This window comes from Agrobacterium rosae (assembly GCF_002915175.1).
Taxonomy (GTDB): Bacteria; Pseudomonadota; Alphaproteobacteria; order Rhizobiales; family Rhizobiaceae; genus Agrobacterium; species Agrobacterium rosae.
Window position 1 is genome coordinate 393,458 of record NZ_NXEJ01000001.1, and the last position, 110,946, is coordinate 504,403.

Annotated in this window: 121 protein-coding genes, 4 tRNA genes and 3 pseudogenes (1 of these 128 running past the window's edge); 100 read left to right on the forward strand and 28 right to left on the reverse strand. The window is 55.5% G+C overall.

What is annotated here, in order from left to right:
- The 5 genes from CPJ18_RS02075 to CPJ18_RS02100 all read left to right on the forward strand — a co-directional run.
- Window positions 1-668, forward strand: partial view of an AAA family ATPase gene (locus CPJ18_RS02075; RefSeq protein WP_167397809.1) — the end only. The gene continues 1,105 nt to the left of window position 1, outside the view; the window shows 668 of its 1,773 coding nt (coding positions 1,106-1,773); the start codon falls outside the window, past its left edge; it ends in the stop codon at window positions 666-668.
- 335 nt (window positions 669-1,003) lie between these two features.
- Complete coding sequence (locus tag CPJ18_RS02085) at window positions 1,004-1,570, forward strand: ABC-three component system protein (protein ID WP_103656786.1); 567 nt, start codon at window positions 1,004-1,006, stop codon at window positions 1,568-1,570.
- Complete coding sequence (locus tag CPJ18_RS02090) at window positions 1,570-2,100, forward strand: ABC-three component system middle component 5 (RefSeq protein WP_103656787.1); 531 nt, start codon at window positions 1,570-1,572, stop codon at window positions 2,098-2,100. Before CPJ18_RS02085 ends, CPJ18_RS02090 begins: the two co-directional genes overlap by 1 nt.
- Window positions 2,081-3,994: an ATP-binding protein gene (locus CPJ18_RS02095; protein WP_103656788.1), complete on the forward strand. Its 1,914-nt coding sequence runs from the start codon at window positions 2,081-2,083 to the stop codon at window positions 3,992-3,994. Before CPJ18_RS02090 ends, CPJ18_RS02095 begins: the two co-directional genes overlap by 20 nt.
- A gap of 104 nt (window positions 3,995-4,098) precedes the next feature.
- Window positions 4,099-8,454 (forward strand): NACHT domain-containing protein, encoded by a 4,356-nt coding sequence (locus CPJ18_RS02100; RefSeq protein ID WP_103656789.1) that lies wholly within the window; start codon window positions 4,099-4,101, stop codon window positions 8,452-8,454.
- A 133-nt stretch (window positions 8,455-8,587) separates the two neighbouring features.
- On the opposite strand, the gene CPJ18_RS02105 is transcribed toward CPJ18_RS02100, so the two are convergent.
- Window positions 8,588-9,352, reverse strand: coding sequence for an HNH endonuclease (locus CPJ18_RS02105; protein WP_103656790.1), 765 nt, complete (start codon window positions 9,350-9,352; stop codon window positions 8,588-8,590).
- Window positions 9,353-9,374: 22 nt separating this feature from the next.
- Window positions 9,375-10,805 carry an AAA family ATPase gene (locus tag CPJ18_RS02110; protein WP_103656791.1) on the reverse strand — a complete coding sequence of 477 codons (1,431 nt, stop codon included), beginning with the start codon at window positions 10,803-10,805 and terminating at the stop codon, window positions 9,375-9,377.
- 694 nt (window positions 10,806-11,499) lie between these two features.
- Here CPJ18_RS02110 and CPJ18_RS02120 point away from each other — a divergent pair.
- On the forward strand, window positions 11,500-12,126 hold the full coding sequence (locus CPJ18_RS02120; protein ID WP_146258634.1) for a hypothetical protein: 627 nt from the start codon (window positions 11,500-11,502) through the stop codon (window positions 12,124-12,126).
- Between the two features lie 846 nt (window positions 12,127-12,972).
- Window positions 12,973-14,736 (forward strand): recombinase family protein, encoded by a 1,764-nt coding sequence (locus CPJ18_RS02125; protein ID WP_167397810.1) that lies wholly within the window; start codon window positions 12,973-12,975, stop codon window positions 14,734-14,736.
- A gap of 125 nt (window positions 14,737-14,861) precedes the next feature.
- Here the strand turns inward: CPJ18_RS02125 and CPJ18_RS02130 are convergent, their stop codons facing one another.
- Entirely contained in the window at window positions 14,862-15,956 is a 1,095-nt protein-coding gene (locus CPJ18_RS02130) for a GTP pyrophosphokinase (RefSeq protein ID WP_103656795.1), read from the reverse strand.
- A gap of 490 nt (window positions 15,957-16,446) precedes the next feature.
- On the opposite strand from CPJ18_RS02130, the gene CPJ18_RS02135 reads away from it, so the two are divergent.
- The 4 genes and pseudogenes from CPJ18_RS02135 to CPJ18_RS02145 all read left to right on the forward strand — a co-directional run bounded on the left by CPJ18_RS02135 (window position 16,447) and on the right by CPJ18_RS02145 (window position 19,204).
- Entirely contained in the window at window positions 16,447-16,815 is a 369-nt protein-coding gene (locus CPJ18_RS02135) for a hypothetical protein (RefSeq protein WP_103656796.1), read from the forward strand.
- 490 nt (window positions 16,816-17,305) lie between these two features.
- A pseudogene (locus tag CPJ18_RS27075) lies at window positions 17,306-17,554 on the forward strand (recombinase family protein); the annotation flags it as partial.
- Window positions 17,555-17,581: 27 nt separating this feature from the next.
- Window positions 17,582-18,673 (forward strand): autotransporter outer membrane beta-barrel domain-containing protein, encoded by a 1,092-nt coding sequence (locus tag CPJ18_RS27080; protein ID WP_342588079.1) that lies wholly within the window; start codon window positions 17,582-17,584, stop codon window positions 18,671-18,673.
- 210 nt (window positions 18,674-18,883) lie between these two features.
- On the forward strand, window positions 18,884-19,204 hold the full coding sequence (locus CPJ18_RS02145) for a BA14K family protein (protein ID WP_245445285.1): 321 nt from the start codon (window positions 18,884-18,886) through the stop codon (window positions 19,202-19,204).
- A gap of 64 nt (window positions 19,205-19,268) precedes the next feature.
- On the opposite strand, the gene CPJ18_RS02150 is transcribed toward CPJ18_RS02145, so the two are convergent.
- The gene (locus CPJ18_RS02150) at window positions 19,269-21,203 is read right to left on the reverse strand and encodes a glycosyltransferase family 2 protein (RefSeq protein WP_103656798.1); all 1,935 of its coding nucleotides are present in this window, start codon (window positions 21,201-21,203) and stop codon (window positions 19,269-19,271) included.
- A 176-nt stretch (window positions 21,204-21,379) separates the two neighbouring features.
- Here CPJ18_RS02150 and CPJ18_RS02155 point away from each other — a divergent pair, with 176 nt between their 5' ends.
- Window positions 21,380-22,141 (forward strand): transporter substrate-binding domain-containing protein, encoded by a 762-nt coding sequence (locus CPJ18_RS02155; protein WP_103656956.1) that lies wholly within the window; start codon window positions 21,380-21,382, stop codon window positions 22,139-22,141.
- A gap of 5 nt (window positions 22,142-22,146) precedes the next feature.
- Here the strand turns inward: CPJ18_RS02155 and CPJ18_RS02160 are convergent, their stop codons facing one another.
- Together CPJ18_RS02160 and CPJ18_RS02165 are read right to left on the reverse strand one after the other, a co-directional pair.
- Entirely contained in the window at window positions 22,147-22,812 is a 666-nt protein-coding gene (locus CPJ18_RS02160) for a S24 family peptidase (RefSeq protein WP_103585063.1), read from the reverse strand.
- Between the two features lie 110 nt (window positions 22,813-22,922).
- On the reverse strand, window positions 22,923-23,573 hold the full coding sequence (locus CPJ18_RS02165; protein WP_103656799.1) for a response regulator transcription factor: 651 nt from the start codon (window positions 23,571-23,573) through the stop codon (window positions 22,923-22,925).
- A gap of 223 nt (window positions 23,574-23,796) precedes the next feature.
- On the opposite strand from CPJ18_RS02165, the gene CPJ18_RS02170 reads away from it, so the two are divergent.
- Both CPJ18_RS02170 and CPJ18_RS02175 read left to right on the forward strand, forming a co-directional pair.
- Window positions 23,797-24,165, forward strand: coding sequence for a DUF952 domain-containing protein (locus CPJ18_RS02170; protein WP_153366837.1), 369 nt, complete (start codon window positions 23,797-23,799; stop codon window positions 24,163-24,165).
- Complete coding sequence (locus CPJ18_RS02175) at window positions 24,165-25,253, forward strand: quinone-dependent dihydroorotate dehydrogenase (RefSeq protein WP_103656800.1); 1,089 nt, start codon at window positions 24,165-24,167, stop codon at window positions 25,251-25,253. Before CPJ18_RS02170 ends, CPJ18_RS02175 begins: the two co-directional genes overlap by 1 nt.
- A gap of 177 nt (window positions 25,254-25,430) precedes the next feature.
- Here the strand turns inward: CPJ18_RS02175 and CPJ18_RS02180 are convergent, their stop codons facing one another.
- Together CPJ18_RS02180 and CPJ18_RS02185 are read right to left on the reverse strand one after the other, a co-directional pair.
- Window positions 25,431-25,928, reverse strand: a complete 498-nt coding sequence (locus CPJ18_RS02180) for a CAP domain-containing protein (protein ID WP_103656801.1) — start codon at window positions 25,926-25,928, stop codon at window positions 25,431-25,433.
- Between the two features lies 1 nt (window position 25,929).
- Window positions 25,930-26,196, reverse strand: a complete 267-nt coding sequence (locus CPJ18_RS02185) for a DUF6460 domain-containing protein (RefSeq protein WP_077105253.1) — start codon at window positions 26,194-26,196, stop codon at window positions 25,930-25,932.
- Between the two features lie 157 nt (window positions 26,197-26,353).
- Between CPJ18_RS02185 and CPJ18_RS02190 the strand changes: the two genes are divergently transcribed.
- The 5 genes from CPJ18_RS02190 (at window position 26,354) to pdeM (ending at window position 32,136) form a co-directional block, all read left to right on the forward strand.
- Window positions 26,354-27,298 carry a methyltransferase domain-containing protein gene (locus CPJ18_RS02190; RefSeq protein ID WP_103656802.1) on the forward strand — a complete coding sequence of 315 codons (945 nt, stop codon included), beginning with the start codon at window positions 26,354-26,356 and terminating at the stop codon, window positions 27,296-27,298.
- Window positions 27,299-27,499: 201 nt separating this feature from the next.
- Entirely contained in the window at window positions 27,500-28,111 is a 612-nt protein-coding gene (locus tag CPJ18_RS02195; RefSeq protein ID WP_103656958.1) for a YitT family protein, read from the forward strand.
- A gap of 57 nt (window positions 28,112-28,168) precedes the next feature.
- Window positions 28,169-28,810 (forward strand): YitT family protein, encoded by a 642-nt coding sequence (locus tag CPJ18_RS02200; RefSeq protein WP_103656959.1) that lies wholly within the window; start codon window positions 28,169-28,171, stop codon window positions 28,808-28,810.
- A gap of 60 nt (window positions 28,811-28,870) precedes the next feature.
- Window positions 28,871-31,369, forward strand: coding sequence for a ligase-associated DNA damage response DEXH box helicase (locus tag CPJ18_RS02205; protein ID WP_407026453.1), 2,499 nt, complete (start codon window positions 28,871-28,873; stop codon window positions 31,367-31,369).
- Window positions 31,370-31,407: 38 nt separating this feature from the next.
- Window positions 31,408-32,136 (forward strand): ligase-associated DNA damage response endonuclease PdeM, encoded by a 729-nt coding sequence (pdeM, locus tag CPJ18_RS02210; protein ID WP_103656960.1) that lies wholly within the window; start codon window positions 31,408-31,410, stop codon window positions 32,134-32,136.
- A 2,121-nt stretch (window positions 32,137-34,257) separates the two neighbouring features.
- Here the strand turns inward: pdeM and CPJ18_RS02225 are convergent.
- The 3 genes from CPJ18_RS02225 to CPJ18_RS02235 form a co-directional block, all read right to left on the reverse strand.
- Window positions 34,258-35,079: a TIGR02186 family protein gene (locus tag CPJ18_RS02225; protein WP_153366833.1), complete on the reverse strand. Its 822-nt coding sequence runs from the start codon at window positions 35,077-35,079 to the stop codon at window positions 34,258-34,260.
- Window positions 35,076-36,002: a sulfite exporter TauE/SafE family protein gene (locus CPJ18_RS02230; protein ID WP_077105247.1), complete on the reverse strand. Its 927-nt coding sequence runs from the start codon at window positions 36,000-36,002 to the stop codon at window positions 35,076-35,078. Before CPJ18_RS02230 ends, CPJ18_RS02225 begins: the two co-directional genes overlap by 4 nt.
- Window positions 36,003-36,217: 215 nt before the next feature.
- Window positions 36,218-39,949: a peptidoglycan-binding protein gene (locus CPJ18_RS02235; protein WP_103656805.1), complete on the reverse strand. Its 3,732-nt coding sequence runs from the start codon at window positions 39,947-39,949 to the stop codon at window positions 36,218-36,220.
- 324 nt (window positions 39,950-40,273) lie between these two features.
- Here CPJ18_RS02235 and CPJ18_RS02240 point away from each other — a divergent pair, with 324 nt between their 5' ends.
- From CPJ18_RS02240 to CPJ18_RS02275, 7 genes are all read left to right on the forward strand, one after another.
- Window positions 40,274-42,070 (forward strand): acyl-CoA dehydrogenase C-terminal domain-containing protein, encoded by a 1,797-nt coding sequence (locus CPJ18_RS02240; protein WP_103656806.1) that lies wholly within the window; start codon window positions 40,274-40,276, stop codon window positions 42,068-42,070.
- 243 nt (window positions 42,071-42,313) lie between these two features.
- Entirely contained in the window at window positions 42,314-43,522 is a 1,209-nt protein-coding gene (locus tag CPJ18_RS02245) for an acetyl-CoA C-acetyltransferase (RefSeq protein WP_103656807.1), read from the forward strand.
- A gap of 14 nt (window positions 43,523-43,536) precedes the next feature.
- Window positions 43,537-43,737, forward strand: coding sequence for a hypothetical protein (locus tag CPJ18_RS02250; RefSeq protein WP_103656808.1), 201 nt, complete (start codon window positions 43,537-43,539; stop codon window positions 43,735-43,737).
- Between the two features lie 31 nt (window positions 43,738-43,768).
- The gene (locus CPJ18_RS02255; RefSeq protein ID WP_103656809.1) at window positions 43,769-45,985 is read left to right on the forward strand and encodes an FAD-dependent oxidoreductase; all 2,217 of its coding nucleotides are present in this window, start codon (window positions 43,769-43,771) and stop codon (window positions 45,983-45,985) included.
- A gap of 365 nt (window positions 45,986-46,350) precedes the next feature.
- Window positions 46,351-46,842, forward strand: a complete 492-nt coding sequence (locus CPJ18_RS02260) for a histidine kinase (RefSeq protein ID WP_077118665.1) — start codon at window positions 46,351-46,353, stop codon at window positions 46,840-46,842.
- 138 nt (window positions 46,843-46,980) lie between these two features.
- Window positions 46,981-47,391, forward strand: a complete 411-nt coding sequence (locus tag CPJ18_RS02265; RefSeq protein WP_103656810.1) for a hypothetical protein — start codon at window positions 46,981-46,983, stop codon at window positions 47,389-47,391.
- Window positions 47,392-47,627: 236 nt separating this feature from the next.
- Window positions 47,628-47,703: transfer RNA gene (locus CPJ18_RS02275), tRNA-Phe, on the forward strand.
- Window positions 47,704-47,778: 75 nt separating this feature from the next.
- On the opposite strand, the gene CPJ18_RS02280 is transcribed toward CPJ18_RS02275, so the two are convergent.
- The 8 genes from CPJ18_RS02280 to CPJ18_RS02310 form a co-directional block, all read right to left on the reverse strand.
- Entirely contained in the window at window positions 47,779-48,837 is a 1,059-nt protein-coding gene (locus CPJ18_RS02280; protein WP_103656812.1) for a tyrosine-type recombinase/integrase, read from the reverse strand.
- Window positions 48,838-49,075: 238 nt separating this feature from the next.
- Window positions 49,076-49,717 (reverse strand): hypothetical protein, encoded by a 642-nt coding sequence (locus tag CPJ18_RS02290; RefSeq protein WP_146258635.1) that lies wholly within the window; start codon window positions 49,715-49,717, stop codon window positions 49,076-49,078.
- Window positions 49,717-49,932 (reverse strand): hypothetical protein, encoded by a 216-nt coding sequence (locus CPJ18_RS26530; protein ID WP_146258636.1) that lies wholly within the window; start codon window positions 49,930-49,932, stop codon window positions 49,717-49,719. The genes CPJ18_RS02290 and CPJ18_RS26530 overlap by 1 nt, the downstream gene beginning before the upstream one ends.
- Before the next feature lie 53 nt (window positions 49,933-49,985).
- On the reverse strand, window positions 49,986-50,123 hold the full coding sequence (locus tag CPJ18_RS26725) for a hypothetical protein (protein ID WP_167397811.1): 138 nt from the start codon (window positions 50,121-50,123) through the stop codon (window positions 49,986-49,988).
- The gene (locus CPJ18_RS02295; protein ID WP_103656814.1) at window positions 50,120-50,356 is read right to left on the reverse strand and encodes a hypothetical protein; all 237 of its coding nucleotides are present in this window, start codon (window positions 50,354-50,356) and stop codon (window positions 50,120-50,122) included. The genes CPJ18_RS26725 and CPJ18_RS02295 overlap by 4 nt, the downstream gene beginning before the upstream one ends.
- Window positions 50,353-50,724: a hypothetical protein gene (locus tag CPJ18_RS02300; RefSeq protein WP_103656815.1), complete on the reverse strand. Its 372-nt coding sequence runs from the start codon at window positions 50,722-50,724 to the stop codon at window positions 50,353-50,355. The genes CPJ18_RS02295 and CPJ18_RS02300 overlap by 4 nt, the downstream gene beginning before the upstream one ends.
- A 95-nt stretch (window positions 50,725-50,819) precedes the next feature.
- On the reverse strand, window positions 50,820-51,530 hold the full coding sequence (locus CPJ18_RS02305; protein ID WP_103656816.1) for a LexA family transcriptional regulator: 711 nt from the start codon (window positions 51,528-51,530) through the stop codon (window positions 50,820-50,822).
- A 622-nt stretch (window positions 51,531-52,152) separates the two neighbouring features.
- Complete coding sequence (locus CPJ18_RS02310; protein ID WP_103656817.1) at window positions 52,153-52,761, reverse strand: S24/S26 family peptidase; 609 nt, start codon at window positions 52,759-52,761, stop codon at window positions 52,153-52,155.
- Between the two features lie 119 nt (window positions 52,762-52,880).
- On the opposite strand from CPJ18_RS02310, the gene CPJ18_RS02315 reads away from it, so the two are divergent.
- The 23 genes and pseudogenes from CPJ18_RS02315 (at window position 52,881) to CPJ18_RS02430 (ending at window position 67,318) form a co-directional block, all read left to right on the forward strand.
- Window positions 52,881-53,222, forward strand: coding sequence for a hypothetical protein (locus tag CPJ18_RS02315; protein WP_103656818.1), 342 nt, complete (start codon window positions 52,881-52,883; stop codon window positions 53,220-53,222).
- Window positions 53,219-53,500 (forward strand): hypothetical protein, encoded by a 282-nt coding sequence (locus CPJ18_RS02320; RefSeq protein WP_103656819.1) that lies wholly within the window; start codon window positions 53,219-53,221, stop codon window positions 53,498-53,500. The genes CPJ18_RS02315 and CPJ18_RS02320 overlap by 4 nt, the downstream gene beginning before the upstream one ends.
- On the forward strand, window positions 53,500-54,612 hold the full coding sequence (locus CPJ18_RS02325; RefSeq protein WP_103656820.1) for a ribosomal protein L7/L12: 1,113 nt from the start codon (window positions 53,500-53,502) through the stop codon (window positions 54,610-54,612). The genes CPJ18_RS02320 and CPJ18_RS02325 overlap by 1 nt, the downstream gene beginning before the upstream one ends.
- Before the next feature lie 56 nt (window positions 54,613-54,668).
- Window positions 54,669-54,863 (forward strand): hypothetical protein, encoded by a 195-nt coding sequence (locus CPJ18_RS02330; protein WP_103656821.1) that lies wholly within the window; start codon window positions 54,669-54,671, stop codon window positions 54,861-54,863.
- A complete protein-coding gene (locus CPJ18_RS02335) occupies window positions 54,860-55,099 on the forward strand; it encodes a hypothetical protein (protein WP_103656822.1) in 240 nt (79 codons plus the stop codon). Before CPJ18_RS02330 ends, CPJ18_RS02335 begins: the two co-directional genes overlap by 4 nt.
- An 86-nt stretch (window positions 55,100-55,185) precedes the next feature.
- A complete protein-coding gene (locus CPJ18_RS02340; protein WP_103656823.1) occupies window positions 55,186-56,007 on the forward strand; it encodes an AAA family ATPase in 822 nt (273 codons plus the stop codon).
- Window positions 56,008-56,339: 332 nt separating this feature from the next.
- A complete protein-coding gene (locus CPJ18_RS02345; RefSeq protein WP_103656824.1) occupies window positions 56,340-56,915 on the forward strand; it encodes a DUF669 domain-containing protein in 576 nt (191 codons plus the stop codon).
- 57 nt (window positions 56,916-56,972) lie between these two features.
- A complete protein-coding gene (locus CPJ18_RS02350) occupies window positions 56,973-57,212 on the forward strand; it encodes an acyl carrier protein (RefSeq protein WP_103656825.1) in 240 nt (79 codons plus the stop codon).
- Window positions 57,213-57,223: 11 nt separating this feature from the next.
- Window positions 57,224-57,742, forward strand: a pseudogene (locus tag CPJ18_RS27085) (3'-5' exonuclease).
- A gap of 1 nt (window position 57,743) precedes the next feature.
- Window positions 57,744-58,130, forward strand: coding sequence for a hypothetical protein (locus CPJ18_RS02365; RefSeq protein WP_103656828.1), 387 nt, complete (start codon window positions 57,744-57,746; stop codon window positions 58,128-58,130).
- Between the two features lie 60 nt (window positions 58,131-58,190).
- Window positions 58,191-59,243, forward strand: a complete 1,053-nt coding sequence (dnaN, locus tag CPJ18_RS02370; protein ID WP_103656829.1) for a DNA polymerase III subunit beta — start codon at window positions 58,191-58,193, stop codon at window positions 59,241-59,243.
- Window positions 59,243-59,530 (forward strand): hypothetical protein, encoded by a 288-nt coding sequence (locus CPJ18_RS02375; RefSeq protein ID WP_103656830.1) that lies wholly within the window; start codon window positions 59,243-59,245, stop codon window positions 59,528-59,530. Before dnaN ends, CPJ18_RS02375 begins: the two co-directional genes overlap by 1 nt.
- A complete protein-coding gene (locus tag CPJ18_RS02380) occupies window positions 59,530-60,459 on the forward strand; it encodes a PDDEXK family nuclease (RefSeq protein ID WP_103656831.1) in 930 nt (309 codons plus the stop codon). The genes CPJ18_RS02375 and CPJ18_RS02380 overlap by 1 nt, the downstream gene beginning before the upstream one ends.
- Before the next feature lie 21 nt (window positions 60,460-60,480).
- Complete coding sequence (locus CPJ18_RS02385; protein WP_103656832.1) at window positions 60,481-60,996, forward strand: sigma-70 family RNA polymerase sigma factor; 516 nt, start codon at window positions 60,481-60,483, stop codon at window positions 60,994-60,996.
- The gene (locus CPJ18_RS02390; protein WP_103656833.1) at window positions 60,997-62,706 is read left to right on the forward strand and encodes a DEAD/DEAH box helicase; all 1,710 of its coding nucleotides are present in this window, start codon (window positions 60,997-60,999) and stop codon (window positions 62,704-62,706) included. It begins immediately after the preceding gene.
- A gap of 77 nt (window positions 62,707-62,783) precedes the next feature.
- Complete coding sequence (locus tag CPJ18_RS02395; protein ID WP_146258637.1) at window positions 62,784-63,344, forward strand: hypothetical protein; 561 nt, start codon at window positions 62,784-62,786, stop codon at window positions 63,342-63,344.
- Window positions 63,345-63,361: 17 nt separating this feature from the next.
- Window positions 63,362-63,943, forward strand: a complete 582-nt coding sequence (locus CPJ18_RS02400; RefSeq protein ID WP_103656835.1) for a hypothetical protein — start codon at window positions 63,362-63,364, stop codon at window positions 63,941-63,943.
- A gap of 41 nt (window positions 63,944-63,984) precedes the next feature.
- Window positions 63,985-64,602: a hypothetical protein gene (locus CPJ18_RS02405; RefSeq protein ID WP_103656836.1), complete on the forward strand. Its 618-nt coding sequence runs from the start codon at window positions 63,985-63,987 to the stop codon at window positions 64,600-64,602.
- A gap of 44 nt (window positions 64,603-64,646) precedes the next feature.
- Complete coding sequence (locus CPJ18_RS02410) at window positions 64,647-65,099, forward strand: hypothetical protein (protein ID WP_103656837.1); 453 nt, start codon at window positions 64,647-64,649, stop codon at window positions 65,097-65,099.
- Window positions 65,096-65,344: a hypothetical protein gene (locus CPJ18_RS02415; protein ID WP_103656838.1), complete on the forward strand. Its 249-nt coding sequence runs from the start codon at window positions 65,096-65,098 to the stop codon at window positions 65,342-65,344. The genes CPJ18_RS02410 and CPJ18_RS02415 overlap by 4 nt, the downstream gene beginning before the upstream one ends.
- On the forward strand, window positions 65,341-65,862 hold the full coding sequence (locus CPJ18_RS02420; protein ID WP_103656839.1) for a siphovirus Gp157 family protein: 522 nt from the start codon (window positions 65,341-65,343) through the stop codon (window positions 65,860-65,862). Before CPJ18_RS02415 ends, CPJ18_RS02420 begins: the two co-directional genes overlap by 4 nt.
- Window positions 65,859-66,797: a hypothetical protein gene (locus tag CPJ18_RS02425; protein ID WP_146258638.1), complete on the forward strand. Its 939-nt coding sequence runs from the start codon at window positions 65,859-65,861 to the stop codon at window positions 66,795-66,797. The genes CPJ18_RS02420 and CPJ18_RS02425 overlap by 4 nt, the downstream gene beginning before the upstream one ends.
- A complete protein-coding gene (locus tag CPJ18_RS02430) occupies window positions 66,794-67,318 on the forward strand; it encodes a hypothetical protein (protein WP_103656841.1) in 525 nt (174 codons plus the stop codon). Before CPJ18_RS02425 ends, CPJ18_RS02430 begins: the two co-directional genes overlap by 4 nt.
- A gap of 81 nt (window positions 67,319-67,399) precedes the next feature.
- Here the strand turns inward: CPJ18_RS02430 and CPJ18_RS02435 are convergent, their stop codons facing one another.
- Window positions 67,400-67,657, reverse strand: a complete 258-nt coding sequence (locus CPJ18_RS02435) for a hypothetical protein (protein WP_103656842.1) — start codon at window positions 67,655-67,657, stop codon at window positions 67,400-67,402.
- Between the two features lie 121 nt (window positions 67,658-67,778).
- On the opposite strand from CPJ18_RS02435, the gene CPJ18_RS02440 reads away from it, so the two are divergent.
- The 30 genes and pseudogenes from CPJ18_RS02440 to CPJ18_RS27575 form a co-directional block, all read left to right on the forward strand.
- Window positions 67,779-68,243 (forward strand): hypothetical protein, encoded by a 465-nt coding sequence (locus CPJ18_RS02440; RefSeq protein WP_103656843.1) that lies wholly within the window; start codon window positions 67,779-67,781, stop codon window positions 68,241-68,243.
- 53 nt (window positions 68,244-68,296) lie between these two features.
- On the forward strand, window positions 68,297-69,097 hold the full coding sequence (locus CPJ18_RS02445) for a DNA-methyltransferase (protein WP_197710890.1): 801 nt from the start codon (window positions 68,297-68,299) through the stop codon (window positions 69,095-69,097).
- Window positions 69,094-69,240, forward strand: a complete 147-nt coding sequence (locus CPJ18_RS26730; protein ID WP_167397813.1) for a hypothetical protein — start codon at window positions 69,094-69,096, stop codon at window positions 69,238-69,240. The genes CPJ18_RS02445 and CPJ18_RS26730 overlap by 4 nt, the downstream gene beginning before the upstream one ends.
- Window positions 69,237-69,470: a hypothetical protein gene (locus CPJ18_RS02450; protein ID WP_103656844.1), complete on the forward strand. Its 234-nt coding sequence runs from the start codon at window positions 69,237-69,239 to the stop codon at window positions 69,468-69,470. Before CPJ18_RS26730 ends, CPJ18_RS02450 begins: the two co-directional genes overlap by 4 nt.
- A complete protein-coding gene (locus CPJ18_RS02455) occupies window positions 69,467-69,838 on the forward strand; it encodes a hypothetical protein (RefSeq protein WP_103656963.1) in 372 nt (123 codons plus the stop codon). The genes CPJ18_RS02450 and CPJ18_RS02455 overlap by 4 nt, the downstream gene beginning before the upstream one ends.
- A gap of 11 nt (window positions 69,839-69,849) precedes the next feature.
- The gene (locus CPJ18_RS02460) at window positions 69,850-71,052 is read left to right on the forward strand and encodes a DNA cytosine methyltransferase (protein ID WP_103656964.1); all 1,203 of its coding nucleotides are present in this window, start codon (window positions 69,850-69,852) and stop codon (window positions 71,050-71,052) included.
- Window positions 71,036-73,246 carry a bifunctional DNA primase/polymerase gene (locus CPJ18_RS02465; protein WP_103656845.1) on the forward strand — a complete coding sequence of 737 codons (2,211 nt, stop codon included), beginning with the start codon at window positions 71,036-71,038 and terminating at the stop codon, window positions 73,244-73,246. Before CPJ18_RS02460 ends, CPJ18_RS02465 begins: the two co-directional genes overlap by 17 nt.
- 369 nt (window positions 73,247-73,615) lie before the next feature.
- Window positions 73,616-73,807 carry a YegP family protein gene (locus CPJ18_RS02470; RefSeq protein WP_103656965.1) on the forward strand — a complete coding sequence of 64 codons (192 nt, stop codon included), beginning with the start codon at window positions 73,616-73,618 and terminating at the stop codon, window positions 73,805-73,807.
- Between the two features lie 227 nt (window positions 73,808-74,034).
- Complete coding sequence (locus CPJ18_RS02475; RefSeq protein WP_146258639.1) at window positions 74,035-74,841, forward strand: hypothetical protein; 807 nt, start codon at window positions 74,035-74,037, stop codon at window positions 74,839-74,841.
- 349 nt (window positions 74,842-75,190) lie between these two features.
- A complete protein-coding gene (locus CPJ18_RS02480; protein ID WP_103656847.1) occupies window positions 75,191-75,667 on the forward strand; it encodes a VRR-NUC domain-containing protein in 477 nt (158 codons plus the stop codon).
- Between the two features lies 1 nt (window position 75,668).
- The gene (locus tag CPJ18_RS02485) at window positions 75,669-76,178 is read left to right on the forward strand and encodes a GIY-YIG nuclease family protein (RefSeq protein ID WP_146258640.1); all 510 of its coding nucleotides are present in this window, start codon (window positions 75,669-75,671) and stop codon (window positions 76,176-76,178) included.
- Window positions 76,175-77,110, forward strand: a complete 936-nt coding sequence (locus CPJ18_RS02490; protein ID WP_103656849.1) for a hypothetical protein — start codon at window positions 76,175-76,177, stop codon at window positions 77,108-77,110. Before CPJ18_RS02485 ends, CPJ18_RS02490 begins: the two co-directional genes overlap by 4 nt.
- A gap of 311 nt (window positions 77,111-77,421) precedes the next feature.
- A tRNA-Ala gene (locus CPJ18_RS26735) sits at window positions 77,422-77,495 on the forward strand.
- 5 nt (window positions 77,496-77,500) lie between these two features.
- A tRNA-Thr gene (locus CPJ18_RS02495) sits at window positions 77,501-77,576 on the forward strand.
- Between the two features lie 5 nt (window positions 77,577-77,581).
- Window positions 77,582-77,659: transfer RNA gene (locus CPJ18_RS02500), tRNA-Pro, on the forward strand.
- 16 nt (window positions 77,660-77,675) lie between these two features.
- Window positions 77,676-77,993, forward strand: coding sequence for an HNH endonuclease (locus tag CPJ18_RS02505; RefSeq protein ID WP_103656850.1), 318 nt, complete (start codon window positions 77,676-77,678; stop codon window positions 77,991-77,993).
- A 227-nt stretch (window positions 77,994-78,220) separates the two neighbouring features.
- The gene (locus CPJ18_RS02510) at window positions 78,221-78,676 is read left to right on the forward strand and encodes a terminase small subunit (protein WP_103656851.1); all 456 of its coding nucleotides are present in this window, start codon (window positions 78,221-78,223) and stop codon (window positions 78,674-78,676) included.
- 916 nt (window positions 78,677-79,592) lie between these two features.
- Window positions 79,593-81,251: a terminase large subunit gene (locus CPJ18_RS02520; RefSeq protein WP_103656853.1), complete on the forward strand. Its 1,659-nt coding sequence runs from the start codon at window positions 79,593-79,595 to the stop codon at window positions 81,249-81,251.
- Window positions 81,251-82,477, forward strand: coding sequence for a phage portal protein (locus tag CPJ18_RS02525; protein ID WP_103656854.1), 1,227 nt, complete (start codon window positions 81,251-81,253; stop codon window positions 82,475-82,477). Before CPJ18_RS02520 ends, CPJ18_RS02525 begins: the two co-directional genes overlap by 1 nt.
- Before the next feature lie 9 nt (window positions 82,478-82,486).
- Window positions 82,487-83,605 (forward strand): S49 family peptidase, encoded by a 1,119-nt coding sequence (locus tag CPJ18_RS02530; RefSeq protein ID WP_103656855.1) that lies wholly within the window; start codon window positions 82,487-82,489, stop codon window positions 83,603-83,605.
- Between the two features lie 8 nt (window positions 83,606-83,613).
- The gene (locus CPJ18_RS02535) at window positions 83,614-84,816 is read left to right on the forward strand and encodes a phage major capsid protein (protein ID WP_103656856.1); all 1,203 of its coding nucleotides are present in this window, start codon (window positions 83,614-83,616) and stop codon (window positions 84,814-84,816) included.
- A gap of 47 nt (window positions 84,817-84,863) precedes the next feature.
- Window positions 84,864-85,115 carry a hypothetical protein gene (locus tag CPJ18_RS02540; RefSeq protein ID WP_103656857.1) on the forward strand — a complete coding sequence of 84 codons (252 nt, stop codon included), beginning with the start codon at window positions 84,864-84,866 and terminating at the stop codon, window positions 85,113-85,115.
- Complete coding sequence (locus CPJ18_RS02545; protein WP_103656858.1) at window positions 85,093-85,434, forward strand: hypothetical protein; 342 nt, start codon at window positions 85,093-85,095, stop codon at window positions 85,432-85,434. Before CPJ18_RS02540 ends, CPJ18_RS02545 begins: the two co-directional genes overlap by 23 nt.
- Before the next feature lies 1 nt (window position 85,435).
- On the forward strand, window positions 85,436-85,792 hold the full coding sequence (locus CPJ18_RS02550) for a head-tail connector protein (protein ID WP_103656859.1): 357 nt from the start codon (window positions 85,436-85,438) through the stop codon (window positions 85,790-85,792).
- Between the two features lie 119 nt (window positions 85,793-85,911).
- On the forward strand, window positions 85,912-86,268 hold the full coding sequence (locus CPJ18_RS02560; RefSeq protein WP_103656861.1) for a head-tail adaptor protein: 357 nt from the start codon (window positions 85,912-85,914) through the stop codon (window positions 86,266-86,268).
- The gene (locus CPJ18_RS02565; RefSeq protein WP_103656862.1) at window positions 86,265-86,759 is read left to right on the forward strand and encodes an HK97 gp10 family phage protein; all 495 of its coding nucleotides are present in this window, start codon (window positions 86,265-86,267) and stop codon (window positions 86,757-86,759) included. Before CPJ18_RS02560 ends, CPJ18_RS02565 begins: the two co-directional genes overlap by 4 nt.
- Window positions 86,759-87,169: a DUF3168 domain-containing protein gene (locus tag CPJ18_RS02570; protein WP_103656863.1), complete on the forward strand. Its 411-nt coding sequence runs from the start codon at window positions 86,759-86,761 to the stop codon at window positions 87,167-87,169. Before CPJ18_RS02565 ends, CPJ18_RS02570 begins: the two co-directional genes overlap by 1 nt.
- 36 nt (window positions 87,170-87,205) lie before the next feature.
- Window positions 87,206-87,637, forward strand: coding sequence for a phage tail tube protein (locus CPJ18_RS02575; protein ID WP_103656864.1), 432 nt, complete (start codon window positions 87,206-87,208; stop codon window positions 87,635-87,637).
- Entirely contained in the window at window positions 87,638-87,991 is a 354-nt protein-coding gene (locus CPJ18_RS02580) for a hypothetical protein (RefSeq protein ID WP_103656865.1), read from the forward strand.
- 20 nt (window positions 87,992-88,011) lie between these two features.
- Window positions 88,012-88,191: pseudogene (locus CPJ18_RS27575) on the forward strand (phage tail assembly chaperone); the annotation flags it as partial.
- Here the strand turns inward: CPJ18_RS27575 and CPJ18_RS02590 are convergent.
- The gene (locus tag CPJ18_RS02590) at window positions 88,188-88,634 is read right to left on the reverse strand and encodes a YbjQ family protein (RefSeq protein ID WP_103656867.1); all 447 of its coding nucleotides are present in this window, start codon (window positions 88,632-88,634) and stop codon (window positions 88,188-88,190) included. The pseudogene CPJ18_RS27575 and the gene CPJ18_RS02590 sit on opposite strands and share 4 nt — an antisense overlap.
- 53 nt (window positions 88,635-88,687) lie before the next feature.
- Here CPJ18_RS02590 and CPJ18_RS02595 point away from each other — a divergent pair, with 53 nt between their 5' ends.
- From CPJ18_RS02595 to CPJ18_RS02630, 8 genes are read left to right on the forward strand one after another with little or no spacing between them, the layout of a single operon-like run.
- Window positions 88,688-90,982, forward strand: a complete 2,295-nt coding sequence (locus CPJ18_RS02595; RefSeq protein ID WP_103656868.1) for a phage tail length tape measure family protein — start codon at window positions 88,688-88,690, stop codon at window positions 90,980-90,982.
- 13 nt (window positions 90,983-90,995) lie between these two features.
- Complete coding sequence (locus tag CPJ18_RS02600) at window positions 90,996-91,607, forward strand: hypothetical protein (RefSeq protein ID WP_103656869.1); 612 nt, start codon at window positions 90,996-90,998, stop codon at window positions 91,605-91,607.
- The gene (locus tag CPJ18_RS02605) at window positions 91,607-92,179 is read left to right on the forward strand and encodes a hypothetical protein (RefSeq protein ID WP_103656870.1); all 573 of its coding nucleotides are present in this window, start codon (window positions 91,607-91,609) and stop codon (window positions 92,177-92,179) included. Before CPJ18_RS02600 ends, CPJ18_RS02605 begins: the two co-directional genes overlap by 1 nt.
- Window positions 92,145-92,582, forward strand: coding sequence for a DUF6950 family protein (locus tag CPJ18_RS02610; protein ID WP_103656871.1), 438 nt, complete (start codon window positions 92,145-92,147; stop codon window positions 92,580-92,582). The genes CPJ18_RS02605 and CPJ18_RS02610 overlap by 35 nt, the downstream gene beginning before the upstream one ends.
- 4 nt (window positions 92,583-92,586) lie before the next feature.
- Window positions 92,587-95,721 (forward strand): phage tail tip fiber protein, encoded by a 3,135-nt coding sequence (locus CPJ18_RS26535; protein ID WP_146258641.1) that lies wholly within the window; start codon window positions 92,587-92,589, stop codon window positions 95,719-95,721.
- Between the two features lie 14 nt (window positions 95,722-95,735).
- Window positions 95,736-96,728: a pyocin knob domain-containing protein gene (locus CPJ18_RS02620; RefSeq protein ID WP_103656872.1), complete on the forward strand. Its 993-nt coding sequence runs from the start codon at window positions 95,736-95,738 to the stop codon at window positions 96,726-96,728.
- Window positions 96,728-97,084, forward strand: coding sequence for a hypothetical protein (locus tag CPJ18_RS02625; protein ID WP_103656873.1), 357 nt, complete (start codon window positions 96,728-96,730; stop codon window positions 97,082-97,084). The genes CPJ18_RS02620 and CPJ18_RS02625 overlap by 1 nt, the downstream gene beginning before the upstream one ends.
- Complete coding sequence (locus CPJ18_RS02630; RefSeq protein ID WP_103656874.1) at window positions 97,071-97,400, forward strand: hypothetical protein; 330 nt, start codon at window positions 97,071-97,073, stop codon at window positions 97,398-97,400. Before CPJ18_RS02625 ends, CPJ18_RS02630 begins: the two co-directional genes overlap by 14 nt.
- On the opposite strand, the gene CPJ18_RS02635 is transcribed toward CPJ18_RS02630, so the two are convergent.
- On the reverse strand, window positions 97,397-97,792 hold the full coding sequence (locus CPJ18_RS02635) for a hypothetical protein (protein WP_146258642.1): 396 nt from the start codon (window positions 97,790-97,792) through the stop codon (window positions 97,397-97,399). The genes CPJ18_RS02630 and CPJ18_RS02635 overlap by 4 nt on opposite strands.
- A 111-nt stretch (window positions 97,793-97,903) precedes the next feature.
- On the opposite strand from CPJ18_RS02635, the gene CPJ18_RS02640 reads away from it, so the two are divergent.
- The 3 genes from CPJ18_RS02640 (at window position 97,904) to CPJ18_RS02655 (ending at window position 99,528) form a co-directional block, all read left to right on the forward strand.
- Window positions 97,904-98,830 carry a glycoside hydrolase family protein gene (locus CPJ18_RS02640; protein ID WP_103656876.1) on the forward strand — a complete coding sequence of 309 codons (927 nt, stop codon included), beginning with the start codon at window positions 97,904-97,906 and terminating at the stop codon, window positions 98,828-98,830.
- Window positions 98,827-99,063: a hypothetical protein gene (locus CPJ18_RS02645; protein WP_245445288.1), complete on the forward strand. Its 237-nt coding sequence runs from the start codon at window positions 98,827-98,829 to the stop codon at window positions 99,061-99,063. The genes CPJ18_RS02640 and CPJ18_RS02645 overlap by 4 nt, the downstream gene beginning before the upstream one ends.
- Before the next feature lie 117 nt (window positions 99,064-99,180).
- On the forward strand, window positions 99,181-99,528 hold the full coding sequence (locus CPJ18_RS02655; protein WP_103586883.1) for a hypothetical protein: 348 nt from the start codon (window positions 99,181-99,183) through the stop codon (window positions 99,526-99,528).
- A gap of 261 nt (window positions 99,529-99,789) precedes the next feature.
- Here the strand turns inward: CPJ18_RS02655 and CPJ18_RS02660 are convergent, their stop codons facing one another.
- The 5 genes from CPJ18_RS02660 to CPJ18_RS02685 all read right to left on the reverse strand — a co-directional run bounded on the left by CPJ18_RS02660 (window position 99,790) and on the right by CPJ18_RS02685 (window position 103,367).
- A complete protein-coding gene (locus CPJ18_RS02660; RefSeq protein WP_103656877.1) occupies window positions 99,790-100,917 on the reverse strand; it encodes a porin in 1,128 nt (375 codons plus the stop codon).
- A 691-nt stretch (window positions 100,918-101,608) separates the two neighbouring features.
- Window positions 101,609-102,025: a hypothetical protein gene (locus tag CPJ18_RS02670; RefSeq protein ID WP_103656879.1), complete on the reverse strand. Its 417-nt coding sequence runs from the start codon at window positions 102,023-102,025 to the stop codon at window positions 101,609-101,611.
- Between the two features lie 9 nt (window positions 102,026-102,034).
- Complete coding sequence (locus CPJ18_RS02675; RefSeq protein ID WP_103656880.1) at window positions 102,035-102,700, reverse strand: SOS response-associated peptidase; 666 nt, start codon at window positions 102,698-102,700, stop codon at window positions 102,035-102,037.
- Window positions 102,701-102,703: 3 nt separating this feature from the next.
- Complete coding sequence (locus tag CPJ18_RS02680) at window positions 102,704-103,153, reverse strand: hypothetical protein (RefSeq protein WP_245445289.1); 450 nt, start codon at window positions 103,151-103,153, stop codon at window positions 102,704-102,706.
- A gap of 7 nt (window positions 103,154-103,160) precedes the next feature.
- Complete coding sequence (locus CPJ18_RS02685; protein WP_103656882.1) at window positions 103,161-103,367, reverse strand: dehydrogenase; 207 nt, start codon at window positions 103,365-103,367, stop codon at window positions 103,161-103,163.
- A 430-nt stretch (window positions 103,368-103,797) separates the two neighbouring features.
- On the opposite strand from CPJ18_RS02685, the gene CPJ18_RS02695 reads away from it, so the two are divergent.
- From CPJ18_RS02695 to CPJ18_RS02745, 10 genes are all read left to right on the forward strand, one after another.
- Window positions 103,798-105,033 carry a metallophosphoesterase family protein gene (locus CPJ18_RS02695; RefSeq protein WP_245445291.1) on the forward strand — a complete coding sequence of 412 codons (1,236 nt, stop codon included), beginning with the start codon at window positions 103,798-103,800 and terminating at the stop codon, window positions 105,031-105,033.
- 219 nt (window positions 105,034-105,252) lie between these two features.
- Window positions 105,253-105,426, forward strand: coding sequence for a hypothetical protein (locus CPJ18_RS26740; RefSeq protein ID WP_167397814.1), 174 nt, complete (start codon window positions 105,253-105,255; stop codon window positions 105,424-105,426).
- A complete protein-coding gene (locus tag CPJ18_RS02705; RefSeq protein ID WP_245445293.1) occupies window positions 105,426-106,163 on the forward strand; it encodes an HD domain-containing protein in 738 nt (245 codons plus the stop codon). The genes CPJ18_RS26740 and CPJ18_RS02705 overlap by 1 nt, the downstream gene beginning before the upstream one ends.
- Window positions 106,160-106,489 (forward strand): hypothetical protein, encoded by a 330-nt coding sequence (locus CPJ18_RS02710; RefSeq protein ID WP_146258643.1) that lies wholly within the window; start codon window positions 106,160-106,162, stop codon window positions 106,487-106,489. Before CPJ18_RS02705 ends, CPJ18_RS02710 begins: the two co-directional genes overlap by 4 nt.
- Window positions 106,490-106,690, forward strand: a complete 201-nt coding sequence (locus CPJ18_RS02715) for a hypothetical protein (protein WP_103656885.1) — start codon at window positions 106,490-106,492, stop codon at window positions 106,688-106,690.
- On the forward strand, window positions 106,687-106,965 hold the full coding sequence (locus CPJ18_RS02720; protein WP_103656886.1) for a hypothetical protein: 279 nt from the start codon (window positions 106,687-106,689) through the stop codon (window positions 106,963-106,965). Before CPJ18_RS02715 ends, CPJ18_RS02720 begins: the two co-directional genes overlap by 4 nt.
- Complete coding sequence (locus tag CPJ18_RS02725; protein WP_167397815.1) at window positions 106,962-107,714, forward strand: deoxynucleotide monophosphate kinase family protein; 753 nt, start codon at window positions 106,962-106,964, stop codon at window positions 107,712-107,714. Before CPJ18_RS02720 ends, CPJ18_RS02725 begins: the two co-directional genes overlap by 4 nt.
- Window positions 107,715-107,924: 210 nt before the next feature.
- A complete protein-coding gene (locus tag CPJ18_RS02735) occupies window positions 107,925-108,188 on the forward strand; it encodes a hypothetical protein (RefSeq protein WP_103656888.1) in 264 nt (87 codons plus the stop codon).
- 278 nt (window positions 108,189-108,466) lie between these two features.
- Window positions 108,467-108,907, forward strand: a complete 441-nt coding sequence (locus CPJ18_RS02740; protein ID WP_188348526.1) for a hypothetical protein — start codon at window positions 108,467-108,469, stop codon at window positions 108,905-108,907.
- Window positions 108,908-108,997: 90 nt separating this feature from the next.
- On the forward strand, window positions 108,998-110,014 hold the full coding sequence (locus CPJ18_RS02745) for an ankyrin repeat domain-containing protein (RefSeq protein WP_103656889.1): 1,017 nt from the start codon (window positions 108,998-109,000) through the stop codon (window positions 110,012-110,014).
- 86 nt (window positions 110,015-110,100) lie between these two features.
- Here the strand turns inward: CPJ18_RS02745 and CPJ18_RS02750 are convergent.
- A protein-coding gene (locus tag CPJ18_RS02750) for an IS5 family transposase (RefSeq protein ID WP_413786034.1) occupies window positions 110,101-110,873 on the reverse strand; the annotation gives its coding sequence in 2 pieces (ribosomal slippage) (window positions 110,101-110,537 and window positions 110,537-110,873; 774 coding nt in all).
- Window positions 110,874-110,946 lie beyond the last annotated feature (73 nt).

Sequence of the window (110,946 nt, forward strand, 5' to 3'; positions counted from 1 at the left end):
CAGACCTTGTCGAATTGGTGCCGGTCTTCACTCCATTAAAGCCAAATGAATTATGGCGAATATGCCTTCACGAAGCAGGCCACGCCGTTCTCGCGAAGGTTTTCGACATCGGACTTATCACCTCGGTCGAAATCTACACGGATGACCATCGCGCCGACCAGGACGATGACGTTCACGGTCGAACAATGATATTCGCCCCGCAGGTCACATTGCACACCGAGAGTTCCTATCGTGCGGAGATCGCCATGAAGCTTGCTGGTCTTGCGGCCGAGGAAGTCTTCATCGGAGACCGATCAACGGCTTCCGGCGGCCTGGAGAAAGGCGACCTTGTCGAAGCAACCGAATTGGCGGTCCGGATGGTTGGTATGTTCGGAATGGGCAACACATTGCACGTCTTGCCGGTCCGTTTCCTCGACACCAAAGATGCAGCACTGTTTCAAAAATATCCGTTCATTCAGCAAGAGATCGATGACATTTTGCAGTCCGCATTGAAAGAAGCACGTAAAACCCTTGCAGAACATAAGGATGTCGTCCTCTCTTTGGCCGAAACTCTGAGACAGAAGCGCAATGTCTCCGGGCATGAGTTGGACGATCTCCTCCGTCCCCTGACTTCCGGCATCCCTCGTACAGTTTTCACCGGGGACCATGACCTAAACCACGCCCCCTGACACCGTAGCAAGCTGACGGCCAGCCTTCGTGCAAGGCAGGTGCACAACCACCACGAGGCGCACGGACACCCGGTTGTGCAAACATCTCTAAGTATAACCTCGCCTCTTTCAACCAGCGCAGACGCATGATACCTAATTTACAACGGTGGGGTGATTCCATGGACCTGATAAAACAATACATTGACTTGTTGTCCGCAGCGATTGGCTTCCTGCTCGGATGTGGCATTACCTTGACCGTCCAGCGCTTACGGCTTGGAAGGAACGCAAATTTCTCAGATCAACGCGGCAGCCATGTCGGTGGCGACCAGGCTGGGCGTGATCTGAAGAAATAACGAATGGAAACAACTCTATCTAATCAGTCGAGATCGATAGTTCATGGCGATCAGGGTGGCCGCGATGTCATTAAGAACTATTATTCAGTTAGCTCATCGCAAGTTGCAGGCTGGCTAAAGCGCCTTGAAAGCCAGATTGAATCTCAGAACAAGGATGCTCGCGACAAGTTCGTGCAGAGCCTGCAGTTCTTTGTTGATCGCCGAGATGAGGCTGATGTCGTTGGCTTGAAAGATAAAATTGAAAAATCAACTTTTAAGATAGATTATTATTCCGCACTGAAGAAAAAGGAAGAGTTCTCGAAGCTGCTTATGAAGTATCAGGAATTTAGTTCCGCTCAAGAGCTTTTTGCTTACTTTCTGTCGATAATACATGATGTTTTTGATGAGAAAATATGTCCGATTATTGGAGAGTTGTCATATTTAGATATGCAAAAAATCGTCGATAATCAAATAATCGATAAAATATTCAATGAGATAGGTGACGGCAGCGATATGTTGCTGATCAATCGTAATCACGTCCGGGGAATGATCTATTGGCTGGCCGATAAATGCTACGTCAGGTGGCACTGATGTATATTTCTTACAGCGCTGCTCAAGACCCATTCCACGCTGTATTTCGAGCGTTCTGCCTTTTAGATGGCAATCGGAAGTCGAGTTACGAGCTTGAACGCCTTCTCATGTACGACTTCTTCGTTTGCTTCCCTTGGATGGTCTCCGAGATTGAGGGGGTAAAAAAGATTACAGGCTTCATAAAAGAGCTGAACCGTACAGGCCGCTTATATCCTCAAAACGCCTACGAGCAAATTCCAGAAAAACGCATAATGTTCAAGCGAATGCGCCCGGCGCAAATGGCCGCCATAAATAGTATCTGTTCCTTTGGATACCTGTCCCCGTCTGCTCTTCGAGACGACAGGGTCGAGCGGACCGACAAGCCGGTTCCGGAAAAGCTTGCCGAAAACGTCCGCCAATATGTCGCGGCCAACGACGTTCTATTTAACTTCATAGGAAATTTTTTGGATTTGCTGCCCTTAACAGGGGCTATGGGTTTGAAAGCCAAAACTGGATTGGAAGAGTTCCGCTATGACTATATTCCATCCTAATCTCAGAGTGGACCGCCTGGTCGTTTTTGGACGAGGAGAGCGCGTTTTTGACGAAAGGTTCCACTCCGGCCTGAATATTATTCGGGGAGAAAACTCTTCTGGAAAATCAACTATTATGGATTTTCTGTTTTACGGCTTAGGCGGTGACCTATTCGACTGGCGCGAGATCGCGTTGAACTGCGAAAGCATTTTTCTCCAAGCTTCTGTCAACGAAAAGGCAATTACTCTTTCGCGGGAAATCGTCGCGCAGCCCGTGCGGCCAATGCGGATTTACATCGGTGAAATGGAAGACGCGCTCGGCTCTGCTGCAGACGGATGGGAAGTGTTTCCCTATTCTCGTGGTAGCAAGGACAGCTTTTCCCAAGTGCTGTTTCGATTCCTCGGCCTTCCCGAGGTGCAGACTGGTGAAAGCCAGAGCAAGATCACGATGAACCAAATCTTGCGGCTCCTGTACGCAGATCAAATAAGCCCCATTGATAGAATCTTTCGGCTGCAGCAATTTGATGACGCCGTCACTCGGCAGACAGTTGGCGATCTGCTTTGCGGTGCGTTCAGCGACAAGTTTTACCGCGCCGTAATAAGGTCTAGCGAAGCATCTAAAGAACTCGCCGAGGTGGTTACGAAGATTCGCTCCACCATCGCCGCGCACTCACGCGGCCGTACACCTCTGACGAGGGAATGGTTGGAGGCCGAAACCGTTACAATCAATGAGGCTCTAAGCGCCAAAAATGCCGAAATCGAAAGGTTAGAAAACGATATTTTTCATGCTCAGTTTGATGATCGATTGACGCTGAATGATCAGGAAGAAACCTATAAACGCATAGTTCAGTTGCAAGCTGAAATCGCTTCAATCGAAGAAGACTTGAACACTAAGAGCTTAGAGCAAGCCGACTCCGCTCAGTTTATAAGCGCCATTGATGGTCGACTGTTTCAGCTACAGAATTCGTACGCCGTTATAGAAGAATTTGACCGATTGGATTTTCAGTTTTGCCCATCATGTTTGGAGCCGGTGGAGGCCCATGGTGTAGAGGGAGCGTGCACCCTTTGCAAAGAGCCGTTCGACAAGTCTCGAACGCGGTCGCGCTCACTGAAACTCATCAACGAATTTTCACGGCAACGAGAGCAGTCCCTAGAACTGCAGAACATGCGCGACGTGGAAATCCGCGAACTTCGGTCAAAGTTGGCTAGCGTCAAGGAGTTGTGGGCTCAGGCAAACCGCCATTATAGCGTTTCCGTCAAAACGCCTACGACCGAAATCCGCGCCAATCTCCGAAGGCTCAATCGAGAAGCTGGTTACCTCATTAAGCAGTTGGAAGAGCTTGCCGGGAAGAGTGAGGTCATTTCGCAGATCGAGCAGCTAAGTACGGAGAGAGAAACCCTTCAACAGGAGCTGGATTTATTAAAGGCGGTAATCGAGAACGAAAACACCCGCACACGCGAGAGAGTTTCAGCGGCCCGCCAAAAAATTGAGGCAATAACGATAGAATTCCTGAAGGCTGATCTCTCCCGTCAGAGCACATTCGATAACGCTAGGAGTGTCGATTTCGAATTCGACGGCAATCGGATCGCTGTCAATGGAGACAGTTTCTTTTCCGCAAGTTCGATGGTGTATTTAAAAAATAGCTTCCTGGCAGCCTTTTTGTACGCTGCCGCAAACGATCCGCTTTTCTCACATCCGCGTATTTTAATTATGGACACCATTGAGGACAAGGGAATGGAACCTGGGCGCAGTAAAAACTTCCAGAAACTACTCAGGGATATGTCGGATATAGCAAAATCCGAGCACCAGATAATTATCGCTACGTCAATGATCGCAGAAGAGCTAAATGACCCGAAATATACAGTCGGAGAATACTACACTCATACCAATCGCACACTGAAGGTCCGTGCGTAGGCATGAATTTCTTATAGATAATTTAGAGCCTCCTATGCGATTGAGCAACCTGAATGTCGGGAAATTCAGCATTTGACAACTGACGAGTCGCAGGTGCCTGGTCGATGGATGAATTCATAGAGCTTCGTCGTAATTTTTATGTCGTTCCAAAAGACGTTACAAATCTGGCCGACTACGAAGAGATGCCGCGTTGGGCTTTCTCATCGGCAATTCATTGGGATGATTTAGAGAATGAATACCGGACCATTATTCTCGCGGAAGCTGGGTCCGGGAAAACCATAGAAATACAGCAAGCGACGAAGAGGATCAAAGCGGCCGGGAAGCAGGCATTTTTCATTCGTCTCGAATATGTTCTGGATGGAATAGAAGATGCATTCGATGACCAGCAAACCGGTACGTTTGATGAATTTGACCGCTGGCTCAGGTCTGACGGTGAAGGTTGGCTATTCCTAGACTCGGTCGATGAAGCGAGACTCAGCGATCCTCGGGACTTCGAAAAGGCGATCAGAAAGCTAGCCAGAAAGCTCGGGTCGGCGGGTCAACGTGCCCATATCTTCATAACAAGCAGAATTTCAGAATGGCGTCCAAAGACTGATCTCGATCTTCTTGTTGCCCAGCTACCTTATCAGGCCGAAGCTGAAGCGACGCGGCCTAAGGTCGAGATGGCAGGGCCGGAACGCGTGAATGAGGTGCTCTTCCCCGATATTGAAGATGATGGTGAAACATCGAAACCAGAAGAAATTCGAGGGACGTTTCGAGTCGTTACTCTTGGTCATCTGGATGACGACCAGGTTAAGCAGCTGGCCCGTGCGTTAAACGTCGCCAACGAAAAGGAATTTTTTGACCAGATTGAACGGCGGGATGTCAGAGACTACCTCTCGCGCCCCCAAGATTTTATCGAGTTGGTCAGCTTCTGGAAGACCAATGGGCGCATTGGTACACGAGCAGAGTTGCTGGAAGCGGATATCGAATTGAGGCTTCGGGAGCGCGATCCAAATCGAGATCGGCTGAGACCGCTGACTTGGAGCAAAGCATGTCTTGGCGCAAAGCGACTTGCTGCTGCAGTGACGTATCAGAAAATGTCTCGTATTCAGGTGCCAGATAGTCAGTTGCGCCCCGACTGCATCGATCCTTCGAAGGTGCTGGACGATTGGTCGGCGGACGACATTTCTTCTCTTTTATCCCGCCCAATTTTCGACCAAGCAATATACGGTACGGTTCGATTTCATCATCGTTCTGTTCGCGAGTTCCTTTGTGCAGCTTGGCTACTGGAACTGATTGCAGAAGGGAAATCCCGCCGCGAAATCGAGAACTTGTTGTTCAGGGTACAATATGGCCTGGAAGTTGTTGTGCCTACCTCCAGGCCAATACTTCCTTGGCTGTCCATCGGCGATCAACGCATTCGCGAACGAGTGATGAAGATCGCACCAGAAATTCTTTTCCACGATGGTGATCCAACGAAACTCCCACACGATGATCGAGTGGCGATCATTAGCGACGTGTGTAACCGGATTAAACAGGAAACGCTATTCCGCTCTTCATTGGATTATTCAGCGATAAGGCGTTTCGCGACCGATGACTTGGAGCATACGATCAACCGGCTGCTCGTCCTCCACAAGAGCGACCCCAACCTGAACTCCCTTCTTCTTGGATTTGTTTGGCAAGGAAAGTACGCCTCATGCCAGGATATTGCGTTTGAGATCGCCATTGATCCGGCTCAGAATAAGTACAGCCGAATTGCTGCCGTACGGGCTTTGAATGTAGTAGGGACCATCCAGCAGAAAACAGATGCAGCCACGTTGATCGCAAGATCAAGACCTCAACCCAGCAGACGGCTTTTCTCTGAGGTAGTCGATCTGTTCGTACCAGAGCACCTGCCTATAAGCGAGCTTTTGGCTTGTCTGGAACATACCATCGAACCGGAGGAAATAGGCTACTCTGACCTCGAACGATCTCTTCGAAATCTGGTGGACCGTCTTTCAGAGGGCGACCTTGTTGAGACGCTTCATGGGCTGTCACCGCTGTTAAAGCGATCACCGTTCGCGGAACGCAATCAGCTTGAGCTTTCACAAGCTTTTAGATGGCTTCTTCCCATAGCAGCCATGATCGCGGCACAATTGATCGCACTGAAATCTAGGCATGCCCTTGATCGAACGAGCCTCGGAGCAATATCCCTCACGTCCCTCGATAGGAACTGGAGCGGGAATGGCGAAGAACGTCATAATTTTCAAGATGCCGTTAGGTCATGGGGAGACCTCAACAAGGCGCTCTTCTGGTTTGACGTGGAGGATGCCCGAAAGCTTAAACTAGCTGAAAATGGTGAGCGACTGACCGATTGGTGGCATGCCCGGATTTTCAGGGACTACTGGGAATTCAGAGCTGAAGACCTCCCATATTTCATCGAGCAGATAGAAGAGCGTCAAGATCAGGATGACAAGCTCGTCGCCTTGACCATGGCCTTACACCTTTATGTGCAGGCAGGAAGGCCAGCCGTAGAATTGAGAGCCCTTCGCCGAAAGGTCAAAGGAAATTCGGAGCTGGAAGCTGTGATGAAGGAACGCCTTTGCCCTCCCAAACTTTCCGAGGCGGAGCGGAAATGGAAAAAGCAGGAGAGTGAATACAAGCGCCGACGCCGCGACCGAGAAAAGAGGGATGCGGAAATCTACGAGCAAAATCGGCGGTGGCTCATCGAGAACCACACCCAGATGCTGGACAATCGAGAAGCGGCGAAAGGGTCGGTTTGGCGTTGCCAGGTGAACCTCCATTCAGAAATGCGCAAGTCTGCACCGGACAGGAACAAATGGGCCTATTCCAATTGGAGTGACCTGGAAGTGACCTACGGTTCTGCTGTAGCCAAATCGTTTCGAGATAGCATGGTGGCTTATTGGCGCGAGTATCAGCCGACACTTCGGTCTGAGGGCTTGGAAAATCCGAACAGCGTTCCGCACGCCATCGTACTCGGGCTCAGTGGAATCGCCATTGAAAGCAGCGAAACCATCGATTGGCCGTCCGGGCTGACGAAAGCGGAAGCAGACCGAGCAGTGCGGTACGCATTGTGGGAAATGAATGGATTTCCAGCATGGCTGGTGAGTTTGAGCAAAGTGTTCCCTGAGATCGTTCATGACCGATTTGCAGGGGAGATCGAATGGGAAGTTACTACATCTAACAACGAGGTAGACCCCAATTACCTGTTGTCGGATTTGCTATGGCATGGCCATGATCTTCAGATCGGCCTCTCTCGGAAGATTATCGACATACTTAACCGCCAACTGCCTAAGAATTATCGAAGCTTAGAAAATGCGCTTCTTATTATCATTCGCGATGAGATGATTACGGACGAAGAAATCTCTACATTTTGTTCCAACGTGATGACGAAGACGTCGGATGTCAAAACTAAATCTTTCCTCGTCGCGCTCTTGGTCTCGGTTGATCCGGATCAGGGCATTGATAGTCTTCTTGGCGTCCTACGCGATCTCAGCAATGAGGCATTGCGGACGCAGTTTTGTATGAATTTTGCCGTGCAACTTTTGGGTGGCAGACGGTCTAGCGGTAAGTTTCGGGAAAATTACAAAAATGCTCGGCACTTGCGCCAGCTGTATTTTGTCCTTCATGAGAATATCAAACGGAAGGACGACATCGAACGTGCAGGGAAAGGCGTATATTCTCCGGGTCTCCGCGATGACGCCCAAGACGCGAGGAATACCGTTTTCAAGTTGCTGAGTGAGATTCCAGGTAAGGAAACCTACCTTGCACTCAAAGAAATCGCGGAGAACTATCCGGAAATCGAGACTCGGGCTTGGATGATGACCCATGCCGTAGGACGAGCTATCCAAGACTCAGATTTGCCCGCATGGCAGCCAAATGATGTGAAAGATTTTTCGCGCGAAGCAGAGGTCCTGCCTTCCGATCACCGACAATTATTCGAACTTGCGTGCTCGCGCCTTCTTGATCTCAAGGACGACCTAGAAAATGGTGACACGAGCATAGCCGACGTATTGGTGAACGCAACCAAGGAGACGCAACTGCGCAACTTCGTAGGCGGATGGCTTCGAGATCGCGCCCAAGGCCGGTATGTCGTTCCACAAGAGGACGAACTAGCTGATGCGAAAAGACCGGACCTTCGTTTCCTAACAACCGGCTTCGACGGCCCCGTGCCGACCGAAGTCAAGATCGCCGACCGCTGGTCTGGCCCCAAGCTGTTTGAACGCGTCGAAAACCAGCTGTGCAACGATTACCTTCGTGACAAGCGATCATCTAGCGGTATTTTCCTACTATTGCGAAACGGAAAGCAATCTTCGTGGAACCATCCCGTCACTGGCGATAGCTTGGATTTTGACAAGCTCTGTGCAGCGCTGCAGGTGTTTGCGCAAACTTTAATAGCAAGTCGTGCTGACATCGACGCTGTAAAGATAATAGGAATTGATTTGATCCTGAGGTCGACACCGATGCGCACGCCATGAGGTGTTTCGGCGTGGCATATCGGCCACCATAGGGTCATTCTTTTACGCGGAAAGGAGCCAAGACTTCAATCTTGAATCACACGAACGTGGGGGGCCGCCGGGCTAATCGCAGCGCTTGTTCAGCCGTAGCTTGTTACTTGTAGAGTTCCTTGAATTTCTCGGCGACTGCCTCAACTTCGCTGATGGGAATATCCGGATGTTCAGCCGCAACGAGGTTGATGATAAAATCCCAACCTGCTGCCTGTACTTGCGACAAAAGATTGCCAATTCCGATTCCAATGGTATCAGCGTTCTTCACCCTAAGCTCCGCCGCAGCCTTCTCTACGGCTGCGATCTCGTCCAGCAAGCAGACCGAGATCACAGCGTCGCCATTCGCCGACCCATCCACCACCTGATAGATCAATCCTTCCAAAATGCGAATATGATCTGCATAGTCGTGAGCATAAATGTGCACCCACTCATAGTAGTCAGCGTCCAAAACGTAATCAGCGCTCGCCGGAATGCTCCGGTCTCTACGAGGATCGTAGGTGCCCTTCTTGTTATTGCAGCGCTTACACGTCAGGGCGAGATTGTGCGCGAAGAACGTGAACCCCGCGTAGCCGCAAGTATCCTTCCTGCATATTCGTTCGTTTGACACCCAGTTCGCACTGTCCGTCCCGTGGGCGCTTTTTGGTAAGATATGGTCAATCTCGACATGACCTGGTTCATCGCGGATCGCTCGGCGGCAATAGGCGCACTTCCCGTTCTGTGCATGCAAGAGAATGGCTTTTAACTGGCTCTTGGCATCCAAGACAGCGGCGGCTTCACTTGTCCACTGGCGGTTCGCCTTTGTTATTTCGCCAAAGAGCGCAGTCAAGTCTGCAGAGATCAATTCTTGCGCGAGTTTACCGTTGTCCATTAATTAGTGTCCGCGACCTAAACTACTTTGTTTCATCTTTGAAAGCGATCTTGACCACCGCGTTCAAGACAGAAAATAGCGGATCGTGTCTCGGCAGGAATTTCATAAGCGCGTGGATTTTATTCGCGGCTTCCTTCAATTCTAGACTTGGCTCGCTGCTGAACTTTAGCAGTCGAAGAGCATTATTGATCGCGCGCGTCAGCTCAGGCGGGCGGACTGACTCCATATCAAAGCGCTCTTTAAGCACGTCTTCCGGCAGCCAGCCATATGCGGATTCTTCCATTGCAACTTGCAGATCACCGCCATCCATTCTTCGCTCTAGGCGGACTAGGTTTCCATCCTCAGGCATCAACGATGCTGCGATCAGTGGGGAGTGGGTTGCAACTATTACGTGGCAACCCTTTCTGTGCGACACTAGCTCGCGCACAAGGCTAACATAGCTACACTGCCATTGAGGATGGAGGCTGTTCTCAGGCTCATCAATCAGGATTAGGCTGTTATCCTCCACATTGATTGCCAAGTTCAGAAGAGAATAAATCAGCTGCCACTCCCCGGAACTCAGTTCATCAAGCGCAGATGCTCGTCCAGACCAGCGCCGGACCAGTGAAACCCGCGTGCTTAGTACGCCCAGTGCAATTAGGTCCGCAAGGAGTTGCGGACGTGGTCCTGTCAGCTCGGCACCGATGAAATCAAAGAATTCGTCGCCGTATACGCCTATACCAAGAGGGCCAGAAGCGAGGTCCAAGGAAATCGACTTACCTCTTTTGGATGGTCTGAAGAATTCTTTAAGCTTGCCCGAGGAAACAATATGGTCAGCAAATTTAATAGATTCGAGGATCGTTTCCGGAAGCTTTGAGGGCCCATTTAGCTCCCCGAGCGAGCGGCCCAAGCTGGGACCCAGTGATCGGAGATAATCCGTGTATCTACCGCCTTTGAAACGGTTTCCCAGTTCGAACGAAAGTGTGATGGCTGGCTCGAAACCAAGATACTGTAAGAGGGAGATTAACGAATGCTTAGGCCAGTATGGGTGCTCAACGAAGCTAAGCAATGAGTGCGCGATGGTGTTGGCGGCTTTATAAACAGACGTGTAGTTCCCAGATTGCTTCGGTCCGTAATAATAGAAACGAAGCAGGTCAAACTGGTTCATGTTTTGCCGAATCTCAATACCTGAATTCAGCGGGAACCTGTCGTTATGGGTACCTGAAAGCGCAATTGTTCTCGAAATTTTTCCGACAATCGAAATTTTGATGTCGCGAGCAAAAAGCTTAGATTGTCGACTCGACTCCAATCCGAGCGCCGCATCCGATATGATTCTGAGGATTGCGCTTTTGCCGGTACCGTTAACTCCGTTTATAACAGTAAAACAATTCGGCTTTGCTTCCGAGTATGGCGGCCTCAGAAGAATCGTCTCCTGCTGACCATACCCATCGTAGCTGACGCTTTGGACTTCCATAGATACAAATCCGGCAATTTATAAGTGTTGGTTCTTTTTATCTTGCTACCGAGAGGAAATCCATCAAGATCGATTCCTTTTTTTGAATAGTGTACAAATCCGGCACACTTTGCTGCTTCCTCCTCATGGTGGCAGACTGGATTATCCTCTATTCCCGGTGCAACAGACTACGCTCCGAGAAGTCTAACCGCCTGCTTTACCGACAGCTTATTTTGGGGAACCAGTCTGCGCGAGCATATGTCCAAATGATCGCCCTGCAGATGGTCACACTTGAACAAGCCGCCGTATTGTGTTCTAGAATGCGGCTGCCGAAAAGGCACGGGAAGCGCCTATCTCAAGATGTATGTGTCATACACGACGATCCGCTCCAGGGAAGAGTGATGGGTCGAAATATCCTCCTGTAAAAAGCCGAGGCGACACCGAACTTGTTCGTCATTCCGGCTTCTGTGGCAACTGACGCAGGAGTACATTTGGCAAACGATCCCGGGCGGAGCGTCACCTTCCGCTGAAAAACACGCCGCCAATCCAGCATGCGTCTGCATTTCAATGACGTTCTATAAGCGGCTTGCGACCGATGCCGTGGTGCGTCATCATCATATGCGTTGTCATAAGATGTGGCTCCTACACGAGGCCGCACGTTTGGCGCACTCGGTTCAGCGATGTAGGCCGCTAATTGTTTGTCGAGGTGAAGTTGTTGAAAGAGGATCGTGGCTTCTGGGTAAGATGGTCGCTCTGTGCGGCCATGATGCGAACTCGACTGCCACAAACGGCGAGCCTGTTGTCCGTTCTGGCCTACACTATCGTTTTAAGCGATAAATACACTGAGCTGGCCGACGGACTTAACGCCCCCACCGGAATGGTCGTCGCAGCCCAACTCAAGTCGATGTTTATGGGCGGTTTCGTAACGTTGCTCGCGATGGGCATGTACTGGCTGCTTTGTCCAAGGCCGATTAAGAATTTTCGAGATCGACGGGACTACGTCGATTATGTCGTAAGAGGACTTGATCCCGACGAATTGAACATTGCCCTTGAAACTCTGAGTGATATACCGCCAGATGCCGTTGTGCAGCTTTCTGATCTTCGCGTGAAGATTGCTGACCTCACAAATGCAAAGGAGGAGGGCATTGCCACTCCGGTCCTAATTTCGGACTACTACACATTTGTTGATCGTCGAGGGATGCGAGCACCGATGTTCTGCTTCAGCATGCTATCCATCGGTGCAATGCTTTTCCTTTTACCGGCTGCCATCAGCGTGATCACCGCTCTACCGAGCGCGATGGAAATTTTTGATGATCGTGGCCAGTCATTCGGACTGCCGTAATGACGCGGCCGCATACGGTGGCTGCCTAAACTGCCGCATGAGGCAACCCCGTCATTTCGATAGGGACCTTCAAGTTCCATGCTACCGTCCCGTGACGGATTGGGCCGAGCCCGTGGATGCGATGTTGCCCAGCCTGCACCGCGTCCGAACCACACAAAAGCCCGTTTTCGAGACGCCGCACCGCCGTTCACGAAAATGTGATATCGCTAAAGCGTAAGGAGTTCCAGATTAGTTGAGAAAATAGGGCGCAAACCAAAGTCAGGAGAAATCCTTTAAAAGAAGAAATTCAGACAATATTTAATTCTGAAAGAATACAGATGTGGGATTTTAATTTTTGAATGTTGACATTATTGCGCTGCGTTAAGACCTAAACATAACATCAAAAGATATTTACAAATCAATTATAGTATTACAGCCTTTGTCTCGCAATCAGTGCAACCTCGCCCGCAATGAATTGAGAGTGCCTCAAATTACCCTGTGTACCATGTAGGTAGAATGGAGCATCGAGATGAGAAAATACACAGACAACCACCCAGTTGGTGGCGACAGCAGCGATCCAGCTGGGCTCGATATCGCACTACCCCGGACATCGACACCCACGAGAACCGGTAAAAAAAGATTTCGCAAAGAAAATATCAGGCGAGTTAAGCCGCGATCCAACAGAATCATACTCTGTGATTTTGCCAATACGGAGGCGTTTTCCAATATGGAGACAACCGCCTTGCTTACGGCCCTGCGCGAGGAACTTCGGTCCATATTTCCTAGCTTAAATGCGGATGGATGGCCCTCGAAATAGCAGCCTGGGACGTCCCCATTTTTCCGCGTTTCACTAAAAGGTCGCTAAGAATGGCTAGAAGAAAACGTAAGCAACATAGCGAAAATTTGTCGTCGGATGGCAGCTCCTCGAAACGCCTTTCGGTAGAGGCGAGGCGACAACAAATCGAAGCGCCAAGCTCGTGGCCCTCAATCGAAAGCACTACCAATCCCGCCGTTTTTATCTACTGCAGAGTTTCCGACAATAAGAGCGTTAAAAGCGATCTCTCCATACCTGATCAGGAGCGTCAAGCCAAAGCGCGTGCAGCTGAGAACGGATGGACGGTTCTTAAAACGTTCATCGAGGCGGGGGTATCAGCCAAGACTGCGGATCGGCCTCAGTTTCAGTTGATGATTGCCGAGGCTCTGGATTCATCAAAGCCGGTCCAGAGAATTATTGTTCACTCTATCAGCAGATTTGCTCGAAACGTCGAGGACTACAATCGGGTTACAAATCAACTGTACGCAAATGGCGTCGAAGTCGTCAGTCTGACCCAGCAGTTTTCTAATGATACCGGCGGATTTATCGCAGAAACAACGACAGCCGTATTCGACGAGTATCATTCTAGGCGAACTTCGACCGATGTGACGCGAACCATGACGTCGATGGCAAAAGAAGGATACGCCGTCGGAGGCGTCCAGCCACTAGGCTATACGTTGCGGCCTGACGAGGTAAATCCGCGACGAAAACGCGTCGTGATCGACGAAAGTGAGAGGCCGCTCGCAGCGAAAATATTCCAGCTCTCTTTGTATGGCAATGGCGACGGTCCTGCTCTCGGAATCAAAGCCATCGTCAATTACCTCAACGGCACGGGCTACCGCACTCGGTCAGGCGCGCCATTCTCGACCAACAACATACATTCAATGCTGACCAACCCCATTTATATGGGCAGAAAAATTTATAATCAAAACGCCAAGGCTAAACGATGGACACCGGTAGCCGCTGAGATCGTAGAGATTCCGGTGCCGCCGATCATCACGCCTGATGAGTTCGCCGAATTGCAAAAACTGCTACGCTCGAAAAATCCCCGCAAGGGCGCAGCGAAGACGGTGAGTAGTCCGCTTTTGCTATCGGGGCTCGTGCATTGTGAATGCGGGGCAGCAATGACGCTCCGAACAGGCACGGGTCGCTCGGGAGATATCTATCGATACTACCACTGTGCCCGCGTTGCAAAACAGGGTCGTTATACTTGTAACGGTGCAACCGTGCCAGAGCAGCAACTAGATGACTCCGTGGTAGAGGCGGTTATCGAGAATGTGCTCGTGCCAGATAGGCTGCGCGGCATTCTCGATTCGATGAACGAAAAGATCGCGGTAGCCGGGAAACACGGTGAGGCGCGCGCGAAGGAAATTCGAGTTGATTTAGAAGCCTCAGAGCGCGCGTATAAAAACTTATTGGCTGCTGTCGCCAGTTCCGAATCCCTTGGAAGCGAACCAATTTTGCTCAGCAAGCTGGGAGAACTAGAACGTGACCTGACTCGGCACCGAAATAGCCTGAAAGTGTTGATGGCGAGCGAGGGGAATGATGTCTCGATCACCGAGCAGCAAATCAATTGGTTTTCGAATCTGATCATTAGGCGGCTGAGGAAATCAAACCGAGCCAGCATGAAAAGTTATCTCGCCTCAGTAGTTGCCCGCGTCGAAGTTAGCAGCGACGACATCAGCATCGTTGGCAGGCTATCTGATCTGAAAGGTGAGATCACCCGCGAGGCCAATATCGATGTCGGATTAGGCAGCGAAAATACGGTTCGCAGATATAAACGCAACTGGTGCACCCGACAGGATTCGAACCTGTGACCTTTGGAATCGGAAAGCAAGCATCGGCGCGCCATAGATGCACTATCCACTATGGATCGCGCTCTGCTCGAACGGTCCTGAGGCCACTGATCGAAAGAAGAAGCCAGTCTTAGCTCCAAAACTAACTACAGTTTCGGTTTAGGAATTGTCAGATCCTGAGAATCACGAATCGTCTTAACTATCTGAGCCACGCGTTCCTCTGGAAAGTAATTATTCAAAAACCCCTTTAACGGCTTTTCAACGGTCCATCGATGGTGAACTTTCGACGCTATACGGTCTGAATCGTGGATTATCATCCACATTCGTACAACAGTTAACATCGTCGAGGGTGCCGAGTATTGACTCATGAATTTCACGAAATCGTGCGGGATTATGTCTTTAAGTTGAGCTAAAGTTTCTATGCCGAACTCTTCTAATTCTTTTATCAGCCGAGCTGGGATAGCCTCTCTATCAACTTCACGGAACGTATAACCTTCATCCTTAGCCCACTGTGTAAGGAAGGTCTCAAGGCTGAGCGAATCTACTGCAATATCCAGCTCACCTTTTGCGGATTCGTCACTAACTGCTATTTTGTAGTCGTCGATCTTGGCGGATAAATCGTTGAAACCTTGGTCTGCTGTTTCGAGCAATCCTGCCAATAAAAACAAATGCCTCTCCAGTGGACGCGGAAGGGACCCCGAAAATTTATAATTGTTGTCATGCGCTAGCTCTGCCCAGGCATGCTGCAGCACAGTTCTGATCTGGAACTCAAACTTGAGGCCTGACAAAGCCTCGAATTCGGGTAGTTTGACCCGATCATCGCCAAGGTCGCACACAAAATGAACTGATCGATAACCAACTTGATTTGGGAGCATTCTCTCGTCAGTGTTGGAACTGTTGGCTTCATCTACATTAAACGATCTCCGAATGATGTCAGAGACGCGCTTTACATCTCCTTCAAAGTAAACAATTACCCTTATCCCGACTACATCAGTCATTTGACTCTGCGGGTCAGTGTATTCCTTGCGCCTGACCTTCTCTATAGCGCTGTCAATATCTTTCAAGCGTCCACTTACAGCGAGTACATCAATGCCATTAGCGCGCACCAGATTACCGATAATAGTAATCGCTGCATCTTTTAGCGAACCATGAGCGCTTTGTTTATCCTTTAGCCAAGAAGCAAAGCCTTCAACTTTGTCATTCGGTTCAACCGCTTCCGCACTCTTAATCTTTTTGTCCATGCAACCCAACTCCCTAACTGGTGCGCCATCATTAATTGCAGAAGTTTAATTTCCATGAAAAGACTTTGCTTTCGTCAGAACGGCACGACTTGAAAGCGTGGGAACAGGCATGTCCACATATTGCGCGGATGATCCGCCGAAATCTATCTCTGAATCAATGTGGTCACCGTTCCGCTACCGCACTCCAAAAGTTTTACAGCACAATTGAAACCATTATGAAATTTGGCGTGGATATGGTCAGTTTTTACGACTAAGGTATTGATAAATAGGCGATAGATCAAGCTTCCCAAGCTGAATACGAGGGTTCGATTCCCTTCACCCGCTCCAGCGACGTTTCCAACAAGATCAACTAAGTCCAACTATGGGTCTGGAGGGAATGCGGTTCCCGTCAATCCTGATTTAAGGAATCAAATGATCGATAGGTCGAATTCACTCCGGCCTGCACTTCAAAATCAGATCAACGATCTGCTCGAAAGCCAGAGGTAATTTTATGGAATTGGGTATTCTCCGATCGCGCCTGCCGTCTGTTAAGCTTGTGGATTCGACTGATTCTCTAACACGTTATCGTCTCGACCTTGGGATTCTCAGCAAAGATTCTGGCGAAAGGAAAGATGTATTTTTAGGCAGCCTGCTTAAGGCAATGGCATATATGCCAAATAATAGATCGTTAGTAGAGAGCATGTATAAAGATGCTTATTTGGTCTTATTTGAAGACATTCCCTATTACGTTTACGAAGGATTAGACGGCGAGGATTTGTTTTTTTATGTATCGGGCGTACCGCTAGCTCAGGATCAAAGCTATGGAAATATTGACGTTTTTTACAATTACCTGGACGGGTTTTGTGATTTAAACATGTAAGGAGGATTACTTCCTAAGCGCTTGATAAAATCACTGGGATCTGATGGATATTTTTATCAGGAAGAGCCTTCAAGTAGTATAGTGCGAACGCTCAGTTCCGATAATAAACATATTTTTAATAGTGGGGGTAAAGGGTAAGGATATTTAGACATTAGCACAGTCCACTCGGATAAGCCGAAAGCAAACTTTCTTTGGCTTGATGATGATGATCCAATGCTTAATATTGATTTTTGGGATCTGGTTGATAACTGGACAGAGATAGCGATGCAGTAGAAAATTTCGTTCTCGCTTCCGTTTCAGCCGAGAGGCTTAGAGCTAAACTGCTCCGCTTATCAAGCATAAATACCCGCGAGTTTACAAACTGCTTCGTTGTAACGCCGAGGCATACCGTGATGTGACCCACCACTATTTACAGCCGTCTATGTAACATCTGACTTGACAGCGGCTATTTGTGACACGGTAAGTTCAGGCCTAAAGCTTGAGGTTACATATGGCACGCATTTGCTACGCACGCGTAAGCACCATTGATCAGGATTTGCAGGGTCAGATTGATCGTCTTCGAAATGAAGGCTGTGAAATCATTCGCTCAGAAAAAGTATCGGGCGGCACGCGCGAAGGCAGGACCGAACTCGCGACCGTCATCGAATTTTTACGCAGCGACGAGCTATTGGTCACGCGGCTTGATCGCCTTGGCAGTGTCGTCGTCGGAGATTCGCAGGATAGCAGCAGTACGACCCATGGCCTCCGTTGGACGGATGCGACCGGCATGAAAAGCGTTGATGACTGGTTGAGATCTGCAGGTGTAAACCTTTCTGAGGACGTCACGCGGACTGCAGAGGCCGTATCCGACAATGGCAATGTGGTTGCTGGTTACACGCAGGATAATCAATTCTACTACGCCCGCGTCGGTGCACTCGGCAGCGGTATCATAACTCCTGAACAGTTCCTTCCAACAGTTCAAAGCGCGGCCGTCACACCCAGCAACATGCAGCTCAGCTATGCCAACACTGCCATGTTCGGTGCCGAAGGCAGCCCGATGCGCAACCTTCTCAATGCCGGTCAGCGTTCAGCCTGGGGCACGGTCGATAGCGGTTACGATAAGAGCAACTCGTCTGATGGCGGCTTTGCGCTTGGCGAAATCGGTATGGGTTACGGCATCGCGGACGGCGTCACGGGTCGCCTTGCGCTCGGCGGCACCTACACCAATCAGGACCTCGAAGGCGGCGGTGATTTCAACTTCAAGGGCTTCTACGTTTCGCCGGAAGTCACGGCCAACGTCGTCAATAATCTCTACGTCACGCTCGGCGGTTATTACGCTGGCGGCAAGATCGACATCCATCGCGGATACGAGAATGGTGGAGCGCTTGATTTCTCCAACGGTAATACGGACACCCGGACATGGGGCGGCAAGTTGCGCTTCGACTGGCTGGATGCCGTCACCATTGCCGACACGGCAATCTCACCCTACATCGGTCTTTCCCGTGCAAACAGCAATGTCGATGCCTACACCGAAAGCGGCGGATCGTTTCCTGTCGCCTATGACGAAATGAGCGATCATGCGACGATTGCACGTCTGGGTGCCGATTACGTTCATCCGCTGACTGAAAACGTCAACCTTCTGGCACGTACGGAAGTCGCGCACCGGTTTGAAAGCCAGTCTTCTGCCACAAGTGCAGAAATCCTGGGCCTGTCGTCCATCGATCTGCCGGGCCAGGATTTGAAGCAATGGTGGGTCCGTGGCGGCCTCGGCGCGGAATTCGGCGTTGGCGGTGGTACGGCATCCCTCATGGTCAACGCGTCAACCGAGGGCGGCGACCCGCGTGTCTGGCTGCGCTCCGGCTGGAAGGTCAGTTTCTAACACACTTAATCCAGATGGCTTGATACAAATCCACCGAAGAGATTCGGTGGATTTTTTTTGGTTGAAGCAGCTCCGACACCCTCTTCGATTTGTTACCTGGCAGGCCCTAATTCGGTGGTGTCAACACCAAATTTTAACAATCTCGTCTTTTCTGGAACAAAAGCTGCCCAAGTCACGTTGGTTTTCCAAATAGAAAAAAAGGAATTACCAATGTCCAAGATGGTAAAACTCATTTCTGTCGTAGCTATAGGTCTCGGTTTTTCTGCGACTACTACAATTCCTGCGCATGCATTCAGCGTTATCGCCCCCGCTTATGAGGGTCAGGCAGAAACGCAGGGGACCTACAATCACCCACCGGTGGCGTTTACCGGCGGCCCTTCCGAGACCGCCAATTCAAGCGGTTTGTCGCTGTCTTCGCAAGAAATCCAGCATGTGAAGTGGTGTGCTCAGACCTATACGTCCTATCACGCCACTGACAACACCTATCAGACGAAGCAGGGCGCGCGCACGGAATGCCGTTCGCCTTACTAAGTGAAGCGGGATTCACCGTGACGCCGTTTACTTTGGACAACATCAATTTTAATTAAAATTTTACCTAATTAGTCTTCGAAACCGGTTTGTGCGGCGTCTTGTTCCAGACGAATGGCTTGTAGCGAAGCTCGTAGACCGCTCGCCAGGCCGCAGCAGACAGCATCAGCCAATAAAGTGGCGTTGCAAGCCACCGTTTCCCGATCATACCGCGCTCATGGTCGATCATGGCGCGTGTCCCCATCAACAGGAAAATGGCGTAGCTCGCGATGATGTTGAGCGTGTCGATCCCGACCAACGCAAGTTGCGCTGCGGAAAAAGCATCTGGGCCCTCCACCCAGAGTGTTCGGCCAACGAACATCAAATAGATGATGAACAGAGGGTGTGTCAGCGAGGACAACAACATGCCGCCGATCAGCAGGTGAAAGACCAGATAGGCTTTCCACCCCATTTCCTTGGCGATCCTCACCGGCGATCGCATCATCACCAGCCAGCTTTGCAGCCAGCCCTTGAACCAGCGGCTGCGCTGCGCAAGCCAGACGAATATGTCGTTGGGCGCATCTTCCAGCGTCTGATAGCTGATGACATCGGAGTAATAGCCCAGCCGATACAGGCGCATGCCGAGATCGGCATCCTCAGTGACATTGTAGGGATCCCACGCACCAACATGGCGCAGAACCGATGTGCGGAAGTGGTTGGATGTGCCGCCCAGCGGAAGGGGCATTTGCATGCGTGCCAGCATGGGCAACATGCGTCTGAACAGGGCGGAATATTCCAGCGAAAAGGATGAGGTGATCCAGGAGACATCGGCATTGCTGATGATGAGCGGTGCCTGCAGGCAGGCCAGTTTGTCACAGCCGTTGCGAAACCGCGCATAGGCCTCGCGCAGCTGTTTGGGATGCGGCCTGTCCTCGGCGTCATATACGGCGATGAATTCTCCACGCGCGCCGTAGAGCGCATAGGTCAAAGCCTTCGGTTTCGTGCGCGGCAAGGACGGTGGTACGTGCACGATTTCGAAATGCGCGCCGGGGCGGAGACGCTCGATCGCAGCGATGGTCGAAGCATCATCCGCCTCACAGACCAGCTTGATATCCAGTCTGGATTTCGGCCAGTCCAGCCGGTTCAGCGCGGTGACGAGCTGCTCCACGATTGCGTCTTCTCGGTAGAGGGCAACGAGAATGGTATAGACGGGTAGCTGCTCGTCCGCCGATTGCTCCACCAGTGCCAGTGTTCGCCTGTCCGGTTTGGAGCGCAGCGGCACGAGGCGAAACAGGATGGCAGCCATGTAGAGCGCGGCGGTGATGATATGCAGAAACTGAAAGGTCAGCGAGGGCGAAAGAAGCATCGACCCTATTATGATGGTCGCGCCGACGCCCAGCAGAAACCCCTGCTTTCCGTGCAGGGTAATGCGCGCTGAATAAAGCGGTGTCGCATCGAACAGCGCGTTTACCGTCTGTCGTGTTCGCCGTTGCGCGCCCGCCTGCCAGACGGCAGCGCGAAGCGCCGATGGCGTCGTGACAACCAAATCCGCAGCAATACCCGACATAGTCTCGAGCGCGTGTTTCAGTCTTTCGATACTGCCCACATCGGGAATGATGGCGATATAGGGTTTGGCGTCCTTTGGAGACAGGCGGACCATCCGCGTTTCCAACAGCTGGACATCGAGCGACGCTGTATCGACTACGATATCCCCATCCAGCTCGGACACGAATGGCAGTCGCAGAAAACGGGCGAAGGCACCAAAATACGCGTCTTCCGTGACAGTTCCGTCCGCCAGAAGCTCCGCTTCAAATGTCGACCCGTTGCGAAGCGCACGTTCCGTGAACGCCTCGATATAGGGTTTCCCCAACCCAAGGGTCTTCAGAAAAGCAGCTTCGTCACTCTCTGCCGAAGAGCTGTCGAGGAATGAAAACGGATCGTCTTCGAGCGGGTCGAACACAATTTCGCCCTGCACAAGCATCGCATTCTGCGATTCTTGTGTATACTCGTCAAAACGCGACATACACATACCCTGCCACCGTGCCGGTGGTGCCCAATAATTCCCCGTAGCGGATCATATATATGCGCTTCTTAGTTGCACCCTCAAAACTGACGGGTATTTTTGCCTCTTTCTTTTGTGCGAGCATTATTTTTGCGTCACATTCCATACGTGCGGACAGCCTCACGGATGGTGGTCGCCTGCCTGTGCTGTTCGATACGCAGGAGCGGTTGCCCGGAGCGGACCTATCGACCGTGTCGCGTGTGCGGTTTTTGATGTCGGTGGATTTTCCGCCCTTCAATTTCACTGATCAGGATGGGCGGCTGGTGGGCTTCCATGTTGATCTTGCCCGCGAAATCTGCGCGCAGCTGAAGATCGAAAGCAAGTGCCAGGTGCAGGCGCTGCCGTTTGACGAACTGGAAGCCGCCGTGGAAATGGGGGAGGGCGAGGCTGTCATGTCGGGCATTGCCTCCAGTGCCGATCTGCGAAAAAGCTTTAGCTTTACAAGGCCCTATATTCTGTTGCCCGCCCGCTTCGCCATCAACAAATCGACCAGGCTGGAGGGGCAATCAGCCAGCGCGCTGTCCGGCAAGAAGGTGGGCGTGATCAGCAATTCGCGTCATCAGGCCATGCTGAAGGCATTTTTCCCCGCTGTCGCCGTCAACGGTTTCGATGGTTACGAGCCGATGTATGAGGCGCTGAAGTCGGGCAAGATCGATGCCGTCTTCGCTGATGGCTTGCGATTGCCCTTCTGGGTGTCGGGAGCCGCGTCCGATGGCTGTTGCGCCATGTTCGACGGACCCTATATGTCGGACCGTTTTTTAGGCGAAGGCCTGTCCATCATGACCGTTGATCCGGAAGACAAGCTGGTCCCTGCCTTCGATCAGGCGCTTGCCGCTCTGTCCCGCAACGGACGGTTGGAGGAAATCTACCGCCGCTATTTCCCTTACGGGTTGTTTTAGCGTGGTTATTGGCTTGCCCAGATGATGCGGGCCACCCATTCCACGTCTGCCAGATCGAAGCTGCGGTTGGGATGCTCAGGGTTGAGCGAGAAAAGCTCGATGGTCTTGGAGGTCTGGCGGGCCAGAACCTTCGCCATCACCTCACCATCCCGACTTTTCACGACCACACGGTCGCCGCGCCGCACCTGCGCGCCGGGCTCCACGATCAGCACATCGCCATCGCGGTAAAGCGGCATCATACTGTCGCCTTGCACTTCCAGCGCATAGGCACCGGCCTTGTTGGCGGGAGAGGCAGGAAAGTCCACCACATCCCAGCCCTGGCCTGCGGGAAAACCACCATCATCGAAAAAGCCGCCTGAGCCCGCCTGAGCAAAGCCGATCAGAGGAATGGCACCCGCCTGTGGTGGGAAGTTGCCATCGGGCATGGCGTTTTTGTTCGCATGGCCCATGGCATAACCAAAAAACTGGTCGATTGTTGCCCCTGTCGCCTCCAGCACCTTGGAAATGGATTCTGTCGACGGCCAGCGCTGGCGGCCATCTGGCCCCAGCCGCTTGGATTTGTTGAACGAGGTCGGGTCAAGTCCCGCTTTGCGCGCCAGGCCGGAAGGCGAAAGCTGGTTCCGGTCGGCAAGCGTATCGATCGCACTCCAGATATTATCGTGTGACAGCATGATGAACGGTCCGGGTGGAGCGGCGTCGTCACGCGGCTCTTCAGTATCGAGAGAAACCTAGCCAAATATGCCCAAAGAGTAAAGTATTAAAAGGAATAAAATCCTTACATCTATGCGACCAGCGTTGACATATTGATCTTGGAGAGCTGAATGACCGCCTGCGTCCGGCTATCGACTTTCAGTTTCAACAATATCGCCGAGACATGCGCTTTGATGGTGGCTTCCGATACGCTCAACTCATAGGCGATCTGCTTGTTGAGCAAGCCTTCGCCCAGCATACCGAGGACGCGGTTTTGTTGCGGGGTCAACGTGCGCAACCGGTTGATCAGGTCGGCCATATCAGGATCATGATCCTGCCCGGACTGACAGGATGCCGGTATCCAGACATCACCCTCCAGCACGGCACGAATGCCCGCGCGCATATCCTCAATGCCGGAGGATTTGGAGATGAAGCCCGAGGCACCGAGTTCGATGGCGCGGCGCATGGTGGCGGGGTCATCACTGGCCGATACGATGACGATGGGCAGGCTGGCAAACTCCGCCCTCAGTGACATCAGCCCGGAAAAACCGCTGACACCCGGCATGGCAAGGTCGAGCAACATCAGATCGGCATCCGGCTGGTTCTCGGCGGCGGCTTTCGCGGCCTCGAAATCTCCCGCCTCGATAATGCTGTTTTCGCCCTCGAGCCCCGTCACCGCCTGACGCAATGCGCCACGGAACAGGGGATGGTCGTCTGCAATGATGATAGTGAGTTGTGACATGCCGCGCCCCCTCCCAAGAGCATTTCATGTGCGCCTCATTTTTGGCGGAGTTTCATCTCGCGTCAAGCACCGCCATGCCAAGGATTGCGTGAATATCGCTGCAATACAAGCTTTAGATTGCGATGGGGGTCCTCGGGGCGTCGTCAAGGCGCAAAAATCTGCGTGAAGCGATGGACAAGCGCTGGCATTTGCGGCAAACCGCCCGCAGTGAAGGAGACGCCGTATGAGTGAAACGCCCCCGATCATCAACAATCCCGTTATTTACAAGATTGTGCCGACTGACCTGTGGCGGGACGCCAAGGAAGCAGGCGTTTTCAAAGGCGCGGCCATCGACCTCCAGGATAATTACATCCATTTTTCCACTGCAGCCCAGGTCAAGGAAACTGCGCTCAAGCATTTCGCCGGTCAGGACGATCTTCTGCTGGTCGCCGTCGATGGCGGTGCGCTGGGTGACAAGCTGGTGTTCGAAACCTCGCGCGGTGGCGATCTGTTCCCGCATCTCTACGCGCCCCTGTCTTTGAGTGCGGTGCTGTGGGAAACGCCGCTGACGCTTGATGATGATGGTGCCCACCAGTTTCCGGAGATTGCATGATGAGCGGAATTTTTTCCTCGATCGGTCGACGCGGCCTGTTTCTGATGGACCCGGAGGTGGCCCACGGCATGTCGATCGCCGCGCTACGCTCCGGCTTCATACCCACCTGCATGGTGCCGCATGATCCGCGCCTGCAACAGACCGTCGCTGGCCTCGTCTTCCCCAATCCGCTCGGCATGGCAGCGGGTTATGACAAGAATGCCGAAGTGCCCGGCCCACTGTTGAAGCTCGGCTTCGGCTTCACCGAAATTGGCACGGTCACGCCGCTCCCGCAATCGGGCAATCCAAAGCCCCGCATCTTCCGCCTGGTGGAAAACGACGCCGTCATCAACCGCCTTGGTTTCAACAATGAGGGCCATGCGGCAGCGCTCGCCCGCCTCATCGCCGCCGGCCTGCGCGGCCTCGTCGGCGTCAACATCGGTGCCAACAAGGATAGCGAAGATCGTGTCTCGGATTATGTGAAGGGCATCGAAACCTTCGCGTCAGTCGCCTCCTATTTCACCGCCAACATCTCCTCGCCCAACACGCCGGGCCTGCGCGATTTACAGGCGCGCGATAGCCTGTCTGCCCTGTTGAAAGCCGTGCTGGAAAAGCGGGATGCCGAGGCACAGAAGCTCAACCGCCCCATTCCGGTCTTCCTGAAGATCGCGCCTGATCTGACGGAGGAGGGGCTGGACGATATCGCCGCAGAAGTGCTGGCCCATAATCTCGACGGCCTCATCGTCTCCAACACGACGCTGTCGCGCGATGGCCTGCGCCCCGGCCCGAACAATCACGAAACCGGTGGCCTGTCCGGCAAACCACTCTTCGATCTCTCCACGACGGTGCTTGCCAAAATGCGCAAACGCGTTGGCCCCGCTCTGCCCATCATCGGCGTCGGCGGCGTGTCATCGGCGGAAACCGCGCTGGAGAAAATCCGCGCCGGTGCCGATCTCGTGCAGTTGTATTCCTGCATGGTCTATGAGGGGCCCGCACTGCCGGGCCGCATCGTGCGCGGGCTTTCCACATTGGTGGAGCGTGAGCGGGTTGGGAATATCAGGGAGTTGCGCGATAGCGCGGTGGACCGCTGGGCGGAGCGGAAGATTTAGCGGATAATTCGAGGCTCCCACCTCTCTTCCGTCATCCTAGGGCTTGTCCCTAGGATCTAATCACGCCTCCAAAATTGCAACGTAGCAGATGCTCGGGACAAGCCCGAGCATGACGAAGAAAGCATTGAAAAGACCGAACCTTGCGCCTTCGCCTCGCGGGCCTTCAACCCAACCCCATCACCGACAAAGCACCATCGCCCAATACGGTCGGTTCTTCGAAGCAGCATCATAAGCAACCGCCACACCCAACCCGCCATAATTGCCCAGCATATTCTCCAGATGGTGCGGAGACCCAATCCACGCCTTCACCACGCGCTCGACCGTGTCCTGCCCAGCAGCCACGTTTTCAGCCGCAGGTAGCGGCACGCCGCCATCCTTCATGCGGATGAGAAAACTGTCCGTCAGGCCGATGAGATGCGCCATCTTCTGCGCCTTCACCATGCGGTTGGCCTGATAAGCGGCAGCCTGTTGCGCAGCACTATTGGTAGACAACGTTGGTAGCCCCTTGGACCGACGAAGCTCGTTGACCATGGGAAGCGCCGAGGCTGTTTCATCGCGCGTGCCAGCGGCGATACCCTTGTTCGTGGGTCTTGAGACGCAGGCGGACAGTGCAGCACTGGCGGAAACCAGCACGAAGCCGCGCCGTGAAAGTGTCATCAGGGAATCTTGGGTCATATCAGCGGCGGAAGCTCAACAGGCGAAGGATGATGAAGACGGGGATGACGATGACAGCACCCGCCAGCAGATAATCGCCAATGCTACCCAACGCGCGGAAACCGCTGTGCCAGATATCGAGCACGAAATCTCTGAAACCATAGATGATATTCCACGGCGTCAGGCCGAAGACCGCCATGACGAAACCCACGATCAGCGACACGACAAGCAATTTGACGATTGTCCGCGCGACACTATCACCCAGCACCTTATCGACCTCACCGGCCATCAGCATATCTCCTAATTCAGCCAAGACATAGAAAGCATGGTGCCTCTATGCAAGCGTCGGCACATTCTACGCGCCATATTTGCCGCTGCCATGAAATAGGACTTGAGTTTTTTTATGGCCTGATGAAAGACAGCCCACCTCTTTCAGGAAAGCGTGCATGGCCCCACACCAGTTTTCGTCCGGCGATGCCATCGCAGACCGGCGCGCCGATTACGCCCGTATGCTGGCGGAAAGCGCAGATCATGCCGCCGCTGCCGAACTGATGGAGCAGGCGCTGGAGCTCACACCATCATGGGCCGCAGGCTGGGTGCAATTGGGAGATTATTGCGACAAGGCGGGGGATAAGGAAAAGGCCATCAGCGCCTACGAGACGGTTGATCGTCTAGACCCCGAAGGAATTTTCGCAGCCCCCCTCAAACTCGCGGTGCTGGGAGCAGCCGCAACACCGGAGCAACCGCCAAGCGCCTATATAGAAGGCCTGTTTGATGATTACGCCGACCGTTTCGAAACATCGCTGGTCGAAAAGCTTGAATATAGCGTACCGCAAAAGCTGGCAGCGCTGATCGAAACAGCAAGACCAGCCAGCGGCCAATTCGCCTGCACGGTCGATATCGGTTGCGGCACCGGCCTGCTCGGTCTCGAAATCCGCGATTGGACACAGCGTCTAGAAGGTTTCGACATCTCCACCAACATGCTGGCCAAAGCAGAAGAGAAGGCCATCTACCACCATCTGGCCCAAGCCGATCTTTCGCTGCCACCAGAAACATCCGGCCTCTTCGCCGATGACCTTGCCCGCCACCGTGCCGATCTGGTCGCAGCCGCCGATGTCATGATGTATCTCGGCAGTTTGGAAACCGTCATGCCGCTGGTCCTGGCGCTGCTGGCACCGGGCGGAACCTTCGCCTTTTCGGTGGAGGATGCAGGCGAGGAGGAAGGCTTTATCCTCCTTCCATCTCTGCGTTATGCCCATTCTGAAGCCTATGTCCGCACATTGTTGGACGCATCCGGCCTGCAAACCCTGGAAATACGCAAAACCACCATTCGCAAGGACGCCGGAAAACCCCTCGCCGGCATTCTGTTTCTTGCCAGAAAACCGGGCTGATCTTTTCGTTTCTTGCCTTTTTATCGATAGGTCAGCCTTGCTTACATATCGATATTGAAACCCGGCCTTTTGCAGTGCAAAATAATCCCCAATCGAGCGATCCATCTTTGCGGATGTGTGATGCGAAGACTCACTTTCAAACAGCATTGACAGTTCCATTTCGGGGTAGCGCGCATGGCATTCACGAGAAGCGTTTATGGCATGTGGAGTGCCGATCCGGCCAAGCACGCGCCCTTGGAAGACATTCAGGGGATCGTCACCGGCAGCATCGTCTCGGCGCTCGGCTTCTACCTTCTCGCCAAGGTAGGCCTGCTCACCGGCGGCACGGCGGGCGTCGCTTTCCTCCTGCATTACGCCTTCGGCATCAGCTTCGGCCTGCTGTTCTTTCTCGTCAATCTGCCCTTCTATTACCTGTCCTTCCGCCGCTTGGGCCTTGCCTTCTCGTTCAAAACCTTCATCGCCATCGGCTTCGTTTCGGTGCTGACGGAACTGGAAAGCCGCTGGATGGTGGTGGAAAGCATCAACCCGCTCTGGGCCGCACTGCTTGGCGGTTTGCTTCTCGGCTACGGCCTTCTGGCGCTATACCGCCACCGCGCCAGCCTTGGCGGCATCGGCATTCTCGCCATCTACATTCAGGATCGTTTCGGCATCCGCGCCGGTCTCATCCAGCTTGCCTTCGATAGCTGCGTCATGATCGCCGCCTTTGCCGTCATCAATCCAGAAACGGTGCTCTACTCCATCGTCGGTGCCTTCGTGCTCAACCTGTTCCTCGCCATCAACCACCGCTCGGATCGCTATATCGTCGTGCGCTGAACGCTTGAGTTTTTGTCCATCGCGGCGCAAAGAGTGAGAACGCAACGTGGGACGATCATGAGCGACATAGCAGAGCGCAAGCGTAACAGGTTTTGGGCATCGACGCCTGATCGGCATTCCCTCGTGGAAGATGCACAGGCCGTCATTGCGGGCAGCATGCTCGTCTCGCTCGGCGTCGTGCTTCTGTCTGGCGGTGGCCTGCTGACCGGCGGTGTCGTCGGCGTCGCCTTCCTGCTGCATTACGCAACGGGCCTCAGCTTCGGCCTTCTGTTCTTCCTCGCCAACCTGCCATTTTATTACATCGCCCTGCGCCGCCTCGGCCTCGCCTTCACGATCAAGACCTTCTGCGCCGTCGCACTGACATCGGTCCTGTCAGAATATCTGCCGCACCTCATCGTGCTGCAAAACGTCAATCCCATCATTGCTGCCCTCTTCGGCGGGCTCACGGTCGCCGCTGGCATGCTGGCGCTGTTTCGCCACCGCGCCAGCCTCGGCGGCTTCGGCATTCTGGCGCTATACCTGCAAGACCGTTTCGGCATTCGCGCAGGCCTTGCGCAACTGGCGTTCGATTGCACGGTCCTCATCTGCGCCTTCTTCGTCGCCACCCCCTTCATCATTCTCTGCTCCATCCTCGGCGCTCTCGTCATGAACCTCGTCATCGCCGTCAATCACCGAAACGACCGCTATATCGCGATGTAAGGCCCTTCTTTTTTGCCCGTGTTTCACTACTTTAGAGCTGTGAAACACACAGAGCCCCCCATCTCCGGCGCAAACGTCGGCACCTTACCCTTATCCTTCCAGAAATGGTTCGGCGAAAAAGGCTGGAGCCCGCGCGCTCATCAGCTGGAATTATCAGCCCGCGCGCGGTCCGGCGAAAACATGCTGCTCATTGCACCAACCGGTGCGGGCAAGACGCTGGGCGGCTTCATGGCCTCGCTGACCGATCTCGCAGAACGCGGCAAGGTGCCGCCCGGCTCGGCCTTCGTCGGCGTCCACACGCTCTACATTTCGCCGCTGAAAGCGCTGGCCGTCGATATCGAGCGCAACTTGATGAAGCCAGTGTCGGAAATGGGCCTGCCCATTTCGGTCGAAACCCGCACCGGCGATACGCCGCAGTCCAAGCGCCAGCGCCAGAAGCTGAAACCCCCGGACATCTTGCTGACGACGCCCGAACAGGTCTCCCTGCTGCTCGCCAACAAGGAAGCCGAACGCTTCTTCAAAGACCTGAAATATGTGGTGCTGGACGAGCTGCATTCGCTCGTCACCTCAAAGCGCGGCCATCTTCTGTCGCTGGCCTTGGCGCGCGTGCGCAAACACGCACCAGCCATGCGCACCATCGGCTTGTCCGCCACCGTCGCCGACCCCATGGATTTGCAACGCTATCTCAGCCCGCAGGCAGAAGGTGAACCCACTGCCGGTCTCATCACCGTGGATGGTGGCGCAAAGCCCGATATCGCCATTCTCGGCACGGAAGAGCGCATTCCCTGGTCCGGCCATTCGGCGCGTTATGCCATGCAGGATCTATATCCGGCCTTGAAGGCGCACAAGACGACGCTGATCTTCGTCAACACCCGCTCGCAAGCGGAGCGCATCTTCCAGGAACTCTGGACCATCAACGACGACAACCTGCCGATTGCGCTGCATCACGGCTCGCTGGATGCGGGCCAACGCCGCAAGGTGGAAGCGGCCATGGCCGACAACAAGCTGCGCGCCGTCGTCGCCACCTCCACGCTCGATCTCGGCATAGACTGGGGCGATGTCGATCTCGTCGTGCATGTGGGTGCGCCCAAGGGGGCGAGCCGCCTTGCCCAACGCATCGGCCGCGCCAATCACCGCATGGACGAACCCTCCAAGGCCATCCTCGTGCCCGCCAACCGCTTCGAGGTCATGGAATGCCGTGCAGCACTCGATGCCAACTACATCGGTGCGCAGGATACGCCGCCCATTGCCGAGGGCGCGCTGGATGTGCTGGCCCAGCATGTGCTCGGCATGGCCTGCGCCGAACCCTTCGATGCTGATGACCTCTACCGCGAAGTCACCACCGCCTCGCCCTACGCCGACCTGCCGCGCGAAACCTTCGACCGCATCGTCGATTTCACCGCTACCGGCGGCTATGCCCTGCGCACCTATGAGCGTTACGCCCGCATCCGCCAGACGAAGGACGGCTTGTGGCGCGTCTCCAACCCGCAGGTCGCCATGCAATATCGCCTCAACCTCGGCACCATTGTCGAAGCGGCAGAACTGAACGTCCGCATGGTCAAACGCAACGCCAAGGGCACCATCGGGCGCGGCGGCATGACGCTTGGCAAGGTCGAGGAATATTTCCTCGAACAGCTGGTGCAGGGCGATACCTTTCTCTTTGCCGGCAAGGTGCTGCGCTTCGAAGGCATCCGCGAGAGCGAATGCCTCGTCAGCCAGGCCTTTTCCATGGACCCGAAAATTCCCTCTTACGCTGGCGGCAAGTTTCCGCTGTCCACATATCTGGCCGACCAGGTGCGCTCCATGCTGGCCGATCCCGCCCGCTGGCATGCCCTGCCGGATCAGGTGCGCGACTGGCTGGCCATTCAGAAGGAGAAGTCCATTATCCCCAAACGGGATGAGTTGCTGGTCGAGACCTTCCCCTTCCGCAAACGTTTCTTCATGGTCATGTATCCGTTTGAAGGGCGCTTGGCGCACCAGACGCTTGGCATGCTCCTGACCCGGCGTCTGGAGCGGGCTGGGGCGAAACCGATGGGTTTCGTCGCCACGGATTATTCACTCGCCATCTGGGCGCTGGAAGATATCGGCATGCGCCTGCAATCGGACCGCCTGTCGCTGCCGGACCTGCTGGATGAGGACATGCTGGGCGACGATCTAGAGGCATGGCTCGACGAATCCTTCATGCTCAAGCGCACCTTCCGCAATTGCGCAATCATCTCCGGCCTCATCGAGCGCCGTCATCCCGGCAAGGAAAAAACCGGGCGGCAGGTCACGGTGTCGGCTGATCTTATTTATGACGTTCTTCGCAGCCATGAGCCCGATCACATCCTGCTGGAAGCCACGCGTCGTGATGCCGCAGCCGGACTTTTGGACATTGGCCGTCTTGGCGATATGCTAAGGCGAATCAAGGGCCACACCACCCATTGCGCTCTGGAGCATGTCTCGCCACTGGCCGTTCCGGTCATGATGGAAATCGGGCGCGAGACCGTTCCGGGCCAAGCTATGGACGATGTGCTGGCCGAAGCCGCCGACGAACTGATCGCGGATGCGATGTCATGATGCATCCGCCCGAAGGACGAGAAGGACAAAACCGAAACGTGCTGAGCCGACTTGCCCTGAGCGACAAACTTGCCACCGGCTTCGAATGCCTCGGCTCGGAAACCGCCATCAACGGCGTCGCCGGCTGGTGCGATCCGCTGGGCGGGCTCTACCTGCCCGAACTCTCGCTGCTGGTCGTCTCGGATCTCCACCTGGAAAAGGGGGCGGCGTTTGCCCGCCGCGGCCGCCTTCTGCCGCCCTACGACACCATCGCCACCCTCAAAATCCTGTCCTCGCTGATCACCCGCTACGACCCGAAGATCGTCGTCAGCCTCGGCGATAATTTCCACGATCGCATCGGCTCACAGCATTTGCCATTGCCCCTGCGCGATCTTATCAAGGAGATGGCCAGAGGCCGCGAATGGATATGGATCAACGGCAACCACGATCCCGATGGTACGGTGGATTTGCCGGGGTCATCGTCGGATGAAATGTTCTACCGCAACCTCATCTTCCGGCATGAACCGAAACCGGGCGCATCACCAGGCGAAATCGCCGGCCACCTCCACCCCGCCGCCACTGTCCGCCGCCGCGACAAATCGGTGCGCCGCCCGTGTTTTGCGACCGATGGGACGCGCATGTTGATGCCCGCCTTCGGCGTGCTCAGCGGTGGTCTGGATCTGCGCCACAAGGCCATGCACGGCCTGTTCGACCATTCGGCACTGGTTGCCCATCTGCTGGGCCGGGACCGGATTTATTCTGTGCGGTTCGGGAATTTGCTGGGGTAAAATTTTTTCGGATGCTCGGATGCTCGTTCGATGCGACCGCAACGGCAGCAACCCTCATCCATCATCCTGAGCCTGTCGAAGGAGAGGCGCCCCGCAGGGGCCTCGAAGGACGAGGGTTGCGGGCTTGAGGCAGAGTGTGTGGCTGGATGCTTCGAGGGCGCTGCGCGCCACCTCTCCTTCGACAGGCTCAGGATGATGCATGAGGGCGGAGTGTGTGGTTGCCCGCACCCATGAGAGGGCGGAATATGCCGCTCACCCCCCTCTGCCCTGCCGGGCATCTCCCCCTCAGGTGGGGAGATTGGTAAAAGGCACGCTCTCTGCCCAATCGTAAGCGTCAGAGAGTGATATGTCTCCAAAACATACCGTTGCCACATCACAACGCTCAAGATGGCCGAGACCCATCTACGAGTCGATCTCCCCACCTGAGGGGGAGATGCCCGGCAGGGCAGAGGTGGGTAAGCCACACCCTCAAACCTCTCCACTAAAAATACTCCCCAACAAAATCAACATCTTACCCAAAAACCCGCAATAACACCCAAAATCCTCCCGCACTTTTCTCCACGGCGCGCGAATCACCCCCACAATCTCCCCGTTCCGCCCTCGGATACACCGCAAGGCGTTGCGGCGAGGCGGGACCGGCGCTGAGGTTGAGAGGGTGACACAAACCTTTCGATCCCGGGGTCGAGCAGCAATCTCCCCGGCGGCAACGGGAGGAGAAAGACACCGGTTTCGGACCGACCGATGTCATTCTCCCGATGCCCGACCTAGTCGCCGGGTGTACCGACAGCTCATCGTCCTCCGGTCGAACGCGACCATGAGGATAGAAGCGAAAGTCAGGCGGTACACAGGAACACGCTGCATCTGCTCCGCACCAGAGATGGTGCGGACGGATCGCAAGGGGCGCACTTGGCCGGGGCTGGCGGGTGCAGAGCTTGCGGAAAACGGATCGATCCTTCCGCCCCTAGATTATCGGCGCGGGAGCAAATCGAAGGCAGATGCGGCTGAACTGGCAGGGCGAGCATCCAGCAATGGAGTTCGCCACCCGGATGGGAAGGGTCGGACGTTGACTATGTCCGACCGGTTCTCCGGCAAGGCTTCCCCCCTTTCGCCGTCCGGGTTCTGCCAGCCGTGGCAAGTGGATTGCTGTTTGGCCAAAAGAGCTGAACGGGGCGCTGTGAGGTGCCATATCTAAACTACCCAACGAGGCAGCTTGCAGCGCCCCGTCCGACTATCCATGGCCGCGAATGGTTATGGGCCCTGAGAATGAAGCATGACACGGGCAGGTACTGCCGCGTGAACGGCGAAGCTTGCGTAAGCGGTGGCCGGGATTTTTGATAGGACGAATAGGTGGTGGATGCAGATGTTCGTGGCACGAGCAGGTTTGCCGAACACGCGATAACTACCGGATACAACGGAGCAACCCTCATCCTGAGGCGCGGAGGCGAAGCCATAGCCTCGAAGGACGGGGGTTGCGGATTTGGGGCAGAGTGCGCGGCAGATGCTTCGAGGCTTTGCCCTCCGGTCAAAGCACCTCAGCATGAGGGCGGAGGGTTTGGTAAGCCCACTAGATCACACGGAGTGGAAAAGGGCACAACGAAGCAACCCTCATCCATCATCCTGAGCCTGTCGAAGGAGAGGTGCGGAGGCGAAGCCGCAGCCTCGAAGGACGGGGGTTGCGGGCTTGAGGCAGAGTGCGCGGCGGATGCTTCGAGGCTTTGCCCTCCGGTCAAAGCACCTCAGCATGAGGGCGGAAGGTGCGGTTGCCCACCCATTAAGAGGGCACAGAGTACGCCGCTCACCCCCCTCTGCCCTGCCGGGCATCTCCCCCACAGGTGGGGAGATTGGCAAGAGGCACGCTCATCCCTCTACCCAGGGGACATCAGAGGAATGACAAACAAAGCAAACTTGCTCTTACCATCATCACCGCTCAAGATCGCCAAGACGTTACCCCCAGCCAATCTCCCCACCCGTGGGGGAGATGCCGGCAGGCAGAGGGGGGCGAGCTTGCTCCGGCGTGGGCGAAGGTCGAAGGGCATATCCAACGGTAAAGTCGAGACAATCCCTGCTAAGCCTGACGAAAACCTGCTCCGGCATAACGCTTCCATTCAACCCAGAAAGGCCCTAATCCCGCCGAAACAAAAGACTCGCACCCCAGCCCGTCACCACCGCCAGCAGCACGCACAACATGCCATAGACCACTGGCGTCTGGTGTGCCGCATCGGTAATTGCCTGCTCCATGCCGGTCTTCACCACGCGCAGCCGCAGTTCCTTCTGCGCCACCGGCATGCCGCTCTTGAACAGATAGGCGCGGGCGGTGTGGACGCCGTTCGGGACGTTGGCGGGGAGGCGCAGGGTGGCCCAGAACAGGCCGGTGCGTTCCAGCCGCACGCCGGTCGTGTCGTTGCGGTAGATGCCGCTCGAAAGTTTCAGGCGGCGATAGGCATCTTGGAAGTCGTAGACATTGTCAGGCACGCCGGAAAACACCGCACTGCGCAACGGCAGATGTTCCACGCCGAGGCCCATGGCCTTCAGCGTTCCCGGCGTTGCGATATTGTCGATGTTGCGGGTGCTGGCCATGGAGTAGGATTCCGGCAGCGGCGCGAAAGTGATGGCGCTGGTGTTGATCCAGATGCCTGCCACCCGGCTTTTTTTGCGCACGGTGGAATAGTCGTTCGGGCCTTCCAGCGTCACCACGATGTCATACTGGCCGATGGCCAGCAGCAGCTGGTCGGCATTGTTCAACGCCCCGAACATGGTGAAGTCGGCACCGCGAAAATCCGACGCGATGGAGATTTCCGTGGTCGATGCGCCGATCTCGATGTTTTCCTGCAAGGGCCGCGGCTGGCCAGAGGCATCTGGCGAGATCGCCAGCGGCGGTGTCTGCGCGAAAGCTATGCCCGAGAAGGCGCAAAGGGCGGCGGCAAGAAGAGCGGCGCGGATCAATAGCCCAGCCCTCCCACGGCAACGGAAAACAGATCATCCGGCTTGATGACCAGCGTGATCGCCAGGCGCACGCCAACGGCCAGAACAAGCAGCGCCAGCAGCGCACGCAACTGTTCGCCGCGCAGTTTCTGGCCCACGCGCACGCCATATTGCGCGCCCACCACACCCGCCAGCATCAGGATGAAGGCCAGCACGATATCGACGGAAAAGTTGGTAGCCGCCTGCACGATGGTCGTATAGGCGGTGACGAAAATGATCTGGAACAGCGAGGTGCCGACGACGACATTTGTGGGTACGCGCAGCAGATAGATCATCGCTGGCACCATGATGAAGCCGCCGCCTACACCCATGATGGATGTCAGAACGCCCACGCCGAAACCCAGCGCTATGATGGGAATGACGCTGAGATAGAGCTTCGATTTTTTGAAGCGCATTTTCAGCGGCAGTCGATGAACCCAGTTGTGGTGGCCGGGACGGCGCAGTGTTACCGTTTCATTGCGGGCGGAACGACGAATGGCCGAAATGCTTTCCTTCAGCATCAGCGCGCCGACGGTGGACAGCAAAATGACGTAGAGCAGCGAAATGATCAGGTCCAACTGGCCGATGCTGCGCAGAAGCGTAAACAGCCACACGCCCAGTGTAGCTCCGCACAAGCCGCCGATCAGCAGAATACCGCCCAGCTTCACATCCAGCGTACCACGCCGGAAGTGGGTGATGGAGCCGGAAACGGAAGAGGCAACCACCTGGTTCGCGCCGGTTGCCACGGCAACGACGGGGGGAATGTTGTAGAAGATCAAAAGCGGCGTGATGAGAAATCCGCCGCCGACGCCGAACATGCCGGACAGAAAACCCACAGCCGCGCCCATGCCGAGAATGATGAAAATATTCACCGATAGTTCTGCGATGGGCAGATAGACAGTCACAATAGGACCTCGGACATGCGGACCTCGGACGTGGTTGCGTCCAAAACGGCAAAAACCGCCGTCAGGCGGGCTTTGCCACGAAGGGGTGGTATCTGTCTGAATGGCGAAGGCAGGAAACCTTGCGACCTTCAAAGGTCATGCCCTTGGTGGGCATGGCTGTCAATTATTCAACGGCAAATACGTTGATAATTTGAAAAGATCGACAAAGAGCCGAATTACTTGTTGCGAGCCAGCAACGCGGTGACCAGCTCGTCGGTGATACGGCCATCCGGAGCCTGTCCAATGGACTTCTGGAAGTTCTTGATGGCAGTCACGGTTGTGCGACCAAGCTTGCCGTCCGGTTCACCCGCCTTGAAGCCATTGTTGTTGAGAATGGCCTGAATGTTGCGGATTGCCTTCTGCATGTCCACCGACGAGGTTTTGACCTCTTCCTCAACGCCAGCCCATTCCGCTGGTGTGTTGATGGAGTTTGCTTCGTCGTTCAGCGGCGTAACCTGCCAGGCGTCCACATTGGCCTTGGCGCTAGCCAGCTGTTCGGGCCGCATCGCCTTGGCCACGTCGTCGCGCTTCTGGCCGGCATCCGCATCGCCATCACGGGCGGCAATCGCGAACCACTTGTAGGATTCTTCCAGGCTCTGCGGCACACCGCTGCCACGGGCGTAGAGAATGGCAAGGTTGAACTGGCTGTCACGAACGCCGAGGTTCGAAGCCTTGATGAACCAGTCACCCGCTGCCTTGAAATCCGGTGCGCCAGCGGCGTCGGAGGCCAGGAGAACGGCCAGATTGTGCATGGCACCGGCATTGCCCTGATCGGCGGCCAGCTGATAGTAGCGCTTGGCTTCCGGCAGATTGCGCTCTACGCCGTTCGCCTTCTCATACATGTTGCCAAGACGATATTGCGCAGGGGCCAAGCCCCGGTCGGCCGCCAGCTTGTACCACTTCGCAGCTTCAGCGCGATCGGCAGCGACGCCGCGACCATCGGTATAGCGTGCACCGATTTCAAACAGTGCCTGCCTGTCGCCCTTGGCGGCAGCATCGGCCAGGGATGGCGGGGTGATGCCTGCCGGAACGGCAATGGCCTCGGGCTCGGCGACCCGCAGGTCGGCCTGTTTGAACTCAGGCAGTTGAACCTCGGGCGTGGCGGCGACAGGCTGCAAGCGCTCAACGACACCGGAACTGCGCGATGCGGTTGGCGCAACGATGGTCGGTGTTTCCTGCGGAAGCCGTGCGCCGCCGATTGGCCTCGTATCGATCAGATGCTCGCTCTTGTCCGCATCTGCTTGCATCCGTTCACCGGCTGCCTTCGCGCTCTGGTCGATCGTGCTTTCAGACGGAACAGTCACGGCTGGTGCTACGCTGGCGGAGACCGGTTCTGCAGGTGCCGCAGGCGGGGCGGACATGGGCTCCACGCTCTTCGGCTCGATTGCGGCGGCTGGAGGTGTCGTTTCTCCACCGACGAAGGATTTGATGGCGGGCATCGCCATCATCGCCAGAAGAATGGCACCGATGCCCAAAAGAAGCGGGCGACGGTAGCGGGAAAGGGCGGAGCCTTCCTTTTCGACGGTGGCCTTGCTGCGCTGCGGGCGCGATGCAGAGCTTCTCTCCGGCACGCTTTCCTGTGCGGCAGCCTGTGCCGCGCGGCGGGCTGCGGCAATAAAGTCGGCGCGGTTGTCGCTCTCGCCTGTGCCAGCCCGGGCGGCGGCTGTCTGGCTGGCACGCACGCGCTCCAGAATTTTCTTGATGTCAGGCGCACCGGAGCCTGGCTCCAGCAATTCGGTTTCGATATCCGCCTGCAACACATCCACAGGGTCGAGCGCTGGCGCGGGATCGACCTGCGTGCGTCCGGAAACCTCAGCCGTTGGCGCGTCTTCGGTCTTTGCTGCACTGGACTTGAAACGACGGGTCAGGCCCGACAAAAGGCCACGCTTTTCCTGTGCCGCGGGCCTTTCGGCTTGCGGCGGCACCAGCGTATCGGTGTCGAGTTGACGGGCAGCATCGCTTTCGAAAGCGCTCCGCTCATCCTTGGAAATCAATCCTTCTTCGGGAAAAGTCGCGGCAGGCATCCGCGCCCCACCATCATACTCCGCCCATTCGCGGTCGGCATCCGGGGTAGCCACAGCACGCGAACCGTTGCGGCTATCGAGATTGTCGAGGCGTCCGGCAATCTGCACCAGCGTTTCATGCAGTGCTTCAAACGTGCGGTGCGTACGCTCTTCGGTGTTGCGGCTCAAACCTTCCAGCTTGCGCAGGTCGTTGGCCAGCTCTGTCAAGATTGCCATATCGGCGCTGTTTGCGGTCTGCGCCAGATTGTTGCGCGCATGCGCTTCGAGAACGGCTTCCGCCGCCTGACGTGCAGCTTCGATGATGTATTCGTCGCTGGACGCCATATATTCTTCGATGGCGGCCATGCGCTGGTCGAGTTCGGGCGACATGCCAGCGGTTTCCGCTGCAACAGGCGCTTTCGTTTCATCCAGTTTCGCGGCGATGTCGCTCAACCGATCTTCCAAACGCTTGAAGGCAGTGTCGTAGGACAAGGCCTTGGCGGGCTTGGTTTCGATCTCTTCGATCCGGCGCGCGATTTTTTCCAGCCGTTCGGCCAGCTTGTCGTTGACGGCACCCTCGCCAAGACCATCGATCTTGCGGGAGATATCCGTCAGGAAGGATGTCAGTTCCGGTTGGTTGGATGGGCGTTGCGAACGTTCCAGCAACAGGGAAAGCTGATCGAGCCGCTCACCGAGTTGCGACACGCCGCGTTCGGCAGAAAGCTCTTCGATCCGGCTCGTCAGTGCGTCGAGACGCGCGCCCAGCGCATCCGTTGGCTTTTCCGAGGCGTCGTCCTTCAATGTATCGATCTGCGCAGAGAGCGTGTTCAGACGGTTTTCCAACCGTTCGCCCAGGGCTGGATCGAAGGAGGCAGGGCGGTTTCCGGCAGCGGCGATAGCGCGGCTGATTTCGTCCAGACGCTGGTCGAGGCCAGAGAAATGCTCGCTGTAAGCCTGGTCGTTGGGCTGCATGTGCCTGCCCAGATGCTCGACTGCGCTGGCAATGGTCAGAAGCTTTTCTTCGAGCGCACGTACGGCGTTCGCATTGCCGCCCATCGAACCAAGCTGGCTTTTGATGTCGTCCAGCCGGTAGGCCAGGGCAACGATTTCTTCCTGAAGCGGGGCCGTGTCGAAACCGCGCAGAGTGCTGTCCATGGTGTCGAAGCGCTGCTCCATACGGTGCATGCTGTCTTCGCGGGCAACCTGGTCCATGAGGTTGCGCAATTCTTCGAACTCGATGCGCAGCGCTTCAGCATCCGGTGAGGGTGATCCACCCATGCGCTCTATGCTGGCGGCCAGACGTGCGACGTCCTCGCGAATATCCTCGGCGAAATCCTGATCTTCGGCAAAGGAGCGGATGTTGCGCAGTTCCGACCGCACGCCCTGCATTTCGCGGGCAACACCTTCGGAAATCTCGTGCTTCAGTTCCTGGCGGAGGCTGACGAGTGCTTCTGCCACTTCGCGCAAGGCCGCATCGCTTTGGGCTGGCTGCGGGGCGGGGCGCTCGATACGCGCTGTAGGACGGGGACGAGCTGCGGGAATGGCGGTCGAGGCGCGGTAGTCGCGCTCGACATAGCGGCGGTCCATCTCGCGTTCTGCTGCCAGATCCGTGCCGCGCGGCGTGTCTGCCTGCTGCCGTTCCCAACGGGCATCGAGCGCCTGCTGGCGCTGGCGAATTTCGTTGACGGGATCAAACCGGGGCTTAAGGGAAGGTCTTGCCGCGCCGGGTTCAAATCCTGCGCGATCGTTTTCGGACCGGAGAGCGTGAGTATCGGAGACGGGACGAGCGGGTTTTGCACCCAGCAGATCCTCGATCCGGGCTTCCAGTCCTTCAATGGTGCGATTGAGCGCGTCCAGAGACGATCTGTCGTTTTGACGATGGGAATTCGATCGCAATCCGTTCATCTTCCTGCCCGCTTCATCGTTGCCCGGTTGTTTGCTTCACCCGTTGACCGAATGGTCTGAGCGAAACAAAGGTCTTTGTATTAAAAGTGACTCCACGATTCGACGCGGTCCCTGAACAGGAACAATTGACCAAATGTGGTTAACAAATCGTTAATTAGTGATTTCTGTTTTAATACTTTCTTTAATATTTGGCTTGCGCGAAGCTTGCCGACTACACGTCAAAATCGTGCGAAATGTCATTTGACGTTTACGCGCACGTCAAATATTGTGCTCTTCATGTTTACGCCGGAGCGGTCCGGCAAACGATGCGGAGGATCATCGGTAATGCCTGTCTACAAGGCCCCTGTTCAAGATACGCTTTTCATTCTGAATGATGTGCTCGGCATTGAGCGCTACAACAATTTGCCCGGTTTCGAGGATGCGACCGCCGACATGATCGAGGCGATTACGGGTGAGGCGGCAAAACTTGCCGAAGAGCGCCTGTTTCCGCTCAATCTTTCCGGTGACCAACAGGGCTGTAAGCGTAGTGCCGATGGTTCCGTTGCCGTGCCGGATGGCTTCAAGGAAGCCTATGACGAATATTGTGCGGGTGGCTGGATCGGCCTTGCCGTGCCGCCGGAATTCGGCGGGCAGGGGCTTCCCTACACGCTGCATGCGGCCATCGGCGAATACATGTCGTCCGCCAATCTCTCGCTGATGATGTATCCGGGCCTCACGCAGGGCGCGATCGCTGCTGTCCTCGCTCACGGCTCGGATGAGCAGAAGGCGACCTATCTGCCGAAGATGGTCGAGGGCACATGGTCCGGCACCATGAACCTGACAGAGCCGCATTGCGGTACAGATCTCGGACTGCTGCGCACCAAGGCCGTGCCGCAGGCGGATGGTTCCTACAAGATCACCGGTCAGAAGATCTTCATCTCCGCCGGTGAACACTCGATGACCGACAATATCGTGCATCTTGTCATCGCCCGTATTGAAGGCGCGCCCGAGGGAACCAAGGGCATCTCGCTGTTCATCGTGCCGAAGTTCCTCGTCAATGACGACGGTTCTCTGGGTGCGCGCAACGGTGTCATCTGTGGTGCGCTGGAACACAAGATGGGCATCCACGGCAATTCAACCTGCGTCATGAATTATGATGGTGCGACGGGTTATCTGCTGGGCGCAGAGAACAAGGGCCTTTCGGCCATGTTCGTGATGATGAACGAAGCCCGTCTCGGCGTTGGTCTTCAGGGCCTGTCGGTTGGTGAAATCGCTTACCAGAACGCCGTGGAATATGCTCGCGAACGCATTCAGGGTCGTTCTCTCTCGGGTGCGAAGGCCCCGGACAAGAAGGCCGATCCGATCATCGTGCACCCGGACATTCGTCGCACGCTGATGACCATCAAGGCCTATAACGAAGCTGGCCGCGCCTTCCTGCTCTGGACTGCGCTGCAATCTGATATCGCCCACCGCGCGACCGATGAGAAGGAACGCCAGGCCGCAGACGATCTGCTCGGCCTCGTGACGCCAATCCTCAAGGGTGTGCTGACCGACAAGGGCTTCGACCACGCCGTCATGGCGCAGCAGGTGTTTGGCGGTCACGGCTATATCGAAGAACACGGCATGAGCCAGTATGTTCGCGATGCCCGCATTACCATGATCTATGAAGGTGCTAACGGCATTCAGGCGCTCGATCTCGTCGGCCGCAAGCTCGGCCTCAATGGCGGCCGCGCAGTCATGGCGCTGTTCAAGGAAATCGGTGATTTCTGCGAGGAAAACCGCACTGACGAGAGCCTTTCGCTTTACACCAAGGGTCTAAAGAAAGGCCTGAACGACCTGCAAGCCGCCACCATGTGGTTCATGCAACACGCCATGGCCAAGCCCGACAATGCCGGTGCCGGTTCCACCGACTACATGCACCTCTTCGGCCTCGTCGTGCTGGGTTACATGCAGGCACGCATGGCAAAGGCCGCGCAGGCGGCATTGTCTTCGGGTTCTGCGTCGGACGAGCAGTATCTCAAGACAAAGCTTGTCACGGCGAAGTTCTATATGGAGCGTATTCTGCCGGAAACGGCGGTTCGCAAGATTCGTATTGAGGCTGGTGCCGATACGATGATGGAATTGGCTGCTGAGGCGTTTTGAGCAGAAAATTTCTACCTCTTTGTGAGGGCGGTTACTTTTGGATTGAGAGGGAGCGCCTTGGTCTCTTCTCCCCGCCGGGGAGAAGGTCGCGGCAGCGGGATGAGGGGGCGAGTTCTCCTTACCCATCGACCCTTGCCCCCTCATCCGACCCTTCGGGCCACCTTCTCCCCCTCGGGGAGAAGAAACCATACGGCGACAACGCCGATCATATTTGGCGCTCGCGCGCCGACAGGGAGATGAGACATGACTGACGTATACATCTACGACCACGTCCGCACACCGCGCGGACGCGGCAAGAAGGATGGTTCGCTGCACGAAGTGCCGTCCGTTCGCCTCGCCGCCAAGACGCTGGAAGCCATCCGCGATCGCAACGGGCTCGACACATCCACCGTCGATGACATCATCATGGGCTGCGTCGATCCGGTCATGGATGCCGGGGCCGTCATCGCCAAGGGTGCGGCGTTTGAGGCCGGTTATTCCACCAAGGCGCCGGGCATGCAGATTTCGCGCTTCTGCGCGTCGGGTCTCGATGCCATCAACTTCGCTGCCGGAAAGATCGCAGCCGGTGCCGATGAGATCGTCATCGCAGGCGGTGTGGAAAGCATGTCGCGCGTCGGCATGGGCATGTCCGGCGGTGCCTGGTACATGGACCCTTCCGTAAGCTTCCCCGCTTACTTCATGCCGCAGGGCGTATCCGCCGATCTAATCGCCACCAAATACGGCTTCAGCCGCGATGACGTGGATGCCTTTGCCGTGGAAAGCCAGAAGCGTGCGGCGCACGCCTGGGAAAACGGCTACTTCAAGAACTCCGTCATCCCGGTCAAAGACCAGAACGGCATCACCATTCTGGATCGCGACGAGCATATGCGCCCCGGCACGGACATGCAGGCGCTCGCATCGCTCAACGCATCCTTCCAGATGCCGGGCGAAATGGGCGGCTTCGAAGCCGTCGGCATCATGGCCCACCCGGAAGTGGAGCGCATCAACTATGTCCACCATGCGGGCAATTCTTCCGGCATCGTCGATGGTGCCGCTGCCGTTCTCGTCGGCTCCAAGGCTGGCGGCGAGAGCATGGGCCTGAAACCCCGCGCCCGCATCCGCTCCTTTGCCAATATAGGTTCCGACCCGGCACTGATGCTGACCGGACCGGTTGACGTCACCGAAAAGCTGCTGGCGAAAACCGGCATGTCGATTGCCGATATCGACCTCTTCGAACTCAACGAAGCCTTCGCCGCCGTCGTGCTGCGTTACCTCCAGGCCTTCGACATCAGCCACGACAAGATGAACGTCAACGGCGGCGCGATTGCCATGGGCCACCCACTGGGTGCCACCGGCGCGATGATCCTCGGCACGGTTCTGGACGAACTGGAACGCCGCGATCTCAACACCGCACTGGTCACGCTCTGCATCGGTGCGGGCATGGGCACGGCAACGGTTATCGAGCGGGTTTGATTGGGGCAACGAGCATGGCGGGCCATCAAAACGAGACGAAGCGTCACTTCCAGACGAGGCAACTCGACAAGGACATGGCCGAGGCTGCTGAAGCAGCCGGTCGCGTTACGACCGCCGAAGGCCAAGCGCGGATGAAAGCAGAGAGACGAGGACTGATTATCGTTCTTGCTCTGCTTGTCCTCCTGCTTTGCTACCTGCTCGGCGTCTTCGGTTAGCACAAGAAATTCAGGGAAGAGGAATCCCACTATGAGCACTTACACCAATTTCACGGTCGAAACAGACGCAGACGGCATTGCCCTCGTTACCTGGGATATGCCGGAAAAATCCATGAACGTCTTTACGGCGGAGGTCATGGAAGAGCTGAACGCGATTGTTGACGCAACCGTTGCAGACGCGGCTGTCAAGGGCGTGGTCTTCACGTCAGGTAAGAGCAGCTTTTCCGGCGGCGCAGACCTGTCGATGATCAAGTCCATGTTCTCCTTCTACAATGAAGAGAAGGCGAAGAACCCGGATGAAGCGTCCAAGAAGCTGTTCGATCTCGTCGGCAAGATGAACGGCCTGTTCCGCAAGATCGAGACCAACGGCAAGCCATGGGTTTCCGCCATCAACGGCACCTGCATGGGCGGCGCGCTGGAACTTTCGCTGGCCTGCCACGGTCGCGTGGCCTCCAACGCCAAGAGCGTCAAGCTGGCGCTGCCGGAAATCAAGGTTGGCATTTTCCCCGGTGCCGGTGGCACGCAGCGCGTGTCGCGCCTGACCGATGCGCAATCCGCGCTTCAAATGATGACGACTGGCCAGTCGCTGACGGCCAGCCGCGCCAAGTCCATGAACCTCGTGCATCAGGTGGTGGAGCCGGATCAACTGATCCCCGCCGCCAAGCAGATGATCAAGGACGGCCTGAAACCCGTTGCTCCATGGGATGAAAAAGGCTTCAAGGCCCCCGGCGGCGGCATCTGGACGCCCGCTGCCGCGCAGCTCTGGCCCGCAGCCCCGGCCATTCTGCGCCGCGAAAGCGCTGGCAATTATCCGGCAGCGCTCGCCATTCTCAAATGCGTTTACGAAGGCCTGCAATTGCCTTTCGACACCGCCTTGAAGGTGGAGCAGCGCTATTTCACGGAAATCCTTCGCTCGAAAGAAGCGTTTGCGATGATCCGCTCGCTGTTCATTTCCATGCAGGAACTGGGCAAGGGCGCTCGCCGTCCGGCTGGTCAGCCGAAGAGCGATCTGAAACATGTCGGCATCGTCGGCGCGGGCTTCATGGGCGCGTCTATCGCTTACGTCACCGCCGTTGCCGGTCTCGATGTCACCCTCATCGACCGCGATGACGAAGCCGCAGCCAAGGGCAAAACCACCTGCGAAGGTCTGGTCAAGGACAGCGTTGGCAAAGGCCGCATGACGCAGGAAGAGGGTGCCGCCATCCTCGCCCGCATCACGCCAAGCTCGGATTACGCCTCGCTCAAAACCGCAAACCTCGTCATCGAAGCCGTGTTCGAAGACCGCGACGTGAAGAAGGCCGTCATCGAAGCCGTGGAAGCCGTGCTCCCCGAAGGTGCGATCTTCGCCTCCAACACCTCCACTTTGCCCATCACCGGCCTGGCGCAAAACTCCAAGCGCCCGACGGATTTCATCGGCATCCACTTCTTCTCGCCAGTCGAAAAGATGATGCTGACGGAAGTCATTTTGGGCAAGGAAACCGGCGACAAGGCGCTGGCAGTAGCTCTGGATTACGTCGCGAAAATCAAGAAGACGCCAATCGTGGTCAATGACACCCGTGGCTTCTTCGTCAATCGCTGCGTGCTGCGTTACATGGCCGAAAGCTATGACATGCTGATCGAAGGCGTGCCTGCGGCCATGATCGAAAACGCCGCGAAGTTCGCCGGCATGCCGGTCGGCCCGCTGGCGCTGAACGACGAAGTCGCCATCGACCTCTCCTACAAGATCCTCAAGGCCACCGTCGCTGATCTGGGCGAGAAAGCGGTTGATCCGCGCCACATGGAGCTGGTCAAGAAAATGGTGGAAGGCGAAGGCCGCTTTGGCCGCAAGAATGCCAAGGGCTTTTACGATTATCCGGCCAAGCCTGCCAAGAAGTCTCTCTGGCCCGGCCTGAAAGACCTTTACGCGCAGAAGAAGCCTGAGGATGTAGACATGGACGTGCTGAAACAGCGCTTCCTCGTCACCATCGCGCTGGAGGCAGCGCGCACGGTTGAAGAAGGCATCGTCACCGATCCGCGCGAGGCCGATGTCGGCTCCATCCTCGGCTTCGGCTTTGCGCCATATACCGGTGGCGCGCTGTCTTACATCGATGGCATGGGCGTGAAGACCTTCGTGGAACTGGCGGAGAAACTGAGCCAGAGCTACGGTCCGCACTTCGCACCGACACCGCTGCTTAAGGACATGGCCGCCAAGGGCGAGACCTTCTATGGGCGGTTCGATCCATACGGCAGTGCCGCAAAGGCGGCATAAAGATCACTCAACCGACGACAGGCCCTTCGGGGCCTGTTTTTTATACGAGCGTTGCTGTGACGGTATCCGTTATGCCATGGCTTGATTGTTATGAGATTGCAAAACTATACATCGACGCAACCATTTTTCGACGAAATACACGTGCGAGATAAATGCATAATTCTTTGGGTTGAGACCGTTAGAGCAAAAATTATCATATTCTACATAACGGAATTTGGGATCGCCCATTAACCGTCTCAATATCATTCTGCATTACTTGCAATTATTTGGTTTCATAAAGCTGTATTTTTATTTTATATCCACTTTGGCAATGGCTGAGGCACCTTTGCTGCTGGTTAAGCGCGCCTCAACCCAAAGGATTTCCCATGAAAAGAATTATTCTCGCCGCTGCCATCGTGCTTGCTCCATTTTTTGCCCAGGCCGGAACACTCAAATTTCCAAGCGACGCGCCTATCGCTTCCGTAAAAATCCCGGATGACTGGGAACCCAAGGAAACCATTTCCGGCATCGAGGCGACCTCGCCTGACGCAGCCATCTATTTTTCGATAGATGTCGCCACTGACGAGAACATGGACAAGGTCATCGAAGACGCCATCAAATTTCTCACCGATAACGGCGTGACCATCGATGAAAAGACCAAGTCCGATTCTGGCGATGTCGAAATCAACGGCATGACATTCGGCAGCATCGAGTTCGACGGCAAGGATGCCGATGGTCCGGTCGAGGTCTCGCTTGGCTTTGCATCTCCCAAGGAAGGCAAAATGCTGGTCGTGACCTACTGGGGTACAAAAGCCACGCAGGATGCACACAGCAAGGAACTGGTCGGCATTCTAAAATCGCTGAAGCCAGCAAAGTAGGCTTTTCGGCGGGTTTTGATCTTCCGCATCGGTTCAAGAACAAAACACTGCATCCTTTTGTGTCCTTCTGCGTTTGCAATTCATCCACGATCTGGCCGCAACTCTTGCGGCCAGAATTGCACATGAGAGGAAAATTGCATGAGGGCGCCGATACGTTCCCATGGGTTCGACAAGCCGTCAGACCTTGAAGACGAACTTTCTCAACTGGATGATGATGTGAAGCCAACAGCAAGCAAGCCTGCCGCCCGTTCCAAGTCGCCGGAAAAAGCCACGATCGATGCGTCGTTGCGCAAAGAGGTTCAAGAACTCCGCGGCGAGGTGGATTCCATTCGCAAACAGGTGGAAAAGCTTCAGGCCGCTCGCTCCATTGTGTCGCAGCCGACCTCATCCCATCAACGTCACAGCAGCGATGTCGCCAACTGGCTTCCAGTCGTCCGCTCCGTCGCGATTACCTCACTTGCGGGACGCATTTTTGCATCTTCGCCGATCATGGCACTGCTGGTTGCGGCAGTACCCTTCGCGCTTGGAATGACCGCAGGATCGAAATAGGCGAAGCCGAACTGCTGATGTGAGCGGTGGTCCGGCTAAACCTAGCTGTTTACGTCGGACATTCGCTGCAATGAGGAGCACCTCTACGCCATCCACAAGCGCTGCCAAAAAACTGTCAAAAAAGTTGAAGCAAGCGCTTGCCATGGCCGAACAAGATGTTATAACCCCGCTCACTTCCGGGGCAGAATGCTTCTGCGGCGCTTACCAAAAGCGATGGTTCGTCAAGAACCTGAAGTGCCCGAATAGCTCAGTTGGTAGAGCAGCGGATTGAAAATCCGCGTGTCGGTGGTTCAAATCCGCCTTCGGGCACCATTTTATCTCTTTGATATCGTTGAATATAATGGTGTTTTGCAGTTTTACTGCGTCAAGTTTCTAGACAGTCGCTTTTTATTTTCTAGACACTTTCGTTCGTCGCCTGTTCACTTCAGCACTAAACGCATCGACCGTTTCCGTCATGTTTTTGCTCATGTCGGCTCGCCTTGAATAGTGTTTCGCCATGGCTTCAGTCTTCTGTCCGAGCATGTTTGCGATGGTCGCTGGATCCTTGCCCATCTCACGGAGGATGGTAGCCACTGTGTGCCGCAGTCCCTTGAGGGTTAGGCCTGGCTGAATGACGCCTTTTTCCTCAAGCTTCACTTTTATCCTGTGCCAACTAGTGCTGAAACCATTGTATGTCCAAGGCTTGCCGTAGCTGTTTGCGCAAAGGGTGGGTGCGTTATGGTCAGGTGAAGAAACTAGAACGTCCTTTGCAGGATCTGGCATCGGCATCCAAACGGGTACTCCTGTCTTACCTCGGCGGGTGTCGATCATGCCATCACAGACGGCTGTGCGTGGCAGCCTGAGTGCATCCTGTGGATCAAGGCCGCAGTACATCATCAAAGCTATCGGCAAGCGCATGTGATCCGGCAGTGCCGCTTCGACTTCCTCACGCTCATAGTCTGTCCAAGGGCGGTTTGCCTCAGCCGCGTCTTTGGTCTTTCGAACTCGCTTCACCTTCGTGACGGGATTTACGGTCGCCATCTCCATCTCGATCGCATGCTCGAACAAAATGGATAGTACTGTCAGCGTGTAGTTGGCGAACTTGCGCTTTTTTTGCTCGAAGACTTTATCGCGCAGACGAGAGAGTGATCCATGGGTTAGGTCCGTCAAAGGTGAGTCAGCAAGCTTTTGAAGATAGTCTAAAACCTTTTGGTAGTCTGAGCGCGTTCGATCAGCCAGTGACTTGAACCCTGCCGAGCTACGATATGACGTGATGAGGGCACCCAGAGTGCCTGCCTTCGCTTTTACTTCAGTGAGGCCTGCGTTAAGGGCGGCAAGCTCCACGAAGAACTCGGGCGAACCAAACTCGGCGGTGATCCGCTTGCCCGTCTTACGATGATAGGCGTACCACTTGTCAGTTTTGGGCTCGTGATAGCGTTTGACGCCCTTAACACGCACTATGGTCATAATTTCTCCATCAACTCGTCGAACTTCGAAATCGGTGATGATCCGACGTCTCTGAAGCCATCTATCCATTTATCGATGTCCCACACGTCGTAACGGAGCATCCTAGCTCCGTTGCCTAAAGCGATGGGCCGGACAGGACATGCCGCGCCAAATGTCGAGACCGCCAAGCCGCAATATTGCGCGGCTTGGCTTTTTGTTAAAAGCCTCTGAGGGAAGTTGTCGTTGCCCGCTTTTCGCGTCATGGGGTGACCTGCTTGGCGGCGGGTGCTGCGGTTACAGTGATTTTGAAATCAGCGTTCGCCCAAGTCTGCTTCGCGAAGTCCCAGATCAAATCGTTTCCAATAGTCGATGCACCCGGGCCAAAGAACATATTCTCCCAATTGTTCTCTGTCGTGTAATACGTCTCGGTGTCCGCCACGTCCTGCACCCGTGCGGAGAGGGCGGAGCGAATGGCTGCGTCGTGATACTGTTGGCAGTGGGCTTTGGCTTCGTGTTGGGTATCGAAAGCTATGACGACGCCGTGCACCCTCGGGAGCATGTAATAGCCATTATGAAGCGGCTCCCATTTGTCATCCAAGCGTTGAACCCGATAGTGACCCGTAGGTGATGACGCCTCAATATCCTTCCACTCCAAAGTCTTCACAGCAACGGATGACGCGGGCTTCACCGGCTTCGCGTCCGTCGATAGGGCGGCTTCGAGGTCGGCGACCGCGGCATGAGCCCGTCGGACATGACCGAACGTCATCTCCAAATCGCCTTCAAGCGTTGATCCCACGCTGTCCTCGTCTGGGTCTGACATTACCAGCGCGCCGGTATCGTTGGCCACAATGGCGACTAGCGCGTTCAGGTCTTCCAGCGCCTTCTTGATTGCCATCACCATCATCTTCTCCCCGAATTATCATTCGCTGGCACCAGCGCGCGCAGCGCCGAAGCGATCACGCGATTGCGGCTGGTGTGTCGACGCTCGTGCCAGCGCGCTACAGCATCGGCGACGCTTGGCGAAAGGCTGGCTGGAAGGTTGGCAATCACCTCCAAGCCGTCGCCGTTATACGGAGGAGGGGTGTAGGACGTGGCTTTGTAGGGTTCTCTTCTCATGGTGGTCTCCTGTGGTGTGGCGGTGGTGGTGGTGCTTTGGTAGGGACTTCGGGCTAGTAAGCCCAGATCAGCAAGGCCGTAATGAAAAGCGAGATCGCCAGAAAACCGGCAATGTCCTGCATCAGCTGTTTGTGCTCGAAAAGGATGATTTGCTGGACAGTCAGTAGAGCTGGAGTGGCTGAAGCGGTCATAGGCGGCCCTCCCGCTTCATACGGCGCTGCCAAAGCCACTTGGGATAGTTGAGCCACACGTAGAACAGCACAATGGAGACAACTATCAATCCGAGGAATGCCACACCGGTCCATTCGGGAAGCCCCCACGGCACTGTGGTGACCGTGCCAGAGCAGACATTATGGATTTCGTTGTAGCCGAACCGACCGACGTCTCGTAGGCACTGGGCCATATTCAGGTCAACGCCGCTCATTCGCCAGCCTCAAGCGGCATAGGCGCGACCTGACCGCAGACCGAGAGAATGTCGTAGGTGCCGCCATGCTCATGAAATAGGCGAGCGGCTTCCGTCAGCGCGGAATCATAGGAGGGATGCTCAAAGGGCCACATGCAGGGACGAATGCGTCCAGTGCTGTCGCCACGGCGCATTACGAAGTGGCCACCGCCGACTTCCTCGCCGTTGCGCGGCTTCTTGGGAAAGCGGCGCATGTACTCGTATTTCGTCTTAGGGCGGCCGTGTTTCTTGGCCTTGTGGTCTGGGCGCAGCATGCGCTCATCGGACTGGGCAGTTGCGCCTGCGGCTGCAACGGTAACGTCGAACTCGTCGGGTCTTGGTCTGTACATGGTAGTCTCCTCTTGTGGTGGCCAGCTGGTTGCTGGGTACAAGAGGAGATATAGACCGGTATCGGATTTACGTCAACCGTTAAAGCGTTAAACCGTTATTTTTGGGCGTAATCGATTTTATGGACGGAAACGATCTGATCGCGAGGGTACTTTATCTCCTCGGGAGGATTGAACTGAAACACGACCAAGAAGCTCGGCTCCCATCGCACAAACTCTTTGATGAAGCCGCGCGGAACGCCGTCCTCTTCCTTCGGCGCGAGTTGAACAATCACGTCATCGCCACGAGCGTAGCTCTTCGGCGGGTTAGTCCACACCGTTTCGCCAGGTTTATACCGAGGATACATGCTCTCGCCGTCCACGTATGTCGCGTATGCTTCACTCACTCCAACTAAGTGAGGTGGCCTCCATTCCCAACCCATGACTTGTCCATTGAACTCAAACTCACCCTCTGACCCTCCCTTTGACCTGCCCAATATAGGCACGTCACGCTCCCCAGATGGCGGTTTAGGAGCGGCAAATATTTTAGCTGTCGCAGTACCCATTGGTCCCATGGCCTGCCGAAGTGCGGGAATCATGCGTTCCTGCTTTTCTGATTCTGCAGTTGCTTCGGCCATAAGGTCGAGGAAGTCCGACTCGGATAGACCCAGTTCTTTGGCCAGTTTCTGCCAATTGCGCATCATGCTGATCTTTCCCTTCTCCCAATCGGAGATGGTTGTCTGCTGCACGCCAAAAAGGTTGCCGAACGCCTTCTGCGTCAAGCCCATCTCTTTTCGTTTTATGCGTATGATGTCACTCAGCTTTTCCATGTTTACCGGTATAACGGAAATAATCTCAAAAATAAAACCGGTTTAGAGTTGACACTAAACCGGTAAAACGGTAGTTTGTGATTGTCAGCGGCGATTACCGGTGACTGAGGCCTCCCACCGGCCAATCGATCATAATGAGGAATGAAATGAAACAAGACCTTTTCGAAAATACCCACGAAACGGACTACGAAAGAAGAAGAGCGTCGACCCAAGCGATGATCGCAAGAAGAAGACGGGAGCATGAGGCTCCCGCGCCCAGAAGAAGATGGCGGCCAATGACGGGGCCGCCTTGATAGGCTCGCAGGGATGCGGGCCATTTTGCATTTTATAGGAACGCTAAAAAAGGGGAGGCCGAAATGAGAAACATCGCAAACCACATTCTGGATACCCGAACGTCACCGGCGAAAGCTTGTGGCGTTTTCGTCGTTCCTCAGAAAACGAAAAGGGGCGTAATGACCCGGCACCACCCGTAGTCCGCCCCTTCTCCGTACTAACGCGCCGAGGAGACCTTCGCCGTAAGGCGGGATCAAAGCACGCGTTCCATATCCGACACCACATCGGACGACTGCTATCTACACAAATTTGTGTAAATGGTCAACAAGTATTTTGGGAGACCAGCCCATCATGCCGTGACCACTCGCTCTGAAAGGATAATGACATGGATGGCCTCAACGTTCTTCACCTCGACCGGTACGCCGTTGTAACGGGCCAGCTGAACTCCGCCATTGCTCATAGACTCAAAGCGACCGATCCAAGCGTAGCCGCCGGAGTGAGCCATAATATCGTCGCCGGGGGAGGGCCATCGCGAAGGATCAAGCCAAGCTTTTACGCCGACGTGAAAGATAGGCTCCATAACCTTCGTGTCGATCACGATAGCATAACGGCCCTCGGGGATCCGCTTACGGCCATCGTTGATAGGCTGAAACTTCCACTTGCCGTCTTTGCGATCCGACATGGAGCCGTAAACGCGAGCGGCGACAAATCCCGATATCTTGTTCGGGCTCTCGGCCTGACTGGCCTCTCTCGCCATGTCGGCGACTTCTGTCTCAGGAATGCCAAGGAATGCAGCGATCTTGGGGTAAATCACAGGTCTGGGAACGGCACCACGTTTCCAGGTGCTAAAGGTTTGCTGAGGTACGCCTAATTCTTCGTAGACGGCGCGATCCTTCACGCCTCTTCGCTTTTGCTCTTTCAGTATCGACTGCAAGAGCTGTGACTTTACCTCAGGCATACAACCCCGCTACGGACAAAACCTTGACAAATTTGTAAAAAGAGTTTAGTTTCATAATCCACCCGCCTTGTCAACCACAAGCCGGTCACCACCCAGAAGACACCACACGAGGAGACTACATGACAATGATCACCAGCACGATGCTGGCGGATATGCACGTGCGCCGTGAGAACGGTGAAAGCGTCGCAGATATCGCCACCAGATACAACGTAAAGCCAATGGCTGCATACCAGCGACTGCGCCGTGCGTATGGCCTGTCCGCAAGATTGCCGGGGCCGGCCAACGACAACAACTCGAACCGCACGACACACATGGCAGCCCGAAACGGCGGTTGCTCCACCCTGTCTGGCCTTATGCCAGTTTCTCTGCCGCGCGTTGTCACTGCTGCCAACGACAACGATGCCGACCTGCAGGCCGGGATGGCGATCAACGAGTATGCGTTGCGCGGGGTGGCGGCATGAGCTGCGAGTGCTATTTCTTCGACTTCGGTGACGAGGTCCGCAACAAGCAAAATCCAAATTTGACCGGCCTCGTTATCGGCGAACGTGACTGGGGCGGCGAGTATCTCGTTCGCTTGGCAGACGGCGCATCAACGATCTGGTGGCACTCAGTCGAGATCGAGCACGATCCACATGGCCAGCCACCCGCGAAGGAAGACGACGACACCAACGTCGTGCGTGTGGACTTCAAAAAAAGGCAGGTTTTGACCGCCGAAACACCAACAGAGGGAGTAGCGTGATGGGTGAGTTTAAGAAGGGTGATTTCGTTCGCAGAACTAGCGGTAGCTCGCTTCATACGAGCGCTGGTAATCATGAATCTGGCTTTGTTGGTCAGGTTTCAGATTTGAAGTTTCGCGGCGGCACCAACGACATAATTTTCACGAATGGTCACGAGGGTATCGCGCAGAATTACGAACCTTGGCAGCCGCGCGTCGGCGAGCGGGTGCGGGTCACGATTGATGCAAATAATCAGTGGGCTGGTGTTGAAGAGGTCACTGAAATCCGCAATTTCATATTTATTGTCTCGATGAAAACAGGTCAGTTCGCTGGCAAGCCAGGCGGATTCTACGTCCGAGACCTCGAACCATTCCTCTCCACCACCGCCACACCAGAACAGCCCGCCACCCTAAAGATCAAGGCAGGCAAGTTCTACAAGACGCGCGATGGCCGTAAGGTCGGGCCGATGGCGGCTTGGCCTGATGAACAGGATTGCTTCAAGTCTTCTGACCTACTCTGCGGGGGTCTGTGGAAAACAGACGGCGGCTCTTATTTTAAGGGCGCAAGCGACAGTCCAGACCTCATCGCCGAATGGATCGACGAGCCTGCCGCCAAGGCGAAAGCCAGCAACGACAACGCGCAGCCGAAGTTCAAGGTTGGTGATCGGGTCGATGTGACTGGAAATCGGCCGTACTTGATAAGCAAAATCGGTCAATCCGGAATTGTAGAGATCGTGCACGGCGTCGGGGAGTATACGGTTAAGCTCGACAACAGCGGCTCGTTTTCTTTCATTGACGCCGAGTTGACGTTGGCAGCCACACCCACCACCACCACCATCGTCGCCCTCATCGAAAACGGCCAGCCCAAGCCATCCTCAACGCCGCATGTCCACACTTCCACCGGCGCAGCCGAGAAGGAAGCCAAGCACCTCGCCGCAAAACACAAAGGCCAGCAGTTCGGCGTGTTCACTTTGACCACGACGCACGAGGAAGCCACGACGGTCTATGACCACAAGTGGCAGAACCTTGCGGTTCTGGGCCTCAAGATAGACGCCATCAAGGAATTGCGCAGCATCACCGGCATGGGCCTGAAGTCTGCCAAGGATGCAGTCGAGTACTTCCTCGACGCAGCCTAACCACCAAAGCGGCTGGCCACCAACCAGCCGCACTTCACCACAACGAGGAGACAACCATGAGACAGGCGCACCTTGCGCATCAGACCGGGCTTACGCGCACCGGCAAAATCAACATGCTCAATCGAAAGCCTTACCGCACCGCTGCGCAGAAGGCCGAAGCCAAGCGCACGGCGCGCAAGTTCGAAGGCACGTGGGTGAGTGGCTCGCCTGTGAGCTATCATCGTGCGGTCAAGGGGAGGGCGGAGGGATGACCTCTCCCAACCCCCAATCCCCTTGGTACACCGAATCCACCACGCCACCCATCGATTACGTGCCGGTCACACCAACGCCGCGCAAGTACGTCCGTCGCGGATTAAAGCGCGGTGCATTAGCCGCCCTCACAGCGGTAGTGGCAATCGGCCTCATCATGCTGTTCCCGTTGGCGATCGTGGCAATCGCCGTACTCGGCGGATTCTGGTGGCTGTTTTGCATCCTCTACGCTCGCTGATCGCAAACTGGCAGTGGCTGATCGTCTTTGCAGCTGCTGCCTACATCGCAGCAATCATTTTCACCACGCACCACTGAGGAGGCCTTATGGCTATCAAATGGGATGAACTGAAGGACACTTCGGACACTGATCCGCCGATCACCACGCTGTATGGCGGCGCAAAGCTAGGCAAGACGACATTGGCGTCTGAATGGCCGGCTCCATACTATTGCCGCACCGGCGAAGGCGAGAGACAGAGCGCAGGCGCGCCAATGAAGTCTTTCGGCGTTTCAGAGACCTACGAAGATGTCGTCGACCAAATCACCTACATCCTGGAGGCCGAACACGATCGGCGCACGTTCGTTCTCGATGCCCTCGATGGCATGGAAGTTTTCGTCAATGCCGAGGCCTGCGCCAGAAACGGTTGGGCCGACATCGAAGAGCCAGGATTCGGCAGGGGGTACGCGGCGGCCCACTCGGTCTGGCTGGAATTTATCAAGCTTCTGCTGAAGCTGAAAAAGGCCGGATACTACGTCGTACTCATCTCGCACGTGAAGGCAAAGACGGTACCGGGCGTGACGACCGACAGCTACCCTCGCTACATGCTCAACCTGCGCGATGACGCGGGTAGCGCGATCTGCGATGCCTCCGACCTTATTGGCTTCCTGCATCAGCGCGTGTCGATCGCCAAGGAAGATCTTGGCTTCAAGAAAACTGCGAAACGCGGGCAGGGCGGCGGCGAGGTCAACATCGCTGTGCAGGAACGGCCAGGCTTCATCGCTGGCAACCGGTACCAGATTGCTAAGCCCATTCTCGAATACAAACAGGGGCAAGGTTTTGCGGCGCTGAACGCGTACTTCCCTCCGCAGCCAGATGTCGTCACCGCTCAGATTGCCGACGAGCCTGATGAACAAGAGGTGGCGGCATGAACTGGCCTCAGATCACTTGGATCGCTCTCGCCGCTGCAGGCGTAGCAATTAGCGCAGTAAAGCACGGTGAGAGCCGTGGGTCATACAGTGTTTGGCAAACCTTAATCGGCACGGGCATCGGCGCTGGCCTATTGTATGCGGGAGGTTTCTTTTGACCATGTTCCGCGGCGAATCGTGGTTTGCGTGGCATCCGGTAAAAGCACGCACACGCTCAGGCCAGCTGATTTGGGTCTGGCTCACACATGTCTGGCGCGATCAGGAATCGACGCAATTCGGTAGCGGGCCTTTCCGCTATTACCTTCGCTAACCACCACACCACAAGGAGACTACGCATGGCCAAGATTGGCATCAGAGTTGAAGCGACCGAAGAGAACACGCAGCAGCGCGATTTTACGAACCTGCCGAACGGCGATTACCAGCTGGAAATCAGCGGTTCAGAAATCAAGGAGAAGAACGAAGGCACTCGCGATCACGCGATCAACCTCAGCGTCTCGATCGACGTGCTGGCGCCGGAAGAGTTGAAGGGCCGCAAGATCTTCAACAACTACAATCTCCAGCATCCGAATCCCCAGACCCAGGAAATCGGACAGCGCCAGTTTGCCTGCCTTCTGCGCGCGCTCGGCCTTACAGAGGCACCAGAAGATTCCGATGAATTGCACTTCATCTCATTCTTCGCCCGCATCGGCATGGGCAAGGACAGCAAGGATAAGAACGCCGACGGCACGCCGAAGTACGCCGCTCGCAACGAGCTGAAGAAGTACTACTACCCTGATGAAGGCAACCTGCCTGAGCCAAAAGTCGAAGCCGCCCCAGCCGCAGCCAACGACAACCGCCGCACTGCCGCCAGCAACGACAACAAGCCTGCCTCCGCAGCTGCCGGTACGACACGCCGACCCTGGGGCAAGTAACCACACCACTGCGGGCTGTGACCAGCGGCCCGCTACTTCACCACAAGAGGAGACACCATGAGCACTTTTGAAAAACTGAAAGGCATCATCGTCGAAAACTTCGGCGTCGATGCGGATCGAATCACGCCGGAGGCCAGCCTTGTCGACGATCTCGGGCTAGACAGCCTCGACGAAGTCGAGCTGGCGATTGAAATCGAGAACGATTTTGAGATTGAAGTCAGCGACGAGCAGATTGAGGCCAGCTTCACTCTCGGCGACCTCGTGAAGGTTATCGATACGCAGTTGGGGGCGAAGTGATGCTCGATTTAATGATCGATATAGAAACGCTTGGCACTGCGCCAGGAAGCGTCATCCTGAGCGTCGGCGCTGTGACTTTCAATGCCGAGACAGGAGAGTTTGGCGAAGGATTCTATGCTGCGGTTGAGCCTCAGTCTGCAGTCGACATGGGTTTGACGATTGATGTTTCCACCCTGAAATGGTGGATGGAGTAGTCGGAGGATGCGCGAAAGGCGGCATTCTCTGGCGATCAGCATCTATCGAAGGTGCTGTTTGATCTGCACCAGTTCGTCCAATCGGTGGAGGCCAGCCGAGTTTGGGCTAAGCCGCCATCCTTTGATCTTGTCCTGTTGGAGTCCGCATATCGAGCGTGCGCTATCAGCATCCCGTGGCATTATAAGACGCCACGGGACTGCCGCACCTTGTTCGATCTGACGGGCGCAACGCAGCCTGACGTCGGAACAGCACACAACGCCCTTGATGATGCGAAGTCGCAGGCTCTCGGCGTTGTTAATGCTTACCGCATCATCAAAGCATGGAAGGAAGCGTGACATGGGTGACAGAAACTACAAATGGTATGTCGCAGGGAGCGTCGATGCTGAAATATTCACAAGCCAAAGCGACACGCGCGAAGATGCGCTGGCGCAGGCAAAATCAGAATACGGCGACGATCCGTTCGTCCTGATAGAAGCTGATAAGTCAGTCGTGAAGCCAAATTTCGACGCGGACAATATCGTCTCTGAAATCATCGAAGAACTGGCTGAGAATAACTATGATTGCTGGGGTGACGATGGTGATGAAGGAGCGTGGGGCGACACCTCTTCGCTGGAGCGCGCGATAGAAAAGGCTGTCGCGGATTGGTTGACCGATGTTCCGCCAAAAACATTTTGCGTTGATCACTTCCGCAACACGGAATTCTTCAACGGCGCAACGGCCTAACACCACCCTGCCTGCCGCTCACCACGGCAGGCACCACCACACATAACCGAGGAGACACCCATGCACCTTGTCATCCACAAGGAAGACCTGACGCGTGCGCTTGCTGCCACGACGAAGGTAGTCGAGAGCAGAGTTAGCATTCCCATCCTGTCGAGCGTTCAGCTCGCAGCAGCTGGCGACGGTCTCGCCATCACGGCCACCGACCTCGACATCATTGCTACCGCAGGCGTACCAGCCGAGGTCATCAAGCCAGGCAACATCTGCGTCAGCGCCAAGCTGCTCAACGACATCGCTCGAAAGGCAACCGGCGACATCACAATGACGCTCGACGACGACAAGCTTCTGGTGAAGTCTGGGCGTTCGCGATTCTCTCTCGCCACGTTGTCAGCAGAAGACTTTCCGACGCTCGGCGACGACAAGTTTGATGCTGAATTCGAGATCGATCTGGCTGCACTATTTGCGCCGGTGTCGTTTGCGATTTCCAGCGAAGAGGCGCGCTATTACCTTCAGGGCGTATTCTTCAAGGGCGGCAAATCCGAAGCTGTCGCGACCGATGGCCACCGTCTCGGCCGTCACTATGGCCCAGAGCTGCCAGCCTTCGAAGGCGTCATCGTTCCGCGCAAGACCGTCGGCCTACTGCCAAAGGGCAAAGTTCAGGTAGCAGTCAGTCCGCAGAAAATTCGCATCGTGTCGGACGACGTGCGCATCACATCAAAGCTGATCGATGGCACGTTTCCTGACTACGAGCGCGTTATCCCCAAGAACAACGAACGCGTTGTGATCGTTGACCGCGACGCGCTGATGAAGGCGTCCGATCGCGTGTCGACGGTTTCCTTTGAAAAGGGACGCGCCGTGAAGTTCAGCATCGCGCCCGGTAGCATTGCACTTGCCGTGGCCGCTGGCGAGGCATCGGCGAATGACGAAGTCGAGGCAGAATACAGCGGCGAACCGATGGATATCGGTTTCAACGCCGCCTATGTCCGCGACGTGCTGAACGTGTTGCCGTCTGGGCCGGTCAAGCTGGCCTTGCAGGATGGCGGCACGCCGGGGCTGATCACGTCCGATGGCTTTGAGGGGCTTACGCTCGTTTGCATGCCTATGAGGGTGAGCTGATGGCCAAGTTCATGGTGAATTACACTTTCAGCGGTCGCGGTTGCGAGACGGTCGAGGCGGACACTCAAGAGGCTGCGGAAGCATTGGTTGAAGCGAAAATCAACCGTGACGACTACGAGCCAGATGCCGACGAGCTAGAGGTGGTCGACGTCAGTCTCTCTGAACTGCACCCCGTCACTCGCGATGGCAAAGAAATCTGGACCACATACATCAAGGCGAGTGATCAGCGCGGCCACCAGGCAGTCCTTTCGTCATCGCCACTATTTGCTTCTGGGATGGGGTCATAATGGCCCCACTACCCAAGCCAGAATCCAGCACAGTCAGAGCCATCTACGCCGCATATGAAGCCGCAGCCTCGTCATGGGATAGCCTCGGCATATCCGTCGGCGAGGCCAACAATCCATGTGATCGCGCGCTTTGGTACGCCTTCCGATGGGCCTCGCCGCTTGAAAAACACCACGGTCGTCAGCTTCGATTGTTCGAAACCGGCAACATCGAGGAAGACCGGCTCGTTGCCGACCTGGAGCGCATTGGCGTCGATGTCTACGGGCAGCAGGACAAGATCAGGCTGGTGCAGGGCCACGTGCGCGGCAAGTGCGATGGCAAAGCCATTGGCGTCGTTGAGGCACCGAAGACTGAGCACCTGCTTGAGTTCAAGTCCAGCAATGCGAAGGGCATGAAGGAGATCGTCAAGAAGGGCTGCAAGGAAGCCAAGCCGCTCCACTACGGTCAGTGCCAGCTCGGAATGCATGCCTTCGGGCTGTCGCGCTGCTTATACCTCGTCAGCTGCAAGGACGACGACAGTCTCTACGCCGAGCGCATCGAACACGATCCGGAGTTCTGCCTGCGCCTGCTCGCGCGGTTAGAGCGCGTCATCAATTCGCCGGAACCGCCGTCACGCATCAACGATGCGCCAGACTGGTTCGAGTGCATGTTTTGCAAGCACAAGCCTGTCTGCAAGGAGAACGCTTGGCCACGCGTAACATGCCGTTCCTGCATCCACTCCTCTCCAGAGATGGGCGGCGATGGTCACTGGTCATGCGCACGATGGGCTAAGCCGATTTCGTTCGACGAGCAGAAGGAAGGCTGCCCTACGCATCTCACGATCCCGGCTCTCGTGCCTGGCGAACAGACGGACTTCTCGGAAGAGGACGAGACAATCACTTACGTGCTGCGGGATGGCACAATTTACGTCGACGGCGCAACCCACGCCTGACCACACCACAAGGAGACCAGTATGCCACCCATTGCGGCGAACGATAATCACCCGCGACCAGACGGATTCGACGCTGCATTGGAAAAGCAGCTGCCGGTCCTGCGTCGCTACGCCAGACGACTTGCTAAGACCAACGATGCCGCCGAGGAGCTTCTGCATGAGGCTGTCGCAGATATCCTGCGCCGCGCTCACACCTGCCGAATGGAGACATTCAAGACGTGGTCGAACTGGGCAGTCTACGGCGCCTACTCGACGCTGGCTAAGGCCCGCATTACTCAAAAGCGCACCGCTAACGTCGTCAGTACATCCGCCTTCAGCGAACTGCCAGGCAGCGCAAAATCCAGCCAACATGAAAGCGCGGAGCTGTCCTCTGTCCTAGGACTGCTGAAAGGCAGGGAAGGCGACATGACGTTGCGCGTCGCCATGGGTGAAACTCTTGAAGAGATCGGCCGCGACTATGGTCTGGGGCGAGAACGCGTTCGGCAGTTGGTTGAGCGTGAGCGGGCGAGGGTGTCGGCGTTGTTGGAGGCGGGTTGAATGGCTCTCCGATACTACCAGCGTGAAGCAGTGGATGCGACGTTCGATTATTGGCGCGAAGAGGCTGGCCATCCGCTCATCGACATGGCTACCGGCACTGGTAAGAGCATGACGCTTGCCACACTTTTTCATGAGATGATCACCGGCTGGCCTGATATGCGGCTCTTGAATGTTGTTCACGTTCAGGAACTTGTGGAATCCAACTTCAAGGAGATGATCGGGCTTGCTCCTTTTGCGCCCGTTGGCTTGTACGCCGCAGCTTTAGGAAGACGCGATTCCCGCGCACAAATACTCTTTGCGCAGCTGCAGACAGTTTGGAATAAGGCCAAGGAAATTGGGCACGTCGACGTTCTGGCGATCGACGAGGTGCATCTCGTGCCTGATGATGAAAACACAATGTATCGTGTTTTCATCCAGGCGCTGCTATCCATAAATCCTGAAATGAAAATCGTTGGGTTGTCAGCCACGCTCTACCGTTTAGACAGCGGACGATTGGACGAGGGCGACGACAGACTGTTTGATCGTACTGTCTATAGCTACGGAATCCGCGAGGGTATCGACGACGGGTATCTGACACCTATCACGTCCAAACAAACCTCGACCAAGCAGGACACATCGACCGTTCCCCTTCGCGGCAATGACTTGGCCAAAGGCGCGTTGCAGAAGGCTGTCGATCAAGACTGGCTCAACAAGCGCATTGTCGAGGAGGTTTTTGACACGGAGCCGCATCGTAGGACCGCATTGTTTTTCTGCGCCGGAGAGAAGCACGCGACGAACATGCGAGACATCATTCGCGACGCTGGACGCTCTTGCGAAATCATTATGGGCACGACGCCAAAGAGCGAGCGTCGCAAGATCATAGAAGCCTATAAGCGCGGCGAGATTTGGGGCATATGCAACGACAACGTCATGTCCACCGGAACCAACGTTCCTCGTATTGATCTCATCGTTGACGCAGCGAAGACGAAGTCGGCAAGCCGCTACGTGCAGCGCGTGGGGCGAGGCACTCGAGTGATTTATCCGCGAGGCTTCGATCCAGAAGCTGTAACCGCTGAAGAGCGCAGAGCCGCTATCTTCGGCGGGGATAAGCCAAACTGCCGATACATGGACTTCGCGGGCAACGTGGGTGAGCATGGCCCGGTGGACATGATCGTCCCAACCAAGCCGACAAAAGGCGACGGCACGGCCCCGATCAAAGTCTGCCCTCAGTGCGAGGAGCAACTTCACGCGTCTATCCGCGTCTGCTGGTGCTGTGGCCATGAGTTCGAATTTGATGAGACACCAAAGCTGCAGTCGAAGCCCACCGATGCGCCTATCATATCGACCCAGGCACCAGAACCCCGCACCGTGACGTCGCGCAGCTTTTATTACCATGAAGGCAAGGCTGATAAGCCACCGTCTGTAAAGGTCAGCTACATGGTCGGCACGACCGCGATCAACGAATGGATTTGCCCACAACATCAGGGTTTCCCAAAGTCAAAGGCCGATCGCTACTGGCTTGCGCATGGTGGCGCACGACCGTTCCCAAAGACAGTGCTGGAATGGATCGAGCGCCAGTCGGAGCTACGCGACACGGTAGAGATCACCGTGAAGCCTCGCCAGAAGTACTGGGATGTTGTCGGGCATGTGGTCGGGGCTGCGAATGATAATTGGCAGGCGGCGGCGAATGATAACTTTGGGAGTGAAGAGTGGGGCGAGATCCCCTTCTAGTCTTGACAAATTTGTAAAAGCGGTTTAGCGTGATGATACCAAACCACCAGCACCACAAAAGCCAAGAGGAGACTACAATGACCGCCATCAATGAGGCTGTTACGAGCAGCGTTTCTGCCATTCGCGAAATCAACGAAAACATCGCCCGCCTTAAGGAAGAAGCGAAAGCTGCAAGATCAGCTGCGATCGATCCATTTCTGAACGTTATTGCTGAATCAGGAGAAGTCTCGCTCATCGTCGTCCGTGGATCCACGCCCGGTTTCAACGATGGAGAGCCGTGCGAGCATTCTGCCGATCTTTTCGTCAACGTTAAGAGGGCAAAGGAAGACGAACTGTACGATGGATACCTTGGCTTCGAACTGCCTTCTGAACTGATTGATGGCTTGAAGGACGAAGTTTCCTATGAAAAACCATCATACAGGCGCGTGATCAACGAAGGTGCGCTTGCGCACAACGAAGCACTTTGCCGCGAGCATGGTCACGTCTACGCCGAGCCTTCCGCTGAAATTATGAGCGCCATCACAGATGTGATTTTCGACACGGTCGAAGAAGAGAACGGCACGAATTACTATGTGTCTTTCGTCTTGATCGAAGGAAAGTTCGTCAAGTTTTCGGGTGAATACGACTGCGGCTACTAATTGACAGGAACCGCGACATGAAGACCATTATCTTCAATAGTCGTCCGCCGATCGTTACCAATCTCAGGTTCACTCCTGAGATTGGCGACTGGCCGGTCGATGACTGGAAATATGCAGATGTGCAGCACGTCTATTTGCGCACCACGGACTTGGTTCGCAGGATAATTGACGCCACGCCAATATCTGGTGAGTTCAGGCGCGTACTAATCGACGTAAAGGTTCAGGATCTAACGCCGGACGTTCATAGCTGCATCCCAGGCTGGCATATTGACGGCGCGTTTCCGCATCCGGGAATCGAGCCGGATCGGCACCATCTGTTCGTAATGAACGGACCTCTGACGGAGTTCATAAATGAGCCAGTAGAGTGCGAGGTTGGCGATCCCGTTGATATGACTGAAGTTGTGCAGCAGATCCCACCTGACGTCCGCGTTTCGAAATGTGCTTCGAACGCCATAACCACTTTCACCAGCCTCGACTTTCATCGGGGCGTCGTTGCCGAGAAGAAAACGCGCCGACTGCTGGTTCGCTTGACGGAGACAAACACCGTTCTTGCCCACAATCGACCGAAGTCGCCGAGCGTCGGAGCCAGAAGACCGTAACACCGCCACACCAATGGCGTCACCACGTTGAGGAGATTGATATGACTGAATTGACCGACTTGATCGGCAAGAGAAGACTTGACGCTGTCGACTTCGACAACGAGCAAGTCAAAGAACTTTATGGCGACGGCTACGAGGATAGCTCGGTATGCCGATTTCGCTTGGATGGTGTCGTTTACATCGCCATTGAAGACCCCGATGACGGATACCGCAGCTCAATGCGCAACTTAACCGTCGCCAACGACGCGACAATGAAGAACGTGTTTCCGTCGGTCGAAGTTCTCGGTCGGCATCGCACGACGGGGGAATACGGCGAAACCGATGATGTTCTAGAACTGATCGATACCATAACTGGTAAAGTCGTCCTTGAGGTCGGAACCGACAACTCGGATGACTACTACCCTTCATTCGTCGCGAGTTTCCACCCTGAGAATATGTCCACCAACGCCGATATCGAAGCCGCTGAGAAGAAGGCCGCAGAAGGATGGATCGAATGGAAGGGCGGAGACTGCCCCGTATCCGGAGAAACGCTTGTCGTAATCCAAGCTGAATTCGGCCCTGATCAAGAACCTGCGCGCGCTGACGATTGGGCATGGGACAGCGATCGTCCGAAGCGTGATCAGATCACAGCTTATCGGGTCGTCGGAGCCGCAGCATGACCAACTGCGGGCAGAACCACCACACCACATTGAGGAGATTGAGAATGAGCAGAACAACGTACAGGCGCGCCTGCGCTCTGGCTGAGCACTATCTTGCGATTGGCCAGCGCGACGTTTGGCTTGAGGATGATGACCCAAACCTTCCATGGGACAAGGTGACAGACGTCAAGGCTGGCGGTGGATATCGCCTTAACGGTCCAACGGGTGTTCGTATCGAATCTTCCGATCCAGCGGGTCTTACATTCCTTTGGTTTGCCGATTTCGAATCGCGCGATGCAAACGGGTCCAGCATCAACCAGTTCGATCGTGTCGCCATGCTCAACATGGCCAGAAGACTTCCACCTCAGGCCCGCGAGAAGTTTGCACAGTTCTTGACTGACGAGGTTCTGCCAGCTGTTCAGCAACGCACGGCGGAGTTCGAGGATCAGATGAAGAAGCAGAGGGAGAGCCTCGAAATTCTGCAATCAATCGTCCTCAACGTCGGAGCCGCAGCATGACCAGACAAGAGGATTGCACCTACCTATACTTCAAGGAAAGCGGTAAGTGGAAATACGAAGGCCGTGGCTTCTTCCCTACCGCTGACGTCTTTTCCATTAAGCGCGAGCATGTCATCGCGGAGAACGGCGGCATGCCCGGCATCTCGTCTAGCGGCGATGACTACTTCGTCATCATCATCCCTGATGATGGATGCGCCCACCCATATGCATATCCACGCTTTATAAAGCCGGAGGTCTCCACATGACCAAACCAGCCAACGACAACTTCCTAGCCGCCGACGTCGCCAACCTCGAAGCGCTTTTCGCCGACATGCTTGCCGCCTATCCTGAGCTGGAAGCGGACGAAGAACTGCGCGCTGACATGCTGGAAGGCGAAACCAACTTCCACGCCGTCCTCACGCGTATCGTGAACACCGAACGCGACGCCGACAGCCTGGCAAAGGCCGTGGCCGGTCGCATCTCCGACTTGCAGGCGCGCAAGTCTCGCGCCGAGCGCCGCAAGGAAGCTTGCCGAGGGTTGATGTTCAAGCTGCTGAAGGCGGCTGGCGTGCCACGCGTGCCGCTGGCCGAGGCGACTATCTCGATCGGCAAGAAGGCTGCTGCGGTAGAGATCATCGACGAAGCAGCATTGCCGAAAGCCTACGTGCGGGTTTCGACATCGCCGGACAAGACCGCCATCAAGGAAGCATTGCAGGCTGGCAAGAAGGTCCGTGGTGCGCAGATGGGTGATGCGGGTGAGCAGTTGTCGGTGAGGGTGGCGTGACCAGATATCATTCAGTAAGTGGTGGGGCTGGCTCTTGGCTCGCCGCCAAAGTTGATATGACTGCGCATCCGGACGAAGTGCACCGCTTCGTTTTCGCCGACACCTTGTATGAGGATGCCGATTGCTACCGGTTCCTCATTGAGGGCGTTGCACATTTGCTTGGCAGGGCGGCCATAGTGCCGTCCATCGAAGACTTCCCAGATTACCGAATTTTGGGCGATTTCGACATAGCCACGTATGCAGGAAACCCTGAGTGGAGAGAATTCCTTGCCCACCTCCGAAGCCAAACAACGTCCAGCATTCCAGAATTAACTTGGTTGGTTGAAGGTCGAGATCCTTGGGAAGTTTTTCGCGACAAAAGATTTCTTGGAAATAGCCGAGTCGACCCATGCTCTCTCCTAACCAAGAGGGAGTTGATAGACGCGTGGCGCGACGTTGTTGCCGACAAAAATGAAGATGTTTTCTGTGTCGGCATTGGACCAGATGAGGCGCACAGATACGAGAGGCTTGCTGCGCGACACGCAAAGGAGGGTTGGACTTACCACGCCCCACTGATTGGCACCACAGAGGGCGATTTCGGTCCATTTGGCTACCTTGCTGCTGCTGGAATCGAGCGCCCGCGCCTGTATCGTATGGACTACATGCACAACAATTGCGGCGGCTTCTGCATTAAGGCGGGGCATGCACATTATCAGAACCGATTGCGCAAGCAGCCGGAGCGATACGCCTACGATGAGATGTTTGAGCGCAAATTGCGTGAGTATTTGGGGAAAGACATATCCATATTGTCTAGCCGCATAGGAACGGACGTAAAACAGCCACTGACTTTGGCCGAATTCCGAAGGCGAAATGAAGAGAAGCCGCAGCTCATCTTCCAATACGAGCCTGGCACAAGTGGCTGCGGCTGTGCAATCGATTATGAGGAGGCAGCATGAAGATCTATTTTGCTCATCCAGTTACGGACTATGGTTCGGAGAAGCAAGCCGAAGCCCTCTCTTCTTTGCAGAAATACTATCGAGAGCAGTGGCCGCGGACAAATCTTGAAATTGAAAACCCAGACCACCCTCACCACCAAGAGGGCTATAATCGTGAGGGAATGGACTATTTCAAAAAGATCGTTGAGTCATGCGATCGGCTAGCCTTTATGCGCTTTCCCGATGGATCGATCGGCGCAGGAGTTGGCCGCGAGATCAGGTGGGGTCTTCAGTCCTGCTACGCAGTGTATGAGCTGTTCGATGGATGGCTTTACCAAGTGCAGAACATGCCGACACCGATACTTACGGTGGATCAGACGCGGAGCAAGATCGCAGGCATTCGAGCTTCAAGATACGGCGATGAACCCGTTTGTTGGCTGCACGAGACCAAATGCGGCGCTGTGGAGTTTGCCGAGAAGCATGACAGAGACGTAATTAGCTTTCCTGTTTATCGGATTGCCAAGGGCATGGTGCAGCCATGACCAAACCCACCTACATGATCGCCCACGGTAGCGCAGCTGTTCAGGCTGCGCGCATCATCGCGGCGGTGGCGGCATCAAAGGCTAACGATAGTCCTGTTCTAATATCGCCTTTGCGAACCCAGCAAGAAACGCTTTCTTATTTGCCCTGTGCATCTGATGCGCAATCTGCAGGAAGTCGTCAGGGTGGATTGCTACGCGAAAACTCTGATCACGCTGATCGCCCACAAGCGTAAAATCTAAGGTGAGGTGATCGCCGTCATTGTAAACAGAAACGTTTTCGGCGACGCCCCCATTGCCGCTGGTCCGAGTCGCCTTCGATTTTGGCAGAGGTACACCCATAATTAGTCTCCCGAATTGTCGGGCGACACTACCACACCACCCGCCGCGCCACCAACGCGGCGTAAACTCTTTACTGCCACTCACTGCTGTGAGAGATTTTCTGCCTCAGTAGGGGCGGGAAATGACTAGAAAGACCATCAAGATAGATCTCGACGTATTCAAGGCGATAACTAGCGCAAGGATCAATTTGGATGAGGATGAAAACGATGTCCTAAGACGGCTTCTGAATATTAAGCCGAATGAAAACGTGCCCGCGCACATTGTTACCGAGATAAGTGATCCAAGCAATGGATCTGTGGTCAAAGATGGTCTCCCCTGGACCGATAAGGGTATTTCAGTTCCGCATGGGTCGAAATTGAAGTTCAGCCAAAATGGGGTCGAATACTTCGCCTACGTGGACAATGGGATGATCGTGGTCGGAAACTCGAGGGAAAAGCACTTGACGCCTGCGGCTCAAAAAGCAGCGGGCGTACTTGGGAAGTCCTTCGGTGACAACGGGTGGCGAAAATGGCTGGCTCAGTTTCCCAATGAGGAACAGTGGCGTCACCTCGGGGATATGCGAGCGACTAACCGAAGCAAGAAGTAAATAACACATCCGTAGCTACCAACTGCGGCTTCACCACAACTGAGGAGACTATCATGCGCATTGAACGCATCGGCGGAGCTGTGCTCTATAACGCAAATTGCCTGGACGTGATGGCAACACTAGAAAGCGTTGATCACGTCATTGGCGACCCGCCTTACGAAAAAGAGGCGCATAGATCGATGCGCCGGACACAGAAAAGTATCAAGGCAGGTGTGAACGCTGACCTCGATTTTGCCGCCATCACGGAGGATCTTCGCGGTGGCGTTGCGGCTCATGCTGCCAGACTTTCGTCTGGATGGACTCTATTTTTTTGTCAGGCCGAAGCAGTGGGCGATTGGCGCGATGTCCTTGAGGAAGCCGGGGCAAAATACAAGCGTTCCATGATCTGGGTGAAGCCAGACAGCACCCCGCAACTCAACGGCCAGATGCCTGCAATGGGCTATGAATCGATGCCGCTTGCTTGGTGCGGAGCAGGGCGTAGCAAGTGGAACGCCGGCGGCAAACGCGGCGTCTACACTCACCTCACGAACCAGCGCGATCGAGACGGGCGCCATCTCACTGAAAAGCCTTTACCGCTCATGCGCGAGCTACTCGCAGACTTCACCGATCCAGGCGATACAATTTTGGACCCGTTCATGGGCAGCGGGACTACTGGTGTTGCCTGCGCCCGCATGGGACGCAAATTCATCGGCATTGAACTGGACCCTAAATATTTCGACGTTGCCTGCGAGCGTATCGAGAAAGCGTACTCGCAAGGGGACATGTTTCTGGAGTTGCCTCGAAAAGCAGAAAAGCCTGCAGACATGTTTGCGGCTAACGACAACTTCTCTGATAAGTCTGAGGTGGCAGCATGAAAGACAAGATAGAATATCTTGCTGCGAAACTGGCTGCACAGCTGGGCCACCCGGTTGGCGAGTACCACAAAGCTTGGGCGGCCGAGCGAGTCCGGGAAATACTGGCAAATGATAATCATCATGTTGCCAAGGTGGCAGCATGACGCCCGCCGAAATGAAAGAGGCCTGCACCGCAAGCCTTACCGGCGCGCGCGAACTAGGTCTGGATGAGAGTAAGGCAAGCGTTTCGCTGGTTTTGCCTAAAGGCTTCAAGCCGCCAGCAAGGTTCCCGCGGGGATACCTGTTGCAGGTCAAGGATGATGGCAGCCGACTGCGCAGCTTTCCTGCAACGAAGCTGATGGCATGGATCAAATGGGCGGAGGCACAGGCATGACAAAACTCCCCACAACCCCACGCCAGCACACGCCAACGGTCGACGCCGACCACAATCCCACCACCTGCTTTGTCTGCGGCATGCACGCCTTCGGTATCGGCGTGAATCCTAATCCAAAACAGGACCCTCACTACATCTGCCGGAGGTGCGCCGTGGGCATCGACAATTACAAGAAGATCGAGCGGCTCGACGACTACGAGCTGCGCGCCTTGGACGCGGGCGTTGATGCGGTGGGCGAGTACATCGCGTCGCATGGCGTGACGGACCTTGCGCACTTCGATGAGCTCATGCAGCGCATGCTCGTAAAGGAGGCATGGGAGGGCGCGGCGCGGGGGCTAAGGGCGGCTTTGTCCGAGGCGCCGTTTTGATGGAGGGCAACATGCAACACGCAAATGACAATCACGCCGGGATCCGTGTTCTCGACCTCTTCAGTGCAGCGGCAGGAGGCTGGTCTCTGGGAATGCACCGTGCCGGATATCGGACCATTGCCGCCTGCGAAGTCATAGACTGGCGTCGCGCTCTTTACTCGCAGAACAATCCGGGAGTTCCTGTTTATGACGACGTCACAACCCTTACCGCAGACAGACTTGTTCGGGATGGCGTTGGACTTCCCGACATCATTGTCGGCAGCCCGCCGTGCCAAGACATCAGCAGCGCGAACACCAAAGGCAAGGGCGTCGACGGCGAGCGCAGCATCCTCTACTTCGAAGCCGTCCGCCTCATCGACGAATGCCGACCTCGTTGGTTCGCTCTTGAAAATAGCTCTAATCTCAGAACTAGAGGCGCAGACAGGGTCATCGATGCGCTGGCGGCAATCGGCTACACCTGCTGGCCATTCGTGGTTAGTGCTGGAGACGTCGGAGCCAATCACGAGCGAAAGCGAAGCTGGCTTGTTGGGTTCAACGCGCGAACGGCTTCCGACACCCGTTTCCCAGTCACAGCAAGGTGGCATACGAATGGAAGGCGGATCAGGGGCCAGGAAGCAGATGAAGGAATCTGGTCTGTATCAGTTCTTCAGCAACAAGCCGCAGTTGATGCCGACGCCAGTGAAGCCGAACGGCGGCCGCACCTTGTCGAAGGAGGCAATCGAGACAGGGAAGCGGGCGAACGGACAGAAGGCGCAGATCGATACACCGAACATTCTTCGATACGCGTTGGAGACCTTACCGACGCCGACGAAGCGGGACAAGAGGCTGGACTCCAGGAGTACAGCCTACAATCGACGCAAGAGCCCGACAATGGATGCCGTGATGGACGGAGCAATGACAGGTCGGGCGTCGGACAAGTGGGCGGGTGCGAGAGCATTGGCCAAACTGTTACAGAGCCATGGGCTGACTGGAACAGCGGCCTTGCCCATCACCTACGGGTGGATGATGGGTTATCCGGCTGGGTGGCTCAGTCGCGCATTGCAATCGGCGGTCCGCGAGGGACTGTTGCAGCTAGCCTCATCGTCGAAGCCTTCGGCGACGCGGTCTGCCCGCAAATCCCTGAAGCCATCGGCCGAGCCATCTTAAGGGTGGAGCGTGCTTTGGCCGACGTCGCCAACGACAATCAGGAGACACCCATTGCAAACGCCGCTTGAACTAGCGCAATACTACGTCGCCCAAGGCTGGCCGGTCTTTCCATGCCGTTCGCATGCCGAGGAGCACGTCGACCAGGCAACCGGCGAGATCCTCACGCTCGGCGAAAAAACGCCTTTGACGCCAAACGGCTTTAAGGGCGCGACGCGCTTTCCGCGCATCATCGAAAGATGGTGGTCGGACTGGGCTGATGCGGCCGTGGGCTTGCCGACCGGCGAGAAGACAGGATTCTTCGCGCTGGATATCGACAACAAGCCTGGCGGCGCAAACGGCTTTGACTGGCTGACCGAGATGGAAGCCGAGCACGGCCCATTGCCCGACACAGCGCGCGTGACAAGCCCGAACGGCGGCATGCACGTGTACTTCAAATATGTTGTCGGAACGCGTAACCGGGGCGCTCTGGGCGCTGGCGTCGATATCCGCTCAGAGGGTGGATATGTCATAGCCGCCGACAGCGTTATGGCAGACGGTCGGTCATATCGGTGGGTTGGCGACACGCGTGAGATCGCGGACGCGCCAGCATGGTTGCTTGACCTGCTGCTGCCGAAATCAGCGCCGACGCATACGCAGTACAGCCCATCGTCGGCGACAAACAATGCCTATGTCGATGCTGCCGTGGACCGCGAACTGGCAGACCTCGCGGGCGCGCCCATGGGAAGCCGTAACAACGCGCTGAACGATGCCGCTTTCTCTATCGGGACCATCGTCGGCGCCGGTGCGTTGGGCGAGGCTGAAGCGCGTGCCTTGTTGCAGGACGTCGCTCGCGGCTGGGGCAGGGACTGGTCGCGATGCTGCAAGACCATCGAGAACGGCTTGAAGGCTGGCATCCAGAATCCGCGCCATATTCCCGAGCCAGACTTTCCAGCGCACGACAACACGCGCTTGGTCGATATCACGCGTATGATCCAACGTGGGCTAGAGAAGGGACGGGTGAGAGATCAAGCGGCTGCTGTGGATGCTGATGTCGTGGCGCAGGTGGTGGCGCAAAAGGACGTCATACCCGTTGAGTCACCGACTAGTGACGTCCAGCCAGCAAACGACAACGAGCCGCAGAGCCCGATCGTTGCCACAGCATTCAAATGGATCGACCCCAAAACCTTGCCACGCCGCGAGTTCGCTTACGGCACGCACCTGATCCGCAAGTATGTCTCGGTGACCGTGTCGCCCGGTGGCCTTGGCAAGACCAGCCTTTCGCTTGCGGAGAGCCTCGCCATGTCGTCGGGTAGGGCACTCCTGGGCACAAAGCCGCCGAAACGTCTGCGGGTATGGGTATTCAACGCCGAAGATCCGCGCGATGAAATGGAGCGGCGCATCATGGCTGCCTGCATTCATTACAAGCTGAAGCCGGAGGACATCGAAGGGCACCTGTTTCTCGACAGCGGCCGTGAGCAAGAGCTGGTCGTGGCGGTGGACGACAAGAAGACCGGCACGCGCATACAGCAGCCGATCGTTGAGGCTGTAGTCGAGCAGATTGAGCGAAACAAGATCGACGTGATGATTGTCGACCCGTTTGTGTCTACGCACAGTGTCAACGAAAACGACAATGGTGCCATCGACAAGGTGGCCAAGCTGTGGGCTCAGATCGCCGACTATACCAATAGCGCAATCGACATCGTCCATCACCTCCGCAAGGTGGCGGATCGTGAAGCAACGGTCGAAGATGCCCGCGGTGCGGTCTCGTTGATTGGCGCAGCGCGTTCGGTGCGGGTGCTCAACCGTATGTCCACCGAGCAGGCTGATCAGGCTGGCCTTCATCAAAACGACAGGCATGGTTTCTTCAGCGTGACCTACGGCAAGTCAAACCTGACGCCGCTATCTTCGAAGCTGGACTGGCGAAAGCTGGAAGGTGTGCCGCTAGGCAATGGCGTAGGGTTGGCGAAGCCGCAGGACTTTGCGCCGGTGGTGACGGAATGGCAGTGGCCGAGCGCCGAGGAAGTTGCCGGCGAGCTCACCAGCGACCAGCGGATGGCCATTCTCGCGGCCGTGGAATCGTCGGATTACAAGAAGTCGCCTAAGGCTAAGAACTGGGTTGGCAACGCTGTGGCCTATGCCGTGGGTCTAGACCTGGACGACGCTTCGCAGCGGAAGCGAGCGGCCAGCTTGGTCACGGCGCTCATGAAGGAAGGCGCGCTTGTCGAGAAGGAAGAGCGGGATCCGGTGCGCCGGGAGATGACAGTGTTTGTGCGGGCGGCGTGAGTACATAGGAGGAAGCGGGCGGCTTTGTATCGCCCGCTTTTTTATTATTTGCCGCCTGGACGCTCAGAAGAAGCGCGACCGCCGCATCTGGATCCATCACTCGCTGTGTCACTCGCATATTTGCAGGCAGCGTTTGCTACTGCACCCGTAGACATCAACGCGATTATTGCAATCGTAATTACCCTCATCTTTTCCCCCTTTTTGCCAAAATTGGCTAAGCCTATTGAGTGCTTTTAAGTAGAATTATCAATATCTAAAGTTACCTTGAGTTGACTTTTATTGGGCTGAATAAAAACAAGCGTTGCACGCTCATGTTGCGTCGGTAATCTGATAGTGAATGGTAAGAACGAAAAAATGGAGGACCGAAAAATGGCTGACGTTACTTATCCCTGCTATCAGCAAAAAAAAGATAAAAGCTCCCACTGGTATTGGATTTACTACGCAAAGAATGGTGAGGAAATCGCTAGAAGCAGTGAAAGCTATGTCAATCGTAGCGACTGCACTCACAGCATCACTCTCGTTCAGGGTTCATCGAACGCGGCAGTGTTTTATTTCGATTGATCCGAGAGGCGCAGTTGAAGCAACAGACCAGGAACCATACGCGCCTCTGCGCATTCCTACAGCCAAGTAGCTTGCGCACTGACCACGGATGTACTGGCAGAAGATGACAAGCGACAGGAAGGTCGATGCGGTTTCGCCCCGGCCTTTTTTGTTACATGCTAATTAAAGACCTCCACATTTTAATAAAACAACTCTAGATGTAATCTGGGTAAAATGGGGGCTGCGTATTGGGAGAGGCAAAACAAAAGCGTTTGTCACAAAGGCAAATGGTAGAGGCTGCTGAACGCTGCGTCTATTGCAATAGCAAGCCGACCACGGTGGAGCACATGCCGCCGTTGATGCTGTTCAACAACAGAATTAGACCCTACGGGCTGACATTCCCATCTTGCACTGAGTGTAACAATAAAACGAAAGGAGCTGATGCAGCAGCATCATTCATTTCAAGAATACCCAAGTCTGGGCCTGGCGATTTTTTGTATTCGCAAGCAGGTCAGAAATTGCTTGCGGCCTTCAGGAGGGATGCGCCACTTGCTCACCATGAATTTATGCTAACTCCAAAGCGCAACGTACTGCTTAAAAACAGCGCTGGAATTCTGCTTAAAAGCGTCGAAATGAGATTGAATGGCGCCAATTTCGTAAGACATATGAACGTTTTTTCAGCAAAAATTGCGATGGCGCTTTTCTATGAGCATACTGGGTCCGCCCTACCAGATTGCGGGATCGTTCAAGCGGCATGGTATACAAATCACGGGCTTTCTGAAGAACACGCTCATGCGATGTTGAATATACTGCCAGGTCAAGGCGAATTAAAGCAAGGAGAGTTCACTGTATGGGATCAGTTTGCGTACCGGTTCAACACCGACAAAAAAACAATAACTGCGGGGCTGGTAGGGCTTCACAGAAACCTGCATATCTTCTTCTTTGCGACAAGCACTCCTGAAAGATTCGGCATTCCGATACCCAATATTCTTGATCCAATAACATGTTTCGTGACTAGCCCTGGATCGCTACTAAGTATGCTGGAACCTGAATAGGTCACAACCCTTTTATTGCGCCAACACAACTCCTGATACCGCCCGGATAGAGGAATTTTATCCGTGCATTATCTGTGCACTTGCTGGGCGTTCACACCTGCACAGCTCTGCCCGGTTCTTGCACGTTTAGGGGAGTATATATTTATATATACCCCCACTCGTGCAACCGTGCAGGGCGGTGTGCTGGCTGCACGGTTGATGAAGAGTTTTATTCGGGCACCGTGCATCGTGCAGACGCGCAACTGCGATACAACCTGATTGCACCGCCAAAATTTATTTCACATCACCCCACGGCATTTTCCGACGAAAAACCTAAAATACCTCTGAGACCAAACGGAGGGTAACACGCATGCGCAAAGCCACCAGCCAGACGACACGCATCAACGGCAAGCGCGTCGTTATCCGCACTTCGGCCAAGGGCAAGGTAAGCGTCAACGACGCCCCGATCAAGGAAAGCGAAGGACAGTCTGCCCAGGTGCGTGCGCTGCGAGCCCTGCCAGAGTTCGGCAGGCAGTTCCTGTTGGCTGGCGACATGAACAGCGCCAAGCGCGGACCACGTGCTCAAGCCGACGCTATTGCGACCGGTATGACGCCAGGGGAAGCTGACCTTCGGATTTATCTTAAGGGCGGCCAGTTGCGGATGATCGAGAACAAGGTCGGCAAAGGTCGGCTGTCCCCGGCGCAAGTCGATCGCCACGCTTCGCTGGCCAAGCTGGGGCACATTGTCGATGTGGTGCGGTTCACGTCCACTGTCGAGGCGGCGAGCAAGGCGGTGACGCTGGTGCGCCAGTGGCTCGCTGACAACGACAACCGAGAGGAGGCTTGATTTGGCCATTCGGGGGATTGGGGTGCCAAATGTACTCGTCATCGGAGATGGAAACATCAAATGGGAGGCACCTGAGCAACGAAGTTCACTGGATAGAAAATACGAGAATCCACTTCACGACGTTCGAGTTTTAGCCCGAAGATCAAGAAAGATGCTGGCTGCAAACGATAACATCGAGAAGAGCGCCCATGCCGTCTACGTCGTTTCGGATATCGAAGGGAAAGTGACGAAGATTGGTCGAGCGTATTGTCCGTCCAGCAGGCTTTCCCGAATCCAGACAGGCAATCCTTACGAGTTGTTCCTTCACAGGGTATTCTGGGTAGACCGAGGCAGAGATGCAGAAGATTTAGAGCGACGATCGCACGAATTAGCAGCGTCATGCGGCAGGCTTATGGGGGAATGGTTTGCCTGCAATGTTGTCCAAGCACACACGCTAATTGTCAAAGTGCTCGACGAAATGAACATCGACTACGTCGCCATCACGCCATCAACGAAGGGGATCGAAGCATGACCAGACACGCATCTCTAGCCGAGCAACTTGCAGCCATTCGTCGCGCCGTAACAGAGCCTGACCATATACCTGAGCCCCTACAGACGAATTGGTCGACCACCGTCGCGAACGACAACAATCCAGAGGACATTGAGGGTTTGAAGGTGGATAAGCTTTGGGACATTTCCCCGTCTACCGGCGAGATAATGAGGCAGGTCCTGAACTCTGATGAAGTTAAAAACGAACGTGGACAGACGGTTCGTTGGGGTTCGCTTCGGTTCAGTGATGGAACCCAGACAGAGCAAGGGTTCAAGGTGACTGTGGACGGAGAGGTCGTTGCTCACCAGTTCGTTGTCCCCCCAGGCGGCATGCTAGGAACGACTGACAAGGAACGGGTGCAGAGGGGTGGCGACGAGAACCCTGAGGACGCCACCAGCACGAGAAACTACTTCTCTGGAAAGGAAACAGACTTTCGCCCTGCCGGTCTGTTCAAGGCGCTAAGATCAAAACCAGTGAAGCGTACGAAGCGAAAAGACAGAACAGGGCCGAAGACGAAAGCCGAAGAACGCCAGTGGCTTGCCGACGCAATTGCGGGAACGAAGGTCATGCCTGTAGTCAAGAAAATCGAAGACGGTTTTCCAGCATCGCCAACCAATCTTGCTCATCTGTTCCCCGGCATGGTGAAGGTCTGCACTGGCAGTAGTGGGTCGCAGGCATGGTCCGACATTGCGACGTTGAGAGAAGATCGCAAGGAGTGGTTTGTGTGGGTGGACGGACTGGGTGCCAAGGATAGGGCCGTGATTGAAGCAGCAAGAACCGCTAAAACGTTTGCGGATGTTGGTGCGGCGGCTGGTCAGTCTCGGCAGTATGCCGACAAAAAGAACGGCGGAAGGCGAGCACTGATTGCTGCGAACGATAATCTAATGGCAGCGATTAAAAAATACGCTTCATAGGTAGGAAAAAGGCGTTCTCACCACCTGTATAGGTGAAGGGGTCGAAAAGGCTCCACACCTTTCTGGACGCACTGATGTTGCGACAGAGCCTCGGCCAGAGATGAGCCGGGGCTAACTATGGCCGACCCAATCCTCTGCTTGCAAGCTTGGCCCTGAATTAACAGGCGTGCACCACGGACGCGTGGTGCTTGGTCGGGATCCACACTGCGCTATCGTGGCGCAACCAATCCCATGCGCGTTCTCCTCCGCTTGCATGGTGATCGTGCGGCCCGTTCCCTTAAGTGGTTGAGCGGGTCGCTTTGAGTTTCAATGGGACGTGCTCTGGGTAAGCGGGTAATCCTTGCAAGATTGCTGCCGGTCGGTTCGATTCCGACACGCTCCACCAATCACGCCGGTATAGCTCAGTAGGTAGAGCGCCTCCTTTGTAACGAGGATGTCGTGGGTTCAATTCCTTCTGCCGGCACCATTCATCTGTGTGTAGCTCAGTCTGGTCAGAGTACCGCACCTGGACTGCGGGAGCCGCTGGTTCGAATCCAGCCACGCAGACCAATTAACAGGCAACACAATGCCCAAACCCAACGGCCGTTCAGCCGAAGCCGCTCTCTACCGTCGCATGTACAAGACTGCCAGATGGCAGCGATTGCGTGAGGCCCAACTTACTGCTGAGCCGCTTTGTCGCTTCTGCTTGGCTATCGAGGATGTGACAGAGGCGACGACGTGTGACCACGTCAAGCCGCACAAGGGCGACGAAGACTTGTTCTACGACCCAGGCAATCTGCAGTCGTTGTGCGCTCCATGTCACGACAAGCTTAAGGCTCGCATTGAGCGAGGCCAGCAGGCTGTGGTCATTGGCGTTGATGGATATCCGGTGGAGCTAACGTAACACTCGAAGAAACATCGAAAAACATTTGATTTTATTCAATAATATCGAAAGTAAGTGTTGACATGCTTTCAAATATGCGATAAAATGGAGAGTTTGCCCGATTGGGGGGGGTGGTCGCAAAGTCGACGATCGACCCGGCCAGGGACCGTCGGGGGAATGCAACGTTAATCCAAACACAGTTTTTTGCCTAGCGTGCGCGCAAGCGCGCGTGCGCGAGGGGATTCGGCATGTCTGATAAGAAAAGCCGCGTAGATAGCGTGGCTGAGGCCGTGAGGATTGCCTCTGCGGTCGCTGAGGAAATCACCTTTCCCGAAAACGTCCCTCTCGAAGAGGGCGACGTACCGTTTTTCAAGAACGTGATTGCGGAATACGCACGCGCTGAATGGTCCGCACATCAGCTTGAGATCGCAGCGATGCTGGCTCGCACAATGGCCGACCTGGTGCGTGAGCAAGACCTTTTGCGCAGCGAAGGGTCGGTGGCGTACAGCGAGAAAGGCACGCCTGTCGTATCGCCGAGGAAGTCACTGGTCCAAATGCACGCATCAACAATTCTTTCTTTTCGCCGATCACTGGCGCTTCACGCCAGAGCCATCCAAGGCGAAGCGAGGGACTCAGCCAAGCGACGCGACACCGCAAAAGAGATTGAGGCGGGCGCAAGCACGGACGATGACCTGCTAGCCTAATCGATGGCTCATAAAATAAAGAATAGCTCGGCTAGGGTCGCCCCTGAAAAGCGGTCATCCAGCCGCCTGCCGAGCGCCAAATCTGGATAGCGAGAGGGGTACTTGCTGTGGGAACTTTCAGAGACTTGACGGGTGTCAGGTATGGGCTTTTGTCGGTCGTAGAGAAGATTGGACCAAACAGTCGTGGGCTTATGCAATGGCGATGCGTTTGCGATTGTGGCGGTACGGCGGTGGCCGTATCTGGAAATCTTAACAGCGGGAACACCGCCTCATGCGGTTGCTTGCGGAGAGAAGCCCTTGATCGTCGAAATCACATTGATCTCATTGGCCAGCAATTCGGCAGGCTAACCGTTGTCGAGCGTTTGTTCTCAAACAAAAACGACCACGTAGTTTGGCTGTGTAGATGCGAATGCGGCGCTCACGCCAATGTCACGACTGGAAACTTAACAAAGTCAAACACTAGATCGTGCGGCTGTCTTCAGCGAGAGGCTGCCTCGATGATGGGACTCTCTTGCAAACAGGAAAGACCTGTATCGAACACGCCTGAGTACAGGCGAGATGGTCAGCGAAGGCGACTTATTGACCCAAAAACAAGACTGCGTCGCCGCCTATCTTGGCACATACGCAGGGCGATCAATAACGTCGGATCCGCAAAGAGTGGAAAAACATTCGATATTCTCGGTTACGAACCGTCCGATCTAGCCAGGCATATTGAGAGGCAGTTCACCAACGGCATGGGCTGGCATAATGCCGCCGATTGGGACGTTGACCACATCATTCCTATAAGTACGGCCAAGACCTTGGATGACGTCATAGCGCTCAATCAAATGAGTAATCTGAGGCCCTTGTGGCGGGAAGAAAACAACGCAAAAAGGGCGAGGGTTATGTTCCTGCTCTGATCCTTGTGGGAGCTTAAATGACCGGCCAATATTCAAGTTGGCCGCAGAGCGTGCTTGACTCAATCAAATGTGGGCCGATTTCGCCTTATCGTGATTGGCGTTTACTCCCGACATCGGAGCTCACTCGCGGCGAGAAAATGTGCCGCTTCATCGAAGAATATTTGGTTGTGCCGGAGGGGTCACTTGTTGGTCAGCCGATCCGGTTGCTGGACTTCCAGGTGGCCTTTATCCTGTCGGTTTACGACAACCCGCACGGCACGTCGCGCGCCTATTTGTCGATCGCACGTAAAAATTCAAAGACGGCCACCATCGCTTGTCTCCTTCTTGGCCACGTTATTGGCCCAGAAGCGTTTCCAAACAGCCGCATCATGTCGGGTGCGCGATCCCGCGATCAAGCCGCTGAAGTCTACAATTATAGCAGCAAGATGTTGATGATGTCGCCGCGACTCAAAGGGCTGTATCGCATCGTGCCGTCGGGCAAAATGATTGTCGGCCTGCGCAAGAACGTCGTCTATCGCGCCAGTTCGGCCGAAGCCAAGAGCGCGCACGGTGGTTCTCCACTTGTCGCCATCCTTGACGAGGTCGGCCAGATCAAAGGCCCACACGACGATTTCGTCGAGGCGATCGTAACGTCGCAGGGCGCGTACGGTGACAAGGCGATGATCTTCGCCATTTCGACTCAGGCGGCCACCGACGGCGACTTGTTCTCGCGATGGCTGGACGATGCAGAGACCTCCAAAGCACCGCGCACGGTTTCGCATCTCTACACAGCGGATCCAGATTGCGATGTGCTGGACGAGGAAGCGTGGAAAGCTGCCAACCCGGCACTAGGCATATTTAAATCAGTTTCATCGGTTCGCGACGACGCCGAGCGCGCTTCACGCATGCCGACCGAAGAAGCCAGTTTTCGCTGGTTGCACCTGAATCAGAGGATCGATGCCAATGCACCGTTTGTGTCTCCGGCTATTTGGCGAGCGTGTAACGCTCGAGTTGTGGACTTTGATGGTCTTCCTGTCTTTGGTGGGCTCGACCTTTCTGAGGTGAGCGACTTGACTGCTTTGGTGCTGATGGCTCCTAAGCAGCAGGACGGTAAGACCATCTGGAATGTGAAGCCGACCTTTTGGCTGCCTGGTGATGGGATTCGTGCAAAGGCAAAAGCCGACCGCGTACCATACGACATCTGGCACAAGGACGGACATCTTGAAGCCGCACCGGGCAAGACAGTCGACTACGAGTTCGTTGCGCATTACCTGCGCGACCAGTTCGAAGAGATGGACATCCGCAAGATCGCGTTCGACCGGTGGAACTTCCGACACTTGAAGCCGTGGCTGCAAAAGGCTGGCTTCACGGATGATCAGCTTGAAGGCGATGACGCGGTATTCCAGCCTTTCGGGCAGGGGTTCCAATCGATGTCTCCCGCTCTCCGCGAGTTAGAAAGCACCATCCTCAATGGCAATCTTGCTCACGGGGATCATCCGGTTCTGACGATGTGCATGATGAATGCAACCGTCAAGGCAGACCCTTCAGGAAACAGAAAACTGGTGAAGCACAATCGCGAGCGTCGCATCGACGGCGCGGTAGCACTGACTATGGCAACGGCGATGGCTGGAACCTACGAGACCAGTGACACCGGCGACATGGACGACTTCATCAACAACATGGTTATGGTGATCTAATGGGTCTCTTCGATAGATGGCGCGGAGTACCCATCAAGCTCACTGACGGTGAGTTCTGGCGCGGGTTCTTCGGCTGGGGCACTACCTCTGGCGAAAACGTGACGATTGAAACGGCGCTGCAGCTTGATGCTGTGTGGGCGTGCGTCAATCTGATCCGGAATGCAGTGATCATGCTGCCGTGCAATGTCTACAAAGACGATGGCGTTACGGTCGACAAGGCGTCGCCGCTTTACGATTTGCTGCACGATATGCCGAACATGGATGACACCGCCTCAGACTTCTGGGCCATGGTCGTTTTATGCCTGTGCCTAGATGGCAATTTCTTCGCTGAGAAGAAACTGAATGGCGGCAAGTTGGTGGCGCTCAATCCGCTGCCGCCACTCGCTGTCAACGTCTGCCGTGATAGTCGCAACGCGCGATACTACGAGGTCACGGAGAACGGCAAGAAGCGCAGGATCGCTGAAGAAAAGATGTTCCACGTTCGCGGGGCCGTTTTGCCTGGCTGTGACCGCGGCATGTCTCCGATCGGCGTGGTTCGCAATACAGTTGGTAATGCTCTGGCGGGTGAAAAGACCGCGGGCAAGATGTTCGCCAATGGAATGCAGGTCGCAGGCGTTCTTTCGTCTGATCAGGTACTGAAACCTGACCAGCGCAAGCAGCTAAGCGAAATTCTCGGACAGTTTGCTGGTTCGGATAAGGCCGGCAAGATTGCAGTTCTGGAAGCTGGCCTCAAATACCAGCAACTGACGATCAATCCTAAAGATGCGCAGATGCTTGAGGTGCGCCAGTTCAACGTAGAGCAGATTTGCCGCATCTTCGGTGTACCACCGGTCATGATCGGCCATGCTTCGAACGGCACCACGACCTGGGGCAGCGGCATCGAGCAGCTGATCCTGCAGTTCATCAAGACTTGCCTTGGACCACTCGTCAAAAGCATTGAATCGGCCGTCTACCGCGACCTGCTCAACGAGAAAACGCGCAAGACCACCATCGTAAAATTCAACATGGAGGGACTGCTTCGCGGCGATAGCACGGCGAGGGCAGAATTTCTGTCAAAGATGGTCACAAACGGCATTTACACGCCAAACGAAGCCCGTTCCTACGAGAACAAGGCTCCTGTCGACGGCGGCGAGAAGGCAATCGTCAACGGCACCATGACCCCGCTCGATAAGGTCGGTCAGGCCAACGATAACGCGCCACAAACGCCAGCAGCACGCGCTGCGTAAGGGAAAATCATGAAATTTGAACACCTGATTTCGGCCTTTCTGGCCGAACCTTGGGCTATTCAGCGCGAAAAACTGGGCGTTTTGGCTGATGTTTTGGTTGCGCGAGCCGAAGGCGAAAAGCTGTTTTCGACTGAGTTCGCCGCATCAATCGATGATGCGCGCGCCAAGGAGATCGCAGAATCCAGCGGCAGCGTGGCCATTATCCCTGTTTACGGGGTTCTAGCCGACAAAATGGACCTTTTTTCCGCGATGAGCGGCGGTACATCCTACGCTGGCATCAAGAAAGCACTGCACAAGGCGCTGTCAAATGCAGACATCAAGGCTGTCGTGCTCGACATTGATAGCCCTGGCGGAACGGTGCCCGGTACTGACGAACTCGCCACTGAAATTCGCAAGCTGCGAGGCGGCGAGAAACCGATCATTGCGCAGGTAAACAGTCTTGCGGCAAGCGCGGCTTATTGGATCGCGGCTTCGACAGACGAAATCGTCGTCACGCCATCCGGCCGTGCCGGTTCGATCGGCGTCTACACTGCGCACGATGATCTTTCGGCTGCCCTTGAGCAGCGTGGCATCAAGCGCACGTACATTTCTGCTGGCAAGCACAAGGTTGAAGGCAACGAAACCGAGCCGCTTGGCAAAGACACCCTGGCCCATGTGCAAGACGGTGTGAACCGCTCCTACAATCGCTTTGTCGCGTCAGTTGCCGAAGGGCGCGGCGTGACAGTAAGCAAGGTTGAGGATGGCTACGGACAAGGGCGCGTGTTCTACGCGGAAGCCCTCATGGACCGAGGCATGGTCGACCGTGTTGCCACACTTGACGAGACCCTGGGCCGCTACGGTGCGGACGCAGAGCCTGCGCCGGTAAAGCGCATCAAGGCTGCAAACGCCGCGAAAGCAGAGGCCGCACAAACGCTGGTAGCGAAGATGACGGCCGGCGAGCAAATCACAAAACGCGAGTTCGAAAACGGCATCAGGGGACTGATGGGGTTGTCGGGCTCTGAGGCAGAGCGGGCCGCTCGGCTCTACCTCAAAGATGGTCAGGGGGCTCCTGACGTCGAGACGGATGCTGCTGCTTTGGCAGCCATTAACCGGCTTTTGGCCGAAGCAAAATCACCCCTCATTCAATAGGAGCCAACATGGCTGAACTAGCAGAAAAAATTGGCGAACTTGGTGCCTCCCTCGCATCCATCAAGGAGCAGGTTGGTAATCTCGCCACCGACTTTACCTCGAAGCTTGCCGCAAACGGCGAAGTTTCCGCTGAGCTGAAGGAAAAGACCGACAAGGCACTTTCCGAGCTCGGCGACGTCACGACCCGCCTTTCAGATATGGAGAAGCGCGCCGCTCGTGAGAAGGAAAACGGCGAGGAAGAGCAGAAGTCGCTCGGCCAACTGGTTATCGATTCCGACGCCTATAAGGCCGGCAATCTGACCGGATCCAGCCGTGCATCGATCAAGGTCTCCGCCGACCGCGCCGCAATTACGACCGCCAACACCACTGTCGGCACTGGTCGTTCTCCTGGCACCTCGCTGGTACCGGGCGCTCGCGTCCCTGGCATCTTCGGTCTTCCTGATCGCCAGATGACGATCCGAGACCTGCTGCTCCCTGGCCAGACTTCTTCCAACAACGTCGAGTACGTCAAGGAAACTGGCTACACGAACAACGCTGCGCCGGTGGCCGAAACGACTGCCAAGCCTTATTCGGACATCACGTTCGATATGGCGTCCGCGCCCGTTCGTACGCTGGCTCACCTGTTCAAGGCCAGCCGTCAGATTCTGGATGACGCGCCTGCGCTTCGTTCCTATATCGATGGTCGCGCTCGGTACGGTCTTCGCTTTGTCGAGGAAAATCAGCTCCTGAACGGTTCTGGCACTGGTCAGAACATCGCTGGTCTGGTTCCGCAGGCGACCGCTTTTGCTCCGGCCTTCACGCCAGAAGCAGTGACCGGCATCGACCGCCTTCGCCTGGCTATCCTGCAGGTCGTTCTCGCTGAGTATCCTGCGACTGCGTTCGTTCTGAACCCGATCGACTGGGCGAAGATCGAACTGACCAAGGATGCTGGTGAAAACTACATCATCGGTAATCCGCAGGGCTCGCTTACGCCGACGCTTTGGAACCTGCCTGTCGTTTCGACACAGGCGATGGCTTCTGGCCAGTTCCTGACCGGCGCGTTCTCCTACGCTGCGCAGATCTTCGACCGCATGGATATCGAAGTGCTGCTTTCCAGCGAGAACGTGGACGACTTCGAGAAGAACATGTTCACGATCCGCGCTGAAGAGCGTCTGGCTCTGGCTGTGTATCGTCCTGAAGCCTTCGTTACCGGTCCTGTTGCCGCTGCCTAATTGATCTGGGGCGTCTTTGGACGCCCCGCTTTCGCTAGGAGGCGAATATGACTGATTACATCGAAGTGAAGCCGCTCAAGACTTTTGACAACGGCTCCGGTCTCAAGACCGCTGATAGCGACCCTTTCCCGGTCGAGCGCGGCGAGGCTAATGCACTGAAAGCTTTGGGCCTTGTGTCGTTCGAAGACGACGCAAAGAAGGTTGAAGCGCCAGCCGACCCAGAACCTGTCGAGCCTATATCTTCCGTTCGTTCGACGAAGAAAAAGGACAAGACAGATGCTGACAACGAAACAGCGTAAAAGGCGTTTTGCCAGCTACATCGGCGGGGTGACAAACCCCGCTGCGCCAGCAAATACTGTCGCGCCAGCCATCACAGGCACGGCGCAGGTAGGGCAAACCTTGACGGCCAGTGCGGGCACATTCACCGGTACGCCGACCCCGACCATCGACAGGCAGTGGATTGTCGGCGGATTCGAGGTTCCTGGTGCCTTTGGCCTGACGTTCGTTCCTCGCGCCCAGGATGTTGGCAAAACAGTCCGCGTTCGCACGCGAGCTCAAAGCTTGGCCGGTAAGGTTAACGTTCTGAGCGCGCCGACGGCCGCAGTTGTGGCGGCCTGATATGCCAATCGTCGATCTGGAAACGGTCAAAAAGCACCTCCGCGTCTTCTATTCCGATGAAGACGCGGAGATCGGCATTTACCGTGACGCCGCCGAGAGCATTATCACCGAATATCTGGATCGCGAGGTTGTCGCCATCGGCGCAACGCCAACGGCAGATGATGGCATCGCAGCCACGGCATCCATTGTTTCGGCAATCCTGCTTGTGACTGGCGACCTCTACGAGGTTCGCGAACCTGACCCGAAGGCGACAGGCGACGCTGTTCTGCCGCGCGCTGTCCGCATGCTTCTGGCTCCTTGGCGCGTCTGGCGCGCACCGGTGGATGATGATGTGGTTACGTTTCCTTACACCTTTTGACTGGAAGCCGCACCCCGGCGCGACCATCGCGTATGAGGTCGGCCTTTACAATGTTACGCGCAAATGCGCAGCGGCTGCGATAGCAGCCAAGACTGCCGAACCCACCAAGGATCGACCGAATGCCAAAACGCAAAAGAGCCGGAGCGGGATCGCTCAGTGAAAGCATCGGCTTTGAAGCTGAGGTCGAGGGCGATGATGGCTACGGTGGCGTAGTGGTAGGCTTTGCGGAGCAGTTTTTCGAGGCCGCGAGGCTTGAGCCACGCGTGGGGTCGGAATCGGTAATAGCCAGCCGCCTGCAAGGTTTGCAGCCATTCACCATGACTGTTCGCAGCAACCCGCGCACGCGCACCATAACGCCAGCATGGCGGGCGCGGAACAAGCGCACTGGCGCGCTCTACGCGATCAAGACTGCGGTTAACATCGATGAGCGCAACGAGTGGATTGAACTGCTTGTGGTGCAGGGGGAGGCGTCGTGATCAAAGCCAAAGTTCTCGGCCGCGAAGCGCTCACCAAAAAGCTGAATGACATTGCGCCAAAGGCTAACCAATACGCGGCTGAGGCAAAACTTCAGATCGCCAATGAAGCTGCGGAGGCTATATCCGATCGGGCACCCATAGGCACCGGCACCTCAGCCGGCGATTATGCGGCATCCATTCAAGGCGCACGTATCTCGGACAGGCCAAACGCCAAGGCGATGGTCGGCACATCGGCCAGCAAAGACCCAGATGCCACCGGAATTTTCGCATCTTGGATTTGGCACTTCCTAGAGTTCGGCACTCGTCCGCACAACACCGCAAAGGGTGGCGGTACGGCTCTCGGTAAAAAACAGACAGAAGGTGCGAGGATGCACCCCGGCACAAAAGCCCAACCGCACATTTTTCCAATTTGGCGTTCTTTTCGCGAGCGCGCAAAAAAGCGGATCAATGATGCTGTCTGGCGTGGTGTGAGGGAGGCCATGAAAAAGTAATGGCTAGTCCTGATCTAGAATTGCAGGGCGCGATCGTCGCCAGGTTGAAGGGTCGTGCTGCGCTCACCGCGCTAGTTGGACAACGCATTTACGACCGACCACCCACCAATGCGCCGTTTCCGTACGTGGAGTATGGCGAAAGTGACGTAAAACCAGCTGACGTCAATTGCGTCACGTCCGACGCAGTATACGTCACGATCCACGTTTGGTCGCAATATTCCGGAGGCTTCAAGGAGCTGAAGGACACCATGTACGAGATCGTCAAGGCGATTGATAGGGCACCTTTGGTCTTGCCATCTCATCGTCTGATATCGATCTCGCGATGGGACTCTCGGACGATGAAAGACCCCGATGACGTGACGACGCATGGCGTCGTTGAATTCATCGCCCGCATCGAAACACCGGCCTGACGGCCACCCAATCCCCAAAATCATTGAGGTTCAATCATGGCCGACGGTCAGCAGATTGGTCGTACGCTACTCATCCAGACCGGTGATGGCGACGATCCAGAAGTATTTTCCAACCTTTGCGGCCTGACAACCCGCAGCTTCAACATGTCGGCAAACGAAGTCGACACGACGATCCCAGACTGTGTCAATCCGGCGGCTACACCACAAAAGACGGCTGATCCTGGTATCAAAAATCGTACGTTCGCCGGTTCTGGCAAGTTCGTGAAAAGCGCGCAAACTGCTGCATTCATGGTGCACGTCAACGACGCGACCAAGTTCAATGCAAAGGTCATCGTCCCAGGCCTTGGCACCTATACCGGACCTTGGTTCGTCTCTGAATTCGAATTCAGCGGCGAGATGGAAGGAAACATGGACTTTTCGGCCACGTTCGTCGCCGCTGGCCCACTGTCCTTCGTTGCGGAGGCTTAATTGACCGAGAAACCATTCCCACTTGAGGTTAATGGCGCTCGAGGCGAAGTCGAGTTGTGGGTCGGCAATGTTCCCCTTGTCATCGCAGCTGAGATGGGCGGCCTAGCCGCTGTATCGACGCGGCTTTCATGCAAGAGTATGTCGGACCTGTTTCTTCGCCTCTCTGGCGTTGAGCCGGCGGCCACGGTTGCGGCGCTCGATCTTCTCACTGTGAGGGGCGACAAAGGCAAAGCAATCGGCTCTCTCAAGCTGAAACACTTCGGTGCCGTTGCTAAAGCCATTTCCGATTCATTGTCCCATCATTTTGATGTGGATGAAGTGGGAAACGACGCAGCCGTGGAAAAGGCGGAGTAGAACAGCCATTTCCATGGCGAGATTGGCAGAAGGTAGCATTCGGCGGTCTTGGGTGGATGCCCAGGACATTCTGGTCTGCGACCCTGACCGAGTTCATCCTCGCGGCCCACGGCTGGTCTGAGGCGAACGGAGCCAAGAAAGAGATCGAGCCTCCATCAGAAGATGAGCTTGACGATTTGATCAAAAAATACGGTGGCTAGGCTGGTTTCAGCTTTACAGCGGTTCCGGTGGCGGCAACAAACAGTATGCCACCGGTGCCACCCGTAGCCAGTTGATTATAGTCCAGATCAACAGCGATTACCGCATCCGCACCAACAGCTTGAGCCTCTGAGCGAAGACCATCCAAGCAGGCCAGTCGAGCTTCCTTCAGGGAGGACTGTGACGTAGCCGATCGACCACCCACGAAATCCCGCCAGTTGTTAGCGATATCCTTGAAGACGTTCATTCCGAGCGCAGCCTCTGAAGCGACGATCGAAATGACGCTTTCGACTTCACGGTTCGGGACGTCGATTGACGTGGTCATGATGATGGATTCCAGCGCTTTGCTGGACATGGCCTTTGCTACCTCCTCTTCGCAATCGGCGCAGTAACCGTTTTTCCCACCAAGATAAAAATCGTCGTTGCAGCGCGAGCACTTCGGCATCCAAGAATCCTCCAAGCTCGCTAGGGCGGGCTTTTCCACGTTAGGAAACCGACTTGGCCGGTAACAATAGCGATGACCTGATTATCTCAATCAGTACCGACCTCGCAACCGTAAAGCGTGCGCTGAATAGGTTGGTATCCGATGTCGGGCAGGCTTCCAGCGGAATTGAGAAGCGATTTGCATCAGCTGGCAAGTCGATCAATTCATCCCTCACATCGTCGATGCAAGAGCGCATCAATAGCATGGTGGGCATAGGCACATCTGCTGCAAAGGAATGGAACGGAGCCCTCGCTGATCAGCAGAAAGAGCTTGATCGCCTCCGGTCCAAATACAGCCCTCTTTTTTCTACGATTACGAGCTATAAAAACGCAGTCTCTGAGATCAGGCAAGCACACGCTGTCGGCGCTATCTCTACCAATGAGATGACCGCCGCTATCCAGCGAGAAAGGCAGGCGGCCCTAGCATCTACAGCGGCGATCAAGGGCAGGAACGCAGCAACAGCTGCTGCAAAAACCCCCGGCGGCAATGGGTACACCGCAAACATTGCAGCCCAGTTTCAGGATATCGGCGTCACTGCGGCGATGGGCATGTCGCCGATCCAGATTGCTCTCCAGCAAGGCACACAGTTGTCTGCTGTGTTGCAGCAGATCAAAGATTCTGGACAGGGCGTAGGCCAGGGCCTTGCCGCTGCATTCGCATCTGTGATCTCGCCATTGTCTCTGGTGACCATTGGTGTGATTGCCGCTGGCGCTGCTGCGTTCCAGTACTTTTCGACGGTGATGAGCGAGGGCGACAAGTCCGCCAAAGTTCTGAAAGAGCAGGCTGAGATTATTTCTGCCGTAGCAGAGCGTTGGGGAGACGCCGTCCCTGCTTTGCGTGCATACGCCGATGAACTGAAAAGAACTCAAGACGGAACGGACTTCAAGAAGGGCGCTGAAATTTTCAACGCCGATACGCTGGCCGATGTACGCAAAGAGGTGGAGGCGACCCGTGCGTCGATTGCCGATTTGGTGTCACAACTTCAGTCGGCCGGTGAAGAAGCAGACGTTATCAAGAATCTGCAGTCCGCCTTCAACGAGTTCGCGAAAGCCGCATCAGAAGGTAAGACCGAAGCCGAAGACGTTGATCGCGTTCAAAGCGCGCTCAGCGCCGCTATCAACAGCAGCGGCATTCCTGCTTTGTCCGAATTTGCCAAATACTTCTCAACCTTGTCGGCAGCAGCACTTGATGCGGCCGGGAGCGTTCAAAAGGTAAACGATGTAATCCCCGTCGCCACATCTCGGATCAATGATCCAAAGACATGGCGGGGGGCAGGCCAGCAAGATACTCAGTTCGGTGCTGATGCAACGATTCAGGGAGACCGCTTTCCATTACCCTTTGATGGACCTTCGCCCGAGAGCCGTCCATCTGATCTCGATAGCGCTAAAAATCGCGGCTTCGGCACACCAAAGAAGGCGAAGACTCCGGCGAAGACTGCATCCGACCGTTTCACTGAAGACTTACAAGCCATCCGTGACAGAACGGAAGCTTTGCGTCAGGAAATGGACCTCATCGGACTTTCCAATGAGGAGCAGACCAAACGTCGTGCTGCCCTAGACCTTGAGCAAAAGGCACTTGCCGACTTACGTGAAGAGGCTCGAAAGAAGGGTGAAAAAGACCTTGAGAGCATCCAGTTGTCGCCTGACAAGGTGGCAGCAATCGAGGCCGAGGCGGCGGCCTATGCGAAGCAGTCGGAAGAGTTGAGGAAAGTCGCTGAAAATCAGCAGCAAGCAGAAAGCAGCGCTCGTGATTTCTACGACACAGCAAAATCTGGATTTGCCAATGTCGTAACTGGTGCCGAAAGCTTGGGCGAGGCATTGAAGGGACTGGCAAACAAGTTTGCCGACCTGATGTTGAATAGCGCCTTTGATAATATATTTGGCGGCAAGTCAGCTACGGGCAGTAACGGCTGGATGACCGGATTCTTCAAGCTTCTTGGTTTTGCTGACGGCGGTTACACCGGGTCTGGCGGAAAGAACCAGCCTGCTGGTATCGTTCACAAAGGCGAGGTTGTCTGGTCGCAGCGCGATGTCGCGATGGCTGGTGGCGTTGGTGCTGTAGAGGCGATGCGAAAAGGCTACGCCGACGGTGGTGCAGTTGGCGTCTCAGTGCCGTCATTGCCGAGCATGAAGCCAGCAAACAGCAATTCTGCGCCAACCATTACCTTCGCACCTGTAATCGACGCTCGTGGCGCGGACCAAGCTGCTGTCGCTAGGCTCGAGACCGTCGTAGCAAAGCAGAACCGAGAGTTTGCAGCAAACGTCCTGAAGGTCATGGGCCAAGTAGGTCCGCGCGGCGTCAAAGTCTAAGGTCACAACCCACATGGCAGAAACATTACCGGTCGGCCTGAGATATGGGCCGACCTATCCTAAACTCATGCGCTCAACCAGCGTCTCGAGATACGGCAAGCGCGCCATTTCCTTCATGGAAACGAGCGATCCGTTCTGGCAGGTGTCGATGCGGGTGGTGGCCCTCAGCAACGCCGATCGGCAGAAGCTTGAGGCATTCATCTCGCGTTGCCGCGACGGCATGGTGACGGTTCTCTATACGCCGAAGCACGTGTGTCTGCCGCAGGCCTACTGGGGGAACCCGACCGCGCCAGCCATTCTCGATACCGGCGTGCTGTCGGCAATCGCTGGCAATCAGCTGACGGTGTCCAGTGTCACCAACGGTCTCAAGCTGACGGAGGGCGACCTCATCGGATTTAGCCAAGGCGACTACAACACCATTGTTCGTGTGGTGCAGGACACCACGGCAGCTGGCGGAGCGGTCTCCATCAAGGTCGAGCCGTTTCTGCCGTCTTACATCACCGCCGGCGCGACTGTTATCTTCAAGAATCCGGTCATGAACATGCGCTTGGTACCGGACAGCTACGACTGCCCTGATGACTTCCGCCCGACGGCGACATTCACCCTGATCGAGGTGCCGCGCTAATGGCCTTCCCAACACGACTGCAACAGCTGCTCAACGAGGGCAGGGTGAAAATCGGGTCTGGCGTCAAGTTTGAGTTTGGCACGGGCACGTATGGTTTCTTCTCTGGCAAAGGCTCGCTTGATTACAACGGCCTGACCTACAAGGGCAACTCGATCATCGAGATCAATGAAGCTGCTTATTCGCTCGGTACCACGGCCAATCCGGTAACGATGCGTCTGCCGGCGCGCTCCGACTTCGGCCTGACGCCAGACAAGCTGCTTCTGATCGAAGAGGAAGAATACAAGGGCCGTCCGGTCACGCTGTACGACTTCTATTTCGATCCGGACAATAACGCTTTCCTGCACGCTGAGCCGACGTTCTACGGCTACGTCGACACAATCGATCACCGTGAAGAGGACGGAGATGCCTGGCTTGAGGCCAACATCGAAACCGAAGCGATCGACAATTTCCGCGAAGGCTACCGGTACGCCAGCCACGAAGATCAACAGCTGGTCTCAGCAGGCGACATGTTCTTCGAGCACGCTGCGAGGCTGAAAAATGAGTTCTTCAATATCGAGTTTAGCCAGAAGTGACGGTTGGGACCGCGCTCTGGAGGATGTTGCTTCTGCGCAGGTCACCATCCTCCCAGAATGGGGAACTTCGGACTGCATGATGTCGGCTTGCGAGGCTATAAATGCCGTGGTCGGCGTCGATCCTCTGGAAGAGTTTCGCGGTCGTTACAAGACCGAAGTCGGTGCTGCCAAAAAGATGCGCGGCCTCGGCTGCAATCACGTCAAAGATCTCTTCGAAATCCATATCGGGCTCGAGCCGGTCAATCGTTTTGCTGCCCGCCGTGGTGATGTCGGCGTGATTGTTATCAACGGCGAGTTCGTCGCCGGTTTCGTTTGCAGCCTCGGCTTTGCGATCAAGCAGCCGCACGGCACGATATTTCTGCCGGTCTCCGAGATCGAGCAAGCTTACAAGGTAGGCGCATAGCCCCATGCCATTTCTAGCACCTATCGCCGCTGCGATCTCGTCGGGGATCGCAGCCATCTCCGCTTGGGCTGCAGCAAACACGATTCTTGCCGGTATCGTGCAGAGCGCGTTTGCTATCGGTCTTAAATACGCCATTAATCGGCTGTTTCCCCCGAAAACGCCAAGCACATCCGCTCAGATAGAGACCGAGTACGGTGCCAACATTCCTCGCACCGCCGTCATGGGGACATGCGGGATAACGGGCCACCACATATACCGTAATAACTACGGTGATGGTGGCCGCTTCTTTCAGGATGTTTACGTTCTCTCCAGCTTCCGCATCACTGCGGTCCCTCGGGTGAAGTACAACGGCAAATGGCGCACCATTGGTGGTGGAAACCCATTGCCTGGCGTTTGGTACGATGTTCCGAATGAGGGTTCGAGCGGTGACAACCACGACGAAGTGCGCGTAAAGTTCTATTACGGCAGGATGGATCAGCAAGCCGATCCTGATCTGATTTCTCAGTCACGACCGGCTGGACGCTGGACAGTCAATCATCGCGGTGCTGGCGTTGCGTATGCTATCGTTTATTCTCAGATGCAGAAGAAGGGTCGAGGCCTAACATCTCCTCCTAGCCTGCTTTTCGAAGTCAAGGGCGCTCCGCTCTATGATTGGCGCAAGGATAGCACCGTTGGTGGTTCCGGCGCGCACCGGTGGGCTGACCAGTCCACATGGGAATACAGCGACAACAATGCTGTTCAGACATATAATCTTGAGCGCGGTTTCTATAACGGCAATCAGTTGATGGTCGGAAAGGGAGTGCGTTTTTCTCGCCTTCCTTTATCAGAATATACGCAGGCGGCGAATATCTGTGACGAGATCGTGGACGGCTACTACCGTTACCGGTCGCACATGATTGCCAAAGACGGCCCTGGCTCCAATCATGACGCCAACCTTCAGCCGCTACTGGAAGCAATGTGTGGCTCTTGGGTAGAGCGTGTGGACGGCGAGTTTCCTATCGCCGGCGCACCGCAAGCCATCGTCGCCACCATCACGGATGATGATCTCAAGATCGGCGCTCCAAAACGGTTCACGGCGAAGCGCAAGCGTACTGAGCTCATCAACACGGTTGCAGCGTCATATGTCTCGCCAGACGACTTCTACGAGACCAAGGACGCGGCAACTCGGATCGACCAGTCTGCCCTTGCCGAAGATCGCGAAACTCTTGCCAGCACCATTCCCTACGGTGCTGTGACTTACGTCAAGCAGGTAGATCGTCTGGCTGACATCGCCATTCGTGGAGCTCGCTTTCAGGCATCGGCAGAGATCACCATCCATCCGCGTTTTCTGGACGTGGTGAAGGAAGGTCGGTGGATCACCTGGGCAAGCGCCAAGCACGGAACCGGCACGTATCAGGTAATGACGCGCACGCTTGGCCCGCACAACAGCGATGGCGTGCGTGATATCACTGTGTCATTGCAGGGCATCAGCAATGGCGTGTTTGACCCTACTGCCTATGCCACCAACCCGCCCGTCATCATCGTTGTGCCGCCGCCTGACTACTTGGCTGCGGTTCAAAATTTCACTGCTACACCCAACGTTGTCGAAGCCGAAGGCGGCGGGCTGCTTCCCGGCGTGGCTCTGCGCTGGGATGCGATCGTGGATATCAGCGTGTCCGGCGTTCTGGTCGAATACTGGCCGGTCGCCAATCCTACGCAGGTCTTCACAAAGCTTGTGTCCTCGGACATTAGCGTCGTGCAGATCGTGGAAGGCCTAACTAGCGAGACCGATTGGAAAGTTCGAACCACGCTGGTCGTGGACAATGGCAGGTCTGTTGCACCATCAGGCGTGACGAACTTCCGCACCCTTGCTGCTGGTGATGATTTCATTGCTGATCTGGAGCATCTGGGACAGGACGTCAAAGACGTCTTCAAGGTCATTTCTCAGGCCCGTAATGAGTTCATGCAGCGCATTGAGCAGATCGGGCAGGCGGTAACGCTGGAAGGCACGGTGTCTCAGGTTGAGCGCGATGTGATGCGTACCGACGTGGGAAATGCGTTTGCCGAGATATCTCAGGAGCGGACGCTGAGGGTTACCGCTGATGAGGCCGCTGCTCAACAGCTGGTGATAATTTCTGCGGGTGTTGAAACTAATGCCTCCAAGATAGTCGAAGAACAAACCGCACGTGCCAATGGTGACAGTGCGCTGGCTTCATCCATTAGTTCATTGTCTTCGACGGTTGACGGGGTGAATTCCCGTATTGCCACCGAAGAAACGACAAGGGCGACCGCCGATAGCGGCCTTGCGTCATCCATTACAGCGTTGACGACGACGGTAAATGGCAACACCGCAGCTATCGGAAGCGAAGCCACCGCGCGTGTGAATGCAGACAATGCCATATCGACCCGGGTCGATGGCGTGTCAGCCACATTCAACGGCATGTTTGCAGATGGCTTAGTTATGTTCCAAGCGGTGGCAGCACCTGCCGGCGTCTCGGTGCGGTTCTCGATCATGCTGCGTGCCAGCTTGTCTCAGTCGTTCATCGAAAGCGGCATGTACATCCAGATCAGGACTGTCAGTGGCGTCCTTAAGTCCGAGATTGGATTCCTTGCCGACAAGTTTGTGATCATCGACGGAACCGGCAGCCTGGCTGTTTTCGCTGTCGAGAACGGTAAGGTGAAAATCCCCAACCTTGAAATTGAGCAGGCTCAGATCAAAAACCTGTTCGTTAATGGAAATCAGATTGAGCCCGCTGCGGCAGGTTTTATCAAGTCACTGAAAATAGCCAGCACTTCGGGCGGGAACTACGATTTTGTTGTGAAGCACGGTCCTAACACTCTCGGAACTCATCATGAACTGCGGTTTGAAATAAAGCTTACGCTATCTCGAGGCGGTACGGGATCAACGCAAAACATCAACTGGCAGGTTTACGACCTAGAACAGGGCCCCACTACTGAAGGGGCCGTGTTCTCCGGAATATACTCGATTGCAGCGGGTCAGAGCATTCCAATTACCACGTTCGCATACAGACCACAGGCTGAATCGCAAAGTAAGGCTCAAACGACTTATCGCCTTCAAATCAGTTCGGCTCCCAACATCAGCTGGAGTGATATTCAGCTTGGCGCGATTCTGACGAAAAACGTTCCAAACGACATCTAAGGATCATCACCAACATGACCACACCCTATGTGACGGGCACGGTATCCGTGACCGCTGGCAGCGCTATTGTGACCGGTGTAGGCACGGGCTGGCTAACATCTGGCCTTGTCGCCGGGCAGTTCGGGCTTGATAGTGCCAACGGCAACCCAGTGCCGGTTCTGTCCATCGACAGCGATACGCAAATCACCCTCGCCAAACAATGGCGGGGGGCATCGGCAAGTGCTCAGGGTTACTGGATTACCTATGACGTCACGCCGGGTCAGCAGACGGTTGCCAATGCGCAGATGCTCGCATTGTATCTGTCGAGGCTGGATAAACCCGCGCTGGCTGCTTTAGCTTCGCTGGTGCCTACCGCTGAAAAGCTGCCGTACTTCGGTGCGAATGGTGCGGGTGCGCTGACTGATTTCAACGCGGCGGCGCGGGCGTTGTTGGCGGGTGGTGTGCTGCCGAATGGTCAGTTGCCCGCGAGGCTTCGGTCCACAATTCCCGGCTCTGTGATCGATGTTAATACCTTGACGGAAACAGGGTACCATTTCGCCCTGGGCGGGTCCACGAACACCCCTGGTGCTGGCAACTGGTATATACAAACAATCGCTCAGGGAGTCGGTGTCGGAAATGCTAGTGGCGTTCGTCAGAGGGCATACACAGACAACGGTCATGCGGTCTACGAACGTTATATCTGGTACAATGGCTGGCAACCTTGGAGACGCGCGGACCCACCGGAGCGTGGCAGCAATGCCAATGGCGAGTATGTGCGCTTTGCGGATGGGACGCAGATTTGCCGTGGTAACTTTGTTGGCTACACGGCTAACGTAGGTATTCTTAAGACGTCTCCAGCGTCCTTTATTTCAGCTGTTAATCCGTGTTTCGCATCCGTAACTCCTTATGGGTCTTTTGATTTTAACTACTCATGCTTTTCTGACGGGAATCAAAACTTCAACTTCATTTCAACCAGTTCTTCTCCGAACAACCGGGTTGATTGGGTAATAATCGGCAGGTGGTACTAATGAAAATCTCTCTTTCCCCACAGCGCCGCGATGACACGCTGACAGTCGAAAAGAACGGCGACCGGCTCCGCATCAACGGCGAGCTGTTCAACTTTGGCCCGCTGCCAGATGGCGCAACGATCCCGGCAGGTGTCACGCCATGTGAATTGATTGTTGGACCTGTGTCCCGCATTAATGGCGAGATCGAACTGACCCTGATCCTACCGCATGGTGCCAACCCATCGCAGGCTGTCGCCTTTCCAGTGGCGCTCGTAAGCCCACCAGACGGTATCTTGGCTCTGCCATTCGATCCAGAGCCGGAACCGCCTATCATGCCAGAACTGCCACATCAGGAGGCCGACCATGTGGACGCCTGACACATCGATCATCATCACGGCGGAGCAAAAGGCAGCAGAGCAACGCGCTGGTCTTGAAGCGATGTTCTCAAGTGCCATTCAAGCCCACCTCGACACAACCGCTCGCCAGCGCCGCTATGACAGCATCCACACGGCGATTTCATATCGGGATGATGCAAACCCTGTGTTTGCCTCAGAAGCCGCTGTGCTTTTCGCGTGGCGGTCTGCTGTGTGGACGTATTCAACTGCCGAACTGGACAAGGTGATGGCTGGTGAGCGGGATATCCCGACCATTGAAGAGTTTGTGGCAGAGCTGCCTGAAATCGTCTGGCCTTAAGTCGCAGGCGCAGCTACTACCGCTTCGCAGGCATACCGGATCTCATACTGCGGCTCAAGAATAAGCGAGGCATTGGTGGCAGTGCACTTGCGTCCGGTTGTTGCAAGCCATTCTATTGCCGCATCCTGATAGACGACTTCTGGCGTTCGCGTGTCCGCTAGACCCCACGTGAAGCCTGCGCCTGCACCCTGAACCGCAGCGCCACCTATGCTTAAGGTGATCATAAGGCGGTTCTCTGCTGGCTTATCGAAGATGCGGTAAGCTTTCCGCGTCGTTGGGCTGGCCCATGATATTGGCGTTATCCCGCTATAATTCTGCATTGCATACTGCGCACCGGCGCACCCGGTAAGCAAAAAGGCGAGCGCGGCGACGCCTACAGTCATACGGTTCATCATATTCCCCATGGCCGGCACAAGTTGCGGCCACCGGGACGTTATTTCAGCGTCATCTACTAGACAATAGATGCAACCTGTAATGCGCACAAAATAATCCAAGGAAAACCAATGCCAATCACCAAAATCTCCACACAGGGGAGGGCTTTCGTGCGCCTGCATGAGGGCAACCCACTGACCTGCTATCTCGACCCCGTCGGCGTTCCTACTATCGGTACCGGCTTTACAATGGGCAGCGATTCCGTTCGCCGCGAGCTAGCCAAGATCGGCATCACGAAGCTGGTGCCAGGCAAGACCAAGATCACGGCCGCGCAGAGCGACGCCATTCTTGATGCTGTCCTTGCTGCCGAATACGTGCCTGCCGTTGTTGCTGGCTCGCCGAGTGACCGTAAGCAGCACGAGCTCGATGCTGCGTCGTCCGTGACGTTCAATCTCGGCGTTGGCGCTATGAAATGGACGTGGGCCGATCTTTGGCGCGCAGGCAAGATCAAGGCCGCTGCGACCCACCTCGCGAGCAACTACAACACCGCCAAGGGAAAGAAGCTGCCGGGACTGGTGCGTCGCCGCAAGGAAGAGGCCTTGCTGTTCGAGAAGGGCATCTACACTGGCGTCGTCGGCGTGACCAAAGTAGCGACCGCCGAGCCGCCGGTGCTGCCGGATCCCGTCGTCAAGGAAGCGCAGGAGCTTCTTACGACAGCCGGCCTCAACCCCGGCGCGGTTGATGGCTGGATGGGCGCAAAGACCAAGTCGGCTGTGATTGCATATCAAAAGGCGCATCCGCACCTCATCGCCGACGGTATCATCGGTCCTGCCACCATTGCACAGCTTCGTCGTGACGCAGGCGCTGCCAAGGATGTGGTCACGAAGGGCGCAAGCTCTGCGGCTGGCTCTGGACTTCTTGCCTTCACCGTTGGCCTTCCGTGGGGCTGGATTGCCGCAGGCGTGCTTGTCGCGGTCGTCGGCTACGTGGCCTACCGCAACCGCGACCTCGTTATTCGCCGCTGGAACAGCTGGCGCGGCAAGGAGGTGAAGGTTTGATCCTCCTCGCAAAACTCAAGGGCTACCTAGCCACCATCGGTACAGCGCTCGCGATTGTCGCGGGCGTCTTTTTTTACGGCCAGCGGGCAGGGCGCACCGCGGCGAAGGATGCACAGGCCGCTGCGAATGCAAAGGCCATCAAGCGGGCTGGGGAAGTCGAAAATGAAGTCAAAAATCTGGATGATGCTGGCGTTGATGATGCTCTTGGCAAGTGGATGCGCGACAAGCGGTAGCTACTGCGACATCGCAAAAGCTGTGCGGCCGTCTGTTGCGGACAGCCTTTCCATCGAAACCAAACGCCAGATATTGGCCGAGAACGAAAAGCTGCAAAAGCTTTGCGGGGTGAAGCCTTGACCGGCCCAGAAATTATGGCCGTTGCGCTGTTCTTCATTGCGCTGTTCGGCTTCTTTTTCGGTCTTTGGAAATATGTCGACGCAAAGATTAGTTCGGCTAGGGCAGATGCAACCGGCACAGCTTCGGCTGCGCACGCCCTAGCAGCCCTCGCGCGCGATGAGCTTGCATCTCACCGGCTGCACGTCGCAGAGACGTATATCACAAAGGCCGGTATGCGTGAGACTACAGAGCAGATCATGGATGCCATCAGCGGCGTAAAAGCTGCCGTCGATCACATGACCGTCCGCGTTGATCGCATCGTTGAAAATCAGGCTTCCAAGCCGAGGCCGACTAGATCGTCCTAACAGTAACCCCGCTTGCCGAAAGGTGGACGGGGATTTTTTTGTTTGTGGGGTGATTTGGGGACCCCTCTCCTCGACCGGTTAAGGTCGAGGAGCTTGACTTGGGATCAACAGCGAAAGCCTCTCGGCTGTGGATCTTCGCTTGCAATCGCGTCCACTGTGACAAAACTAAGGCTGGTTGTCTACAGGTATTTTCTCAAGTCTAGATAACAAAAAACCCGGCACAATGGCCGGGTTTCTCGCAACTAACCGAAGTTAGAAGTATTAGAACGAACGCTGAAGGCGAACGAAACCGTTAACCTGGTCGTCGCGACCGTCTTCGTCGTAGTAGTTAACTGCAACCTTCGTGGAGAGGCCTTCCGTGATTTTGTAATCAACGGTTACGCCAGCCTGCCATGCGTCACGATTGGAGAAATCGTCACCGCGACGTGCTGTGCCTGTCGGAGTGAAGACAGTACCAGCAGCGTTGAGGCCGCCGAGAACGATCGTATCAGCAACGTTGCCGAAGTACTGACCGCCTGGAGTGATTGTCAGCTTGTCAGTTGCCTTGATTGCGTATTCAGCAGCAACAGCCCATTCAGAGTTTGAGTAGTAAGCGTTACCGCCGGATGCCCATACGCCAGCCAGGCCGAGTGTGCCAGGACCGATGTCAGCAGTTGCGATCAGACGAACAGCGCCGTCTTCCTGGTCGATGTCGTAGCCGCCGATCAGCTGAAGTGTTGCGCCGCCGAGCTTGGCGCCAACGCCAGCAGAGATACCAACGTTGTTGTCAGCTTCCTGTGTGAACAGACCGAATGTGCCGGCGCCTGTTGTAACTGTGCCCTGGAAATCTGCGAGCTGCGAGTTCAGGCCTTCAAGTTCGTCAACCGAAACGCCAGCCCAGAAAGAGCCTGCATCGTAGGTGTAACGAATGGAGTTGAAGAGAGCGTTTGTGGACAGAACGTCAGATTCGCCAGAGAGGCCATCATCCCACCAGTTGTAGAACTTACCGACCTTCAGGCCGCCGAGTTCGATGAACGCCTGGTCAACGAATACGGAAGAAGAAGCAGCCGAACCGTTGTCAGCATTGCCACGGAAGCCGATGAAGCCGCGCAGTGCGCCGAGTTCGGTGTCTGTGCGTGTGTCAACTTCGAACTGAGCGCGTGTGAACGAATCCCAGTCAGACGTGCCAGAAAGGTCACGGCCGAAGTTAGTCTGGAAACGAACGTAACCGCCGAACTTCAGGCAGGTTTCAGTGCCAGGGATGTAGAAAAAGCCTGTGCCAAAAGCGTCGCAAACGCGAACGTATTCGAGGGGCTCAGGTTCAGCAGCGACGATAGCGTCAGCGGCCTGTGCGCCGGATACTGCTGCGAGAGCGGCAGCGGAGCCGATCAAAAGGCTCTTGATGTTCATAATGACCTCCAGTCATGTTTCGTTACTAAAAGCGGAACAATCTAGGAGATGCCCCCCGCTTCGACTTCGGAATAGACAGAAAGTCGTCTGGATTCGCAATCTGCATTAGCCATAAATGAGGCAAGTAGGAGTAACGCGGTGTGTGTCGTGTTGCAATTTGAGCACAATTTAGTTCGGGACACTTACTGATTGGTTGATTTTGTTAGGGTTTTGTAAACGATTGGACTGTGGATAAGGGCGGGCAACTTTACCTTCGCGGCACCTCCTTGTAAGGATAATGCTCCGCACACCACCACTGAACCGGCTCCGCCTTGCTTCGGGCGAACCCAAACCCGCCCCACTTCTTGCATTCCGATATGCAGCAGTAGTGATTCTCGTGGACGCCGTCGCCGGTTTTGCTCGTTAGATCGCTCAATGGTCAGTCCTTAATGTGGCTCAGATTTTAGGTTTGCCGATAGCAGGCAAGGGAAGTGCGCCTCGCACTTTGTTGTGCCTGCGTTATCGCACCCGATCGCGAGCACACGCCGTAGGCTGACAAACTGCACCGATGCCCCGAACTTCTTGAGAAGAGACTTCCGCTCGTAGATGCCGTATCGTTCGCACCTGTGACAAGCCATGTCGATTTTCTCGCCCTTGTAGTCACGGAGGCGTGGGAGCTTTTCCTCGTTTGCCGTCTGCGGCTTTGCTTGTCTCACGGCGCGCTTCTCTCACTAACAATCTGGCGTATGTCGCCTCTAATGACGGTGTATTTGGCTAACACCTTCTTGCGCCACTCAATCAACGCTTTCTCTGGACTGTGGCACGACACCCACTCGATAAACGCGCCGGAAAGGTCTGGGTTATCGTAGCGGAGTGCGGCCAGGTTTTTGCGCTTGCTGAAAAGAATTTCCATCACCGCGCCGGTGGGTGCGTCATCCTCGTCGTCGGAAATTTCATCTGCTATATACGCGGTGTATGCGGTCAGGTCAGAATCACGGTCGACTTCGGAGACAAGGCTAGCGTTCATATCCTCGTGGAGTTTCTTCACCGGATCCAAAAAGAAACCGTCGCAGAGTCCTTGCCGCGCATACACGCCGTGATCCTCTAAGATATGCGTCCAGATTTTCATGATCGCCTCCTAACCGAACAGATCCGTGGTTTCCTGTTGAGGCTCCTCCACCGGCAACAGAATCAGTTTCTCCGCCGGCAATGGTCGCTGTAGTGCCTTGGCCTCTTCCCACGGAGCATTCATCCAGACATCGACCTCTTCTGCGGTGGTGAGCACGACCGGCATGGCCTTGGGGTGGATCGGCTTTACCACGTCGTTCGGGTCGGTCGTCAGGAACGCAAACAACTCGTGTTGTCCGTCGCGTGGGTTTTTCATGGATCCTCGCACGCCGTGCCAATCTGTCCAGACGCCAGCAAAGAATGCGAGGGGCTCGCCGTTATCGATGGCAAACCATCGCTTCGTCTTGCGTGGCTTTGTATCTTCCCACTCGCAGAACCGGGTCCACGGGACGACACATCGGTTTTCGACTTTCAGCCACTTGCGCCAATGAGGCGACGCGACATTGCGGATATTGGTGACGCCGGTGTCTGGCTTATCGCCAAGAATGTTGGGTGGCGTAGGCATGCCCCAGGTCAGTTCAGTCAACTCGCGCGCACCATCTTTGTTGCGGACGACAGGCGCACCCCTATCAGGGTAAACCTCGATATCGGGCTGAAGATTCAAGCGCTCCTGCATCGAGCCAGCGATGTCGCGTATGGCCTCTTGGTTGGTCTTGACTTGGTACAGATTGCACATGCGTCACCTCGGCATCTTCGCGACAGTGATTTTCACTTCGCCTCTTTTGCGGCACTTCTGACAACGCATCTGCGATCCGAGTTGATCCAGAGACTTGTCTTTATCGACATTCCTCATCCGCCATTGAGGTATGTTGGATACATGGCCGCAGAACCTGCATTTGACGACAACGACCTCCCAAGCCCTCAGTTCTGATACTTTTCTGCTCGATGCTGGTTTTGCCAACTGCTCAATCGGGTTCGCCCGCTTGTAGTAAGAGATGCCACAACGATCGGAAAACCCGACCATCGTCTTTTCGCATTTGAGCACGCTTTGCGAGATATGATGCAGCAACGTTGGCATTGGCAAATCGCCGAACTCCAACATGAGCTCTGCGACGTTTAGAAATTTCAGCGTTTGGCACCTCTCACAGACTACGCCGACGGGTTCGCCTCCATAGTCCGAGAGAAGCATGGCTCCCTCAGACGGCATCGCGCTCCTCGCTTGGAACCCACCCCCGCGTATAACCCTTGCCCATTGCGAGCGTCGCCATAGCAAGTTGGCCGCGCAGGTGCTGGATGTCGTCCAGCAGTGTTTTTATCGCTTCCCGCTCATTGCCGTCGTGCCATGCCAACACGTGGTCGACAGGATCTGCTTCTGGTGTTTCAAACTGTGGGCGCAATTTCATCTCCATCGATCCTGCGAATTCCCCATCCACCCGGTGGCGTCTTGGTCATAAACTTTCGCGCGCGCTCATTAAGCTTTGCGAGTGCCATGACTTTGGCGTCGTCTTCTGTTCGTGCTTGAACGGTAACGATCCAGCGTCCGGACTGAAATCTGTAGCTCTGCGGCTTCACGACGTGAGTGCATGCAACCGCGAACATACGGCGCGCTTTATGGCGGTCTCGCGCAGTGAATTCATTTTGCGTTTCCCACCATTCATCAAACTTTTTGTTGATCTCTCTTCTCTGCATGTTCTTATTATGTTCCGGTCAGAGAAAGAGTCAATCGGGATTCTTCAAAATCCAAAATCCTTGACAAATTTGTAAAAGCGGTATAGCTTCATATTTGGCCTCACCAGCCTGCCTTACCAAGGCATCACCACCACGAGGGACTACATGCCACTACCCACCGAAGAACTACGCCGAAGAGCCGACGCCTACCGCGAGCACGGCACACTGATCAAAGCAGCTGCTGCCCTTGGTATTGGCAAGTCTGCGCTGCACGACAGCATCAAACGCGCAGCCGAAGCTGGCCTTCTTGGCACTGAACCAGTGCTGCCAGGATTCCGCATCAGCCGCATCAGCAACACCCCGAGCGGCACGTTTATTCAGCAAGCGCCGGAGCGCGGTGATCGTTTTCAAGTGCCAACTGGCCACGTCGTCAAAGGCGTGTCTGCCCTCGTCGATGCTGAGGGGCGCGTTATCCAGCAGTGGCAGAAAACGGCGGTGGAGTATTCCCCAGTAGATATCGCCGCCATCCTGAAGGGAGCGTTCACTGACGTCGCCCCTGCCGAACCTATTACCGCGCCGGCGCAGGTCTATGATGACCTGCTGACACTGACGCCACTCGCGGACTGGCACATCGGCCTTTTCTCATGGCATCGCGAGACTGATACGAACTGGGATTTGAAGATCGCGGAGAGCGTCATTGGCTCGGCGATTGAGGATCTAATCGCCCGCACGCCACCTTCAGCAAACGCGATTGTGTTGGGCGGTGGAGACCTCCTCCACTCGGATAATAACGAAAACAAGACCGCGCGCTCAGGCAATGCGCTGCAGGTCGATGGCAGGTATCAGAAGGTGTTGATGACCGCCTGTCGTTTGGTCGTGCGTGCAATCGACGCCAGCCTTCGCCGCCACGGGCAGGTGACGGTTCGTATCCTTCCTGGCAACCACGATGAGCATGCATCTGTCGCTGTCGCGTACTTTTTGCTTGCCTGGTATCGCAACGAGCCCCGCGTAACAGTCGACGTCGATCCTTCGCTGTTCTTCTGGTTCCGGTTCGGCAAAGTCATGATCGGCGCTACGCACGGTCATACGGTCAAGCTTAAGGACATGGCCAGCATCATGGCGCATCGCCGCGCCGAGGACTGGGGTGCTACTCGTCACCGATTCATTCATGGCTTCCATATCCACCACTCGAGCAAGTTTGCGTCTGAGGGTGGCGGGGTCATCTCGGAATCGCACCAGACACCAACGCCTCAGGATGCGTGGCATTTCGGCTCTGGCTTCCTGTCTGGCCGGTCGATGCAGTCGATCAGTTACCACAAGGAATATGGGGAAGTGTCGCGCGTTCGCGTGGCGATGATGGATGCTGCCAATGACAACGAACCAATGAAGGTGGCGGCGTGAAAAAAGGGTGGCGGGGGGAATGGGATTCGAACCCATGGTACCCTTAGAGGTACACCTGATTATCAGTCAGGCGCCTTAAGCCACTCGGCCACCCCCGTTTGTGCTGGAGATTTGGTGAGTTCCCTAGTTTCTTTCAAGACCGCTAATAGAAGAAAAACACCAACCCACCCCGCCAGTCACCAACTGGCGGTCAACCACCACACCAATGAGGAGATAAGAATGACTCAAATGTACGACCCGCCAGGCGGATGGCGACATGGCTTTCCGAAGCAATACAAGCCTTTTGCCGGTGAGACGCTGGAGGACACGCTTGTCCGCGACGGCTACCCCGAAAAGGACGCTGGCCTTGGTGCCAAGCATTGCAGATTCTGGGATCAGAAGGAGGCCGCGTGATGCTGACGCGAAAAGAACAAGCCGCACCGGCAGAGCTGGTTATACCGTTTTCTCAGAAACAGTATAACTCCGACCTCACCACTACCACCTTCGGACCGCTCGAAAAGTATGTGGCTGCGAATGACAACCGCGAAGGCCAGTGGATTCCCGACTGCAATAACCCCGCTTCGCGCGGCGTGTTTGTGCCAGCCGAACCGCCCCGCACCGGCGACTTCATGCAGACATACACCGGCCGCCAATACTGGCCTTGCGACCCAAGACCGCACGAAGTTTTCATCGAAGACATTGCGCATTCGCTTAGCCTGCAATGCCGATATGCAGGCCACTGCCTGCGCTTCTATTCGGTCGCTGAACATTCCGTCCTCATCGCTCGCAGCCTTGCCGCAATCCACGCGCCGGAAGTGGCGCTGGCTGGCCTTCTGCACGATGCGCCAGAAGCGTACTGCGTGGACATTCCCCGCCCGTTGAAGCCCTACCTGACGAACTACAAGGACATCGAACAGAAGAACTGGCTAGCGATCGCGGCACGGTTTCAGATTGACCGCGAGCTGCCCGACGAAGTGCATGACTCGGACAATCGCATCATTGCCGACGAGCTCGTCAATCTGGTGCCGATGCCTTGGCATGCGCGACACAATAACCCGCTGGGCGTTCGGTTGCGGTACTGGTCGCCGGAGAAGGCGGAACGAGAATTCATGGCGACGTTCGATGCCCTGATGGCGGGGAGGGCTGCATGATGGGGACTGTAGAGATAAGGCTTGTCGACGATCACAGGCCGAAGACGGTTGAGGATCTCGTCGAATATCTTCGCACCATGGCCTGCGTGCATCCTGAGAAAGGCACGCGCCAGCTTCCGACAAAGACCGATGATGCTGTTTTCGATATGGCGGCAGACACTATTGAACGATTGCAGGAAGCGCTGACGCCATTCGCAAAGGCGGGAGAAATCAAGCTTTGTGGCGAATGGCGGGATGACGAGCGGTTTGCTCAGACAGATGTAGGGTTTCATCTGAACTTCGGCCATCTGCGTCGTGCGGCGCAAGTATTGAAGGAGGCGGCATAGATGAAGCGCTTAGTTGTCCACCCAGAAGGCTGGCCTTGCAGTTACGCAGAGTGCCGACCGGGACTATTCCTGCACGACGATATGATCGGCCTCAAGTCTGAGTACGGAGGAGAGGGATACTGTGACAGCGGTGAGGCCTTCGTGAAGGTCGATGGGGACGTCCAGCCCGTCACTTACGTCTGGGAGGTTTACGAGGAATGAACATCCGCCCAGGAGACGAAGTCATCTGCATCGACGACACCACCCTTCCAGAGCAATACCTCGGCATTCGTGCCGGGGAGGTGTACCGAGCAACGTGGGTGGGCATGTGCCGCACGTATCTCGGCGGCGACTATGCTGGCATCAGGCTGGCTGGCGTGAACAGGGGAGTGTGCCCGCAATTCGGCGAAGAGGATCCACCATTTGCGGCGCGGCGGTTCAGGCCGGTTGTGAAGCCGACGGTGGAGGAAGAGAAAAAGGTTGAGGAGACGGTATGAGCAATATTCTGGATAAGCTTGACGAACTCGTTGAGAAGAACCGCGCCGCCTACGCTTCGGCACTGGAGGATTTTCGCGCAAACTTCACGCTCGGCGAAACCATCACATCCAAAGACACCGGCTGCCTCGCAGCCGTACCGGCGAATGATAACGTTCCTGTCGAGCTGTGCGCACTAGGCGCAGCGATAGGGAAGGGCAGCACAGCTATGCTGCCACCCGTCATTGCGCTCACCGGCCTTGCTGGCAGCGGCAAGTCCACGGCCAGCAAGTATCTTGTCGAAAAGCACGGCTATCAGCTGGTGAAGTTCGCAGGCCCACTTAAGGATATGCTGCGGGCGATTGGCCTTAGCGAGGCGCAGATTGAAGGGGAGCTAAAGGAGGAGCCATGCGAGTGGCTTCAGGGCGCAACGCCGCGTCACGCTATGCAGACCTTGGGAACACAATGGGGTCGCGCATGCATCGGGCCGTCCTTCTGGATTGGGCTATGGGTACGCCGGGTCAACCTCATCATTGCCGCAGGCGGCCGCGTCGTCGTCGATGATTGCCGGTTCCCGAATGAGGCCGACGACGTGCGCAAGCTTGGCGGTGTGGTCTGGAAGATTGTCGGACGCGGCGGTATTGCCGGCAGCCACGTGAGCGAGGCCGGGTGTGGGGAGGCTGATATGGTTATACAAAATACTGGAAGTGTTGACCATTTGTGTCGAGCGATATTTGACGCGTTGAGCAGGAATTTGAGGTTGGCGGCGTAATGCACATCCCCGAGCACCTACCAGAGTGGGTTAAGGCCGGTGCAAAATTCAAACTCCATGGGCGCCTGTATCACGTTCATGGAGTTGTCGCTGGCGTCGCAGTTTTGAAAGAATGGTGGCGTACAAAGAAGAGGTGGAATTATACGGCGGAAGAGGCTGTGCATTTCTGGGTAGCCGAGGAATACATCACCAATATTTGGAGGATGCGGCATGAGCGCGATTGATGATTTCATGAAGACCTTTCCCGAAGACATACAAGAAAAAGCCTGGGCGGAGGCAAATGGCTCCAGTGGCTATCTGGATTCCTCGGAGGGTGCATTGGCTATCGCCCGAGCCGTCCATGCCGAGCGCAATCGATGCGCCGAAGTTGCCTTCCGATATATGCAGGACATCATTGATTGCTCGCCAAATGATGACGAAGCAGAGAAGATAAGGTTGGCGATCCTCGACCCAAACTGGATGCTTCCAACCTAAAAAACCAAAACCCCGACACTAACCACGGCGGGGTTTTTCATTTGCAAAAGCAGAAAATCAGTCTATTTTTCATCTAGACAATGTCGGGCTAACGTATTGATGTTGATTTGAAGTCTAGACGAAATTGAAATTGCTACACTAGTAGAAAACACACAGTAAAATGCGGATTGAAAATCCGCGTGTCGGTGGTTCAAATCCGCCTTCGGGCACCATTTTCCTTCAATGAAATCATGGTGTTGTGGCAATATTGCTTTTTGCTGTTTGAACGATGAATGCGCTTGGGTGCCATTCTGAGTGCCAAGTGCTTGGGTGGGCACAACAAGGCCACCGAGGTCACCAATAACCATTTTGAGGTGATTGGTGGAGATATGGACATAAGGGTTGGACCATCAAACAAATGGAGCATCACCCCGCAACAAGCCGATAATATGGTAGAGGGTGTAGGACAGGCGGCCTACGCATTTGGTGACAAAGGCCAAGCTCCGATTGGCGATGGTAATCTTCATCTCGTCGTTCAAAAAAATAAGAGCCAGAAGATTGGCGACACCCATATGGAAGATGTTGGGCGTTTAAAGCGCATCGACGTAGGTGACGAGTACAGTCTGAGAGCTGTTAACGAGGTTATCATCGAAGCCGGCAAAAAGCTTGTTCTGAATTGCGGTAAAAGTAGAATTGTTCTGAATTCTGATGGAACAATTACGATTAGTGGAAAAGAATAATAGGCTCAGCGGACGATGTATTCGATATTCTAGGGGATATTGTCAAAATAAAATGATGCAATTTTATTTCATCGGAGAGGCTTTCCAATAATGCAGTTTCTGTTTCGTATTATCGTTTTGATCGCGGTGCTGATCGTTTCAGGTTGTAGTGATGAAAAAAAAGACGATGCTTTAAATGATTTTAGCCAGGAAGGCCGCGCTATCATGGAAAACGAAAACTTGAACGAAGAACAGAAGGCAAGGTTCAAGCTCGTAGAGATTGATTATGCAAAAGCACCACCAGAGATGCGGGCTATTGCACATAAGATTTTCCTAGGTCAAACCCCAACCCAGCTTGAGCTAAAGGCGCTTGGAGACAATATCAATAAATCCTTCCCGGATAGAAAGCCAAATGGATTATATCGATATGGTCGCACGCTGCTTATTACAGCGGTTGAAAGCCATAACCTAGCAGCTGTGGATGCTCTTCTTCAAGCGGGCGCTGACCCCTATATCTCCATTGATCCTGGCCATGAATCAGAACAGGTCAGGGCCTGGAATTTTATATACAAAGCCATGACTCAGGAAGGGGCGCAGCTACCTGCACCTAACGACGCTTATTTCGACAAGACCTATGCCAACCAACTTCTCAAGATTTACTTAAAAAATGGATTAGACCCTAACTATAGATGGCCAGACGCCGACTCTTTGTTAGAGCTAACCATAGGGGATAATTTTGAGGGGTTCAAAATTTTGCTAATTGCGGGTGCGGACCCGTGGAAATTGGGTACTCACGACACGCCGATAGCCGTTAGGTGCGTGACATTGATCAGAAACGCAAGATGTATCCAGTATCTCGCGGAGAAGGGATATTACGACAAAATCCCTTTCGTCTATATGGAGGATATGATTTCCGCAGCAACCAATGAATTAGAAGCAGGGTCTCGAACCGACCCGGACGAAATCGGTAGTTCCTATGATGAATATGGCAGATATGCCGATGCAATGAGGCTGCTGTTGGAGCGCTCTCATTACGCGCTTCCTAAAGATTCAAAACTCTATCGTCTGCTTTACATTGATCAAAGCCTCTATCGGCAGAAAAAACCGGAGAAGCCAAATGGCAACTGATGCCCCCAATGGCGAGGAGGTTGTAGAACTCGAAACGATTGTCGTAAAGGGCAAGCAGCGCAACACGACCACGGTCAGTGGCAATACTAGGACGCGGACTCATTATATGAAGCGATCCATATTCTTACCGCTGCAAGCTTGAGTGCTGCGAGGTAGTTTTCTGCGCGTCGATCGTATCGTGTGGCCAGGCCGCGCATCTGTTTGATGCGGTTGAAGAAACGCTCCACGAGATTGCGCTGGCGGTATACCCATCGGCTGAAGCTGAAGGTCTGTTTTCGATTGGCCTTTGCGGGGATATTCGCCCAACATTTTCGTTGCTTGACGAAGTTCCTTATAGCGTCTGTGTCGTAAGCCTTGTCGGCGAGTAGGGTTGCTCCAGGCTTCACGTCGCTCAGCAGCTTTTCGGCCATGGGTGCATCGGCGGCCTGACCGGCGGTAAGCACCAGTCGGATCGGTCGGCCATCGGCATCAACAAGCGCGTGGATTTTGGTTGTCAGGCCGCCACGCGAACGTCCCATGCAAGGATCGGCAGTGCCCCCTTTTTAGCGTTGGCACCATGCTGGTGAACGCGAACGCAGGAGGAATCTATCATCACGATGTCTCCATCGTAACGCTTTGAAACCGCATCAAGAAGGCGGTCCCAGACGCCAGCCTTGCGCCAACGCGAGAACCGATTGTAAAGCGTCGTGCGCGGGCCATAGCGTTCCGGTACATCTCGCCAGGACGAACCCGTTCTGAAACGCCACAAGATGCCGTTGATCACTCGACGATCGTCAACGCGTTTAATTCCACGGCTGTTGTTCGGCAAAAGCGGCTCGATGACCGCCCATTCCTCGTCGCTTAATTCGTGACGGCGCATACCAATCTCCTTCCAAAGAGATTGAATCACACAACATCAACAAGATGAACCCCGTTTATGGGGACGCGGCCTA

What these genes read in the sequence shown, in the direction of transcription:
- CPJ18_RS02085 (WP_103656786.1), top strand. Translation starts at nt 1,004, where the DNA reads ATGGAAACAACTCTATCTAATCAGTCGAGATCGATAGTTCATGGCGAT.
- CPJ18_RS02090 (WP_103656787.1), top strand. Translation starts at nt 1,570, where the DNA reads ATGTATATTTCTTACAGCGCTGCTCAAGACCCATTCCACGCTGTATTT.
- CPJ18_RS02095 (WP_103656788.1), top strand. Translation starts at nt 2,081, where the DNA reads ATGACTATATTCCATCCTAATCTCAGAGTGGACCGCCTGGTCGTTTTT.
- CPJ18_RS02100 (WP_103656789.1), top strand. Translation starts at nt 4,099, where the DNA reads ATGGATGAATTCATAGAGCTTCGTCGTAATTTTTATGTCGTTCCAAAA.
- CPJ18_RS02105 (WP_103656790.1), bottom strand. Translation starts at nt 9,352, where the DNA reads ATGGACAACGGTAAACTCGCGCAAGAATTGATCTCTGCAGACTTGACT.
- CPJ18_RS02110 (WP_103656791.1), bottom strand. Translation starts at nt 10,805, where the DNA reads ATGGAAGTCCAAAGCGTCAGCTACGATGGGTATGGTCAGCAGGAGACG.
- CPJ18_RS02125 (WP_167397810.1), top strand. Translation starts at nt 12,973, where the DNA reads ATGGCTAGAAGAAAACGTAAGCAACATAGCGAAAATTTGTCGTCGGAT.
- CPJ18_RS02130 (WP_103656795.1), bottom strand. Translation starts at nt 15,956, where the DNA reads ATGGACAAAAAGATTAAGAGTGCGGAAGCGGTTGAACCGAATGACAAA.
- CPJ18_RS02135 (WP_103656796.1), top strand. Translation starts at nt 16,447, where the DNA reads ATGGAATTGGGTATTCTCCGATCGCGCCTGCCGTCTGTTAAGCTTGTG.
- CPJ18_RS27080 (WP_342588079.1), top strand. Translation starts at nt 17,582, where the DNA reads ATGAAAAGCGTTGATGACTGGTTGAGATCTGCAGGTGTAAACCTTTCT.
- CPJ18_RS02145 (WP_245445285.1), top strand. Translation starts at nt 18,884, where the DNA reads ATGTCCAAGATGGTAAAACTCATTTCTGTCGTAGCTATAGGTCTCGGT.
- CPJ18_RS02150 (WP_103656798.1), bottom strand. Translation starts at nt 21,203, where the DNA reads ATGTCGCGTTTTGACGAGTATACACAAGAATCGCAGAATGCGATGCTT.
- CPJ18_RS02160 (WP_103585063.1), bottom strand. Translation starts at nt 22,812, where the DNA reads ATGCTGTCACACGATAATATCTGGAGTGCGATCGATACGCTTGCCGAC.
- CPJ18_RS02165 (WP_103656799.1), bottom strand. Translation starts at nt 23,573, where the DNA reads ATGTCACAACTCACTATCATCATTGCAGACGACCATCCCCTGTTCCGT.
- CPJ18_RS02170 (WP_153366837.1), top strand. Translation starts at nt 23,797, where the DNA reads ATGAGTGAAACGCCCCCGATCATCAACAATCCCGTTATTTACAAGATT.
- CPJ18_RS02175 (WP_103656800.1), top strand. Translation starts at nt 24,165, where the DNA reads ATGAGCGGAATTTTTTCCTCGATCGGTCGACGCGGCCTGTTTCTGATG.
- CPJ18_RS02180 (WP_103656801.1), bottom strand. Translation starts at nt 25,928, where the DNA reads ATGACCCAAGATTCCCTGATGACACTTTCACGGCGCGGCTTCGTGCTG.
- CPJ18_RS02185 (WP_077105253.1), bottom strand. Translation starts at nt 26,196, where the DNA reads ATGGCCGGTGAGGTCGATAAGGTGCTGGGTGATAGTGTCGCGCGGACA.
- CPJ18_RS02190 (WP_103656802.1), top strand. Translation starts at nt 26,354, where the DNA reads ATGGCCCCACACCAGTTTTCGTCCGGCGATGCCATCGCAGACCGGCGC.
- CPJ18_RS02195 (WP_103656958.1), top strand. Translation starts at nt 27,500, where the DNA reads ATGTGGAGTGCCGATCCGGCCAAGCACGCGCCCTTGGAAGACATTCAG.
- CPJ18_RS02200 (WP_103656959.1), top strand. Translation starts at nt 28,169, where the DNA reads ATGAGCGACATAGCAGAGCGCAAGCGTAACAGGTTTTGGGCATCGACG.
- CPJ18_RS02235 (WP_103656805.1), bottom strand. Translation starts at nt 39,949, where the DNA reads ATGAACGGATTGCGATCGAATTCCCATCGTCAAAACGACAGATCGTCT.
- CPJ18_RS02240 (WP_103656806.1), top strand. Translation starts at nt 40,274, where the DNA reads ATGCCTGTCTACAAGGCCCCTGTTCAAGATACGCTTTTCATTCTGAAT.
- CPJ18_RS02245 (WP_103656807.1), top strand. Translation starts at nt 42,314, where the DNA reads ATGACTGACGTATACATCTACGACCACGTCCGCACACCGCGCGGACGC.
- CPJ18_RS02250 (WP_103656808.1), top strand. Translation starts at nt 43,537, where the DNA reads ATGGCGGGCCATCAAAACGAGACGAAGCGTCACTTCCAGACGAGGCAA.
- CPJ18_RS02255 (WP_103656809.1), top strand. Translation starts at nt 43,769, where the DNA reads ATGAGCACTTACACCAATTTCACGGTCGAAACAGACGCAGACGGCATT.
- CPJ18_RS02260 (WP_077118665.1), top strand. Translation starts at nt 46,351, where the DNA reads ATGAAAAGAATTATTCTCGCCGCTGCCATCGTGCTTGCTCCATTTTTT.
- CPJ18_RS02265 (WP_103656810.1), top strand. Translation starts at nt 46,981, where the DNA reads ATGAGGGCGCCGATACGTTCCCATGGGTTCGACAAGCCGTCAGACCTT.
- CPJ18_RS02280 (WP_103656812.1), bottom strand. Translation starts at nt 48,837, where the DNA reads ATGACCATAGTGCGTGTTAAGGGCGTCAAACGCTATCACGAGCCCAAA.
- CPJ18_RS02290 (WP_146258635.1), bottom strand. Translation starts at nt 49,717, where the DNA reads ATGGTGATGGCAATCAAGAAGGCGCTGGAAGACCTGAACGCGCTAGTC.
- CPJ18_RS26530 (WP_146258636.1), bottom strand. Translation starts at nt 49,932, where the DNA reads ATGAGAAGAGAACCCTACAAAGCCACGTCCTACACCCCTCCTCCGTAT.
- CPJ18_RS26725 (WP_167397811.1), bottom strand. Translation starts at nt 50,123, where the DNA reads ATGACCGCTTCAGCCACTCCAGCTCTACTGACTGTCCAGCAAATCATC.
- CPJ18_RS02295 (WP_103656814.1), bottom strand. Translation starts at nt 50,356, where the DNA reads ATGAGCGGCGTTGACCTGAATATGGCCCAGTGCCTACGAGACGTCGGT.
- CPJ18_RS02300 (WP_103656815.1), bottom strand. Translation starts at nt 50,724, where the DNA reads ATGTACAGACCAAGACCCGACGAGTTCGACGTTACCGTTGCAGCCGCA.
- CPJ18_RS02305 (WP_103656816.1), bottom strand. Translation starts at nt 51,530, where the DNA reads ATGGAAAAGCTGAGTGACATCATACGCATAAAACGAAAAGAGATGGGC.
- CPJ18_RS02310 (WP_103656817.1), bottom strand. Translation starts at nt 52,761, where the DNA reads ATGCCTGAGGTAAAGTCACAGCTCTTGCAGTCGATACTGAAAGAGCAA.
- CPJ18_RS02315 (WP_103656818.1), top strand. Translation starts at nt 52,881, where the DNA reads ATGACAATGATCACCAGCACGATGCTGGCGGATATGCACGTGCGCCGT.
- CPJ18_RS02320 (WP_103656819.1), top strand. Translation starts at nt 53,219, where the DNA reads ATGAGCTGCGAGTGCTATTTCTTCGACTTCGGTGACGAGGTCCGCAAC.
- CPJ18_RS02325 (WP_103656820.1), top strand. Translation starts at nt 53,500, where the DNA reads ATGGGTGAGTTTAAGAAGGGTGATTTCGTTCGCAGAACTAGCGGTAGC.
- CPJ18_RS02330 (WP_103656821.1), top strand. Translation starts at nt 54,669, where the DNA reads ATGAGACAGGCGCACCTTGCGCATCAGACCGGGCTTACGCGCACCGGC.
- CPJ18_RS02335 (WP_103656822.1), top strand. Translation starts at nt 54,860, where the DNA reads ATGACCTCTCCCAACCCCCAATCCCCTTGGTACACCGAATCCACCACG.
- CPJ18_RS02340 (WP_103656823.1), top strand. Translation starts at nt 55,186, where the DNA reads ATGGCTATCAAATGGGATGAACTGAAGGACACTTCGGACACTGATCCG.
- CPJ18_RS02345 (WP_103656824.1), top strand. Translation starts at nt 56,340, where the DNA reads ATGGCCAAGATTGGCATCAGAGTTGAAGCGACCGAAGAGAACACGCAG.
- CPJ18_RS02350 (WP_103656825.1), top strand. Translation starts at nt 56,973, where the DNA reads ATGAGCACTTTTGAAAAACTGAAAGGCATCATCGTCGAAAACTTCGGC.
- CPJ18_RS02365 (WP_103656828.1), top strand. Translation starts at nt 57,744, where the DNA reads ATGGGTGACAGAAACTACAAATGGTATGTCGCAGGGAGCGTCGATGCT.
- dnaN (WP_103656829.1), top strand. Translation starts at nt 58,191, where the DNA reads ATGCACCTTGTCATCCACAAGGAAGACCTGACGCGTGCGCTTGCTGCC.
- CPJ18_RS02375 (WP_103656830.1), top strand. Translation starts at nt 59,243, where the DNA reads ATGGCCAAGTTCATGGTGAATTACACTTTCAGCGGTCGCGGTTGCGAG.
- CPJ18_RS02380 (WP_103656831.1), top strand. Translation starts at nt 59,530, where the DNA reads ATGGCCCCACTACCCAAGCCAGAATCCAGCACAGTCAGAGCCATCTAC.
- CPJ18_RS02385 (WP_103656832.1), top strand. Translation starts at nt 60,481, where the DNA reads ATGCCACCCATTGCGGCGAACGATAATCACCCGCGACCAGACGGATTC.
- CPJ18_RS02390 (WP_103656833.1), top strand. Translation starts at nt 60,997, where the DNA reads ATGGCTCTCCGATACTACCAGCGTGAAGCAGTGGATGCGACGTTCGAT.
- CPJ18_RS02395 (WP_146258637.1), top strand. Translation starts at nt 62,784, where the DNA reads ATGACCGCCATCAATGAGGCTGTTACGAGCAGCGTTTCTGCCATTCGC.
- CPJ18_RS02400 (WP_103656835.1), top strand. Translation starts at nt 63,362, where the DNA reads ATGAAGACCATTATCTTCAATAGTCGTCCGCCGATCGTTACCAATCTC.
- CPJ18_RS02405 (WP_103656836.1), top strand. Translation starts at nt 63,985, where the DNA reads ATGACTGAATTGACCGACTTGATCGGCAAGAGAAGACTTGACGCTGTC.
- CPJ18_RS02410 (WP_103656837.1), top strand. Translation starts at nt 64,647, where the DNA reads ATGAGCAGAACAACGTACAGGCGCGCCTGCGCTCTGGCTGAGCACTAT.
- CPJ18_RS02415 (WP_103656838.1), top strand. Translation starts at nt 65,096, where the DNA reads ATGACCAGACAAGAGGATTGCACCTACCTATACTTCAAGGAAAGCGGT.
- CPJ18_RS02420 (WP_103656839.1), top strand. Translation starts at nt 65,341, where the DNA reads ATGACCAAACCAGCCAACGACAACTTCCTAGCCGCCGACGTCGCCAAC.
- CPJ18_RS02430 (WP_103656841.1), top strand. Translation starts at nt 66,794, where the DNA reads ATGAAGATCTATTTTGCTCATCCAGTTACGGACTATGGTTCGGAGAAG.
- CPJ18_RS02435 (WP_103656842.1), bottom strand. Translation starts at nt 67,657, where the DNA reads ATGGGTGTACCTCTGCCAAAATCGAAGGCGACTCGGACCAGCGGCAAT.
- CPJ18_RS02440 (WP_103656843.1), top strand. Translation starts at nt 67,779, where the DNA reads ATGACTAGAAAGACCATCAAGATAGATCTCGACGTATTCAAGGCGATA.
- CPJ18_RS02445 (WP_197710890.1), top strand. Translation starts at nt 68,297, where the DNA reads ATGCGCATTGAACGCATCGGCGGAGCTGTGCTCTATAACGCAAATTGC.
- CPJ18_RS26730 (WP_167397813.1), top strand. Translation starts at nt 69,094, where the DNA reads ATGAAAGACAAGATAGAATATCTTGCTGCGAAACTGGCTGCACAGCTG.
- CPJ18_RS02450 (WP_103656844.1), top strand. Translation starts at nt 69,237, where the DNA reads ATGACGCCCGCCGAAATGAAAGAGGCCTGCACCGCAAGCCTTACCGGC.
- CPJ18_RS02455 (WP_103656963.1), top strand. Translation starts at nt 69,467, where the DNA reads ATGACAAAACTCCCCACAACCCCACGCCAGCACACGCCAACGGTCGAC.
- CPJ18_RS02460 (WP_103656964.1), top strand. Translation starts at nt 69,850, where the DNA reads ATGCAACACGCAAATGACAATCACGCCGGGATCCGTGTTCTCGACCTC.
- CPJ18_RS02470 (WP_103656965.1), top strand. Translation starts at nt 73,616, where the DNA reads ATGGCTGACGTTACTTATCCCTGCTATCAGCAAAAAAAAGATAAAAGC.
- CPJ18_RS02480 (WP_103656847.1), top strand. Translation starts at nt 75,191, where the DNA reads ATGCGCAAAGCCACCAGCCAGACGACACGCATCAACGGCAAGCGCGTC.
- CPJ18_RS02490 (WP_103656849.1), top strand. Translation starts at nt 76,175, where the DNA reads ATGACCAGACACGCATCTCTAGCCGAGCAACTTGCAGCCATTCGTCGC.
- CPJ18_RS02505 (WP_103656850.1), top strand. Translation starts at nt 77,676, where the DNA reads ATGCCCAAACCCAACGGCCGTTCAGCCGAAGCCGCTCTCTACCGTCGC.
- CPJ18_RS02510 (WP_103656851.1), top strand. Translation starts at nt 78,221, where the DNA reads ATGTCTGATAAGAAAAGCCGCGTAGATAGCGTGGCTGAGGCCGTGAGG.
- CPJ18_RS02520 (WP_103656853.1), top strand. Translation starts at nt 79,593, where the DNA reads ATGACCGGCCAATATTCAAGTTGGCCGCAGAGCGTGCTTGACTCAATC.
- CPJ18_RS02525 (WP_103656854.1), top strand. Translation starts at nt 81,251, where the DNA reads ATGGGTCTCTTCGATAGATGGCGCGGAGTACCCATCAAGCTCACTGAC.
- CPJ18_RS02530 (WP_103656855.1), top strand. Translation starts at nt 82,487, where the DNA reads ATGAAATTTGAACACCTGATTTCGGCCTTTCTGGCCGAACCTTGGGCT.
- CPJ18_RS02535 (WP_103656856.1), top strand. Translation starts at nt 83,614, where the DNA reads ATGGCTGAACTAGCAGAAAAAATTGGCGAACTTGGTGCCTCCCTCGCA.
- CPJ18_RS02540 (WP_103656857.1), top strand. Translation starts at nt 84,864, where the DNA reads ATGACTGATTACATCGAAGTGAAGCCGCTCAAGACTTTTGACAACGGC.
- CPJ18_RS02545 (WP_103656858.1), top strand. Translation starts at nt 85,093, where the DNA reads ATGCTGACAACGAAACAGCGTAAAAGGCGTTTTGCCAGCTACATCGGC.
- CPJ18_RS02550 (WP_103656859.1), top strand. Translation starts at nt 85,436, where the DNA reads ATGCCAATCGTCGATCTGGAAACGGTCAAAAAGCACCTCCGCGTCTTC.
- CPJ18_RS02560 (WP_103656861.1), top strand. Translation starts at nt 85,912, where the DNA reads ATGCCAAAACGCAAAAGAGCCGGAGCGGGATCGCTCAGTGAAAGCATC.
- CPJ18_RS02570 (WP_103656863.1), top strand. Translation starts at nt 86,759, where the DNA reads ATGGCTAGTCCTGATCTAGAATTGCAGGGCGCGATCGTCGCCAGGTTG.
- CPJ18_RS02575 (WP_103656864.1), top strand. Translation starts at nt 87,206, where the DNA reads ATGGCCGACGGTCAGCAGATTGGTCGTACGCTACTCATCCAGACCGGT.
- CPJ18_RS02590 (WP_103656867.1), bottom strand. Translation starts at nt 88,634, where the DNA reads ATGCCGAAGTGCTCGCGCTGCAACGACGATTTTTATCTTGGTGGGAAA.
- CPJ18_RS02600 (WP_103656869.1), top strand. Translation starts at nt 90,996, where the DNA reads ATGGCAGAAACATTACCGGTCGGCCTGAGATATGGGCCGACCTATCCT.
- CPJ18_RS02605 (WP_103656870.1), top strand. Translation starts at nt 91,607, where the DNA reads ATGGCCTTCCCAACACGACTGCAACAGCTGCTCAACGAGGGCAGGGTG.
- CPJ18_RS02610 (WP_103656871.1), top strand. Translation starts at nt 92,145, where the DNA reads ATGAGTTCTTCAATATCGAGTTTAGCCAGAAGTGACGGTTGGGACCGC.
- CPJ18_RS26535 (WP_146258641.1), top strand. Translation starts at nt 92,587, where the DNA reads ATGCCATTTCTAGCACCTATCGCCGCTGCGATCTCGTCGGGGATCGCA.
- CPJ18_RS02620 (WP_103656872.1), top strand. Translation starts at nt 95,736, where the DNA reads ATGACCACACCCTATGTGACGGGCACGGTATCCGTGACCGCTGGCAGC.
- CPJ18_RS02625 (WP_103656873.1), top strand. Translation starts at nt 96,728, where the DNA reads ATGAAAATCTCTCTTTCCCCACAGCGCCGCGATGACACGCTGACAGTC.
- CPJ18_RS02630 (WP_103656874.1), top strand. Translation starts at nt 97,071, where the DNA reads ATGTGGACGCCTGACACATCGATCATCATCACGGCGGAGCAAAAGGCA.
- CPJ18_RS02635 (WP_146258642.1), bottom strand. Translation starts at nt 97,792, where the DNA reads ATGAACCGTATGACTGTAGGCGTCGCCGCGCTCGCCTTTTTGCTTACC.
- CPJ18_RS02640 (WP_103656876.1), top strand. Translation starts at nt 97,904, where the DNA reads ATGCCAATCACCAAAATCTCCACACAGGGGAGGGCTTTCGTGCGCCTG.
- CPJ18_RS02660 (WP_103656877.1), bottom strand. Translation starts at nt 100,917, where the DNA reads ATGAACATCAAGAGCCTTTTGATCGGCTCCGCTGCCGCTCTCGCAGCA.
- CPJ18_RS02670 (WP_103656879.1), bottom strand. Translation starts at nt 102,025, where the DNA reads ATGAAAATCTGGACGCATATCTTAGAGGATCACGGCGTGTATGCGCGG.
- CPJ18_RS02675 (WP_103656880.1), bottom strand. Translation starts at nt 102,700, where the DNA reads ATGTGCAATCTGTACCAAGTCAAGACCAACCAAGAGGCCATACGCGAC.
- CPJ18_RS02680 (WP_245445289.1), bottom strand. Translation starts at nt 103,153, where the DNA reads ATGCTTCTCTCGGACTATGGAGGCGAACCCGTCGGCGTAGTCTGTGAG.
- CPJ18_RS02685 (WP_103656882.1), bottom strand. Translation starts at nt 103,367, where the DNA reads ATGAAATTGCGCCCACAGTTTGAAACACCAGAAGCAGATCCTGTCGAC.
- CPJ18_RS02695 (WP_245445291.1), top strand. Translation starts at nt 103,798, where the DNA reads ATGCCACTACCCACCGAAGAACTACGCCGAAGAGCCGACGCCTACCGC.
- CPJ18_RS26740 (WP_167397814.1), top strand. Translation starts at nt 105,253, where the DNA reads ATGACTCAAATGTACGACCCGCCAGGCGGATGGCGACATGGCTTTCCG.
- CPJ18_RS02705 (WP_245445293.1), top strand. Translation starts at nt 105,426, where the DNA reads ATGCTGACGCGAAAAGAACAAGCCGCACCGGCAGAGCTGGTTATACCG.
- CPJ18_RS02710 (WP_146258643.1), top strand. Translation starts at nt 106,160, where the DNA reads ATGATGGGGACTGTAGAGATAAGGCTTGTCGACGATCACAGGCCGAAG.
- CPJ18_RS02715 (WP_103656885.1), top strand. Translation starts at nt 106,490, where the DNA reads ATGAAGCGCTTAGTTGTCCACCCAGAAGGCTGGCCTTGCAGTTACGCA.
- CPJ18_RS02720 (WP_103656886.1), top strand. Translation starts at nt 106,687, where the DNA reads ATGAACATCCGCCCAGGAGACGAAGTCATCTGCATCGACGACACCACC.
- CPJ18_RS02725 (WP_167397815.1), top strand. Translation starts at nt 106,962, where the DNA reads ATGAGCAATATTCTGGATAAGCTTGACGAACTCGTTGAGAAGAACCGC.
- CPJ18_RS02735 (WP_103656888.1), top strand. Translation starts at nt 107,925, where the DNA reads ATGAGCGCGATTGATGATTTCATGAAGACCTTTCCCGAAGACATACAA.
- CPJ18_RS02745 (WP_103656889.1), top strand. Translation starts at nt 108,998, where the DNA reads ATGCAGTTTCTGTTTCGTATTATCGTTTTGATCGCGGTGCTGATCGTT.